General features: G+C 44.6%; 91 protein-coding genes and 1 tRNA gene (2 of these 92 only partly in view). 48 read left to right on the plus strand and 44 right to left on the minus strand.

What is annotated here, in order from left to right; translation table 11 throughout:
• The 6 genes from DTQ70_RS01820 to DTQ70_RS01850 all read right to left on the minus strand — a co-directional run.
• Positions 1-6,292, minus strand: the 5' portion of a protein-coding gene (locus DTQ70_RS01820) for an RHS repeat domain-containing protein (protein ID WP_122929225.1). It extends 1,802 nt beyond the left edge of the window; 6,292 of the gene's 8,094 nt are visible here — the first part of the coding sequence; the start codon lies at positions 6,290-6,292; its stop codon lies off the left edge, out of view.
• Positions 6,293-6,304: 12 nt separating this feature from the next.
• Entirely contained in the window at positions 6,305-7,369 is a 1,065-nt protein-coding gene (locus tag DTQ70_RS01825) for a hypothetical protein (RefSeq protein WP_122929226.1), read from the minus strand.
• 511 nt (positions 7,370-7,880) lie between these two features.
• Entirely contained in the window at positions 7,881-8,801 is a 921-nt protein-coding gene (locus DTQ70_RS01830) for a transposase (protein ID WP_229600055.1), read from the minus strand.
• A 562-nt stretch (positions 8,802-9,363) separates the two neighbouring features.
• Positions 9,364-9,436: transfer RNA gene (locus tag DTQ70_RS01840), tRNA-Phe, on the minus strand.
• A gap of 183 nt (positions 9,437-9,619) precedes the next feature.
• Positions 9,620-11,977 carry a hypothetical protein gene (locus DTQ70_RS01845; RefSeq protein ID WP_122929229.1) on the minus strand — a complete coding sequence of 786 codons (2,358 nt, stop codon included), beginning with the start codon at positions 11,975-11,977 and terminating at the stop codon, positions 9,620-9,622.
• Positions 11,934-14,582 carry a hypothetical protein gene (locus tag DTQ70_RS01850; protein WP_122929230.1) on the minus strand — a complete coding sequence of 883 codons (2,649 nt, stop codon included), beginning with the start codon at positions 14,580-14,582 and terminating at the stop codon, positions 11,934-11,936. Before DTQ70_RS01850 ends, DTQ70_RS01845 begins: the two co-directional genes overlap by 44 nt.
• Positions 14,583-14,680: 98 nt before the next feature.
• On the opposite strand from DTQ70_RS01850, the gene DTQ70_RS01855 reads away from it, so the two are divergent.
• Positions 14,681-15,820 carry a cysteine desulfurase family protein gene (locus DTQ70_RS01855; protein ID WP_122934234.1) on the plus strand — a complete coding sequence of 380 codons (1,140 nt, stop codon included), beginning with the start codon at positions 14,681-14,683 and terminating at the stop codon, positions 15,818-15,820.
• A 61-nt stretch (positions 15,821-15,881) separates the two neighbouring features.
• On the opposite strand, the gene DTQ70_RS01860 is transcribed toward DTQ70_RS01855, so the two are convergent.
• The 12 genes from DTQ70_RS01860 to smpB form a co-directional block, all read right to left on the minus strand.
• Entirely contained in the window at positions 15,882-16,271 is a 390-nt protein-coding gene (locus DTQ70_RS01860; RefSeq protein ID WP_122934235.1) for a VOC family protein, read from the minus strand.
• 62 nt (positions 16,272-16,333) lie between these two features.
• A complete protein-coding gene (locus DTQ70_RS01865) occupies positions 16,334-17,461 on the minus strand; it encodes an FAD-dependent monooxygenase (RefSeq protein WP_122929231.1) in 1,128 nt (375 codons plus the stop codon).
• A gap of 278 nt (positions 17,462-17,739) precedes the next feature.
• Entirely contained in the window at positions 17,740-18,333 is a 594-nt protein-coding gene (locus tag DTQ70_RS01870; RefSeq protein ID WP_206019624.1) for a Crp/Fnr family transcriptional regulator, read from the minus strand.
• A gap of 27 nt (positions 18,334-18,360) precedes the next feature.
• Entirely contained in the window at positions 18,361-19,023 is a 663-nt protein-coding gene (gene hxpB / locus DTQ70_RS01875) for a hexitol phosphatase HxpB (protein WP_122929232.1), read from the minus strand.
• Positions 19,024-19,043: 20 nt separating this feature from the next.
• Complete coding sequence (locus tag DTQ70_RS01880; protein ID WP_122929233.1) at positions 19,044-19,472, minus strand: hypothetical protein; 429 nt, start codon at positions 19,470-19,472, stop codon at positions 19,044-19,046.
• A gap of 12 nt (positions 19,473-19,484) precedes the next feature.
• Complete coding sequence (locus tag DTQ70_RS01885) at positions 19,485-19,895, minus strand: lipocalin family protein (RefSeq protein WP_122929234.1); 411 nt, start codon at positions 19,893-19,895, stop codon at positions 19,485-19,487.
• Between the two features lie 77 nt (positions 19,896-19,972).
• Positions 19,973-21,322 carry an NAD(P)/FAD-dependent oxidoreductase gene (locus tag DTQ70_RS01890; RefSeq protein WP_122929235.1) on the minus strand — a complete coding sequence of 450 codons (1,350 nt, stop codon included), beginning with the start codon at positions 21,320-21,322 and terminating at the stop codon, positions 19,973-19,975.
• A gap of 57 nt (positions 21,323-21,379) precedes the next feature.
• Positions 21,380-22,132, minus strand: a complete 753-nt coding sequence (locus DTQ70_RS01895; protein WP_122929236.1) for a hypothetical protein — start codon at positions 22,130-22,132, stop codon at positions 21,380-21,382.
• A 45-nt stretch (positions 22,133-22,177) separates the two neighbouring features.
• Entirely contained in the window at positions 22,178-22,735 is a 558-nt protein-coding gene (locus DTQ70_RS01900; RefSeq protein ID WP_122929237.1) for a DUF4256 domain-containing protein, read from the minus strand.
• A gap of 33 nt (positions 22,736-22,768) precedes the next feature.
• Positions 22,769-23,230, minus strand: a complete 462-nt coding sequence (locus tag DTQ70_RS01905; protein WP_409050423.1) for an SRPBCC domain-containing protein — start codon at positions 23,228-23,230, stop codon at positions 22,769-22,771.
• A 3-nt stretch (positions 23,231-23,233) separates the two neighbouring features.
• Positions 23,234-23,557: a helix-turn-helix transcriptional regulator gene (locus DTQ70_RS01910; protein WP_122929238.1), complete on the minus strand. Its 324-nt coding sequence runs from the start codon at positions 23,555-23,557 to the stop codon at positions 23,234-23,236.
• Between the two features lie 414 nt (positions 23,558-23,971).
• Positions 23,972-24,412 (minus strand): SsrA-binding protein SmpB, encoded by a 441-nt coding sequence (gene smpB / locus DTQ70_RS01915; RefSeq protein ID WP_122929239.1) that lies wholly within the window; start codon positions 24,410-24,412, stop codon positions 23,972-23,974.
• 173 nt (positions 24,413-24,585) lie between these two features.
• Here smpB and DTQ70_RS01920 point away from each other — a divergent pair, with 173 nt between their 5' ends.
• Positions 24,586-27,567: a S9 family peptidase gene (locus DTQ70_RS01920; RefSeq protein WP_122929240.1), complete on the plus strand. Its 2,982-nt coding sequence runs from the start codon at positions 24,586-24,588 to the stop codon at positions 27,565-27,567.
• Between the two features lie 76 nt (positions 27,568-27,643).
• Here the strand turns inward: DTQ70_RS01920 and DTQ70_RS01925 are convergent, their stop codons facing one another.
• Both DTQ70_RS01925 and DTQ70_RS01930 read right to left on the minus strand, forming a co-directional pair.
• Positions 27,644-28,153, minus strand: a complete 510-nt coding sequence (locus DTQ70_RS01925; RefSeq protein ID WP_122929241.1) for a GNAT family N-acetyltransferase — start codon at positions 28,151-28,153, stop codon at positions 27,644-27,646.
• 105 nt (positions 28,154-28,258) lie between these two features.
• Positions 28,259-28,522: a hypothetical protein gene (locus DTQ70_RS01930; RefSeq protein ID WP_122929242.1), complete on the minus strand. Its 264-nt coding sequence runs from the start codon at positions 28,520-28,522 to the stop codon at positions 28,259-28,261.
• Between the two features lie 154 nt (positions 28,523-28,676).
• On the opposite strand from DTQ70_RS01930, the gene DTQ70_RS01935 reads away from it, so the two are divergent.
• The 11 genes from DTQ70_RS01935 (at position 28,677) to DTQ70_RS01985 (ending at position 45,164) form a co-directional block, all read left to right on the plus strand.
• Positions 28,677-29,558: an ABC transporter ATP-binding protein gene (locus tag DTQ70_RS01935; protein WP_122929243.1), complete on the plus strand. Its 882-nt coding sequence runs from the start codon at positions 28,677-28,679 to the stop codon at positions 29,556-29,558.
• Between the two features lie 51 nt (positions 29,559-29,609).
• Positions 29,610-33,254, plus strand: a complete 3,645-nt coding sequence (locus tag DTQ70_RS01940) for a M1 family aminopeptidase (protein ID WP_122929244.1) — start codon at positions 29,610-29,612, stop codon at positions 33,252-33,254.
• An 82-nt stretch (positions 33,255-33,336) separates the two neighbouring features.
• On the plus strand, positions 33,337-35,454 hold the full coding sequence (locus DTQ70_RS01945) for a hypothetical protein (protein ID WP_122929245.1): 2,118 nt from the start codon (positions 33,337-33,339) through the stop codon (positions 35,452-35,454).
• A 203-nt stretch (positions 35,455-35,657) separates the two neighbouring features.
• A complete protein-coding gene (locus DTQ70_RS01950) occupies positions 35,658-36,419 on the plus strand; it encodes a hypothetical protein (protein WP_164489814.1) in 762 nt (253 codons plus the stop codon).
• Between the two features lie 430 nt (positions 36,420-36,849).
• Positions 36,850-37,923, plus strand: coding sequence for a hypothetical protein (locus DTQ70_RS01955; protein ID WP_122929247.1), 1,074 nt, complete (start codon positions 36,850-36,852; stop codon positions 37,921-37,923).
• 6 nt (positions 37,924-37,929) lie between these two features.
• Complete coding sequence (locus DTQ70_RS01960; protein ID WP_122929248.1) at positions 37,930-39,102, plus strand: hypothetical protein; 1,173 nt, start codon at positions 37,930-37,932, stop codon at positions 39,100-39,102.
• Positions 39,103-39,145: 43 nt separating this feature from the next.
• Positions 39,146-41,116 carry an adenylate/guanylate cyclase domain-containing protein gene (locus tag DTQ70_RS01965; protein WP_122929249.1) on the plus strand — a complete coding sequence of 657 codons (1,971 nt, stop codon included), beginning with the start codon at positions 39,146-39,148 and terminating at the stop codon, positions 41,114-41,116.
• A 57-nt stretch (positions 41,117-41,173) separates the two neighbouring features.
• The gene (locus tag DTQ70_RS01970; protein WP_122929250.1) at positions 41,174-42,100 is read left to right on the plus strand and encodes a sugar phosphate isomerase/epimerase; all 927 of its coding nucleotides are present in this window, start codon (positions 41,174-41,176) and stop codon (positions 42,098-42,100) included.
• 16 nt (positions 42,101-42,116) lie between these two features.
• Positions 42,117-43,397, plus strand: a complete 1,281-nt coding sequence (locus DTQ70_RS01975) for an AAA family ATPase (RefSeq protein WP_122929251.1) — start codon at positions 42,117-42,119, stop codon at positions 43,395-43,397.
• The gene (locus DTQ70_RS01980) at positions 43,394-44,131 is read left to right on the plus strand and encodes an HNH endonuclease (protein WP_122929252.1); all 738 of its coding nucleotides are present in this window, start codon (positions 43,394-43,396) and stop codon (positions 44,129-44,131) included. The genes DTQ70_RS01975 and DTQ70_RS01980 overlap by 4 nt, the downstream gene beginning before the upstream one ends.
• A gap of 10 nt (positions 44,132-44,141) precedes the next feature.
• Complete coding sequence (locus DTQ70_RS01985; protein ID WP_122929253.1) at positions 44,142-45,164, plus strand: radical SAM/SPASM domain-containing protein; 1,023 nt, start codon at positions 44,142-44,144, stop codon at positions 45,162-45,164.
• A 139-nt stretch (positions 45,165-45,303) separates the two neighbouring features.
• Here the strand turns inward: DTQ70_RS01985 and yiaK are convergent, their stop codons facing one another.
• The 3 genes from yiaK to DTQ70_RS02000 all read right to left on the minus strand — a co-directional run bounded on the left by yiaK (position 45,304) and on the right by DTQ70_RS02000 (position 49,980).
• A complete protein-coding gene (gene yiaK, locus DTQ70_RS01990; RefSeq protein ID WP_122929254.1) occupies positions 45,304-46,323 on the minus strand; it encodes a 3-dehydro-L-gulonate 2-dehydrogenase in 1,020 nt (339 codons plus the stop codon).
• A 20-nt stretch (positions 46,324-46,343) separates the two neighbouring features.
• Positions 46,344-47,081 carry a phytanoyl-CoA dioxygenase family protein gene (locus tag DTQ70_RS01995; protein WP_122929255.1) on the minus strand — a complete coding sequence of 246 codons (738 nt, stop codon included), beginning with the start codon at positions 47,079-47,081 and terminating at the stop codon, positions 46,344-46,346.
• A gap of 343 nt (positions 47,082-47,424) precedes the next feature.
• Positions 47,425-49,980: a M14 family zinc carboxypeptidase gene (locus DTQ70_RS02000; protein WP_122929256.1), complete on the minus strand. Its 2,556-nt coding sequence runs from the start codon at positions 49,978-49,980 to the stop codon at positions 47,425-47,427.
• Positions 49,981-50,115: 135 nt separating this feature from the next.
• Between DTQ70_RS02000 and DTQ70_RS02005 the strand changes: the two genes are divergently transcribed.
• The 11 genes from DTQ70_RS02005 to DTQ70_RS02050 all read left to right on the plus strand — a co-directional run bounded on the left by DTQ70_RS02005 (position 50,116) and on the right by DTQ70_RS02050 (position 61,907).
• The gene (locus DTQ70_RS02005; RefSeq protein WP_028526247.1) at positions 50,116-50,475 is read left to right on the plus strand and encodes a BlaI/MecI/CopY family transcriptional regulator; all 360 of its coding nucleotides are present in this window, start codon (positions 50,116-50,118) and stop codon (positions 50,473-50,475) included.
• Between the two features lies 1 nt (position 50,476).
• The gene (locus DTQ70_RS02010; RefSeq protein ID WP_122929257.1) at positions 50,477-52,582 is read left to right on the plus strand and encodes a M56 family metallopeptidase; all 2,106 of its coding nucleotides are present in this window, start codon (positions 50,477-50,479) and stop codon (positions 52,580-52,582) included.
• Positions 52,583-52,665: 83 nt separating this feature from the next.
• Positions 52,666-54,339, plus strand: coding sequence for an amidohydrolase (locus DTQ70_RS02015; RefSeq protein ID WP_122929258.1), 1,674 nt, complete (start codon positions 52,666-52,668; stop codon positions 54,337-54,339).
• Between the two features lie 601 nt (positions 54,340-54,940).
• The gene (locus DTQ70_RS02020) at positions 54,941-56,167 is read left to right on the plus strand and encodes an MFS transporter (RefSeq protein WP_122929259.1); all 1,227 of its coding nucleotides are present in this window, start codon (positions 54,941-54,943) and stop codon (positions 56,165-56,167) included.
• 6 nt (positions 56,168-56,173) lie between these two features.
• Complete coding sequence (locus DTQ70_RS02025; RefSeq protein WP_122929260.1) at positions 56,174-56,926, plus strand: hypothetical protein; 753 nt, start codon at positions 56,174-56,176, stop codon at positions 56,924-56,926.
• A 3-nt stretch (positions 56,927-56,929) separates the two neighbouring features.
• A complete protein-coding gene (locus DTQ70_RS02030; RefSeq protein ID WP_122929261.1) occupies positions 56,930-58,378 on the plus strand; it encodes a hypothetical protein in 1,449 nt (482 codons plus the stop codon).
• Positions 58,379-58,825: 447 nt separating this feature from the next.
• On the plus strand, positions 58,826-60,055 hold the full coding sequence (locus tag DTQ70_RS02035; protein WP_122929262.1) for a hypothetical protein: 1,230 nt from the start codon (positions 58,826-58,828) through the stop codon (positions 60,053-60,055).
• Complete coding sequence (locus tag DTQ70_RS02040; protein ID WP_122929263.1) at positions 60,052-60,366, plus strand: Rieske 2Fe-2S domain-containing protein; 315 nt, start codon at positions 60,052-60,054, stop codon at positions 60,364-60,366. The genes DTQ70_RS02035 and DTQ70_RS02040 overlap by 4 nt, the downstream gene beginning before the upstream one ends.
• Positions 60,347-61,051, plus strand: coding sequence for a B3/4 domain-containing protein (locus tag DTQ70_RS02045; RefSeq protein ID WP_164489815.1), 705 nt, complete (start codon positions 60,347-60,349; stop codon positions 61,049-61,051). The genes DTQ70_RS02040 and DTQ70_RS02045 overlap by 20 nt, the downstream gene beginning before the upstream one ends.
• A 262-nt stretch (positions 61,052-61,313) precedes the next feature.
• Positions 61,314-61,436, plus strand: coding sequence for a hypothetical protein (locus DTQ70_RS31180; protein ID WP_255417948.1), 123 nt, complete (start codon positions 61,314-61,316; stop codon positions 61,434-61,436).
• Positions 61,437-61,502: 66 nt separating this feature from the next.
• Positions 61,503-61,907, plus strand: coding sequence for a hypothetical protein (locus tag DTQ70_RS02050; RefSeq protein WP_122929265.1), 405 nt, complete (start codon positions 61,503-61,505; stop codon positions 61,905-61,907).
• Between the two features lie 118 nt (positions 61,908-62,025).
• On the opposite strand, the gene DTQ70_RS02055 is transcribed toward DTQ70_RS02050, so the two are convergent.
• Both DTQ70_RS02055 and DTQ70_RS02060 read right to left on the minus strand, forming a co-directional pair.
• A complete protein-coding gene (locus DTQ70_RS02055) occupies positions 62,026-62,871 on the minus strand; it encodes a S1 RNA-binding domain-containing protein (RefSeq protein ID WP_122929266.1) in 846 nt (281 codons plus the stop codon).
• Between the two features lie 302 nt (positions 62,872-63,173).
• Positions 63,174-63,848, minus strand: a complete 675-nt coding sequence (locus tag DTQ70_RS02060) for a peptidoglycan DD-metalloendopeptidase family protein (RefSeq protein WP_122934238.1) — start codon at positions 63,846-63,848, stop codon at positions 63,174-63,176.
• Between the two features lie 107 nt (positions 63,849-63,955).
• Between DTQ70_RS02060 and DTQ70_RS02065 the strand changes: the two genes are divergently transcribed.
• From DTQ70_RS02065 to DTQ70_RS02080, 4 genes are all read left to right on the plus strand, one after another.
• Positions 63,956-64,591 (plus strand): DUF1080 domain-containing protein, encoded by a 636-nt coding sequence (locus tag DTQ70_RS02065; protein ID WP_122929267.1) that lies wholly within the window; start codon positions 63,956-63,958, stop codon positions 64,589-64,591.
• 30 nt (positions 64,592-64,621) lie between these two features.
• Positions 64,622-65,563 carry an Rpn family recombination-promoting nuclease/putative transposase gene (locus tag DTQ70_RS02070; protein ID WP_229600056.1) on the plus strand — a complete coding sequence of 314 codons (942 nt, stop codon included), beginning with the start codon at positions 64,622-64,624 and terminating at the stop codon, positions 65,561-65,563.
• 86 nt (positions 65,564-65,649) lie between these two features.
• Positions 65,650-67,686: a putative porin gene (locus tag DTQ70_RS02075; RefSeq protein WP_122929268.1), complete on the plus strand. Its 2,037-nt coding sequence runs from the start codon at positions 65,650-65,652 to the stop codon at positions 67,684-67,686.
• A gap of 142 nt (positions 67,687-67,828) precedes the next feature.
• Positions 67,829-70,504 carry a TonB-dependent receptor domain-containing protein gene (locus DTQ70_RS02080; RefSeq protein ID WP_122929269.1) on the plus strand — a complete coding sequence of 892 codons (2,676 nt, stop codon included), beginning with the start codon at positions 67,829-67,831 and terminating at the stop codon, positions 70,502-70,504.
• A gap of 190 nt (positions 70,505-70,694) precedes the next feature.
• Here the strand turns inward: DTQ70_RS02080 and DTQ70_RS02085 are convergent, their stop codons facing one another.
• From DTQ70_RS02085 to DTQ70_RS02095, 3 genes are all read right to left on the minus strand, one after another.
• Positions 70,695-71,555: a dienelactone hydrolase family protein gene (locus DTQ70_RS02085; protein ID WP_122929270.1), complete on the minus strand. Its 861-nt coding sequence runs from the start codon at positions 71,553-71,555 to the stop codon at positions 70,695-70,697.
• A gap of 186 nt (positions 71,556-71,741) precedes the next feature.
• Positions 71,742-74,207, minus strand: a complete 2,466-nt coding sequence (gene topA, locus DTQ70_RS02090; RefSeq protein ID WP_122929271.1) for a type I DNA topoisomerase — start codon at positions 74,205-74,207, stop codon at positions 71,742-71,744.
• A gap of 162 nt (positions 74,208-74,369) precedes the next feature.
• Positions 74,370-74,807 (minus strand): MarR family winged helix-turn-helix transcriptional regulator, encoded by a 438-nt coding sequence (locus DTQ70_RS02095; RefSeq protein WP_122929272.1) that lies wholly within the window; start codon positions 74,805-74,807, stop codon positions 74,370-74,372.
• 176 nt (positions 74,808-74,983) lie between these two features.
• Between DTQ70_RS02095 and DTQ70_RS02100 the strand changes: the two genes are divergently transcribed.
• Positions 74,984-76,258, plus strand: a complete 1,275-nt coding sequence (locus DTQ70_RS02100; RefSeq protein ID WP_164489816.1) for an OmpA family protein — start codon at positions 74,984-74,986, stop codon at positions 76,256-76,258.
• A 37-nt stretch (positions 76,259-76,295) separates the two neighbouring features.
• On the opposite strand, the gene DTQ70_RS02105 is transcribed toward DTQ70_RS02100, so the two are convergent.
• The 3 genes from DTQ70_RS02105 to apaG all read right to left on the minus strand — a co-directional run bounded on the left by DTQ70_RS02105 (position 76,296) and on the right by apaG (position 78,131).
• Positions 76,296-77,105, minus strand: a complete 810-nt coding sequence (locus DTQ70_RS02105; protein ID WP_122929274.1) for an O-methyltransferase — start codon at positions 77,103-77,105, stop codon at positions 76,296-76,298.
• Positions 77,106-77,133: 28 nt separating this feature from the next.
• On the minus strand, positions 77,134-77,613 hold the full coding sequence (locus tag DTQ70_RS02110; protein WP_122929275.1) for a cytochrome c: 480 nt from the start codon (positions 77,611-77,613) through the stop codon (positions 77,134-77,136).
• A gap of 131 nt (positions 77,614-77,744) precedes the next feature.
• Positions 77,745-78,131 (minus strand): Co2+/Mg2+ efflux protein ApaG, encoded by a 387-nt coding sequence (gene apaG, locus DTQ70_RS02115; protein WP_122929276.1) that lies wholly within the window; start codon positions 78,129-78,131, stop codon positions 77,745-77,747.
• 84 nt (positions 78,132-78,215) lie between these two features.
• Here apaG and ung point away from each other — a divergent pair, with 84 nt between their 5' ends.
• Positions 78,216-78,881 carry a uracil-DNA glycosylase gene (gene ung, locus DTQ70_RS02120; protein WP_122929277.1) on the plus strand — a complete coding sequence of 222 codons (666 nt, stop codon included), beginning with the start codon at positions 78,216-78,218 and terminating at the stop codon, positions 78,879-78,881.
• 106 nt (positions 78,882-78,987) lie between these two features.
• Here the strand turns inward: ung and DTQ70_RS02125 are convergent, their stop codons facing one another.
• Together DTQ70_RS02125 and pdhA are read right to left on the minus strand one after the other, a co-directional pair.
• Positions 78,988-79,719: an ABC transporter permease gene (locus DTQ70_RS02125; protein WP_122929278.1), complete on the minus strand. Its 732-nt coding sequence runs from the start codon at positions 79,717-79,719 to the stop codon at positions 78,988-78,990.
• A gap of 64 nt (positions 79,720-79,783) precedes the next feature.
• Positions 79,784-80,803, minus strand: a complete 1,020-nt coding sequence (pdhA, locus tag DTQ70_RS02130) for a pyruvate dehydrogenase (acetyl-transferring) E1 component subunit alpha (protein WP_122929279.1) — start codon at positions 80,801-80,803, stop codon at positions 79,784-79,786.
• 95 nt (positions 80,804-80,898) lie between these two features.
• Here pdhA and recF point away from each other — a divergent pair, with 95 nt between their 5' ends.
• Together recF and DTQ70_RS02140 are read left to right on the plus strand one after the other, a co-directional pair.
• The gene (gene recF / locus DTQ70_RS02135) at positions 80,899-81,996 is read left to right on the plus strand and encodes a DNA replication/repair protein RecF (protein WP_122929280.1); all 1,098 of its coding nucleotides are present in this window, start codon (positions 80,899-80,901) and stop codon (positions 81,994-81,996) included.
• Positions 81,997-82,035: 39 nt separating this feature from the next.
• On the plus strand, positions 82,036-82,260 hold the full coding sequence (locus DTQ70_RS02140; RefSeq protein WP_122929281.1) for a VF530 family DNA-binding protein: 225 nt from the start codon (positions 82,036-82,038) through the stop codon (positions 82,258-82,260).
• A 17-nt stretch (positions 82,261-82,277) separates the two neighbouring features.
• On the opposite strand, the gene DTQ70_RS02145 is transcribed toward DTQ70_RS02140, so the two are convergent.
• The gene (locus tag DTQ70_RS02145; protein WP_122929282.1) at positions 82,278-84,059 is read right to left on the minus strand and encodes an ABC transporter ATP-binding protein; all 1,782 of its coding nucleotides are present in this window, start codon (positions 84,057-84,059) and stop codon (positions 82,278-82,280) included.
• A 140-nt stretch (positions 84,060-84,199) separates the two neighbouring features.
• Positions 84,200-85,486, minus strand: coding sequence for a hypothetical protein (locus tag DTQ70_RS02150; protein ID WP_122929283.1), 1,287 nt, complete (start codon positions 85,484-85,486; stop codon positions 84,200-84,202).
• Positions 85,487-85,563: 77 nt separating this feature from the next.
• On the opposite strand from DTQ70_RS02150, the gene DTQ70_RS02155 reads away from it, so the two are divergent.
• The 3 genes from DTQ70_RS02155 (at position 85,564) to DTQ70_RS02165 (ending at position 92,172) form a co-directional block, all read left to right on the plus strand.
• Complete coding sequence (locus tag DTQ70_RS02155; RefSeq protein ID WP_122929284.1) at positions 85,564-86,823, plus strand: helix-turn-helix domain-containing protein; 1,260 nt, start codon at positions 85,564-85,566, stop codon at positions 86,821-86,823.
• Between the two features lie 93 nt (positions 86,824-86,916).
• A complete protein-coding gene (locus DTQ70_RS02160; protein WP_164489817.1) occupies positions 86,917-88,644 on the plus strand; it encodes a T9SS type A sorting domain-containing protein in 1,728 nt (575 codons plus the stop codon).
• A gap of 150 nt (positions 88,645-88,794) precedes the next feature.
• Entirely contained in the window at positions 88,795-92,172 is a 3,378-nt protein-coding gene (locus DTQ70_RS02165; protein WP_122929286.1) for an exodeoxyribonuclease V subunit beta, read from the plus strand.
• 220 nt (positions 92,173-92,392) lie between these two features.
• Here DTQ70_RS02165 and DTQ70_RS02170 read toward each other — a convergent pair whose 3' ends face one another.
• The 8 genes from DTQ70_RS02170 to bcp all read right to left on the minus strand — a co-directional run bounded on the left by DTQ70_RS02170 (position 92,393) and on the right by bcp (position 100,888).
• On the minus strand, positions 92,393-94,090 hold the full coding sequence (locus DTQ70_RS02170; protein ID WP_122929287.1) for a M14 family metallopeptidase: 1,698 nt from the start codon (positions 94,088-94,090) through the stop codon (positions 92,393-92,395).
• Positions 94,091-94,111: 21 nt separating this feature from the next.
• On the minus strand, positions 94,112-96,754 hold the full coding sequence (locus tag DTQ70_RS02175; protein ID WP_122929288.1) for an alpha-L-rhamnosidase N-terminal domain-containing protein: 2,643 nt from the start codon (positions 96,752-96,754) through the stop codon (positions 94,112-94,114).
• A gap of 112 nt (positions 96,755-96,866) precedes the next feature.
• Positions 96,867-97,304: a Spy/CpxP family protein refolding chaperone gene (locus tag DTQ70_RS02180; RefSeq protein WP_122929289.1), complete on the minus strand. Its 438-nt coding sequence runs from the start codon at positions 97,302-97,304 to the stop codon at positions 96,867-96,869.
• Between the two features lie 21 nt (positions 97,305-97,325).
• On the minus strand, positions 97,326-97,763 hold the full coding sequence (locus DTQ70_RS02185; RefSeq protein ID WP_122929290.1) for a hypothetical protein: 438 nt from the start codon (positions 97,761-97,763) through the stop codon (positions 97,326-97,328).
• A 70-nt stretch (positions 97,764-97,833) separates the two neighbouring features.
• Positions 97,834-98,391 carry an RNA polymerase sigma factor gene (locus DTQ70_RS02190; protein ID WP_122929291.1) on the minus strand — a complete coding sequence of 186 codons (558 nt, stop codon included), beginning with the start codon at positions 98,389-98,391 and terminating at the stop codon, positions 97,834-97,836.
• Positions 98,392-98,492: 101 nt separating this feature from the next.
• Positions 98,493-99,449, minus strand: a complete 957-nt coding sequence (locus DTQ70_RS02195; RefSeq protein ID WP_122929292.1) for a transketolase family protein — start codon at positions 99,447-99,449, stop codon at positions 98,493-98,495.
• A 2-nt stretch (positions 99,450-99,451) separates the two neighbouring features.
• Positions 99,452-100,309 carry a transketolase gene (locus tag DTQ70_RS02200; RefSeq protein WP_409050424.1) on the minus strand — a complete coding sequence of 286 codons (858 nt, stop codon included), beginning with the start codon at positions 100,307-100,309 and terminating at the stop codon, positions 99,452-99,454.
• A gap of 123 nt (positions 100,310-100,432) precedes the next feature.
• On the minus strand, positions 100,433-100,888 hold the full coding sequence (bcp, locus tag DTQ70_RS02205; RefSeq protein WP_122929294.1) for a thioredoxin-dependent thiol peroxidase: 456 nt from the start codon (positions 100,886-100,888) through the stop codon (positions 100,433-100,435).
• 125 nt (positions 100,889-101,013) lie between these two features.
• Here bcp and DTQ70_RS02210 point away from each other — a divergent pair, with 125 nt between their 5' ends.
• From DTQ70_RS02210 to DTQ70_RS02220, 3 genes are all read left to right on the plus strand, one after another.
• On the plus strand, positions 101,014-102,147 hold the full coding sequence (locus DTQ70_RS02210; protein WP_122929295.1) for a 5-(carboxyamino)imidazole ribonucleotide synthase: 1,134 nt from the start codon (positions 101,014-101,016) through the stop codon (positions 102,145-102,147).
• A gap of 54 nt (positions 102,148-102,201) precedes the next feature.
• Positions 102,202-103,515, plus strand: coding sequence for an NAD(P)/FAD-dependent oxidoreductase (locus tag DTQ70_RS02215; protein ID WP_122929296.1), 1,314 nt, complete (start codon positions 102,202-102,204; stop codon positions 103,513-103,515).
• Between the two features lie 119 nt (positions 103,516-103,634).
• The gene (locus DTQ70_RS02220; RefSeq protein WP_122929297.1) at positions 103,635-104,540 is read left to right on the plus strand and encodes a prohibitin family protein; all 906 of its coding nucleotides are present in this window, start codon (positions 103,635-103,637) and stop codon (positions 104,538-104,540) included.
• Here DTQ70_RS02220 and DTQ70_RS02225 read toward each other — a convergent pair.
• The gene (locus DTQ70_RS02225; protein ID WP_229600057.1) at positions 104,534-104,938 is read right to left on the minus strand and encodes a hypothetical protein; all 405 of its coding nucleotides are present in this window, start codon (positions 104,936-104,938) and stop codon (positions 104,534-104,536) included. The genes DTQ70_RS02220 and DTQ70_RS02225 overlap by 7 nt on opposite strands.
• Before the next feature lie 171 nt (positions 104,939-105,109).
• On the opposite strand from DTQ70_RS02225, the gene nadA reads away from it, so the two are divergent.
• From nadA to DTQ70_RS02275, 10 genes are all read left to right on the plus strand, one after another.
• Positions 105,110-106,108, plus strand: a complete 999-nt coding sequence (gene nadA / locus DTQ70_RS02230; protein ID WP_122929299.1) for a quinolinate synthase NadA — start codon at positions 105,110-105,112, stop codon at positions 106,106-106,108.
• A gap of 3 nt (positions 106,109-106,111) precedes the next feature.
• Entirely contained in the window at positions 106,112-106,690 is a 579-nt protein-coding gene (locus tag DTQ70_RS02235; RefSeq protein ID WP_122929300.1) for a zeta toxin family protein, read from the plus strand.
• A complete protein-coding gene (locus DTQ70_RS02240) occupies positions 106,683-106,850 on the plus strand; it encodes a histidine kinase (RefSeq protein ID WP_122929301.1) in 168 nt (55 codons plus the stop codon). Before DTQ70_RS02235 ends, DTQ70_RS02240 begins: the two co-directional genes overlap by 8 nt.
• Before the next feature lie 45 nt (positions 106,851-106,895).
• Positions 106,896-107,792, plus strand: a complete 897-nt coding sequence (locus tag DTQ70_RS02245; RefSeq protein WP_122929302.1) for a sugar phosphate nucleotidyltransferase — start codon at positions 106,896-106,898, stop codon at positions 107,790-107,792.
• Positions 107,793-107,843: 51 nt separating this feature from the next.
• The gene (gene yidD, locus DTQ70_RS02250; RefSeq protein WP_122929303.1) at positions 107,844-108,053 is read left to right on the plus strand and encodes a membrane protein insertion efficiency factor YidD; all 210 of its coding nucleotides are present in this window, start codon (positions 107,844-107,846) and stop codon (positions 108,051-108,053) included.
• A 54-nt stretch (positions 108,054-108,107) separates the two neighbouring features.
• Entirely contained in the window at positions 108,108-108,776 is a 669-nt protein-coding gene (locus DTQ70_RS02255) for a formylglycine-generating enzyme family protein (protein WP_122929304.1), read from the plus strand.
• A 156-nt stretch (positions 108,777-108,932) separates the two neighbouring features.
• On the plus strand, positions 108,933-111,764 hold the full coding sequence (locus DTQ70_RS02260) for a TIR domain-containing protein (RefSeq protein WP_122929305.1): 2,832 nt from the start codon (positions 108,933-108,935) through the stop codon (positions 111,762-111,764).
• Positions 111,736-112,311 (plus strand): hypothetical protein, encoded by a 576-nt coding sequence (locus tag DTQ70_RS02265; protein ID WP_122929306.1) that lies wholly within the window; start codon positions 111,736-111,738, stop codon positions 112,309-112,311. The genes DTQ70_RS02260 and DTQ70_RS02265 overlap by 29 nt, the downstream gene beginning before the upstream one ends.
• Positions 112,312-112,396: 85 nt before the next feature.
• Positions 112,397-113,233 (plus strand): 1,4-dihydroxy-2-naphthoyl-CoA synthase, encoded by an 837-nt coding sequence (locus DTQ70_RS02270; protein ID WP_028526294.1) that lies wholly within the window; start codon positions 112,397-112,399, stop codon positions 113,231-113,233.
• A gap of 81 nt (positions 113,234-113,314) precedes the next feature.
• Positions 113,315-115,343, plus strand: partial view of a glycoside hydrolase family 9 protein gene (locus tag DTQ70_RS02275; protein WP_122929307.1) — the 5' portion only. 449 nt of this gene lie beyond the right edge of the window; only the first 2,029 of its 2,478 coding nucleotides appear in the window; it begins with the start codon at positions 113,315-113,317; its stop codon lies off the right edge, out of view.

Consider the following 115,343-nt stretch of genomic DNA (forward strand, 5'->3'; position numbering starts at 1 on the left):
AATAAGATTGGCCAGTGGTGGGAGTGATACTGACATTGGGCAGCAGCAGTACATACTCACGGGCAATGTCCTGTGTGTTAGCGGGCGGAGAACTCGTACGGGTAATATTGGCAGGTCGGGGCTTGATAGTTTTATTTTTCAGCCTACCTAGTGAATCGTATTGATACTGAGCCAATTGTTGTTTTGGCTGGCTGCCATAGGTGGAGAAGAAGGCCGTTTTTCGTCCCGTATGATCGTACTCATACTCGTGCAGGATGACTAAATCGCTCACTGCTGCGCGGCGGTAGGTAGTGCGTTGTTTGGTCAGCTCACCAGCAAAGGTATAGTCAAAGTCGGTGCGATTGATGGCTCCCAACTGATGTTGGCGGTACTGCTGAACGGGGCGGTTTTTGGTATCGTAGTAGGTGGCAGAATACAGCCAACCGTTGTCGATGGCATTGCGCGTCTTGCCCCCCGTGGCCATGCCCAGGGCACTGCCGTGGGGTGTTATATATCCACCGCCGTAGGCATATCCGCTGCTAGGCAAGGCACTGTAATCGTCGTAGTAATTTTCTGTTTTTAAATCATTGGCCGCTGGCGTAAAGGGAAAACTCTGATTTCCGCCCACCGTGGTTTCGTAAGGCACCGTTACGCCGTCAAACTGTGTTTGTAAGGTAGTTCGAGAAGAGGCGTTTGGTGTCTCGCCCGTTTGAACCACGCGTCCCAAGGCATCATATTTGGTAAAATTCCAATGGTTGTCAGTTCGCTGTCGGGCATTTTGCCGCAACACAGAACGATCCAAAACATCATAAACCATGTATTCCCACCCTGCTCCGGGTACGTGTTTTTCAATTACCCTGCCGCGTTTATCGTAATGATACCCAAACATTCCCTCGGTAAAGACGGCGTCACTTTCCTCGAAGTTGGTCAGTCCGTCGTACACCTTGGGGGGAATTACATAAGCCAGACGGTCAAAGACGTCATACACGTAACCTGTCCGCAGCCACACCCCGCCGTCGGCCTGCTGTTCCTGTAAGATCAGCTTCCCTCGGTTGTCGTGGTAAGTAATGGTCTGATTGCCCTGCTCGGAAATTTGTACGGTTTTGGTCAGGGAAGTGTCGGGGTAGTAACCGCTGCCCTGCGCTCCTCCGTCGGTTTCCCAAACCCACTGACGAATGCTGCCGCCACTCGCCGTCAAATAGCGCATTTGGCCGTATTTTTCTGCCGTTCGCCACGCCTGCCCTGGGCCGTAGCTTTTGCGGGCGCGGCGCAGGGGAGAGTCCTGATACTCTGTGACCTGCGAAAAAGGAAAAGTATCGCCCTGCACGGCAGTGGGTAACGGGGCCAAACTGCCGTTGCCTACGTGGACAAAAGCAATGTAGTTTTTGTTGATGCGCCCGAAGTTATCATAAACGGTGGCTCCCGTTATAATATCGTTTTCTCCGTTCGGCCCTGCCTGTTGAGCTACCGTTTGCAGCGGCCTGCCCAAACCGTCGTAATAACTCAGCTGCGTTTGGTACTGCTCAAAATTGCCCGACAAGGTGGTCATTGCCACTCGGGGCATCAACTGCTTTACGGCATTTTGCCCCGCAGCCGAGGCATATTCATACTCGTATTCTTTGAGCAGTTTGCCCTCATGGTCTTTCACCCGTTTCAATCGAGCAAAGGCGTCGTATTCAAAGCTCGTCTTCAGGCCGTTGGGCGTAACTGTTTCTTTTAGTCCCTGCAAAGGAACAGTATAACTGTATTGCGTGAGGTATTCGATGTCTCCGTTTTTATTGGCGGTTTCGCTCGTGACGAAAGAATGGTAAATATTGTCTTTCGAGACGGTAGTGTAGCCCAATGCCACCAAAGCACCTTTGGTCAAAGCATATTCCAAAAGATTGCCGTAGGTATCGTAGCTACTCAGGCTTAACCGCTCGACATAGCGGCTATCTTTGGTAAGATTGTTGCCGCTCAGTCCGGCAGCCGTGTATCCGCTGGTGGTCAGTGTTGCATTCGGCGGCACTTCCAACACAAACGTACGGATGGGCAGCACATCGTTGGAAAGCGTCACGGAAGTTTGTTTTTTAAATTCGGTGAGAGTGCCGCCAATCACCAACGTATCGCTTGCTCCTGCCAATTTTCGCAGGCTGATGTTTTCAACGGGAATACTGACGGCATTTCGCTGTTGCAACCGTTGCAGGCCAGCGGCCGCTTCGCTCGGTGTGCCGCTGATGACCCCAAAATCCTGCGGGTAGCGCATCCGCTGCATTTGTAGCGAACCGTCACTTTCCCACAAACGGGTTTCGATGGGTTGGAAATAACTCGTATCTACCCTCGTTTCGGTTTTTGTATAGAGATATTTGGTATCATCTTCGTCGTTGTAGCGGTATTCTTCGCTGCGGGTCAGTTGCAAACGACCATAGTTCCAGTTATACGCAACGGTCGTAAAAACATCATCATTGAGCAAACAGCCCGACATGTCGGGGGAGGTGCTGTTGAGTCGTATCTGAGATTTTCCCATCAAATAGCCCAGCGTTGGCGTTGGGCCAGTCAGCAGGGTTGAATAGGTGTTGACTTGTTTATGTTTTTTCAGACCATTGGCACCGTACACGGTTTTGTTCAACAATTGCCCCCGCCCCCAATGGCGGCTGACGTAGGCGCTTTTTGCCGCCGAAGTAATCATGGTTTGATTGTCCACGGCATCATCTTTGAAGGTATAGACGGTTCTTCCCAAAGCCCCACTGCCATTATCTTCGTATTCAGTAACCATCGGATAAGTCACCACACTGCCGTCAAAAGGTGCTATCGGAACGGTAAATGTTGAAGAGAAGACGCGTACTGTATATGCGTAATCAGACTCGCCGACAAAAACCTGTGGGTGTTTATAACGCTGAATCGTAGAATAGGTTTTGGGCATAATGTCCCGATAGGTGCCGTTGCCCGATTCTCCCGCTCCATAGCGATAGGTTTTGGTCAGGGATTGACCGTTGGCATCCTCACTGATGATTTGTTTTACCCGCAGCCCTCCCACTATTTGGGCAGGTCCTGAAACGGGCAAATACCGGTGCGCTTCGTATTCAAACGTAGTATGACCGCCTGTCGGATAGTCCAAACGATTCAGTATCAACGCCTGCATCAGGGTCTCATTTGGGTTCCGATTGCCACCTCCTACCGTGACGGTGGTGGGTGAACCAGTTGAAGTATAGAGATTCTCCGTGAAAGACTGGGGAGGAATCAGCGTTGTGTTGCTAGTTTGACCGTTGTAATAGCCCCAATAATCTTTGGCCCGGGAGGTGTAAGCAGGCATTGTTTGTGTATTGTATCCGCAACTGTATTGACCTACCAACGAGCCAGCCGTGTCTTTCCATTTGATTTTGTCCAACAGACGGCGGCTATTATCAGTATAGGTCAATTCAAATTGTTTAATCAGCGTATAATCATTGGTGGTGATGTTCAGTCCGTAGATTTCAACCCGCTGCAGTTGTTGCGGCGTTCCAGTAGTCACAAAGACCACTTTCCCGCCTGGGAAATGAATTTGCTCTAATAAGGCATCAAAAATTACGGGTGCGGTGGTGGAAGATGTGACACTTATCTGACCCGCAGTAATCATCGACGCGTTGAGTCCTTCGACATTGGTATAGTACACTTCCGTGTCTGTTATATCGGCTGGGTAAGTGATGCTCAGTCGGGGTTGATAACTGAAGTGAATTTGATCGGTCGTTTTTAAGCCCTGAATTTTGGAGAGATGCCAAGAACTACGGTAGGTAGTTCCGTTGGGCAAATAGGTACTTTCGCCTTCCTCAAATTCATACTTTACCCCGTCGGGCGTGTCCAATTGAAAAGTTAGTAGGTTCGAAGGGTAGGAGAGACGGCTTGCCTCGGGTTGCAACCAAGTATAGCCTTTGCCGCCAGGAGTCAGGACAAAGTGGTTGCTCTGTCCGGGCAAACGATAAGAGAATATATCCCGTTCGATGTCTTTGCCGAAATCGACATATAGATTTAAGTCTGATTTGATTTGTTCGGTCAGACAGGTAATAGGAGAACTGCTGAAGACTGGTAAGGTTTGTCCCAATACCCCTGAGTTATTGGTCAGTTCGTCGGCACTACCACGAAGTTGTCGACTGATGCTGCCCCCTGCCTGCAAACTCCAGCCCAGCCCCACCCAACTTTCCTGATCGGTCACTTTGTGGCCGCCTGCGTGGTAAGTCAGTTTCACGGGTACACTCACCGAACCCATTTTAATTTCGTATAAGGGAATCTCGATGGTAGGTAATCCAGTGTATAAACTGACGGGAATTTCTCCATAGCGTTCGATGGCTGCTAAGTTAGGCGATTTGGGTGTCAATTGGGGTAATAGGGATTCGCCGATGGTCGTGGTGCTCTGCTGCGTACTGATAATGGCGGCATAACGGGCGTTGGGCAGCACTTCAAAACCCACTTTCATTACAATGCGGTCGGGGTTCCGATCCGTAACGGATTCGGACGGAATCGCTGGAATGAGTCGCAATAAGGTATCCGACCCCATTCCACTAGTTTTTAGGAGTTGGCTGTCACGCAGACCGAAGAGGATACCCCCTGCTATGTCCTGATGTTGAAAACTGACGCTGTCGTAAAAGGTGACATCGTCTATCAGAGAGCCTATTAAACTACCCGTTTTGACAAAGGAGGAAAACTGACTAAATACCGAAGACACCAACGATAGGACTGGAGTCGTGACAACGAGTTTTCCCTCAAAACGCGAGGCTTCGATATGCAGTAAGGAACTGTCGGTTAGCGTCAAAGTCTGCTCCAGTCCACTGCCCTGTCGAAAGAAATGATAAAATTCTAAATTGCCCCGCGAAAAATCTTGGGTGGTGAGTTGTTTGTTGGCGGGCAGAAATACCGTATCGGCACCGTAGCCGATGCGAATTCCGCCCGAAGTTGAGGCATTCACAGGGGTACTGACCGTCAGGTGAGGAAGGACCTTCACTCCAGTATTCGCCAGACTCGTCCAACCCGTTCCTAAAGCAGCGTGAGTGAGATGAATCCCTTTTCCATGCGTGTCCTGACGGTTACTTTCCCACTCCCATACGCCGCTACGTCGGTTGATGATAATCAGGCTGTCTAAAAAACGATTACCTCCAGCATTGAGGGTGGTGACACTGTTAATGACGCCTCCCATGGCACGAGCTGCCGAGGAAGCCCCCAATTGCTCAACGGTGGTTCGCGCCGCAAAACGTCCGCCATTAAGCTGCACACGATCTGCTCGTAAATACACCTCTCCCGCAAAATCAGTGCTATCGGTGGTAAGAATCCGCGTAGCGTAAGTACTGTCTGTACCACTGCCACTGAGTTGAATGAGTTGGGGGGTGGTAGTCAGGGAACGATATTTGTAAAAACGTAATTCACCAGTAGTCATTTGACCCGAAGCCACCGAAAGGGTTCCTGCCGCACTCATCGTTGCGGGGGTAAAACTGTCCCCAAATTCAACGGTTGTACCTGGCGTATCCAACAGCAGTGACGATTGAAACACAACCGAGCGGGCGTAGAGTTGCGTGGTGCCGAAATGAACAGTACCTCCCTGCATTTTTACTGTCACGGGTTGGCGAAATTCGGCATTGATAAAGCTCAACTGTGGTTGATTCAGACCCGTGTGCGTCCCTTCTAGTACCACTTCGTCTTTGAACACTACTTTGGCCGAATTACTGTATTCGCCGTTGCCAAAAACGCTCCTAGCGTTAGCAACTGTGGACTCATTGCGAAAAGTGAATTTTTTTTCAAAAACGGTGGTATCAAAACTGACATCGGCTTGCACTCCCACAATTATACCGTTTTGCGAACCTTTGTTGATAAAGGTAGTTTCTCCCTTGAAGGTATCAGGACGAACCCAGCCCACAATGACGGCATCACTGCCGCCTGAGGGCGCATTGGCAATTAGAGTGAGGGCGTTGTAAAAAATATTTCCGTACACATATCCTTTGTCGATTTCCAGCGTAATCACACCCGAAATGCTATTTCGTCCAAATCGTACGGCTTCACTGGTAGTAAATTTGCCACCCGCGCTGTTTAGAGTGGATAGCAGAATGTAGCTGCTGGTGCTTTTGAGCTCATAACTTCCCAGCGAAATACTTCCCTCGTTGATTTCGCAGTGATTCACCGTTACGTTTCCCGTCAAAACGGGGAAATTGGCTGGGCCGCTGTTGATGCGTACGGAACTGCTAGAAGTAGGGATACCTGCCGTCCAGTTGGCCGCATCATTCCAGTTGGTATTTATCCCTAACCACGTATTTTGCCCTAGTATCGTTAACGAAAGGCAGCAGAAGATGCCAAGCAGTAAGTATGTTCTCATGGGTGGAATAGATTAAAGGGAAATGATTTCTAGGTCACTGTTTTTAACGCGTATCCACAGGGTCGAGGCGTCTTCGCCGAGTTTCTTTTCAAAGAAATAGCGAAAATACTGAGGCAACGCCTTGCCTTTTTCTTCCGTAGTAACGGTTTCAAAAACGATGGGTTCTGCCTGCCAAAAATGGATTACTTTGAAGGTAGGACGATCTAAACCTACCACTTCGCTAAGAATTTTGACCGTACCTCGAAACGCTTTGGGCAGTGATAGTGAGATTTTGCCCTGTTCGCAGGTAATCTGTAAGGATTCAAAAGCCGCCGCTGTCAGTTGAATAGTGCCTTTGCGGGTATGGACTTCCCATGCTTTGCCCACCTGTTTGGCGGTGATATTGCCCCGATCACGGATATCGATGAATGCCTTGTCTAACGTGCCGTCGATGGCTATCTCTCCTTCCAAAAGTTGTAAGTGAGCCATCGGTACCGAACCAGAAACTTCTACGCGGCCTTTGGCCCATTGCCGAATGAATTCTTTTTTTTCTTTCAGACTTGTCTGGGTGTAGCGATAGGTAAGTGTACCGTCGGCGGTTTGTCCTTCGAGGTCGGGGCTGTCTTCCAACAGGATATTGCCCTTTACTGTTGAGACTGTTCCCTTCCATTGGCTTTGTCGGGCCGTAATGTCACCAGCCTGCACTTGTAGGTAGGTATTGGCTTTTCCTCCGATAATACTGACAGGCCCGCTCACGATTTTTCCCAACAATCTATTATCGATGTTTTCAAACTGAACTTTACCTTCTCCAGTTTGAATATCTAGCAACTGGGTAGGCAACACACCAATGGTTATGGCAGAATGAGGTTTGTTTTTGGCCGTTGGTGGACTGAAAATCAGCATGCCAGCTCGGTTTTCCCGTTGCTGAATCGGCCCTGCTTCGTTAGCCAAGATTCCGTATTTTTTGGAATCCTCGGTTGGTTTAAAAAGAACAGTGCCTTGAGTGTCTAACCGAACAATCAAAGAAGTCCCAGTTGTTTGTGACTGTAGGTGTGTACTGCCCAGCAGAAGCAGGCAAATAAGGCAAAAGGGTTGCATTTGGAATAAGGTATAGCTTATGTGGATAAACAAATAACTTTTTATGAGCACAACAGCGCAGTAGTTTTAATCAAGAAAAATTGACAACGCCGTTGGGTAAATATCAAAAAAAGAGGACTGAGCTCGCTTATGGTGGTTTTGCAAGGGTCCTTTCAGCAGGGTAAAGGAAAGTTAGAAGGAATACGCCTCAATTCAAAGAAAGACCTGATAAAATCACCGAAAAAATTATTTAACGGTAAAAATATTATTTCTATGGATTAAAAGTAGAACTCCTCCCACATTATAGGATAGAGTATCAGAGACATTAATATTCTTAAAAGAGAATCTACCCGAACATCGGCTAAGACATCCAAGTCATTAGCATATAAAATGGAAGCAAAATGATTCAAGATTTATAGGTAGGCAATTATACTATGTGTACTTAAACACATAAATTTGATTGAATACTAAATCAAAGGGTGCAAGCTGAGTTCGTAAAGGCTCAATTTCAAAATTTGTGGAGCAACTTGGATTAAGCATATAACTGAGTTAGCCGATACAGGAAGAATTCTATGTTTCTTACCCCTCTGAATTGACTTCTGAACGCTTTGATTTTAGCGTTGAAGGATTCGGCAGAAGCATTAGTACTTCTATTATCAAAGTAATTAAGAATCGTCTCATAGTGGTTTTGGATGGAGCGCGCCACCGTATTAAAGGCTTTAAATCCAGACTGACGTACTTTCTCGTGCCATTTGGCGAGTCGTGCCAATCCATACAGTTTATCATTGGTATGCTCAAAAATATGACTCAAAGACATGGTTAATTCATAAGCTTTTTTCAAGTCAGCATAGCGCTCAAAGAGTAATATTGCCCTTTGTTTTTGATTCTCTGTCCAATCTTTCTGCTTTTTGTAGAGCACATACCGGCTGCGAGCTAATAGCTGTTTAATTGTGTCACCATTGGATAATAGTTCCGGTTGATAGTCAGTCGAAGTTGATTTAGCGTGCTCTATAGCTTCATTTTCGGCATCCAATGCATCCCACCTGTGTTTGACCCGCATTTCCTGAAGAGCCTCTGCGGCCAGTTTTTGAACATGAAAGCGGTCAGTGACTCTGGTCGCTTTAGGAAAGCACCGTTTGGCAATCAGTTCCATATTACCCGCCATATCCAACGTTATCTCTTTTACTTTTTTGCGCTGACTTTCAGGGATTTTACGAAGAACTTCAATGACTTTTTCAGCTTTTGTTCCTGCCACAACAGCTACAATACTGCCTTTTCCTCCCTTGGCGGCCTTATTGGTCAAAATCGTATAAAGCTCTCCATGCGATAGGCTTGTCTCATCAATTGATAAGTGGCTACCCAAATTTTGAGGGTATAAAAGCCAGTTCTTGGCATGACTTCTTTGGTTCCAATTTTTAAAACCACTCTGATAATCATGGTAATGGCGTAGCAAACCTTTGCCCTTAACACCATAAAATTTCCCAATTGAATAGACGCTATTGGGGTTATTATTGAGTGATTCCCTTTAAAAAAAACGCGAACTCACTCGTCATCCGCGTTCCTTTTTCTACTTCTGTCCAATCTCTGTAGACAACCTTTTGGGTCTTGGTGTTTAGCCACCTGCGACGCTTAATGTGTAGAAATACCTTATGGCCGCGAATGGGAAAATCCTGAACTGTAATCGAGGGAAAGAAACCTTTGGATAACAGATTCGCCCGATCAGGGTGAGCAGTAGAAGCGTTCTTTTCTTCCAGATGCACCTGAAAGCAATCTTCTTGCTTGTCAACGGAAAGCAAAATAAAGTTTTCAAGAAGGAACTCAGGTAACAGAAACTGAACGATAGGTAGGAAACTCTCCAAAGCAAGTACGATTGATTAAAAGCACAAACTTAAAAAAATCCAACGCACTCCACAAATTTTGAACTTGATCCTTCGTAAACTTTTCAAATGTTTACGAATAGTTTACCAAAGAAAAAAGCCGCTACGAATTTTCATCGTAACGGCTTGATTTTGAGGTGGTGATGGACGGAATCGAACCGCCGACACAAGGATTTTCAGTCCTTTGCTCTACCGACTGAGCTACATCACCATTGTTTTTTGTTTTGTTCCCGTCGTTCGGGAGTGCAAAGATGTGCGATGTGTTTTTTAAATGCAAACGTTTTTGCTGAAAAAATATCAAAAAAATGTCCTCAGTTTTGTATCTTATTGTTTTTCAGAGCGTTTTAGGGTGAAAAATTTTTAAAAATTTTTCACCCTAAAACGCTTCTAATCGTTATTGGCCTACAAAATCGCGGTAGGTGCTACATTCTTCGATGATTTCTTTGGTGTAGGCAGAGTTGGCATAATTGCGACGAAGTAAAACAAAGTACTTGCCTAAGCGCTTCTTTTGCTCTTCGTCCATGCGCTTTTTAAATGCCACTTGAGTAGCTTCATCGTAACAAAGGTCGCGGCCTTCGTTGGCCTTAAAGACATAGAACGCACTTGCTTCACAGAGAGATGCCCCAAAGGCGGCTTTGGCGGCTAATTCGGGGTCTTTGGTCAATTGTAATGCCTTTTCAAAATACGTTTTTGCTTTGGCAGAAGTGTAATAATCGACACCTGTTAGGTCGCGCGGAGGATAGGTGTATTCGTATTCGCTGCTACTACGTTGGCGGTTGAGCAATAACCAGCTATTTCCAAAATACCCCATGTTGTAAGCACCACAACCCAACAAATAAGCCGCTTGGGCATTGCCTGCGTTCATTTGGGTTTCTAATTGAACCATACGAGCCGCGAATGCTGCGGGAGTCAGGGTTTGCGACGGACTTTGTCCATTATCGGGTTTGATATAAAACGGATTTTCCGTGAGGTAGTCGCTGAAGGGGGAATCCGTCCACGTTTTGGGTGACACATTTTTCCATGCTTCGGTCGCTTGGGCGTACTGGTGTTCCCCCAAAAGGCGGCGACCTAAAACAACGTTCAAGTAGTCAGCATTTAGCCCCGATAGTCCCACGAGGCGTTTGCCAAAATCGTCCAATTGGGGTTGCTTTGCGTACGAAATCGCTTCGCGTAAGGTTTCTATCGGAGTACTATCCTCCAATGCGTAGCGGTCAGAGTTGGTGGCAAAAGCGGGGGCGTAGCCGTCGGCATTAACTGGGCGTGACTGCCAACTAGCCGCCGCTTCCAACAAAAAAGCTTTGGCCAAATGAGTGGCCGAAACCTCGCCCGACGACGATTTGCTGCTACAGCTTGACCACCATCCGCCCGATTTTTTTTCTTCGGTAGGTTGCCCTCGGTACATTCTTGCCAACAAGCCACAGGCACGCGTATAGGCATTAACGATGCGGAAATTTTCCGATTTATTGAGTTTTTCTAACATTCCAATCACTTTGCCTTCAAACTCAGGGGTAATTCCTTCTTGCTGAGCAATCAACAACAATACTTCTTGAATGTCCATTTGTTGTTTGAGATAGTCGTTGGGGGCGGGAGCGGCTTTGGCCTGCGTAAGGTATTCCTCTGATTTTTTGTAGTCTTTGTTGACATAGGCAACGTAAGACGCAGAAGTGTACCAAAAGGAAGGATTTCCCAACGCTTTGTTAGAAGCATTTTCAACACAAAAATCCCCTAATTGTTCAAAGTACGATTTGCTTTCTTCGCGGCGCTTTTCGTAGGCCAGGGTATCTTCTACGTAGGGCATTTCGCCGTTGGCATAGTATTCGTTTTTGTTGATTTCACGCGCTGTGATAAGCTCAATAAGGGCGTTTTTAGGATTTAACTCCGTTACTTTTTTGAGCATTGGTAGCCCATCTTCCAAAGGCTGAATGGCGCTCAGGGCGTAAACAGCGGCTTTTTCGGCGTTGTTTTGGCAACAGTCTAGTGCTTTTTCTTGAAAACGAACTCCCTTGATGCGTAAACTCAAATCGGCTTCACGGCGGCGCGATGGGCAACGGTCAAACAGTTGGGCAAACTCGTACAGCGCTTTGGCAGTATCGCCTAATGCCATGGTAGCACCCGCTTTTCGGGAAAAAGCCCAGTCGCTGATAAAGGTTTTGCTTTTCAATGGTTTGATTAACTCATCATAGAGCTTGACGCAATTGTCAGGTTGTTCCAAAATCATGGCCAATTTTACCGCCTGAAATCCGTAACGTTCTTTCAAAAACGGGTCGGTCGTACTGCGGGCCAATTGTTGGGTTTTGGTAAATGCTTCCGCCAACACCAACGAATCTTTGCTTCCTTCTTCCCACGAATAGACCGAAGGCTGGTACGATTTTTCAATCGACTTGGCCAGTTGGAGATAATTAACAGCCGCTTTGTTGCCCTTCAACATGAGGCGGTTGGGAAGGGTGTTGTTGGCACTTTCGGTATAAAAATAATTGTAGGCGATGGTTTCGTCCACCCCTGCGTATTTCGCCCAGGCTTGGGAGTTAATATCTTGTTCAGGACGCAGGGTGTCGCTGTAATCGTCCAAATACAAAAATTGTTGGGTAAAGTGGTAGCGCCCGTCGCCCGCCTGAGCAGTGGCGGTTTCGGGTAAAAAATAGCTCGTAAATTCGTTCAAATCAGCAGGGCCTCCTGCGCAGGCAAGGAGTATCAGTACTGCAATGGTTCTAGCGGAATGCTTGAATAATTTGTTGGAGAGAATCTCTTTCATAATGGGAGAGGTTGGTCGAATCTAAGTGGTACAACGCAAAGGTAAGCTTAGTATTTTGTATTTCTTGAGCTAAAGTTCGGGCACTTATTGAAAGGTGATTGACGGTACTTTCTTCTACCCGAAAACGGTCGCCACGCCGTACCGAAATCCCCCACAAGTGTGTATTAGTAAGGGCGATGTATTGGTTAGTTTCGGTTGCTTTTTTGAATAATGAATTATCTTGAAAGTCTTTGTGAGACAGGTGATTGATGATTTTTAATGGCCGCCCATTTCGATAAAAAATAGCCCAGCGGAATAAAGGTAAAACAACGTCGAGTGACAATGGATAATCCGAGATGTAATCGGCATATCTGCTGGCGGTGGTTAGGTCGAGAATGGAGTTTTCGGTGCGTGGACTTTTCCAATCACCCATGTTGTAATACATCAACATTCCACGGGCTACGGGAGGGACTCCCGTGGTTCGGTAAAATTTGATTTGGTGCAAACGAATAGTAGCAGAGAGGGCTACTTTATGGCCAAAATGGTTGTTATTTTCGTCCAGTCGCTTAGAAAGTTGATTCAATAATTCAAAATACTTAGTCTTTGTTTGTAAAGTCCAGTCACAGTCGATTTGCAGTTCATGGATGTGCAAAGTCTTGCGTGAAAACATTGCACTATTATCTATCCTAGGAACATTCGCTTGCGACTGTTGACGATGGATTTGCCAAATCTTCTGCTGAATCTTCTTGGCCAACTCTTCTACCCCTCCCCACGAAAGCTTTTCGAGGGTGTGGTTGGTGATAAAAACGGTAGGTACAAACGTTACAGGCGGATTTTCCTTGAAATAAACCACCGCTTTGGGAACCGCTTGCTTGCGGACAGGGTCCCAGTCCACGTCAAAAAATCGAATGTAAAGCTTGTTGACGCCGTTTTGGGTCAGGGCTTTTTTCTCGTAATCCGAAAGAGAAAATACAGATTTCCAGTAATAAAACGCCTTGGTGGTTTGTTTGGGTACGAAGGGCGTATTGGGTGCAAAATAACGGAGATAGGCGGCGTCTTTTTTGCCTAAATACTGCGATACAACGTCAAATTCACCCCAATGATAATGGCTTAAATAATGAATGGAGTAGGGGGTGAAATCGCGGATGCTTTTGTTGGTAGTGGCAATGTACGGTCGGGGAGTTAGCCACAGTGCATGGTGCTTGAAAGGTAAAAACGCACTAAAAATGGCGACTAACCCAAGGCCAACCCGAAGGTATTTATCTTGGAAAAATGAAGCACGAAGCGAGCGAGCTAACCCCCAACAAAGCACCAATGTAGCAGGCAGTCCCGCGCGACGAGGTAGGTCGTTGTAATGGCCATACTTAAAGAGGGTTAGTGCAAAAAGTACAATGAGTGAAAGGCAAAGCAGCTGAAATTCAGCGGGAGAGAATGCTCCTTTTTTCTTCAAATAAACAATCAAAATTGCCCAAATACCGACGACCAAGAAGATGAAAACTCCCCAAAGGGCAAATTGATGCGGAGTTGATAACAAGCTCCACCACCAACCTCGCTCGTCGTGCAATGGAATGTGTCCTGAGAAAAACAGAAATGCAGGTATCGAAATAATTAAAACTAAAAAAAATGTCCACAAATGACTGGAATCCCACAAGTCGCTACCTGCTGCCCGCCGACTGCTGTATTCCTGAAAAACCTGATAGCCCAAAAACGGCAAAAGCCCCACCGCCACCAACGGCGACCAGTAGAGGGTGGTTGCAATTAGGAGTAGGGTTAGTTTGGTTGCCTGTTTTCTGTTTCCTGTTTCGGGTTTACTGTTTTTTTGTTTTTGTTCCAAACCTAAAACCCGAAACCCCAGACCCGAAACTCCAAACCTGAAACTCCAAACTCCAAACTCCAAACTTAACAACCGAAGAAACAACGCCGTAGCAAGCCAAGCGGGGAGGGCGTGCTGTGGGGAAGCCGAAAACGAGTCGATGTGACTGATAAACATCAATCCGCCAGGGGATTGAATGAGTTCGATGGTATGGTCATTCGTCCAAATATCCCGTAAGGTAGCACCGATTGGAAGCGGTGATTTGATGATTTCGTACAGCAATAATAGGCCGTTGGGACTGCTGAAGAGTGCAAAAAATAACAAAAGTCGTTTGCCACCTAATTGATAAAGTAGCCAAACGACAAGCCAAAGCCCTAACCACGTCCAACCAAAAAGGTAATAAGGTATAGCCGCCATGCCACCTGATAGTTTGGCCAAGGCGGCAGCGGGTAAATAATAGGCCAGGTAATAGCACAAATAACTACCATCAGAATACTGTACGGGCCACGAATACCGTACTAAGTTGTTGAGGACGAGGTTGTGTTTGTAGTAGTCGAAATGCTGCGGGCGAAAACCCCCGACTCCCGCCAAGTACGTCCACATAAAGGCGGCTATACCACAATAGAATAAAGCCAAAATGGACGTTTTGGTGGGTTTTTCATTCCAAAAAGAAACAATAGTGGGGTAAAGAGGAAACAGGAATCCCGCTAACGCAACGGTACTTACCAACGCAACCCAAGGCGAAAACCATCCCCACCAAAAAAGCAGTAACGGAAAAGCCAAATAAAGCAGAACAGCCAACGCAGTTTTCATAGGTGGCAAAGCTACAAAACTGCCTGCCAAAAATTATCTTTTGAAAGCGGTAAACCTTCGGGAAGATGGCCTTATTTTCGCAAAAAAATAACGACCCTATGCGACTTCCAGTGTATCTCGATTACAACGCCACTACGCCCGTGGACCCGCGGGTGTTAGAAACCATGTTGCCTTGGTTTACGGAGCAGTTTGGAAATGCCGCTAGTCGGACGCATTTATACGGCTGGACGGCGGAGGAGGCAGTAGCTACGGCAAGAAAACAAATAGCAAAGTTGTTGAATGTTACGCCCAAAGAAGTAGTGTTTACGAGCGGAGCTACGGAGGCGAATAACTTGGCCATTAAGGGAGTTTTTGAAAAAAAGAGCCACGTAGGAAAACACATCATCACCGTCGCGACCGAGCACAAAGCCGTGCTTGATACCTGTCATCATTTGGAACAACTAGGAGCTGACATTACCTATCTGGTACCTACAGCTGATGGGCTAATTACACCTCAGCAAGTATCTGAAGTCTTGCGTTCAGATACAATTTTGGTGTCGGTGATGTATGCCAACAACGAAATTGGGGTGATTCAACCCATTCGCGACATTGCGGAGGTAGCGCATCGAGCAGGGGCTTTGTTTCATACGGATGCCACGCAAGCGATTGGAAAACTGCCGATTGATATGCCGTTGGAAGGAATTGACTTGCTGAGTTTGTCGGCGCATAAGCTATACGGCCCCAAAGGAATTGGTGCGTTGGTGGTACGTTCGGGCGTAGAAATAGCCTCGCAAATGGACGGTGGTGGGCACGAACGAGGGCGTCGCTCGGGTACGCTCAACGTACCTGGGATTGTCGGGCTAGGGAAAGCCTGCGAAATTGCGCAAAAAGAAATGAAGTCGGAAACGACTCGGCTGGAAGGGTTGCGCAATCGCTTAGAAAGTGAAATTCTATCTAAAGTGCCCGATACTTTTGTGAATGGAGCAACGGAATATCGACTGTCGCATTTGACCAATATTTGTTTTGAAAACGTGGACGGCGAAAACCTACTGCTGAGCCTGCGCGATGTGGCCGTTTCTACGGGCTCGGCTTGCACGTCGGCGTCGGTATTGCCTTCTTATGTTTTAAAAATCCTTGGTTTGACCGATGACCAAGCGTATGCGTCTTTGCGGATGAGTTTAGGACGTTTTACAACGGAGGAAGAAATTACGTTTGCCATCCATCACATCGTTGAAGTGGTGCAAAAAATGCGAGGATAGCCAACCTACCGAAAGTTTTAAACTTTCGGTAGGTTCAAACTTTCGGTAGGTTAGAAAAAAGCTATTTATGCTCAATCAAATCCCACCAATTGCCGTACAAATCTTCAAAAACAGCCACTGTACCGTAAGGTTCCTCGACAGGCTGGCGCACAAATTTGACGCCGTTGTCGAGGTACAATTGATAATCTCTCCAAAAATCGTCGGTAGTCAAAAACAGGAAAACTCGTCCTCCTGTCTGATTTCCAACTCGGCTTTGTTGTTCGTCATTGGCTGCTTTGGCCAGCAAAAGCGCAGATTCTGACGCGCCTTTGGGTCTTACCAATACCCATCTTTTGGTAGGACTTAGTTGAGTGTCTTCGACCAAATCAAAATGTAATTTCTGGGTATAAAATTCGATGGCATCGTCATAATCGGTTACTACCAAGGCTAGATGAGCAATGTGCTGTTTCATGGATTTGATGTTTTTCATTTGAACCTCCCGAAAGTTTAAAACTTTCGGGAGGTAGGCAAACATTAAACAGTAGCTAACCGAAAAACAGTTTCCATTTGTTGTTGATTGATGCGCGACGGGACGAGTTTTAACAAAGTGTTTCGTGCAGCAATCCCCCAAGAATTTTCGATTTGGGAAAGTTGCCCCATTCGCCAACTCGTGTCCACTATCATTCGCGCTTTCTTTTGTCGGAGTCGTTGATAATCAGCAAACGTTTTTTCGAGCGGAAGCCCCTTGTCAAGCAATTTACCTAGCACATACGCGTCTTCTACGGCTTGGCACGCACCTTGTCCCATGTTGGGGGTGGTGGCGTGGGCCGCATCGCCAATCAAACAAACACGCTCAGAATGCCATTGGGGAATTGGATTTAAATCAATGATTTCGCTTTCAATGATTTGGGTGTTGGGCGTGCTGGCAATAATTGCTAAAATATCAGGATGAAACTCGCGGAAGGTTTCCAGTAAATTCGCGTTTTTTGTGCTGGATGACAGTGAGTTAACCAGCGCGTACCAATATATTTTCTTGTCGCTGATTTTCACAAATCCAAAACGCTTTCCTTTGCCCCATGCTTCCACGGGTGCGTGGTGGTGTCGTTCGTGAAGTTCTATTTCGCCCACTCCCCGCCAGCAAAACTGATGCGCATTTCTCAACTCACTTTTTTCAAAAAGCTGATTCCGAACTACTGATTTGAGACCGTCGGCACCGATGAGAATGCGACTTTTTACAGCAGTGTTGTCTTCGAAGTGGATTGTAAAATCTTCACCTTTTTCAATTTTAGATACTCTTTTTGATAAATGAATATGTTTATAACCAACAGCTTCGGCAAGAATCTGCTGCAATGCTCCACGGTGAATCGCGACGTTATGTACGCCGTATTTGGCTTCAAAAGAATGCAAGTCAATCACCGACAAATCGGTGAGCTGCGGATCGGTGATGCGCAGGCGAGAGATTTTGTTTCCCGCTTTCTCAATCGACGACTTTAACCCCAACTGTTGGAATACCTGCATGGCGTTGTTGGCCATGATAATTCCTGCCCCCACGGGTTTGATGGCAGGAGCGCTTTCATAAATTGAAACGCCAATTCCGCGTTTTTGAAGGGTAAGGGCGGTAGTAAGTCCACCGATCCCTGCCCCAATGATGGCTGTGCTCATAGAATATGTGCTAAATGTGTTGTCAGACGGTAGTCAGACAACATGTAACTGAAAAATATACTGTTTGAATGCCGTCTTAGCCGAAAAGGTACGGTCTGACTGTCGTCTGACCTAGTCGAGGTACGGTCTGACTATCGTCTGACCTAGTCGAGGTACGGCCTGACTATCGTCTGACTTAGTCGAGGTACGGTCTGACTATCGTCTGACCTAAACACACGGTCAGACGATAGTCAGACCGTGTGACAAAGGTAGAGGGACGAAACCCTAAAAAACGTACACTAAAGGTAATTATTCGTGATCCGTTTACGAATTCGACTGAGGGATTGGGGTGTAATGCCTAAGTAGCTGGCGATGTATTTTTGGGGAAATTTTTGAAACACCAACGGATTTTCTGTAAGCAGGTGAAGATAGCGTCGCTCGGGCGAATAATACAGCAAATCCTCGACGCGGCGTTTGGCCGATAAATACACGCGGTCGGCCATTTGTTTTTCAAACTTTTGCCAAAACTCATTCTTTTGATAAAGAGTCGCTAGGTCGTCTTTGTGAATCAGATAGACCAATGAATTTTTGGTCGCTTGAATGTTGAGTTTGGTAGGAGTTCCCAGCAGTACACTTTCGTAGTCAATAAAAGCGAGGTGTTCGAGGCGGTGGTTAAAATGAAACAAAAAGCTAATATCCTCGCCATTTTCATTGATGTAAAATGTCCGCAGCGCTCCTGTAACCACCAAGCCAACGTGCGTACAAATTTCGCCTTCTCGCAACAAAAATTCCCCTCGGCGGACTTTTTTAGGGAAAGCAATTGCCATCATTTCTTCAATATGCGAAACACTAAGTCCAAACGCGTCGGCAAGCTGGGAAGTAAGCGGAGTCATAAAGCGGAAGTAGAGATCCTCACAAGTTTAAGCAGATGTTGTCAGAACACGAAATGCTTCGTTTGAATCGTCAAAATGAGTAATCGTAAAATCTGCGAGTTCAAAAGTTTTATGGAGCCGACCATTTGTAAATCCAACGACCGTCATGCCTGCCTTTTTGGCTGCTATCATCCCTGAGTGGGAGTCTTCTACAACAACACATTCGTGGGGTTCAATGGCTAGTTTTTGGGAGGCAGATAAGTAAACGGCAGGGTCAGGCTTTCCTTTTTCTTCAAATTCAGCCGACGAAATCGTGTCAATCAATTCATAAACACCTACTTTTTGAAGAGCAGAAGGAATAATACGGTAAGGGGAATTGGTGGCAACGCCAATTTTGAGCCCCTGTGCTTTTAGACGTTCTATAAAGCCTCTTATACCTAAAATAGCACAGTTGCTGGTCTCAATCAATTCAATGACCCGTGAGATGACTAGCTCTTCTACCTCTTTCAACGAAACATTTTCCCAGGGGGATTTTTCAAACCAAAAAGCAGCTACTTCAGTGGTTGTCATGGTTTGGGTAATTGGGGTAAACTCTTCTGATACAACCACTCCCAACGAAGAAAAAACGTCAAACTCAGCTTGCTTCCACAAGGGTTCAGAGTCAATAATAACGCCGTCCATGTCAAAAATAACGGCCTTTTTACGGGGCATAGCGGAAGGGTATGGTCGTACTAAAACTTGATTTCTTGCTCGGTTCCCCTGATTCGAAGCCGTCCAGAAGGGACTTCTTTTGTTAGGGTGGACAAATCAAAGCAAAAATCTTGATAATCGAGCCTTTTGCAAGGGTTTTGTGTGGTAAAAACGATGCGTCCTTCGCGGTACACTCCTTTGGAGTCTTCTCGCCGAGAAGGGTCAACGTACAAAGCGAAGGCGTGGTTGGGGTCACAACCACCGCCGTACGCAAAAGAAATGGTGAGGATATGGTCGGAAAGTTGGGTGGATTGTATCGTAAAAAGGTCGAGACTCGAGGGGGCATCGAGGTTGGACGTAAGTTGTACGGGTGCACATACGCCTTTCCGCTCTGCTTTTACGTCCGAAGATGTTTCGCAGGCAAAGCAGCAAGTGAGCATTACAACGAATAAAAGCAAACTTGTTTTCATGGAGGCTGTGTTTTACTGTTTTTCAAAAAGGTACTCCCCCCTTCCCGAAGGATTGAGTACCAATCGATTTTGGCTGAGAGAGGTAAGGTCGATGAGCTGCCCGTTGGAAGAAGACATACACACGGCACGAATGCGCACTTGACTGCCTTCGACTTGGTAACTTCCGCCACCACATCCTAGAAAACTGTAGTCGATGGGGCGGGTGTTTTGGTAGTATTCATTAAATTCATTTTTCTTGGAAAACGAAATAAATACTCCCTTGTCATTGGGAACGGTGGTTTGGGTGCAGCCAGAGGTGCCCGTGGACTTACAATAGGAAATCAACTTCCAAGTTCCTGTCAGTTCTTTGTTAGAGTCCACAGAATCAGACGATTGGCAAGCAACGAAAAGGCTAACAAAAATCAAGTAAATAAAGCAGCGCATAGAAAAGGAATAGGTTATGTTCCTCTAAGACGCGGCAAGTTGGCAGAAGGTTGGAAATGGAAAATTACATTTGCTGATTACAACAAGGTAATGATTTTGTCGGCTTCGCGAATTCCACTCAAATAGGCTCCGTGGGCGGTAGAGAAGTGGTCGGCCTCGGTATGTTCTCCTGCAAAAAATAGCTTATTGTCAATTTCTTCGGCAAGGTCGTCAAAGTGCCGCATTTCGGTGCCAACGGCGGTGTATGAATAGGCTCCAAAGGAGTTTTCGTTGGTACTCCATCGGGTACGGAGCATACGCGTAGGCGCAGGAATCGATGTTCCGTACATGTCTTTCAAATGCGCCATGATTTCGCTTGTTACTTGGGCGTCTGTCATGGCCTCGGTCGCTCGGCCATAGTCAGCATAGGCAAAGGTCATGAGGGCATTGGCGGAGGGCGTGAACTTGTTGAGATTGACAAAATAATTAAACTTATCACGCACTTCGGGGGTGTACGAAATGTACTGAACGTCGTCCCAAAAAGTGGTATTCCACGTGAGCAAAAATTTATTGACGCAATTCATTCCTATTTTTTGAATCGCTGTTTGTTTGGTGGCGGGTAAGTTAGGGGTAAAAAGGAGTTTGTTGTTTTTGAGCACACCCAAAGGCACTGTTACAATCACAAAGTCAGCTTGAGTGACGGTATTATTGTGGGTAATTTGAACGGACGAATTGCGGTAATCAATGGCCGAAACGCGTTGATTTAAGCTAATAGACAGGCTTTGGGCTAAGTAAGTAACAAGGGTGTCGTAGCCATTGGTAGCGATTTTTTCTACACCTGCATATTCTTCTCCTTCATAATAAAGGGTAGAGGACAGTTTATCCAAATCGCCTGTGTCGAACGTGACATAAGTAGAAAGAAAAAATTTCCACAAGCGGTCGTTTTGCTTTTCGGGATAAAGTCGATTGAAAACACTGGCAAAACTTTGGTCGTCGCTACCCTTTTTCATCATTGAACCGAGGATTTTATAAAACTCGTCTTCGGCCGAGTCGTAGGTAGAAGTTTTTCGGATAGCTCCTCCAATGTCGTACGATTTCATACTTTCATCAAGCGTCTGAAACGTCGTCATACCTGCTTCTTGCGCCAACGCAGCGATGGGGTTGCCGTCGATGCCATGTATCCAACTTGCGCCTTCGTCGAACGGAATCCCTAACGAACGATTGGTGCGCACTCGTCCTCCCACTTTATCTTGTGCCTCCAAAACATTCACCTTAAATCCTGCTTCTTGTAGCTTTTTGGCTGCTGCCAAACCCGCAATACCCGCTCCAATCACCACCACTCTTTTATCGGCAGGATTGATACCGTTTTCTGCTTGGCAGGCAGTCGTCCAGTAAGAGGAAGCCAAGAGCGAAGCAGGGATACTTTTTAGAAAAATCCGCCTTTTCATCGTTTTTATTTTGGGACGTAAAAATTTCCAAAAGGGTACTGTTGTAGCAAATTGGGATTAGTAAAGTAGGTTCGCTTTCTGAAATATAATTTCTTTTTTTTCCTTAAAAACCCGAACATAGTATCGGGGTAACTCTTCACTCATCGAATTGAACGAACACTCGTACGTAAATTCTTTGTTCTTGAATCGATAGTTGGGTTCTTGGGCTGTTCCTTCTACCAAAAACTCACCTTTGGAGATGACGATGTCGGGTTTTGAACTCATTTTGTTGGGCAACGTCCACGAAGCATAACGGTAGGTGTTATCTTTCATTTCATCAACCCTGATAAGAAACTTACTGGTTTTAAAAACTAAAATGGGCTGGCTGAACTCCTTTAGGCTGCTGTGAAGCGTAGTCCGAATTTCTTCAATTCGCGCTCGTCTTTTGCTTTCTTCGATTCTTGATGCATAATTAACTGTCCGCAAAGATCCATCTTCGTCTAGCCAGAGTTTTCCATTGGAAAACATAATTCCTCGCCACCCAACGGTTGCCCAATCTTTTGAGAGACTGGATTTAGAAATCATTTGAGCCAAAGCGGCATCGAACACTTCATGGTACCGTTTGATAAACTCGCTTTTGTTGCGAATCGGGAGAAGGGGGTAGTCTCTATTGAGCGGATAAATCACCTTATCAGCCAGCTTTTCTTTTTGCTGTTTTTTTATGCAGTCAATAAAAAAACGGATATTCTCCTTGTTCGTCTCAGACAGTCCTTGGGCATACGCCGTACTGACGTAGCTAATAATGACAATCAAAAATGCTAAAATTCTCATCGACTTTATTTAGTGGTATGCAATCCAAAGTACACAGTAAACGTTTTACACTCTCAATAACCCCCTAAATCCGCGAGCGGCGTAATACGATTCGGCGCCGTTGTGATACACAAAAACGTGGTCGTAGCGGCGGTCGCAAAAAAGAGCCCCTCCAAGTTTGCGGATAGCGGCAGGCGTTTGAATCCAGCTGGAGGTTTTGGTATCAAACTTCCCAAGCAACTGGAGATTTTTGTATTGCTCTTCCGTTAAAAGTTCAACCCCAATTTCTTCTGCAAACTCTAAGGCATTGTTGGCAGGCTTGTGCTCTTTGCGGGCGTCAAGGGCAGCACGATCATAACAAAAACTACGGCGACCTTTTGGGCTTTCGGCTGAGCAATCAACGAAAATGTATTCGTCTGTTGCGGCGTCGTAGCCTATTACATCGGGCTCGCCTTCGGATTCTTCCATTTCGTTGAGCGACCACATTTTATCCGAATTTGCTTCAATTTTGGCTTGTACACTGGCCCAATCGAGTCCTGCATGGCGGTTTTTGTTTTTTTCAAAACGTGTTTTCAGAAGAGTCATTAGCTCTTCGCGGCGTTCTTGGGGCAATTGCTTGTTCATGTGTATGCTGTTTTTGATTTTTTGGGAAATGAATTAGTTGGCAAAAAATGCTTGTAATCGGTTGTGTGCGAGGTTGATACCCATTGCAAACGGCATTTGTAGCAATTGATTACGGTAGGCAATTGACTTAAACACGATGTGCATCGTCAGTTTGCTGGTTGTTTCGGTGAGTTTTTCAAATTCCAAAAACTCAAGTTGCACAGCAAAGGGCGTATTTTCCATTTCAAACGTCCGCGTAATTTTTTGGTTAGGGACAAATTCATGAATGACCCCGCTAAACCGATGCGCGTGGCCTCGTGGGTCGGTGGTTTCAAATTGGTATCCACCGTGGGCATGATTTTCAAGTTTGAGCACTTTCGTTCCCATCCACTGTTCGACGATTTCAGGAACGATGTAGGCTTTGAAAAGAAGCTCAACGGGCAAATCAAACTCTCTCGTAATCAAGAGCTCTTGCTTCCCATCTTCGGCGTGGACGTTGGTTTTGGGCTGCAACATGGGTTATTGATTGGCTTGATAGGTTTTCATGATGGCTTCTAATTTGTTAAATCGGTCGTCCCAAAACTGACGGAAAGGCTCAATGAAGTCGGCAATTTCTCTCATTTTCTGTGGGTTGAGGTGGTAGTAAATTTCTCGACCGTTTTGGTGTTGAGACAGCAACTCACATTCGGTAAGAATCTGTAAATGTTTGGATACCGTGGGGCGTGCTGTGTCAAAATTGGCCGCAATGGCTCCCGCAGTCATGGCCTGTGAGGCAACTAACATCAGAATTGCCCTGCGAGTTGGGTCGGCAATGGCCTGAAAAACATCTCTTCGTAGATTCATTGTGTAGCTATTTGACTACAAATATGTGTGTAGTTATTTAGCTACACAAGTTTTCTTTCAGCCTTTCTAAGTTTAACGCGAGCTTTTCAAGATAAGTGCTTGGTTTTGTGCCTCATAGAGGCTTAACATTTGTAGAACAATGAGGGTTTGTCCGATCTGGTGTGCCATAGGTACACCACTTGTAAGCGATGTTATGTACCTACGGCACACTAAAATAAGAAAATAGATCCCTATCACTACAAATAGGTAGTGCCTATAGGCACATTTCTTGAAAAGTTCGCGTTAAGTTTAAGAGTGGAAGAAGGTAAAACTTGGGAAGTCTCGTTTGTCATATAGCTAGACTTTCCAAGCTCAAGGAATGGGAAGAAGGTAAAACTTGGAAAGGCTCGTTCATCAACTTCCCAAGTTTGGGAGTTATTCCTCCCCACGGCCTCGTTTGAGGTCGCGTTCTTTGATAGAGTCGCGCTTGTCGTAGAGCTTTTTCCCTTTGGCTAGGGCAATTTCCATTTTACAAAGGCCATTTTCATTGATAAAAAGGCGCGTCGGAATAATCGTCAAGCCTTGGTCTTTGAGTTTTGCAGCCAGTTTTTTAAGCTCTCTTTTTTGTAACAACAATTTACGGTCACGTACGGGGTTGTGGTTGGCATACGTCCCTTTTTCGTACGGAGAAATGTGCAGGTGGTGCACGTAAAGTTCATTGTCCAAAAAAATACAATAAGCATCCGTGAGGTTGGCTTTGCCGTCGCGGATGGATTTAATTTCGGTGCCAGTCAAGACAATCCCAGCGGTGTGGGTTTCGAGAAAAAAGTACTCGAACGACGCGCGGCGATTGCTAATATCTATGGTTCTGCTCATTTTCTAAGGCTAAAATCTTTTCAATAATTTTGAACGAAAAGGCTGCGAAGTTAACAATTTCCTTTTGTTAAACCTTGACCAAAGCCTGTTCGTCGCTAATTCCAAGCAAAAGTGCGATTCGTTCTCTACCTTTGGTACAAATTCAATTTCATCCATTCTAAATTCCCTTGTATATGAAAAAACTCTTCCTTCTATTTGGGATGATGCTCAGTACGGTGGCTTTTGCCCAACCCAAGCCCAAACCTGCCATGGGTTGGAAAGACGTCCTCAACTGGAAAGCCATTCCGTCCTTTGGTGGTACCCAACTCTCGCCCGACGGCCAATGGTATGCTTATGTATTGGCAACCTACGAAAGTGATGCCGAACTGATTATTCAAAAAACGTCGGATACTACCAAATACGTATATCCGATTGGTACACCGTCGTTTCCACAAATTAGCTTTTCCGACAACAGCAAGTGGGTAGCTTTTAAGGTGTTTGCCAAAAACAAAGACAAAAAAGCGGCTGCTAAACCAGGTGGAAAACCCATTCCTGACAAAGTATTTTTGGTGGAATTGGCGTCGAACAAAAAAACGGAATTTGACCGCGTAAAAAGCTTTGCCTTCAACGGTGAGAAAGCAACGCATTTGGCGCTTTTGCTTACCGCAAGTGGCGGCGCAGGCCCTTCGGCTGGCGGTGGTGATGCTGCCAAAGGTACCGATTTGTTGTTGCACGACCTTGGCACCAGCAAAACCCAAAACGTGGGAAATGTGGCTGAAATGGGTTTTGACAAAGCGGGGAACTGGTTAGCGATGACCATTGATGCCAACGAAAAAGCAGGAAACGGTGTCCAATTACGCAACATGACCACGGGCGTGACGCTGACGATGGACAACGACAAGGCGCGTTATCAGTCGTTAAACTGGACCGAGAAAGGCGATGGCTTGGCCTTGCTCAAAAGCGTTAAAGACGAAAAGTACAAAAACGAGCGGGTAGGGGTGTTGGGGATTAAAAACTTTGGAACGATGCCCGAACTCATCACCTACGACCCCAAAAGCGATAGTCTTGGTTTCCCCAAAGGAATGACCGTAAGCCCTAACCGCACGCCCTATTGGTCGGAGGATTTAAGTAGGTTGTTTTTTGGCGTCCATAAATTAGAGTTGGCAAAAAAAGAAGATAAAAAGCCCGCTGCTGCGCCCAAAGACACGACAAAGAAGCTGTCTGACGCGGAGAAGTTAGCCAAAATCAAGGCGGATACTACGGTCAAAACCTTGGAAGATTTGCAAAAAGCCCTCGCCAAAGTGAAGACTGACTCTACCAAAGCAGTAGCGAGTGCCGATAAAAAAGACGACACTGAAAAGCCCGAAGTGACGGTTTGGAACTGGCAAGATAAGCGTTTGCAGTCGAGACAACAGATTCAGGAGACCCAAGATAAAAACCAAAACTACGTGTCGATGTACGACGTGGCGGCTAAGAAGTTTGTACAATTGGCCGACAGCACCGTGAAATCCATTTCTATTGCTCCCAAACAGTTGTACGGTATTGGTACCGACAACAGTGAGTACGAATTGGAAAGTAGCCTCGACGGTCGCAACTACGTGGATGTTTACGTAACAGAGCTAAAAACGGGCAAGCGCGAAAAAGTAAGAACGAAGCATTATTTGCCTAATTTTTGGTCAGGTGCGCAGCCTTCTCCCGATGGTACAAAGTTTATGTACTGGGAAGGAACTAACTATTGGGTCTATGACATGGCGACCAAAACTAGTCGCAATTTGACCGAAAAAGTACCGACGTCGTTTGTGGATGTGGACGATGACCACAACCAACAAACCCCACCGCAAGGAGCCGTCGGCTGGAGCAGCGATAGTAAATCGGTGTTGTTGTCGGACGGTTGGGATATTTGGCAAGTACCTACCGACGAAAAAGATACCAAAGGAAAGGCGTTGGTGGCGGTTAATTTGACCCAAAACGGTAAAAAAGACAAGATTCGCTACGACCAACGCTACCAACTCGACCCCGAAGAAAAAGGGATTGATTTGAAAAAACCGTTGTACTTGCATACGTATGGCGAGTGGACGAAAAAAAGTGGGGTAGCGCGTTTGGACATCGGAAAGACCATCACCGTGAAGCCTTTGTTATGGCAAGATGCGGCGGTTGGTAGTTTGTCCAAAGCCAAAAAGGCGGAGACGTTTGTGTTTGCCAAAGAAACATTTACCCAACCACGTCAGTATTTTGTAACAACGAGTCCAGAACTTGGCAGTGAGAAACAATTGACCAAAAATGCGCCATTGCTTGAGAAATTTGCGTGGTCGGCAGGAACTCGCTTGGTCGATTACGTAAGCGACAAAGGTGATACGTTGCAAGGGGCGTTGTTTTTGCCAGCGGGCTACGAGCAGGGTAAAAAATACCCAACGGTGGTGTATTACTACGAAAAACTATCGCAGACGCTCCATAATTTCGCCAATCCTGCTTATTCTGGTACAGGTTGGAATCCTTCAATTTATACCTCAAACGGCTACGCTGTATTTATTCCAGACATTGTGTATAAACTCAACGACCCAGGTATGTCGGCGGTTTGGTGCGTATTGCCTGCGGTAAAAGCGGCCCTCAAAACGGGCGTGATTGACGAAGCCAAAATTGGTATCCACGGTCACTCTTGGGGCGGCTACCAAACCAGCTTTTTGATTACGCAAACCAATATGTTTAAGGCGGCCGCCGCTGGAGCACCGTTGACGGACATGATTTCGATGTACAATTTGATCTATAAAAACTCAGGAACGAGCAACGGACAAATTTTTGAAGGTTCACAGGGACGATTGGTCGCGCCGTGGGAAAACTGGGAGGCTTACAACCGTAACTCACCGATTTACCACGTCAAAAAGGTACAAACTCCGCTTCTGATGTTGCACAACGACGCCGACGGTGCCGTTGATTTTACCCAAGGAGTAGAGTACTACACGGCTTTGCGTCGTTTGAAGAAACCCGTCGTGATGGTACAATACAAAGGTGAAAACCACGGATTGGCTAAACAACCGAACCGCAAAGACTACTCAGTGCGGATGATGGAGTTTTTTGATCATTTCTTAAAGGGAAAACCTGCCCCAGAATGGTGGTCGAAGGGTGTGCCGCGCTTAGAGCTCGAGCAGCACATCGAAGGACGTATTTTTGAAAACTAGTAGGTGGAGGAGGTTATGAGTAACCTCCTCCACTTTAATCTTCGGGGAGGTTACTCATAACCTCCCCATTTCTCATTTACCCTTCTCGAAATCGGACGTAGAGGTGCTCGTCGATGAAGGTATTTTCTTTGTAAATAGATTTCTTCAGAATGGCCTCCAAGTGATAACCTGCTTTTTCTAATACTTTCATTGATGCAGGATTGTGGGCCATTACACCAGCATATAGGCGGTGCAAAGCGAACGTGCGAAAGGCGTAATCAGTGATTTCTAATACCGCTTCAGTAATGATTCCTTTTCCCCAAAAAGGCTCCCCAAGCCAATAGCCAATTTCGGCATTTTTACAAAAAATATCTTTTTGTAAAACAATTCCCACGCAGCCCACGGCTTCTCCCTCGACCTCAATCGCAAACACCGTAGGTATTTTTTCGGATTCGCACATATTTATCCAATGGAAGGCATCATCACTTGTGTACGGATGTGGGAAGGCGTCGCGCACGTTGCGCCAAATGTGGTAATTGTTGGCATAGCGAACGAGCGAACGCTCGTCTCCTTTTTGCCAGCGGCGTAAATGGTAGGAAGGCTTCATCGTTAATCAGAAAAATCGATTTCCTTCAATAACGAAGAAAGTTCTTGAGAGGTTATATTTTCTTTTTCTGATTTGTCGTAAATAGTAAGCAAAAAAAGCTGATTGTCATAGATAACCTTCTTGTTTGAGCTCCGCCAAGAAATCTTCTGCTGTCTGAAGCTCAATTTTCCCCTGACGATATAGCTTTACTTCTTCCACTGCTTCTTTAAGATTCGTTATTATTTCATCTTTAGTAAAGATGGGTGCCTCTAGTTCTTGTTTCTCTTCCAGCAAATCGAGTGCCTTTTGGTACTTCTCCCATTCCTTAATTGGAATAATGACGGCTTTTTTACGCCCCCTCTTATCAGTTATGTATTGAAGAGATGTCATAAGTTTCTTTTTTTACAAATTTACAAAACAATAAACTCATTTGCTATTGCCTAACATTCATCTGCCTATATCGCCATTAATCCTAAAAATGACAGACGGCGTGTGTTTTTTTCTATTTTCGCACAAACCATCAAAACCTACAAACTAATTTCTCATGCAGCTAACCATTACCAACCTTTCCAAAACGTATTCTAATGGAGTACAAGCCCTCAAAGATGTTACGCTCACGATTCCGCAGGGGATGTTTGGGCTTTTGGGCCCCAATGGCGCGGGTAAAAGTTCCTTGATGCGTACCATTGCGACCCTTCAAGAGGCCGATAGCGGTAGTATTTCGCTCGATGACTTGGACGTGCTACGCCAAAAAGAGGAGGTACGTAAAATTTTAGGATACTTGCCGCAAGAATTTGGAGTATATCCGCGCGTCAGTGCCGAAACCATGCTCGATCACATCGCCGACCTAAAAGGGATTTCGAACCGTGGCGAGCGTAAGGATATTGTAACGGCGCTTCTGCAAAAAGTAAACCTCTACGAAGCCCGCAAGAAAAACTTGGGGACGTATTCGGGAGGGATGAAACAACGTTTTGGCATTGCTCAGGCACTTATTGGCAATCCTAAACTCATCATTGTCGATGAACCTACGGCGGGCCTCGACCCTGCCGAACGTAACCGCTTTCACAACCTACTTTCGGAAATTGGCGAAAACACGATTGTGATTCTCTCAACGCACATCGTGGAAGATGTAACCAACCTTTGTTCGCACATGGCCATCATTTGTTTGGGCGAAGTTGTAGCCAAAGGAAATCCTAACGAGCTGGTGAAAAGCCTTGAAGGTAAGGTATTTAAGAAAAGTATTGAAAAACACGAGCTGAACGACTATCGCGAAAACTACCAAGTGATTTCGACTTCGCTGAAAATGGGAAAAACTCAAATTAGGGTCATTGCCGACGAGCCACTCGAAGGCTTTGAAGCGGCTACGCCCGATTTAGAAGATGTATATTTCTCAGAAATCACGGTTCGCCAAGGACTGGCAGTGTAGCCTTTTTTTGTCATTTTTAATTAAAGAGCGAAGTCAAACACAGCTAAATTTATGTTTTCAACCATACTTTCCTTTGAACTAAAATACCGCTTTAAGCGACCCGCGACTTGGGGCTATTGGGCGGTGATGTTTCTATTTTCGTTGGTGCTGGCACTGTTTGGTTCGGTGAGCATCAGCGGCGGCTCGTCCGAAAAAGTATTCATCAACGGCCCTGCGATTGCGGGGGTTTTCATTGCCGTGATGAGTGTGTTCGGTATCATGCTTGCAACGGCCGTGATGGGTGTGCCCGTCTATCGCGACATTGAGCACAAAACCCAAAATTACTATTTCAGCTACCCAATTTCCGAAAAAGGCTACTTGATGGGTCGTTTTGTTGGGTCTTTTCTGACACTGTTATTTATTGGTTCAGGGATGATAGTAGGGCACTTGTTTGGTTGTATTATTGGCCAAACCTTCGAGGTGGGCGATAATGTCGAACGCATTGGCCCTTACAACTTACTGAACTACCTGTGGCCTTACTTGGTCGTAGGCGTTCCCAATTTGTTCTTTGCGGGAAGTCTCTTTTTTAGCTTGGTGGCCTTGACCAAACGGGTGTTTGTTACCTATGCGGGTGGGGTGGTTTTGTTGGTGACTTACTTGGTAGCCTCTTCGTTGATGACCGATTTGGACAACAAGTCGCTGGCCGCTATTCTCGACCCTTTTGCCTTGGGAGCGCTTGATGATTTGACGCGTTACTGGACAGTTACCGAACAAAATACCCGTTTTTTCCCACTGGAAGGTAATTTTCTGTGGAACCGTTTGCTATGGATAGGCGTAGGGTTGCTGCCATTGTTGTATTTGTTATTTCGCTTTGATTTTCAACGCTTCATTGCACCGAAATCTCAAAAAATTTCCAAAAAGAAAACCGAAAAAGCAGCTGCTCCACGCTCATTGGCGGATTTGCCCGTGGCCGCAAAAGCCTACACCACGGGTCGTTATTTGAGGCAAATGCTCAGCATGGCCAAAGTCGAGTTTCGGAACATTGTTCGAGACCCCTTCTTTATTGCTATTTTGTTGGCGGCGGCGTTGTTCTTGTTTTTAGACAATCAGTACGCAGGGATGATGTACGGAACCGATTCATTGCCAACTACTTATTTGATGTTAGAGTCCAAAGACAGTACATTCTATTTTGTGGTGATTATCCTGATTATTTTCATTACGGGCGAAGTCGTGCACCGCGACCGAACGGTCAATTTTCACCTCATTGGCGATGCTTTGCCGTTGCCCAACTGGCTGGTGTACGGTTCTAAGTTCTTGGCTATGATTGGGGTGATGCTGTTTATTCCTATCGTGGGGATTTTATGCGGTATTACTTGGCAAACTATCAAAGGCTATTTTGATTATAATTTGTCGTTGTACTTGCAAGGCTACGTAGTTCCTATTTTGCAGTGGACGTTCCTGACCATGATTACGTTTTTGATTCATACTCTGGTCAACAACAAAATGACGGGGCACGTGGTCAACATTGCTTTTTGGGCGGTGCTGTACGGCACGCGGGCTTTTTCGGAATACAAATACATGTTGCTGTATTTCAACGCCGTTCCTACTTCGACTTATTCTGACATGAATGGGTTTGGATTTACCGAAAATACCATGTGGTATTTGTTGTGCTGGGGCGGATTGGCAGCGGTCTTTTTGGTGATTGGTAACCTCTTTTGGTCACGCGGAACGGAAACCAATTTCAAAAACCGTTGGCGCTTGGCCATGCAGCGCTTTACGCCTGCTACAGGGGCGTTGCTGTCGGTGTTTACCCTTGTTTGGTTAGGTTCAGCGGGCTTTATTTATTACAACCAAAGTGTATTGAACAAGTACCGTACCGCCGAAGAAGGCCGCAAACGAAGCGCGGAGTATGAAGAAAAATACCGTAAATATTACCTCAAAGCACAGCCTAAAGTGACGTCGGTGAAGGTAGAGGTAGATTTATTCCCTAAAAAACGAATGATAGATGCCCGTGGTCGATTTGTGATAAAAAATAAGCACAATCGCCCGTTGGATTCGCTGATTTTGAACGTGGGAGGTGGTTTCCCTCATTACCGAATGAGCCTAAAAATTGACGGAGTGGAGCCTAAGAAATTGTTGAACGATACGATTCAACGGTTCTACATTTACAAATTACCAAAAACACTGATGCCCAACGACTCGGCGGTGCTTGAAATCGTGTCGCATGGTGAATTTAGGGGCTTTCGCAATGGGGGAGAAGAGCAATTTACGATTACGGACAATGGTACTTTTGTGAACCAAGGCGATTTGTTCCCGAACATTGGGTACAGTCAGCAAGCCGAACTTTCGTCGGAGCGGTATCGGAAAAAGTACAAATTACCGATTCGGGAATTTGAAATGCCCAAACGCACTGACTCGACGGGGTTACAGAATTTCTTGTTTACCCAAGAAGGCGACTGGATAACGTTTGAAGGCACGGTCAGTACCGAACCCGACCAAATCGCAATTATGCCTGGGTATTTGCAAAAAGAATGGACGCAAAACGGTCGTAAGTATTTCAATTACCAACAAAACGAGTTCATGGATTTGTTCTTCAACGTCGCGTCGGCGCGTTATGCCGTCCACCGCGAAACGGTTAAGAACTCTGATGGACAGGATATTAAAGTGGAAATTTTCCACCATCCTACGCATAATAAAAACATTACCCACTTTATGAATGGGTTGAAAGACGCCTTGCGCTACTGTTCGTCCAATTTTCGCCCGTACCAGTTCCGACAGATGCGTATTTTGGAATTTCCTCGTTATCAGACCTTTGCGCAGTCGTTTCCCAATACAATTATGTATTCGGAAAACTTTGGGTTTTTGGCCGATTTCTCAGACCCCAACAAAACCGATTATGCGTATTACGTAACGGCCCACGAGGTAGCGCACCAGTGGTGGGGACACCAAGTGATGCCGAGTTTCACGCGGGGGGCCAACAACATCGCTGAGGCATTGGCCGAGTACAGTTCGCACATGGTGCTACACCACACTTACGGCCGCGACGTGATGCAGGAGCGCCTCAAATACGCCCTCGACCAGTATTTGCGCGGCCGTGGAACGGAAAACAAAGGCGAACAGCCGCTGATGGACAACGAAAACGGGGCGTACATTTGGTACGGAAAAGGCACGCTGACGTTTTATGCCCTGCAAGACATGGTGGGCGAGCAGCGCCTCAACACGTGGCTGAAAGACTATGCCGAACGGACGGCCTTCCGCCAGAAAGCGCCTTTTACGACGACCGACGAATGGTACAACAGTATTTACACCCAAACGCCTGATTCGCTCAAGTATTTTGTGGAGGATTGTATCAAAAAAATCACCTTGTACGAAAACAAAGTGACGGGCGTAGAAGCGACGCCACTGAAAGGCGACCAGTATAAAATAAAGCTGACAGTAGAGACGAAAAAGCTGTATTTTGACAAAACGGGCAAGGAAATTGCGCAGGGAAAAACGCCGAACTACATCGACATTGGGGTGTTTACGGAGGAGTCTAAAAACAAACTCGGCATGAAGCAAAAAGTGCCGCTTTACCTCCAAAAACACAAACTCAGCCCAGGCAAGCACACGATTGAGTTGGTAGTAAAAGGCAAGCCCCTCAAAGGCGGCATCGACCCCTACAACAAACTCATCGACCGTATTTCGGATGATAATGTGATGAAAGTGGAAATGCTGTAGAAAAATCGGTCGGCGGGGTTTAATGTTCAAGCCTTTGCCGACCATTTTGGTTATATTTGTAGAAAAATGTAACTATTATCTTATGTATTCAGAATTAGAAATCAAATTATTCAAACAACGATTTCATGGCGCAGTTAATATAAAGGGGATTGATTTTCAGATTCATTATGCTCTTAATATTACCCTAAATCTGCTCTTGGCAGAAGAACCATTAGGCTCTATTACATTAGAAGGTATTGAAGACCTTGATTTACAGCCTATAAAAGCAGGAAATGTTTATGTACAAGTGAAGACTTCTAATACTCCATGGCATTTATGTCAGCTATCAGAGCCACTTATAAACTTCATATCCCAAAATAAAACCACTGGTACAGAGAATTCATTTCAACTTGTAACAGATTTTGAGCAGCGAGAATCAATTAAAAAGCTATTTTCCAAAAATTGTTCACTTGCTGAAAAAGCTAATTTGGTAGGTGACATTCTGAAATGTAAGCCCCTAAAAGATAAGAGAATTACTCGAACTCAACTTGAAACTGTTATCTTAAACACTGAAATTCAGTCTACTACTAAACAATCACTGATAGAAGATTCTAAGAGTAAATTGGTTTTGTTGTTAGATATTCATCCAGATGAAGCTGAAATTTTTTTACTGAGTTTCCTGTATAAATTTCTTGATTGGTCAGTTGAGAGGAAGACAATTACAAAAGTTAATATTTACGATTTTAAAACTCGATTTTTTGAAAATAAAGTACGAGGTCAAGAATTTGAGGCATATGGTAGAGGGCTTATTGATAGAATTTCTTGGAGAGAAGATAGCTTACCAAAAGATTACTTCGAAGGTAAAAAAACTCGTTTTGGGCATATCGCTCTTGGGTTAGACGTAAGAAGGACTAAATGGCTGAATAAAATTCAAGAGATATTTGGTAAAACAAGAATTTGTATAATCCGTGAAGCAAGCGGACAAGGAAAATCTACATTAGCACTGAGATATGCTTATGATTTTTGGAATCATGAATATTCTTTTGCCATAAAGGCGGTTGAAACAGTTGAGCACTCAGAGCAAATTTCAAATTATCTAAAATCCTTATCAGAGTTAGGGCTGCCAGTGAGTGTTCTTATTGATGATGTAAACCATACAAAAAGCCACTTCAGCAAAATAATTCAAAACTGTGCAGGTTATCCAATCAATTTTCTAATCACTTCTCGAAATGATGATTATCATTATTTTGGTAGTGTAGGAGAAGTATCGTTAGAGTTTTTAATACCATATTTTGATAGACAGGAGGCTAAACTTATTTTTCAAAACTTAAAAAAGCAAAACAAAATTCATACAAGTGTTATAAACTCTGATTGGGCTTATGAAAGAATTGGTTCTCCAAAATGCCTCATTGAGTTCATATTCCTAATTACACAAGGGCAGATGTTGGATGAACGACTGTCCGAACAAGTCAGAGAAATACGTAAAAATAATCAAAATGATAAAATTGATTTTTTAAGAAAAGTCCTATTAGCAGATGCTTGTAAAACTCCTATTAATATTAACCATTTGATAGTTTCGGAACAGCTAAATATTGACTACCAAGAAATTATAAAAAGTACAAATAATGAGTTCGTTTATTTAGAGGACGACTATATACATGGTTATCATTGGGTTAGAAACTCACACTTATTGAAAATACTACATGAAAACTACTCTAATCCTGCTATTACTGCGTTAAAAACTATTTCATTGATTGACGACAGCCAAAAGCCATTTTTTCTTGGAAATTTATCAGAAATACCAGGTTTTGATGTAGAGGTTCTCATTGAAAACTTCAAGTATATTGCTGATAGGACTGATTTAAAGACATATTTGGCTTTCCTAAGTGGTATTTTTAAAATAGGTGAATATCTTTTCTTTTTGAGGAACAAAGAGGTTTACCAAGAGGCTTATGATAAATTTAACGAGGGTGTTTTATTATTATTCAATGCCAAATTTCTACCAACTCAAGAAATTGATCTTTTTAGTTTGTTTAGTGATAATCGTAATTTCAGAGAAGTAAAGGAGTTGAGTGATATGATAACCATTACTCATAGAGGTTTTCAATATGTTGGTTTTTTTGTGAATTCTAACGAATTTAAATATGAATTTAATGACACAAATTTAGATTTGATTGGTGAAGTAATGGATTGGTTTTACTGGATTAAAAAAATATTTTAAGTCTAAATCAGGCTGAAAAACTTATCGAAAATTCTAAAATACTTGACTTGGACATAAATTCTTTTAGTTTTTTCTCGCAGTCACTTTATAGACTTTATCCAGAAAAACACAATAAGTGGTTTACGAAAAATAAAGATAAAATCCTTACAAAGCTGGAAACCCATCTGAAATGTTCTATCTCATTAAGTGGAAATCAGGTTAGCATGACTTATTCAGAGCTTGTCGAAGGTGAGTCACCAAATGAAGCTACTATGAATCGATTAAATACAATCCGTTCCGCTATACCTTTTTGTGAATTATATAAAGGAAAACATACTTTCATGTCCATAATGACAAAACTTGTAAAGTTGAAATACCAATATGCCTACGATGAGTCAAAAAAAGAAGTTTCTGCTGAAAATTTGCATTTTCAAAGCGATGTAGAAAAGAATAAAATTTTTGATAGTATTGTAGATGCTCATTTTAGAGTTAAGACTTGGTATGAGTTTACTGAATGTTACTACAATCTAAGAAACGATATTGTTATTTACTGCGAAGATTTATGTAGAAGGCTAATTGGCGCTTCTCATAAATTCAAAAAAGAAGCACCTGTTATTGCTGAAAACATATTACATAGCTACAAAATAATGCCTGTTGAAATCAAAGAGTTAGAAAAACCTTTTTCAGATTGTCGTTACTTTTTTAATTCATTTAATAACTTTTTGATTATGAAGTCAAAAATCCTTCAGAATGAATATGATATAGAATCAAAAAGATTGCTGTTTATAAACTTTAATAATTGTTTAATAAAACTTTATAAAATGCAAGATTTCTTTGATGAGCTTGAAGGATTTGCACCAACTTACTTTAATTTTGAAAAATTAAACCAAAGAGAAATTAGAGCGTTGAAAAATTTAAAAGAACTATTGAAAAATAATGTTCCACAAAGTAGCGATTATTGGGACTTAGACACAATTATGGATTAAAGGGATGTAGTTGTCGAAACTCACTCAATGACAAATTCATTAAGCTCGCCGCTTTGCTCAGCGAAATGACCTCTTCGATAGCTGCTCGGTACAATAACTGTGAAAAACGCAATGTGTTTCACTATATCGTACCGCCTATTTTGAGTCCAAACGCCCATCGATAATCTAACCGCTATCTCTTTCCCTGATTCTCCGACCAATCGTCTTCTTGATGATTTAGCGCTACAAACCTAGCCCTAAAACTATTAAAGCGTTTTGCGTGAGAAGTTGACGAAATAGATTATATTCGTCCAGCTAATTTCTGCGCTAGAAATTTCCTCCATTTGCCTCTGCTCTTTGACATTCTCTTTCTTTTTCAATGCGTTGACATTTTCCTTGTTGCGCCTCAAAACCTACTCCCTTAGGAGATTAACCTTTACCTTACCCTACTATGAAAAATCTAATTCAACCTATTGTTTCGAATCAACCTGAACCCGGGCATCATGCCAGAAGTGTACTTACGATTGAAGAGTTTATCCGTTTATTGAAAGAAGAAGAGGATTATTGGGCACCTGAGCAAAACAATACCAAGCGAATGATTACTCGTTTGCGTAAAATCTTTTATGACCAATGGGGATGGAATAGCGAATTGATACGTGGGGCGGCAGCGATAGAAAGCCGTTTTGAGACGGTTCTCCATGATTCTCCCGTGAATCATGGGAAAGAAGTTGTTCGGTATAAAAAGCTGGTGTATATGCCCGTGTATCGAGTCGTGACTTATACCGACCACGACAAGGTTTTTGGCGATACCCGAGCGGGAAAAGTGCCCTTTATTTACGAAGGCGATCACCAAGATGTAGTGCTGACCGAAGGGCATTTTTGTGACGTTGCCCACACCTTGGCGGGCTTGGATGCCATCAATTATAAGCAGGTGGTCAGCCCATTGCCTTCGTTTTTATCATTTCTTACTCCATTTGTTCCGCATGTTGACTCCAACGTGGATGTCGTGACATGGTTGGGTGACATCGCGAGTAGTTCGGCCGATTTTCTTTTCGATTACTTGAAAAACAACGGAAAATCGGTGAGTGGCAAGGAGGCACAAGAGGTAATAAACGTAGATGCTTCGGCTTCGGATATGCTGGGGGATATAGACGCGTACGTGATAGCCCATCATTACGACATTGGAAGTTCGAACGGGATGCGGTGTACTGAACTACTAACGGACTATTATCTGGGTGATAATGGCTACCGCGCACGGCGGTTTTCTACGTTTTGCTCCGTTATAGGGCTCGAAAAATGGAATGGACGGGAGTTTGCCAATGAAAAACAGTGGCTGGCGTATTATCGAAAGCAGCTACGAGACAGTACGTCCTTTGTGACGTATAGTGTTAATGAAAAGACACTTTCGGGCGTGTTGCTACCGCTTAAAATATGGTTTCATTGGTACGACGATGCCTTAAAGTTAGACCTACTCCTGAGTATTTTTTTAAAAGCCCTTAAACATAACCTTACACTTGAAAAATAATGCCGTATGGAAATCTCTAAAAAAGTGCTGTGGATTATTGCCTCGTTAGTACTGCTTTTTCTTTTACCTTATCTCGGAGCACTTATTGCGTTTAATAGCGATTTGCCCCCCAATTTATTTACGTATCCAGCCATTGTTCCCCAAGCCAAATCGCACTTTAATGGGTATGTATTTGCCATTATTTCTGTCTTTTTTGTGGCCATCGCGTTGTTGTATATTTACCCAAGGCTTTTTGGTTTTAAGCGTGTGGTGGTGTACGTTTCGGTCAAGAAAAAAAGGTCTTTGCCCCTTTGGTTTTGGATTTCGTTAGTGGTCTGGTGTGGGTGTCTTATTTTACTCTGGGGGAAATTCCAAGGTATTCGTTGGTTTCTTAAATTTATCGATATTTTGCTTTGGTGGAGTTTTACATTGATGATTGATGGAATCGTGTACGCCAGAAATAACGGACGGTCGCTGGCGACGATACGCCATCGGGAATTGGTTGGTATTGCTTTTGCTTCGATTTTAGGTTGGATGTTTTTTGAGTATTTCAACTTCTTTGTGGATGACAATTGGTACTATCCTCAAGGGGGGCAGATACCGCCAGCGGAGTTTTTGAGTTACTCCATGCTCGCTTCTACGGCCGTCTTTCCTATTGCCTTCGAATGGTATAGTTTGTTCAATACGTTTGAATCTTTTAAGGCAAAGTATTCCAAGGGAGTAAAATTGGTAGTGCCCAAGTGGCTAAAAATGGGGCTATTGGTGCTGAGTTTTGGGGTGATGTTTTCCATCAGCTTCTTTCCCGATACGCTTTTCTTTGCCGTGTGGCTGAGCCCGTTGATAATCTTGGCCATCTTGTTGTCCGAAATGAAAATATGGTCGCCTTTTACGCCTATTAAAGACGGGAATTGGTCGCCGTTGTTGCTGATTGCCCTTTCGTGGGTCGTTTCGGGCGTGTGTGTTGAGTGCTGGAACTACTTCAGTGCCGACCACGTCAATGGCCAAATAATCACCGAAAATACGCTTTATTGGGCCTACAGCGTACCGTATGTAGATGCGTATCATTTGTTCGAAATGCCCATTTTAGGGTATTTGGGGTATTTGCCTTATGGGATATATGCGGGCGTGTGGTGGATAACTTTTGCCTTTTTACTCAACATTCCTACGCAGTTTTCGGAAGCGGGACATGACAATGTGTAAGCACTAATTGAGGGGAGACAATCGCATAAAACGATGCCATACGATGAAAATAATTGTACAACTACTTAGGCAATGGGCAGAGTTAGCTACCAGCAAAACAAGCAGGGTGGTTGGTATTTTGTGCTTTTGCTGGGGAATGACCGTGTTAGGGCAAAACCCTGTTATCAATTGGGACGGAAAACAAAAGGTAGTCGATATTGCCGAGCAAGTGTTGATTTTGAAAGACACAAGTGGTCGTTTGAAAATAGAGGACGTTGCTTCGCCCCAATTTGCGGATAGGTTTACCCTATCAAAACAGAAGGTGTTGAGTTTCAATGATGAGGATTATTATTGGGTCAAAGTCCAAGTTCGGAATGTAGCCTCTACCCAAGTGCTGCTAGAAATAGCGCAACCTATTTTGTCGAAGGTTGATTTTTATTACCAAGAACCTACTACCCAAAAATGGCACGTAGTCCAAGAGGGATTTATGACGCCTATTCAACAGAAAGCTTATAAGCACCAATACCAGCTTTTTTTGTTGCCCCCAGCCGCCCAGACCTATTATTTACGCTTTCAGTCATTAGGACTTGCGGTGCCACTTCGGCTTTGGAATGAAAACGTGTATGAAGAGAAAATAGGTACCCAACGCATCGTTTTTGGGATTTTTACGGGCATCATGGGCTTTGTGGTTATCCTCAACCTCTTTTTCTTTTTTTCTCTTCAAAAATTAGCCTATGCACACTATGCGGTGCTGGTATTTATTTATTACCTGACGGCCTCCAACGTCGAAGGTTTTCTTTTGTATGTACATCCTAAAGCCGATTTGTTTTATGGAATGTTCATTACTTCGATTTTTAATATGCCAATTGGAGTCTCCTTTGCCCTGCTCTTTTTGGACATCAAAAAAGTAAGTACTCGACTGTATAAAGTTGGGTGGGGGTTCTTTATTTACTATTTGACGTTTATCTTCTGGCATCGGTTTTTGTCGCCGCTCACTTTGGCATACGTGACCAATTTCCATGGCCTGATGGTGGTGTTAATTATGGCTACTTTTGGGATACAGGCGGGCAGAAAAGGCAATCGAATCGGGTATTACTTTTTTGTTTCGTATTTACTGTTCTTCTTGTTGGCCGCGCTGGATACCAAAAGCAAATTGACGGGCACCCCAACGTACATTTTTGATTTGTCGTATGTGTCGTTAGGCTTTCTTACGGAGGCAATTACCCTTTCATATTTGCTGACCAAACGTTTTGAATGGGAAGGCCAAGCAGTGGCAGAGGAAAGGCTAAAATCGCAGGAACTTCTGCTGGCACAAACAAGGGAAAATGAGCGGATTGTGCGCGAACAAAACGTTATCTTGGAGCAAAAAGTAGCCGAACGAACCCGTGAGTTGGTCGTCGAAAAGCAAAAATCGGATGACTTACTTTTGAATATTTTGCCGTCGGACATCGCCGATGAATTAAAAGCGACGGGAAGAGCCAAAGCCCGAAAGTATGAGTCAACGTCGGTGCTTTTTGCTGATTTTAAAGACTTTACTGTATTCAGTCAAAACCAAAGTGCCGAAAAAGTGGTCGCAGAAATTGACCATTGCTTTAGGGCGTTTGATCGTATTGTGAAAAACTACGGACTCGAAAAGATTAAAACGATTGGGGATGCTTACATGTGTGCAGGTGGTTTACCTACCCCTAGCGATCATCACGCCCAAAACATCGTACAGGCAGCTTTGGAAATATGCGCTTTCATGAAGCAACTAAAAGCGGAAAAAATCAAGGAAGGGGAACTGTATTTTGAGGTGCGGGTAGGGATTTGCTCGGGGCCAGTGGTAGCGGGTATCGTTGGGATTAATAAATTTGCGTACGATATATGGGGAGATACCGTCAACACGGCGGCGCGAATGGAGCAGCACAGCGAACCAGGAAAAGTAAACGTGAGTGGTTCGACGTACGAATTGATTAAAGAGACGTATAATTGTATCCCAAGAGGAAAAATTGCTGCCAAAAATAAAGGCGAAATAGAGATGTATTTTGTGGAGTAGTCTTATTTCTAGCAGCACTTTAGAAACAAAAGTAATTGATAAAAACCATTTCAAAACATGCTTAAACTTGGATTTGTGAGTGCCATCTTGGCCGATTTTGGGTACGAACACGTGATTGATTTTGCCGCTAATCACGGCTTTTCGTGCGTAGAAATGATGTGCTGGCCCTCTGATAATGCCGACGCGCGCCGCTATGCAGGGGTGACGCACATCAATGCCGAACGCGTACTGTCCGACAGCGCGTACGCCCAAAACTTGGTGTATTATGCCAAAGAAAAAGGAATTACGATTTCGGGCTTGGGCTATTATCCTAACCCCATGGACTCCGATGCGGAAAAGGCGGCCTATTTCCGCGAACACATCAAAACCCTCATTAAAGCGGCGGCGAAGCTAGGTTTACAGAATGTCAATACGTTTGTTGGGCGTGACCCGTCCAAAAATGTGACCGAAAACCTCAAGACGTTTGGCCAAGTGTGGCCCGAAATTATCAAGGTAGCCGAAGAACATAACGTGAAAATCGGTATCGAAAACTGTCCCATGTTTTTTACCAACGACGAGTGGCCTGGAGGTAAAAACTTGGCTACGACGCCTGCGATTTGGGACCGTATGTTTGAAATTATTCCAAGCCCCATTTTAGGACTGAACTACGACCCATCGCACATGATTTGGCAAATGATGGATGAAGCCAAGCCGATTTACGATTACAAAGACCGCTTGCACCATATCCACCTCAAAGACGCAAAAGTGTATAAAGACAAGCTCGACCGTGTTGGTATTATGGCCAATCCGCTCGAATACCACAGCCCCAAACTCCCAGGCTTGGGTGATGTCAACTGGCGAAAATTCTTTGCGGCCCTGACCGACGTGCGCTACCGTGGTCCTGTGTGTATTGAGGTGGAAGACAAGGCGTATGAAGGCAGTATTGAGGATGTGAAAGCGGCGATTTTGACCAGCCGAAACTATTTGCGCCAGTTTTTGGGTTAATCCAAAAAACATTTCCATGAGAATCGAAGAAATCACGCTACGAAATTTTCGTAATTTTCAAGAACAGACTTTTCAGTTTCCTAGCCTTTTTACGGTTGTCATTGGAGAAAATGGAAAGGGGAAATCCACGCTGTTGCAATCACTAAAGGTGGCAGCGGGGACTTTTTTGCTGGGCCTGAAAGAGGCCGAAAGGATTCATATTCTTTCAGAAGATATTCGTAGGGTTGATTTGAATACACGATTTGTGCCTCAATTCCCCTGTGAGTTTATGGTAAAAGGGGATTTTTATGGGCAGCCTGTGTCTTGGAAACGAAGCAAAAATACGCTCGATGGACGTACCACTTCTGCCGATGCCAATGAACTGATTGGCTTTGCACAAGTGATAGAACAACGGGTAAATGAAAATTTGGAAGAAAAAGTAAATCTTCCTGTGCTTGGATTTTTTAGTACAGCACGACTGTGGGCAGAATCAAAACAGACCTTTAAACTGAAAACGAAAGGGTCTCGTCTGAAAGATGGCTATGCTCGCTGCCTTGACCAACGCTCTGATCGTATCACTCCGATGGAGTGGATAAAAAGTAACTATTATAAACAGCTCAAAGGAATCGGCTCGCAAGGGCTTTTGAAGGCTGTTTTGGAGGCAATAAGTACGTGTATTCCCAACTGGACAGCGGAGGAGTGGGATGAAGATACCGATGATTTGTTCGGAACACTCCTTACGCCCGATGGACAGTCGAGCAAGATGCCTCTGTACTACCTCAGCGACGGTTTGCGTACCATGGCGGGACTTGTCGCTGAGATTGCTTACCGTTGTGTCATACTCAATAGCCATTTAGGAGAAGAAGCTGTGAAGCAGAGCAAAGGGATTGTGCTGATTGACGAATTGGATATGCACTTACACCCCAATTGGCAACGGCACGTAGTTAATGACCTAAAAACGGCTTTCCCGAACATACAGTTTGTGGCTACTACCCATTCGCCTTTTATTGTACAGTCGCTGAATAGCAATGAGTTAATTAATTTGGATGCCATATCGGATGTGTCGCCCAAAGAATTAACCGTCGAGGAGGTGGCTCAAGAAATAATGGGCGTAGAAAGCGCATATAGTATTGAAAACACTCAGCAAGAACAGTTAAGTAAAACGTATTTTGAAACATTAGAAACGGGTACATTAGCTGAACCCACTACGCGAGATATACTGGAAGAAATAGAAACCCAAATAGCCGACCCTGCAATGAGAGCATTGCTTCAAATGAAGAAGCTTAAAAAGCAACTTAATCCTGAACAGCCACTATGAGACCTATTTTTCGTGGGCCAGTGCCTATCGATGAAAACGGGCAGATGAAAGTAGTGAGTGACTACAAGGATTGGCGAATGGACTTGGTGGAGCGAATTGGGAACTATTGCTCGTACTGCGATATGGTACTGAACGATAGCCCTCAAGTGGAGCACGTAGTTCCTAAAAATCCTCAGCCTAATCAGCCCCAAGGTTCTTTGCTGGCGTGGGACAATATGGTATTGGCTTGCGGGCCGTGTAACAGAGCCAAAAGTAATAATCCGTGTGGAACGGATACGCATTATCTGCCTGATTTCCACAATACGATATTGGCCTTTGAAACAAAAAATATTTCTTATCGTAATAAAAATGCCTGTATTATTACAGTCAAATCGGGTTTAACGTTTGCGCAAGCGACCAAAGGCCAAAATACCGTTAACCTCTGCCAGCTAGATAAAGTGGTAGTGACCCCTCGGGCAACGGATTTGCGGTGGAAATATCGTTTTGAAGCCCTACAAATGGCTAAGTATTGGCGAAATGAATGGGATAGCTGGGGACAAACTACTCCTGCGTTTTTGAGACTTCTTCAAACCGCAGCCATTTCAAAAGGCTTTTTTATGGTTTGGTACGAAGTTTTTTCTGAGGTACCTACAGTAGTCAAAGCGCTTATAGAAGCATTCCCAAATACGGCGGTCGATTGCTTTGATGAACAACAAGGGTATAGGCTCAAGCGTCGAAATCCCGCTGATTTTTAACAACCACTCCATGAATCGTAACCTACAAGATGGGCTAAATTTTTTCTCCAAACTTACGCGCAAGCGGGTTTGGAACGCCCTAAAAGTTATTTATAGCTTCTACGAATCGAAGTCCACGGGCAAAGCCTTGCACCGTGGACTTCCGATGAGTATTTCGTTTGAACCTACCACTTCGTGCAATTTGCGCTGTCCCGAATGCCCTAGTGGTTTGCGGTCGTTTACGCGACCTACGGGAATGTTGGACGGTGATTTGTTCAAACGCACCATCGACGAACTCGCTGATACCCTTTTGTACCTCATTTTTTATTTTCAAGGGGAACCTTACCTGCATCCTAAGTTTTTGGAATTGGTCAGTTATGCCTCCAAAAAAGGGATTTATACCGCAACTTCCACCAATGCGCATTACTTAACCGAGGCAGCGGCCCGTCGCACGGTAGAAAGCGGCCTCGACCGCCTGATTGTGTCCATCGACGGCACAACGCAGGAAGTGTATCAGCAGTACCGAGTAGGAGGGAAGCTAGAAAAAGTGTTGGAAGGAACGCGTACGATACTGAAATGGAAGAAACAGCTCGGTTCTAAAACGCCGCACGTTGTTTTTCAGTTTTTGGTGGTACGTCCCAACGAACACCAAATTGAAGATGCCAAACGCCTCGCCAAAGAAATTGGGGTGGATGAAATAGGCTTTAAAACCGCTCAAATTTACGAATACGAGCAAGGCGACCCGCTCATCCCGACGATTGATAAGTACTCCCGCTATGCCCAAAATACCGACGGCACCTACCGAATTAAAAATAGCCTCGACGGACATTGTTGGAAAATGTGGCATTCGTGCGTCATTACGTGGGATGGGAAAGTTGTCCCTTGCTGCTTCGATAAAGACGCTCACTATCGCCTTGGCGACGTGTCCGAAACTTCTTTTCAAACCCTTTGGCAAAGCAAAGCCTACACCGATTTTCGTCAAGCTCTGATTCGCTCCCGTTCTGAAATCGAAATGTGTAAAAATTGCACCGAAGGAACGCAGGTTTGGGCGTAAGGGCAAGGGGCAAGTAGGCAAGTAGGCAAATAAGGCAAGGGGCAAGTGAGAAAATGAGGCAAGTGAGCAAATGAGGCAAGCTTGCAATTTGCCCCTTGCCCCTTGCAAACTTGCTCCTTTCTGCTTGCAAACTCGCTTCTTACAAGAACCCCGTCACTTCTTTCCAGACGTTTTCTAGCACAGGAATTCCCTGTTGACTGTTTTTGAGTCGGGTTGCTAGTACTCGCTCGCTTGGGTAGCTTACGTGGCCTTGTTCTTTGATGGGAACGGAGGTTTTATAGTCCTGAATGATGGCGTCAATGGTTGAAGAAATGCTGGAAAAGTTGCTTAGTTTCGACAAATCGAGCGCAATGAAAATCTGAGAAGAAGCCATTTCGGCTGGCTTTTGCGTGATTTCGTGCGTGGCTAATCCATTGGCTAAAGTAGCGGCAAGTACATCCAACAAAAACGAAAGTCCAGCACCTTTCCAAAAACCAACGGGCAACGACCGCCACGATTCCAAAATTTTGTCGGGCTCGTCGGTGAGGTTCCCGTCTTTGTCGTATCCGCCTACTACTGAAAGTTTTTCATTTTTCATGACGGCCAATTCCATTGCTCCAAACGAGTACTGCGACATCGCCATGTCGAGTACGATGGCTTCGTCGCCGTAGGGAGCGGCAAATACCAACGGGTTGTTGCCTAATTTGGGATTGGTAGCGCCCCAGGCAGGCATGTTGGCGGTGGTATTGGTCCAGCCGATGAACGCAAAACCTGCTTTTGCTGCTTGCCAGCCGTACGCCCCGCCGCGCATCCAGTGGTTGGTATTGGCCAACGCGACGCATCCAATCCCGTGTTTTTGGGCTAACTTCATGGCACGTTCGGTAGCGAAAATGGCGTTGGAAGGCCCTGCTCCCAAATTCCCGTTCCACTGCTCAATGCCCCCAAAACGGTGAACTATCGTCGGTTTGGCGTCGGGAATCACGTATCCGTTGCGAACGTATTGGATGAAGCGAGGAAAACGGTTGATGCCGTGGGTATAGATTCCGTCAACACTATTCTGCGTGAAAGTCATGGCACATTCTTCGGCTCTTTTTTTAGGAAAATTGTGCTGCAAAAGAATCCGCTTGAGCGTTTTGTGCATTTTGTCCGCAGGAATGGTAAGGAGTTTAGGGGTTGACATAAGTCTTTTTTTTCAGTTAGTTACACGTCTAAAATGTGGCTGCCTACTTCCCCAATACGTTCACTTGTTTCTTGGGTAATGTAGCGCTTTTGGTCAATTTGTTGGGGCTGGTCGCGGGTACAAAAATAACTGTGTATGCTGCGACGGTCGCGGTCGGTGAAGTTGGTCGTGCCTCCGTGCCAAACGTGCGAATTAAAGATAAATACCGAACCTGCAGGTGCAATAATGCGAATTTCGTCGGGATGTTTGTCGTTGGGGTCGGCCATGGCTTCGTCGGGTAATACGCTGCCTTTGTGGGTTTTGGGAACGATGCGGGTGGAGCCGTTTTGTTCAGTAAAATCGTCCAGCAACCAAATGCTGTTGCACACCTTAAAAGAGCCGTCGGCGATGGCATTGCGCCAATCGACGTGGAGTTTTTGATGGCCTTTTCCAGGCTTTGCCGCGCGATAATTGAGCGACGACAACTTAAATTCGTGCCCCAAAACGGCTTCAATTCCTGCTAATACCCGTGGATGCGTGTAAAAAATGTCAAAAACGGAGCCTTTGTTGACCAAATCGGCCAAGCGGTCGGCACCTTCTTCTTTGGGATGGCGAATGTATTTGGAATCGGCTAGCTCTGAGCCTGCATTTTCTCCTTCGTTGTCCATCAACTCCGCGAGTCGCTCGTTGACTTGTTTTACTTGCTCGGGGGTAAGTAACTGCCCTAATTTAAGGTAACCGTTGGTGTCCAAAAATTCAATTTCTTCCTTGGTAAGCATTGTTTACTGTCGTTAAAAGCAGCGTTTATAAAATAGTAGAAACCAAAACACGAACATTTCTACTGCACCGTGAAGCTGGTTGCTTCCAACCCGCCGCTTGCGTCGAAAGGTCAGGGTATGAGTACCCTGACACACAGTGAAGCGGGTTGCTCCCAACCCGCCGCTTGCGTCGAATGGTCAGGGTATGAGTACCCTGAGGCACCGTGAAGCGGGTTGCTCCCAACCCGCCGCTTGCGTCGAATGGTCAGGGTATGAGTACCCTGACACACCGTGAAGCGGGTTGCTCCCAACCTGCCGCTTGCGTCGAATGGTCAGGGTATGAGTACCCTGACACACGGTGAGCTTATTCCCCGCCCAATGGGTTTGGTGTAGTGATGTTGGCACCAAAAAACAACGCGTTGAAAAACATCTTTTCTGTACCGTACCAAATTCCACGGAAACTTGGATTGTCTGAAAAAAGTATGACGCGCCCGCTTCCTTCTGGAGCGACAACAACGGCGGCGGAGCTGCTGATTTTTTTCAACGATTGGGGATGCACGTAGCCCGTTAAATAGGGTTTGTCGGAATATTGAACCACCGTATTGTAAGGACTAGCAGAAGGCTCTAAAAAGGTATTGTTGTTGCGGTAAAGGGCAATTTTGCGGTTTTTGTAGCCAAATCCAATGGGATGCGTAATGTCTAAATCAGCCTCAAAAATGGTTCCTCCCGTATTTTTTGAACCTTCCGAAGCGGCTGCATCTTCGTAGTTGATACGCCCGCGTTTGGCAAGTGCTGTCGAATCGGCCTTGGTGTTTACCCGCAATTTTTCTTTGACAATGTCGCTGCGAATCGCCCATTCAGAAGCAGTTTTGAGCGTGACGAGTGTACCACCGTTGGCCACCCACTGCTTAATTTTGGGCGCAAGGGCGCGGTCGTACTGCCCCGAAACCAGCACAATGACGTTGTACTTGCTGAGGTTGAGCCGTGGAAGCATCCCGACATCCACTTTGGTAATAGGCATTCCCACGTGCGTGTCGAGCCAATACCACACTTCGCCTACTTCGTTGCCATTTACGCCCTGACCCACCGCAATGAGCGCTTCGGGTTTGGTTACTTTTTGGAAGGTATTACTTCCCAAATCGACTCCCATTTGGCTATAACCCGTCGGTACACCTACAAACGAAACGCCTGCTTCTTGACCAGCGGCTTTGATGGCTTCGTAAAGGGCATCGGGCGAAAGGGTTTGGGTCTCAACGGGCACCATCAACGCCCCGTGACTGTACGATTTGTCTCCAATCTTAAACGCTTTGGTCGCTACTTTGACCAAAATGCCTTGACTTACCAAACGATATAGCGCTTTGGTCGCCATAAAATCGGAGTAGTCGAGCAAGTAAGCGTAGGGTGATTTGGTAGGAATAGTTACCGTCGATTGCATAAATTCTTGGCCAATGCGCGCTCCCTTTGCAATCGGTGTACGAACCTCGCCTTGGGCTAATCCAAACGCTAACGGTAAGTTCCACGCAGACGCGTCATAAAAAAGGCTATCGGCAAATTTGGTAGGTTTCTCAAACACACTTTGCACGAGGCGGTACTGGGGCTGAGCCGTGGGAACGAAGAGCGCTTTCCCCTTTTCATACACCTTTCCGTCGATGGTGAGGTTATCGGTCAATTGGTAACATTCGATGTGGTGGTGCAACAGCGTTTGCGTAAAACGGCGTAGGCGCGTTGCGTCCACACTTTCGCCTACTACATAGCCTTTGATGGCGTTTTTGTTCCCTTCCGAAATGGCCGAAGCAAAAAACTCACGTTGGAATTTGAGCAAATTTGGGCGCTCGTCCACGGCAGCTTGGCAGGTAGCCAAGGCGCAGACGAGTTGGTTGCGTATCGTAAACGCAAACGTAACGGGGCCGTTGGGGCTATCTTGTACAAAGCCCCGCGAACTTGCCTGTTCAAACAACAACCCCAGTCCTCCTTCCATGTCGGGGTAGCTGGAGCCGTAGCCTGGGTACAAGTTATCAAACGACTCTTTGGTATAGTAAAACGACCCAATGGCGTTCAACGCTTTTTCGTAGTATTTGGCAAATTTCCCGTTGAGGGTTTTATAAACGTACTGTGGCACGAGTGGGTTTTCGGCGTTTTCTTTGGTAGGCTCAAAGAAAAAAGTGGAGTTAGTACCCATTTCGTGGTGGTCGGTGACGACGTTGGGGAGCCATTGGTGGTAAAACTTCAAGCGGTTCTGGCTTTCGACGTGGACGGCCAGGTACCAGTCGCGGTTGAGGTCAAACCAGTAGTGATTTGTGCGGCCGCCAGGCCATACTTCGAGGTGTTCGCGGTCGTTGTTGTCGGATACCAGAGGAGTGCCACGGTGTTGGTTGACCCAACTCACAAAACGGTCGCGACCGTCGGGGTTGAGCACGGGTTCAATCAAGACCACCGATTCGTCCAACATCTTTTTGGCGTCTTCGTCTTCACAGGCGGCGAAATAATAAGCCGCCAAAATCATGGCTTCTCCTCCCGACGTTTCATTGCCGTGAACGTTGGCCCCGAGCTGAACAAAAACGGGCATTTTGGCTACGTCAGGCATGGCCGCGTTGGGGTCGGTGAGTTTTAAGTGCTCGTTTTGCAGTTCGGGCAACTTGGCCATGTTGGCGGGCGACGAAAAAAATACGACCAAGTGCGGGCGTTTTTCGTAGGTTTCTCCAATGACTTTCACCTGCACGCGCTCCGACAGGCGGTCGAGTTCGTACATGTAAGCCACCAAGCGGTCGTAGCGGGTTTGGTAATCGCCAATCGCGTGCCCCAAAAACTGTTCGGGGGTGGGTATCGAAGGATTAAATTTTTTGTTGGGAAAAAAATAACCGTTTTGGGCATGAAGGCACAGGGTCACGCCCATAAAAAAGGCAAGAAAAAGTTGTCTCATACGAGTAAGTAAATGGTTTGAAGTGAAGTTAGAAGGGCAATAGACAAATATACGTATTTCAGGTTATTGAAAACTTTTTTAAATAAAACTGATAAAACAGTTGTATAACTGAAAAATCAGGTGTAAGTTTGAGGCATGGAAGAACTAACACGCACAGAAGAGCGCATCATGCAAATCATTTGGGATTTGGAACGATGCTTTGTCAAAGACATTATTGAGCGACTCGACGACGAGCCTAAGCCACCTTACAACACGATTTCTTCGGTCGTTCGTATTTTGGAGAAAAAAGGATTTGTTGGGTTCAAAGCCTACGGAAAGACGTACGAATACTTTCCTATTATCCCCAAAGAGTCGTACGGAAAACAAACCTTTCACAAGGTACTGGCCAATTATTTCGACAATTCGCCCGCCAGTTTATTGTCGTTTATGGTCAATGATAAAACCTTGGACGCGGCTGAAATAGAACGACTTCGCCAATTTATAAACAACCAGTAAGATGCTGCTCTTGCTCTATTTGCTCAAAGTGTCGGCCTGTTTGGGGCTATTTTATGGGTTGTACTATTTTCTATTTCGACGATTTACCTTTCATCGTCTCAATCGAATTTACCTGCTGCTGACTTTACTGTTGAGTTTTCTGATTCCGTGGGTAGAAATAGAGCAAAAGCGAATCGTAGAGGTCGTTCCCGTGGCGGAAGAACCTGTCACTTCACCACAAAGTGAGGTTTTTGAGCAAAGCGTCCAATCGTTGGATGGAGAATCTAGTCAACTGATTAACAGTAAATTAAGAGGAGTGGAGCCTATCCCTGAAAAGAAATATTGGTTCGCAACGCTGACGTGGGAACAAGGGAGTATAGTGGGGTACGTTATGGGTCTTTTGGTGTCTTTGGTTGTGTTGACCCGACGACTATGGAAAATTGCACTTTTGAGCAAAAAACGCCAAAACGACGCCAATAAAGACTGGGTAGAAGTATCGGAACCTTTTACTGCTGCCTCGTTTTTTGGGGTTGTCTTTATGAATTCACAGGCGCTCACCGAAGAAGAAACACAGCAAGTGTTGTTGCACGAACAAATGCACGCTCGGCTGTTTCATTCCGTAGATGTGCTGCTGATTGAGCTATGTAAAGTGATTTTATGGTTTAATCCCGCCATATATTTCTATAAAAAATCGCTTGCCGAAATCCATGAATATGAGGTAGATGCGCAGCTAGCGGCTCGCTTTGATGCCAAAACCTACGCTTATTTGATTTTGAAATTGGCGACCCAGTCGTCACATTCTCTGGTCCATTCTTTTGGAAAACATCCCGTCACAAACCGTATTCATTTTTTATTTCAAAAACCAACATCTGCCATGAAAAAACTATTGTATGCCTTTGGATTACCGCTGGGAGTAGCGGGAGTTTTGGCCTTTGCGCCGCGTAAAGAAGTGCTTGTATATAACGAACTACCAGCAACGACTACCCCCAAAGAAGTACCCGCGAAAACGTATCCTTTGAGAGTGCATGATAACAATTTAGCTACTGAACGGACTGAGTCTATGAAAAAACAAAGGCGTTTAAAGCCTTTTGAACCTCAAAAAACGGCTCAAGACGAACGCCTTCCTGACGAAAATTCATACACAGAATTCAATAAGATTGTGCAGGAGATGCGCTCAAAGGATATTTTCTTCAAACGAGTTGAGATTACATCAAAAACAGACGGGATAAAAGAGATGTTGATCTTTGCCCGTGGGGGCGAGGGTACTACCGCAACGGGTTTGGTTATTGGGATGGGCAAATCCCCGATTTATTATTTGGACGGTATGAAGGTGCAAGAGGAAGTTGTGAAGTCACTGAAGCCATCTCACATAAAAAAAGTGGATATCCTCGAACCTGAGTATAATAGATACCCTGCCTTTGTAAAGAAACACAAGCTAGACGTGAAAAATGAAAAAATTGTATGGATGGAAAGAAAGGCCTTTGATTTCAAAAAAGTGCCAGCTCCCAAGCTTGAGCAGAAACTGTCGCTTCGCTCAGGAGGCTCTGTGGATACCATACGTACTTTTCTACCAGCAAATGAATTGGGCACAAATCCGTTAGTTTTTATCAATGGAGAAGAATTTCCAGCAAGTGTCCTGACGCGTGTTGATCCAAGTAAATTTGGGATGACTTACATAGCAAAACCTAATGACTCTAAAGCCATTTTAAAATACGGAATTCGGGCAGTGGACGGCGTGGTGGATATAAAAACGATTGATGATTGCTTTTTCAAAACGGAACAAGAACGGATGTTGGCTGTAGAAAACATGAGAAAAATGCTGAATACGACGAATAAAAGATTGAGCAAGCGTTTTCTTAAAAACAATGAGGGCAATGAGGTGATGATGATTGTCGTGCGAGGTTTTGTGTATGATCAACCATTTTTTTCGGGTTTTGAAAAAAATGCTAAGCTGATTTACATGTTGGATGGAAAACCCGTACAAGAAGAAGAAATCAATCGCTACGAAGGTAAGTTTTACTCAGCGGTTTCGTGGAAAAAAAGTGACAGCAAATCCAAATTTGAAGAACAACACGCGGCACTTATTGACGGATACGACGGGGGAATTGCGCTGAAAACGACCCGCTAAAAATTACTTTTAAGGGCAAAATAGGCCAAAATGAGCGTTTTTTCCTACATTTGGGTAAGTTACACTTTTTCTTAACCCAAACTATGAAAAAAACGCTCTACACCACAGTGCTTTTGGTGGGATTAGGCATGGTTAGTTTTGCCCAATCCAAAAAAGCGCCCAAACTTACCCCCGAACAAGCCCGTCTCGAAAAACTCAAACAAGAGGCAGTGGCTGGCGTTGAGAAACGCGCAGAATTGGGGCAGCAAATCAACGACATGCTCTTCAGTTTTTCGGAACTTGGTTTCCAAGAATTTGAAAGTTCGCGTTATCTGACTGAATTGTTGGAAAAAAATGGTTTCACCATCGAACGCGGTATCGCCAACATGCCCACCGCGTGGCTCGCCAAATGGGGTAGTGGAAAACCCATCATCGCCATTGGCTCGGATGTGGACTGTATTCCTAAAGCGTCCCAAAAACCTGGAGTAGCCTACCAAGACCCCATCGTGACGGGTGCACCTGGCCACGGCGAAGGACACAACTCGGGACAAGCCCTCAATATCATTTCGGCGTTGGCGGTCAAAGACATCATGGAGCGCGAAAAAATCCCAGGTACGTTGGTGTTGTGGCCAGGCGTAGCCGAAGAATTGGTAGGAGCGAAGGCATTTTATGTGCGTGATGGTTATTTCAAAGACGTAGATGCTTGTATTTTTACGCACGTAGCCAATAATTTAGGCGTCTCTTACGGTGATGCAGGAAACAACGGACTTGTCTCGGTTCGCTTCAACTTTGAAGGGGCTGCCGCCCATGCCGCAGGTGCGCCTTGGCGTGGCCGAAGTGCCTTGGATGCGGTCGAATTGATGAACGTTGGCTGGAATTTCCGTCGTGAGCACTTGGAAGTAACACAACGCTCGCATTATGTCATCCCCGATGGTGGCGATCAGCCAAATGTTGTCCCCTCTAAAGCGGCGGTTTGGTATTATTTTCGCGAGCGCTCTTATCCTAAAATCAAAAAACTGTTTGACATCGGCGTGAAAATCGCGGAAGGGGCGGCTTTGATGACCGATACCAAATTTACCTACGAAATTTTGGGGTCGGCTTGGCCTGGGCACTTCAACAAGCCTATTGCGGAAGCGATGTACCAAAACATCAAAAAAGTAGGGCTGCCTACGTGGTCAGAAGAAGACCAAATGCTGGCAAAAGCTTCTCAAAAAGAATTGCAAGCACCGAAAATTTCGGGCTTGGCTACAAAATTGGATACGTTAGGTTTACCTGCTGATTCGCCTACGCGGATGATGGGCGGACAGGCCATGTCGATTGGAGGTGGCTCCGACGACATTGCGGATATTTCTTGGTCATTGCCAACGATTGTGCTGCGTTATCCTTCCAATATTCCAGGCTTGCCAGGCCACCATTGGTCGAATGCCATTTCGATGGCGACGCCTATCGCGCACAAAGGCGTGGTATATGGCGCAAAAGCGGAGGCGATGACGCTGATAGACATGCTGTTGAAGCCAGAAATTATCAAAGAAGCTTGGGAGTATTACCGTAACGAGCAAACCAAAGAGCAGAAGTACGAACCGCTTATTTCGCCCAAAGAAGTTCCTGCGGTGTACCTGAATCGCAACATCATGGAGAAGTTCAAGCCTGAGTTGTCGAAGTATTATTATGACCCCACAAAATACAAAACGTATTTGGAGCAATTGGGTATCAAATACCCGACACTACGCGATGATCAGAAGGAAGATTTGAAAAAAATGAAAGAAAGTGAAAAATAATTGAAAGCGATTCCAACCTTTTCCTCAGTAGGTGCGTCTTTAGGGTGGTAGCTACCTATTAACGCTGACATTCCCGTTTGAATATAAAGACATCTATTGGGGTAAACAATAGAAATTAGTGAAAAAGAGCGTGACCCATGGCCACGCTCTTTTTATGGGGGTCTTGCCCTAAAGGTTGAAAATTTTTCTTATTTTACACTATTTCTTAATGTATCTTCCCTAAGTTTTTTGAAATAAACAAGAGAGAACTATTGGAGACACTCGTTGGTATTTTTATGTTTCTATTTACCACAGCGTACTGGTGTGTCAATAGTGCAGTGGTATGCTCTTTATGCTCTTTCATGGTTTTACTTTGTGAACTGTATCACTTTTGTTACTTCTTTTTCAGTCCTTAGGCTGGTAAACTAATAGCTGTATTCGGTGATTGGGCCAATGTATTCGTACATATGGGGGGGGCATGGTAAAGATACCAAATTGTAACTACTTCTTTCCAAAAACTAAGAACAAAAAGTAACAAGTTTATTTTCTTTCTACCGAACAATGCCTGACAATGTAGTGTATTTACTGTGTATATTTCGCCCAAAATCTTAAAAAATATTGTATGAAAAAATTATTTTCCAAACCAGAATGGTTACTCGTGATAGTAACCTCACTGGGCTATTTTTGCGACGTATATGACATCTTGCTGTTTTCGGCAGTTAGAAAAGCATCGCTAATTGCTATCGGTGTTCCCGAAACGGAACTTGCAAATGTTGGACTTTCGCTTTTAAACTGGCAACTTGCGGGTATGCTTGTAGGAGGTCTATTTTGGGGTGTTTTTGCTGATAAACGAGGGCGTATGGTGGTTTTATTTGGCTCAATTATAGCTTATTCGGTGGCTACTTTTGCCAATGCCTTTGTTTCATCGGTAGGAATGTATGCTGTGATGAGGTTTGTGGCAGGCGTAGGTTTGGCTGGTGAGTTAGGAGTGGGCGTTACTCTCATCAGTGAGGTTTTAGAAAAACATAAACGCTCTTATGGTGTAGCAATATTGGCCTCTTTCGGAATGTTAGGAGGAGTTGTAGCTGCTTTGGTAGCCTCAAAAATGACTTGGCAAACTTCTTACATGGTGGGTGGTGTCATGGGGCTTGCTTTGCTATTGTTTAGAGTATCAGTAGCCGATAGTGAAATGTTCAAAAAAGTGTATGCGTCTTCGATAGGAAAAGGAAACATTCTGCAACTTTTGGGTAATAAAAGCCTTTTGGTCAAATATATCCTGTGTGTTTTGGTAGGGGCACCCACTTATGTATTTGCAGGAACTTTTATTACCTTAGCACCAGAATTTGGCACAAAATTAGGGCTTTCTGAGCCACCTTCGGCGGCTACGGCTCTGCTCTATTTTTATGTTTGCTTGACCATTTTTGATGGTATTAGTGGCTTGTTGAGTAAGAAACTTCAAAGCAGAAAAAAGACACTTTATATCTTTTTGGCGCTTCAAATCTTTGCTGTTATTGCTTACTTATTCATTCCATTTGAAACTGCCAATGGTTTTTATATTAGATGCGGACTTATTGGGGCTGCTATGGGCTATTGGACAATCGTTTGTGTTAATGCTGCCGAACAGTTTGGTATTAACCTTAGAGCAACAGTAGCCACAAGCGTTCCAAACTTTGCGAGAGGCTTACAGATTCCTTTTTCGTTTTTATACAAAAGTTTAGCAGTTTCACTCGGTATCATAAAGGCAGGGGCTTTTGTTAGTATTGCTTCTGTGTTAGTGGCACTTGTTGCCGTTTTTTTGTTGAAAGAAAGATTTGAGAACGATTTAGACTTTGTAGAAAACGAAAATTAAGAAAACATGGACAGTAATATTCACAGTCAAATCGAGCATTTGATAAATAACGAATACAATAAGCACCCATTTACGGCAGGAATAGACAAAGCGAATGTAGAGGGTGTTTTAGCCGAATACTTGGGTTTATGCCTTTGTGCCCCTTATATTATTGGTGGGTCAAGCAACGAATTATTTTTGAATTGCGTTTTCTCTGGGCGACCGATAGACCGAAAAATTGAAATTACTACTGCGGTTGCTGCATTTCTTTCATTTGATGAAACTGGGAATTACAACAAAGTGATTGCTGGCGGTCACGAAGCTCTACTTTCTTTGTTGGATACTTCTGATTTTCATTCAAATATGTTGAGACGTGATTTGAAACTTCTTTTTGGCAAAGACATTTCACCGACACATAATTCGTATCTCAAATACTATTTCGTGCAATTATCAAAGGGATTATCCAACATAGACGATGTCCAACGCTGTGCTGCATTGGTAGCCTTAGAGGTTCATTCCGAAATCATGATTTTGTCACTTTGGGATAGTGTTATGCAAGTTTTCCCCGAAATAGAACGCAATAAATTAGAATACTTTTATTTGCACGTTGGCGGTGACAATCCTGCTGAAAAGTACCATGTGGCCATGACCGAACAAATGATAAACGAAGTGGTTGGCCAAGATAATTTAGTGACCTTCTTTACTCATTTTAAATTTTATTATGAAATGAATACAAAGCTATGTAGAGATATTTTAGACAATAACGCTTTTAAAACATAAGCTATGTTAGTATCAACAGCTACTCGTATAAGTCTACAAGAAGTTCAAAAACGGTATATTCAAAAATATGCTATTGGAGATTTTTTAGCACATGAAGAAAGCTATATTTCCGAAGGTTTTGCTCTTCTATTTGATGATTTACAACAATATTTCGGTAATGACTTGTTGATGTTTGATGCCTATTATTTGGCTGAAAATGGCAATATCAATAGTGTTCACCCACTGTTAAAAAAGGTAAATCAACGCTATAACAATTTATCCAACAAATTCTGCTTAGACTATTCCCAAATTTTTGAAGAAGTAAAAGCAAAAGCCAATCAATATCCGAATAGCCTTTTGAGTATTTCGGAAAAGCTAATCATTGAAAATAGGAAAACTGGTTTTTGTTTCTTTAAAACCATTGATTCAAACTCTGTCTATATTCAACCAATAGACTGTCTATTTGTTAATCTCAATAATTTTCAATCTATTACAGCACGCAGAGGTGGACAAATTGACGTTAATCAACTTTATGTCCAAGTCAATGAACTTACAGGATTGGTTGATTTTGACAATGCAGTATCGGCTCTCAATGTCGAAACTGACGAAAGGGATGGCTTCGCCCGTACTTTCGATTTGTACGACAGCCTTCTTCAAAACCATGGTAGGGCCTTTGTATATTTTATTCGTCCCAGAGTGGCTCATGGTGAATACAATGGTACATTGACCCTTTTTCTATCAAGACAACTCATCGAAGATGAGTTCAACATCATTTCATCGTTTATCAACGATATTTTGTGTGAAACCACCATTGCCCGAGCTATCCACAAAACAAAAACAGAAATGGCGGAGGAGCATGATATTTTATATTGGGGGACTGATAAACCGAAAAGCGATAACCAATGCAAAAAAAAACGAAGAGATCAACTTGTCAACATGTTGAAAGATAAGGAAAATGATATATCATTTACTGATCAAATTTATAATGAAGTGCAACAAGCCGTTGAAGCCTTTTTAACTTTTTTTAAGAATCCCAATGAAATGTGTCTTGCAACATCTGTCCAATTCCATGAATGGATAGAATGCAATAGCGTTTGTATGGAATTGTCTGCCGTTCGAGGTGTTGAAAATCGATTTCGAGATACACTCATCATTCGTAGGACAATATTGTGTCTTTGTCAATTACGAAATAATAACAAAATCATTTATCACGAAGACATGAGGTTTGTCAAAAACGTAATGCCTCGGTATGTTTTGGATGTCTTCAAAAACAAGGTATTTTCAAAAGATTACACAATAAAACATAAATCTGATGCAGATACGCCAAATTATAGAAAGAACTTAGCCTCTTTGGGTTTACACTCTGTCAATTCAACTTCTTTATTAGATATAAGTGTAAATCCGCCTTATGTGTCTCTGAAGGAAAAAAACTGGCTTTGGGAACAAAAAATAACAAAGTTGAACAGCCTGTAACAAGGTCGAACAGCTTGTAACAAAATAGGTACTAAAAGGAACAAGTATTTATCTGCATCGAAAGCAAGCAATTGAGAGTGAAATCAGGGCATAAAATATTGAATATCAATATTTTATGCCCTGATTTATTATAAAAAAATAAAAATTTTACGAGAATATGACGGTTGTCATTGTTGTTAAATGTTTGGTTTTAGGGTAAATTTGTACTGCCTTAAAAAGCAAAGAACCCCACAAGTGTTCGCCGAATCTTTGAATACGAGTTTCTCAGGCCAGTATCAAAGTTTTGCCAAGTGAACTACGGTGCGAGGCTCTTTTGTGTCCCGTGAGCATTGCTTTTTGGAACATCGCAAAGATAACGAGCGTACGGCGTTATTCTTACAATTGCTTCTAAAAAAATCTCACGGGGCTAAGGCATAGTTTATTTTTTTCACTTAAAAAAAATAATTCATGTCGTACCCATTACAAAATGATGACGGTGGCTATTATGCTATCTCTCAATCGCAAAACAACTTTGACGAGTATATAGTAAGGCTCAAATGCCTACTGCCTGTCAATGCCCACGTACCATGTTTTATTAAAAAGGGTCATGGTGTTAATCTGCCTGTGTTGCAATTCAGGATTCAAGATTTTCTATATCTATCCAGCGAGGTTATCCAAGAACTCGAAAATACAACCACTTGGGCATCTGACACGAATAAGCAACTCAGAAAAGTAGCACATTCTCTGTTCCAAATTCGGGCAGAACTAAATTGTATCGATTTAGCTAAACTTAATGTGGTTAAAAATCAAAATGAAAGGTATCAACATTACAACGAGTATTTTGGTGTAACCGAAACTAATGAAATGGACACGCTTGAATTAGCCCAAGTTGATGCCATGATTACTTACTGTATGTTACTCGAATTTCAGAATATAAACATTGATGAATTCGAGGTGAGCAACTTTCTGAGAGGAGTAATTTTACGTTGGGAAGTTATTGCATCAGTAATTACAGGTATTGGAGCCAATGCAACAGATTCAAATTCAAACGAGTTGCCGCATTACATCGACACCTCATTGAACGACCCAATCGTTAATGACTGCCGTATTACGACCTGTTTCTTCCGTTGGATGATTTCGCATTACGATTTCGCACTCAATGCCATGTATGCTACCATGTTTAGCAAGCAAGCAAAACAGGAATTAGAAGACCAAAACTACCATGAAGCTGCCATGACAATATCAAAGATTGGTGTTGCAGTTAGAGCAACCACCGTATCTATGGTGTTGGGATCTATGATGCCTAAGGCAGTTTATCAGAACTATATTCGTCCTTCGATGGGTGTAGGGTTTACTGGAAAAGATAACTTGTGGTGGTCGGCATTTATGAATGCAAAGAGAGAGTTGCTTGCTTGTGCGTCTATAAACAAGTCGGGCATTGTTAAAAAGTCGCTTGTCAATTTACAAGAGATTTTATTGCAAGACATTGAGCTTCATACGTGGGTGGCTGCAAAATTGGTAGGGAATAAAACATCTTTAACCATTGACGAGATAAATGAATTTTGTGATGAACAAGACAAAAGTGAAAGATTTGCCACTGCTGACCTTCGGACGTTATTTTTTCTGAGAGTCAAGGAGTTCGATTTTTTAAGTTATTATCCCATTGTTAATCAATTATTTAAAGCCGATTCAAAATGAAAACGATATTTATTGCTTCTGCCGAATTGGTAAAGGAGGCGAAGGTATATTTCAAAGGAGAAGTGGTTGTAAGGTGGGTTAAAGACAAGTTCATTGCCCACCAACGATTCTGCCCCCATCAAAATGCAGATTTAAACGCTGCCTTAGTTAGTGATGATTTAAGGCTACAATGTCCCATGCACCCAATTAAGTTTTGCATGGAAAGCGGTAAAAGTAATGTGCAGAAATGGGCAATTAAAGTTTACGAGACCCTTGTAGAAAACAATCAACTATTCATCAAAATTAATGATAATGAGACAATTGTCGTATAAAATAGAGCCTTCGATTTTGTTGCAACACCCCGATTTCAGTAGGGGTGTTGTAACCTGTCGAAATGTTGATAATACAGGCTTATCAACCATAAACTTTTCGGAACTTAACACGAAACTGACTGCCAATATCGAAAATTTGGCAGAATCAAAACCTGTGAAATCGTGGCGAGCAGTATTTAGACAAATGGGTATTGACCCTACGAAAGACAGAGTTTCATTTGAGGCTCTTACTCGCCGAATACTTAATAATGGCACACTCAAAACCATCAACCCAATCGTTGATTTGGGTAACTATTTCAGTATTTTGTTTCAAATGCCTATTGGTGTGCATCCAATCAAGAATGAGGTTACAAATGTTATTCTGAAAAAAGCGACAGGTCAAGAGTTGTATATGGGATTTGGTAGTGATTATTACGAGAAAGTACAACCCAATGAAATTATTTTGGTAGATAACGATACTGTTTTGACAAGGCGATTCTGTTGGCGGCAATCAAAACAATCTGTTATAGAAATATCCGACCAAAGTATGTTTGTCAATTTTGATTTTATAGAAAAACCAGAGGATGAACAAGTGCAATTGTGTATGAATGAGTTTATGAATGCCATTAAAGTTTTTTCGCCAAATGCCATTTTCGATTCATTTGTCTTAAAGTCTGATAATCAAAAACATGAACTGTGTTTTTAGTTATCTCGTTACTATTTGCCATCAACCAAGGAATAGATATATGCTCTGGAATTACCAACTCCATTAATGAAATGGTAAAACGTATTCAAACAATTATCCCTAATCTAACTATGCCAATCAAAAACAACTCCCCGCCCCCTCAACAAAAAAGCCCTGCTCGACCGTCTGGACAACATACGAACAAGGGCTTTGCCTCCGCAGTACCGCAATGGCTATCAAAGGTAGTCATTGCAATTTGTCAAATCAAAAAAACAAACATACAATGACTTACAAATTTTTTAAAATCATGGTTGTAGCTTCCTTATTGGTCGCTCCTATGGCTTGTCAAAAAGAAAACGAGGCCGTAACGCCTCAAACACCGCCAGTAGTTCACTCTGCCGAATGAACTGGGGCAACAACTTACGCCAAAAATATTAAAAATGCGTACAAATACGACGCTAAAGATGTTTTTATGGGTAATACAAGTTGGGCGCCTTATGCTGTTTTTACAAAACCATCCGAAATCGAATTAAAATACAATTCAGAAAAACAGCGTGAGGTCACAGCTTCAGTGTCATCTTCTATCTGCACAAAAGCAGAAATAGAAGTCTTGATGTCGAATGTCTGTATTGAAGCCAAAAACACTTTGAAAGAGTCTATGGCGCAAATTGCAACAGTAACTCGTAAAGAAAAATTGGCTGCTTATCAACAGGCTCGTTTGGCTATCTATGCTCGCTACGAATACTTTACTGGAACATTGGTAGTAGTTCCCTTCAATGGGAATGGGCCAGGGAGCATTGCACCTATGGAATATCGAGTATATTGGAAGATACCAAAATATACTTATGTTAAGGTGGAGAAACGAACAGTGAAGTAAAACCGCTATTTCCTGTATCTATAAACAGCCGTCCCGTCATTTGAGGCGGCTGTTTGTTTTAATTTGCGTCTTACAACACCTTCGCCTGTCCAACAAGTGCATAGTTTAAGTAAAATTACTAAGAAGCTACGCCGTGAATCCCATCTTCCTTGATGCTGATTTTTCCTTCTTTCAGCAACCCACCGATGGCCTTCTTGAAGTCTTTTTTAGACATTCCAAAGGTGCGATAAATCGCCGCAGGGTCTGATTTGTCGTTGAAAGGAAGAAACCCATTAGCGGCTTGAAGTTGCTGATAAACGTCTGATTTACTGCCTTCTATGCGGTTGTACGATTGCTCAACCAACGCCAAGTCTATTTTTTGGTCTTCTCTTATTTTTTTGATAAATCCACTAATTGTTTTGCCCAGTTCGATGTTTTTGAATACTTCATCGCGGTACAATACCCCCAAATACCGCTGATTGATAAGGGCTTTGATACCCATGTCGGTGTATTCGTAAGGTAAAATATCGACTTGCATCCCTTCCGAAAGTTCCGAAATATCTTCCTCCAAAAAGCGCTCAATTTTAGCCGAACCCACAATACGATCGGTTTTGGTATCGAGGTGGATAAAAATCAAAAAGCTTTTACCCACGAGCATATTATCACGTTGTTGTTTGAACGGAATAAAAAGGTCTTTAGGAAGTCCCCAATCCATAAAAACACCCAAGGAAGTGACCATCGTGACCGTCAAATACACAAACTCGCCCACCGTTCCGTAGGGTTCAAGTGTGGTACCAATGGCGCGGTCTTCAGAATCACGATAGATAAAAACGTCCAAAAAATCCCCGATTTGAATGTCGGCGGGTACGTACTGTTTGGGTACTAAAATCTCATCTTCGTAGCCATCGAGATAAATCCCAAAATCCAACTGCTTAATGACTTTCAAGCGGTTGTACTGTCCCATTCTCAAACGACGATTGCTCATATTTATAGTTACTTGTTTCTGGTTTTAAGTTTCCTGTTTTGGGTTTTCAGGCTTCTGTTTTAGTCATTCCGAGGTACGACGAGGTCGGCTTTGTCGTCCTACCTTCTGCACTCGACATTCGCAGCGCTCGTCGGGTTGTGAGCAACCCTTCCCACTTTAGCGTCCTTCCCACATTCAACGTTCTGCATTCTACACTCGACATTCGCAGCGCTTGTCGGGTTGTGAGCAACCCTTCCCACATTAGCAACCCTCACCACGTTCAACTTTGCCTCTTGCCAATTTGCCCTTCGCCCCTTGCTAATTTATAGCCCTTCGATTTTTAAAATAAAATTCGGATTGGGACAAAGTTGCAAAAACTTTTCTCGTTCTGCCAATGAACATACGCCAGGGAAGTCTCCTTTGAGGCCGAGCAAGTCAGTCATTAGCTGAAAATGCAGGTGAGGGGGCCAATCGCCATTGATGGGATAATTGCCAAAACTCGCAAAACGATCTCCTTCTTCGATGAATTTCCCTTCGTAAAGCCCCCGCAAGGATTCTTCGCTGAGGTGTCCATATAATGAGTAAAAGGTTATTCCTTCAAGTTGATGTTCCAAAATAATCGTTGGGCCGTAGTCGCCAAAGTTAGCATTATTGGCAAAACTATGCACCTTGCCGTCGAGTGGGGCAAAGACGGGTGTACCCGCCGACGCCCAAATGTCAACGCCCAAATGAATACAACGCGGCTCGTCGGTTTGTTGGAAATGCGCACTGCGGCGGTAAATCGTGCGGTGTTCGTTATAGCCACCGACACCTACCACCACTTTGGCTTGTTGAAGCTTTCCAAAAACATAGTCTGAAAAGACTTCACTGTTTTGCAAATCGACGGTGGCTAGGTCGGGGTTGTTGTCCGTAAAATCAAGCACAAGGTAGTTGCCCTTCGACCATTGAAAAGGAACCACAGGGGCAAAGTCGTGACGAAGAAGTAATTGCTCAATCAAAACAAGTCGAAAATTACGATGGTTGACAAAAAGAATTGACACAACAAAAGTAGTAATAACCCCTCGACATCCTTATACGGTTTTAAACCTTTATATCCATAACACAGATGAAAAAAACGGTTAGTCTTGTCGCACTACTCTTTTTGGCGACGGCTGGGTTTGCCCAAAAAGCAAAAACAGGAAAATGGATTTCACTTTTTGACGGAAAATCGTTGGCAGGTTGGAAAGTAGGCGAAAACGCGAGTTCGTTCAAAGTCGAAGACGGCGCTATTGTGGTCAATGGCCCACGCGGGCACTTGTTTTACGATGGTGAAATCAACGGCCACGACTTCAAAAATTTTGAATACAAAGCCCAAGTGATGACCTTCCCAAGTGCCAATTCGGGGATGTATATTCATACCAAATACCAAGAAAAAGGCTGGCCTTCCAAAGGATACGAAATTCAAGTAAATAACTCACACACCGACTGGCGCCGCACAGGAAGTGTGTATGGCGTGCAAGATTTGAAAGATGTGTTTGTCAACGACAACGAATGGTACACCGAGCACATCATCGTGGAAGGCAAGCGTATTCGGGTCAAAATCAACGACAAAACGGTGATTGACTACACCGAACCCGAGGAAGTAGGACAGAAAATTACGGAAGGCCGTAAAATCAGCAACGGCACTTTTGCCCTCCAAGCCCACGACCCCAAAAGCAAAGTGATGTACAAAGACATCATGGTGAAGGTACTGCCAGATTAACAAAATGAACAATTTTTCAAGAGAATTAAAATGAGGCTTGCAAAAGCCTTTTTTTATTGGCTAGGCAGTTGTAGTAAGGAAAAAGCCGTATTTTTAGACTTTAATAGTGACAAAATGGTGGTCAAAGAAAGATACATAAATCCATTTACTGATTTTGGATTTAAAAAGTTGTTCGGTACAGAACTGAACAAAGACTTACTGATTGATTTTTTGAATGAAGTAATATTGCCTAAAAACAAGAAAATTGCAGATTTAAAATATCGTAACAATGAACGATTAGGGCAAACAGAAGTCGATAGAAAAGCCATCTTCGACTTATATTGTATGAGTTCTAACGGAGAGCGTTTTATTGTAGAAATGCAAAAAGCTAAACAAAATTATTTTAAGGACAGAAGTGTATTTTATTCAACCTTCCCTATTCAAGAACAAGCAGAAACGGGTGATTGGAACTATCAACTGACGTCAATTTATACCGTTGGAGTGCTAGATTTTACTTTTAGCCATGAAGAACATGGAAATGCTCAAAAAGAAGTAAGGCATGAGGTAAAGTTGAAGAACCAAAATTGTGAAATTTTCTATGATAAATTGACTTTTATCTATCTTGAAATGCCTCATTTTACAAAAAATGAGGAACAACTAGAGACAGCCTACGACAAATGGTTATATGTTTTGAAACATTTACCAAACTTAACAGAACGCCCTGAAAAATTACAAGAAAGGATATTCCAGCGCTTATTTGATGCGGCAGAGATTGCCAAATTTAGCTCAGAGGAAAAAGTACAATATGAGGAAAGTTTAAAATCATACCGTGACCTCAAAAATGTAATCGACACTGCTTTTGATGAGGGAGAAGCTAAAAGTAAAATGCAAATCGCTGTGAATATGCTTAAAAAGGGGTTGTCCATTGAATTGATTAGTGAAGTGACGGGACTTTCTACGGCTGAAATTATCCAAATACAGAAAGGAAATTGACCTATATAGTGAATTTTTGATTGGTTAAATTTTCTTAAATCCTTTTTGAAAACGCATTGAGCAGAAACTTATGCTAACTTTGCGGTGTGAAAAAGTGGTTATTCATCATCGTTTGTAGCATTTGGTCGGCAGTAAGCTACGGCCAAATTCGTATGCCAGGAAACGGGTCGTTTGGCGGCGGCGGGGGAGGTGGCTTAGGTCAGGGTGGACAAGTCAAACTCGACGATTCGACCAAAATGATTTATGGGCCGCATACGTCGCGTTATTTTTTGGAAGAAGATGTATTCAACAACCGCAAGACGCTCTACGCCATAGACACGTCTTACGACGGTTTTCATCGCTATAATTTCGTTCAGCGGGCCGATTTTCAGCTGGTCGATTTGGGAAATTTGGGAACGGCCTCTCGTTCCCTCTTTTTTCGCCCGATTGAGCAGATTGGAACACAGTTTGGGTACGATGCGTACACGCCCTATGCTTATGCTGTTCAGGATGTTAAGTATTTTGATACGAAGTCTCCCTACACCAATCTGTATTTAGCATTGGGTGGTTTAGGGCAAAACATCGCCCGTTTTGACCACAGCCAAAACATCACGCCTCGCCTCAATTTGGGCATCAACGCCCAGCGTTTTACAACCAACAAATACTTCGGCACCAGTGGTACGAGCGATTCCCAAAACAACCTGACCCAAAACTGGGCCTTCGTGTTTCATGGAAATTATCGTTCCAAAGATGAGAAATATCTGCTAATGGGCCAGTTTAACCACCTGAATCACAGCGCATACGAGCAAGGTGGGATGTCGCCCGATTCGCTAAACTTTCGCAGTGACGGAACAATAGAATACAATAATCCTTCTGCTATTTTGAGAACGGCGCAATCGTGGGAACGCCGTAACAACTGGCATATTTATCAGCAGTACGTCTTGGCGCAAGGGTTTCAAGTATATCACGTGTTTGATTATAAAAGAACCATCGACATATATTCTGATAGCGATTTGTCGCAGGGGAGTCGATATGGTTTTTATAATGATTACTACTATGATTCTACCTACCAAATACCGACTTTACAAAAAATAAATACCCTCCAGTCTAGGTCTTATATTTACAATCCAGGAAGTACCCGCCAGGAAGTGGCATTCAGGTTGGTTGAAAACAAATTTGGGGTAAAAGGTCGTTACCTTGGTTTCAATTACCGCGCTCATTACCGAGTGCGTTTCTTAAATATGGTAGAAAAGCATAACCAAATACCACGTAGCATTGTGTTAGATTCTCTTTTGTCGGCAAATACAGATGGAAGTAGCAAACACAGGAGATTTGAAAACTTTGTGGGTCTTTGGTTGGCTTATTATTTGAAAGATAGCACTCAGCGAGCTACTGCCGAATTTGAATATCTTCTAGGAAAAGACTTTAAAATAAAAGGTGATATCGTAAGTAAGTGGTTTTCTGTGGGTTATCTTACGTCTTTGTCGTCGCCTACTTTTCTTCAACAGTATTATAACAGCAACCACCTTCGTTGGGATAATCAATTTCGTTTGGTCAACTCCAACAATATTTACGGACAGATAAACCTCAATACCAAAAAAGTACATTTCAGCCCGCGCCTAGACTATCATTTAATTAGCAATTATATTTACTATGATACGGCAGCGGTGGTACGACAATTTACGTCACCCTTTAGTGTGGTAAAAGTTGGCGCACTGGCGCAATGGAAACCTGGGAAGTTTCAGTTTTTGAGCCAGACCTACTACACACTTGTGTCGAACGACAATGTACTGCGGATTCCTCGCTTCATGGCCAACTTTAGAGCTACTTTCGACTTCGTTTATTATAAAGTATTATTCTTGCAGTTAGGGGCGGAAATTCACTATAAATCAACGTATTATGCAGATACGTATATGCCTTTAACCCAGCAGTTTCATCTTCAAAATTCGACCAAAACCGAAGGCGTGGTTTATACGGAATTTTTTATCAATGCCCGTATCAACCGTGTGCGGTTATTTATCAAAATGGCCAACGCTGGTCAAGGTTTTCAAGGGCCTTTTAACCGTGGTTATTTCTCTACTCCCCTTTATCCCGTTGTGGGGCGTTCTTTGGGCTTTGGCATCAATTGGCCGCTATTTGACTAATAGTTCGTCTATAATTTACCCCCATTTAGTCGTCCAGACTTTGCATTTGGTCGTTTTTCTCTGATTGCTAACAGATTGATGATAACATTTGTACCTGAAATATTGTCTAGCTAATAGGCAATCACTCATTTTACATACATCAATGAAAAAATTTTTTTACGTTCTAACAGCCGTTTTAGGGTTCAATTACGCCGCTTCTGCTCAGTTCCCAGGAGGAGGAGGATTTGGCGGTGGAGGTATGGGAAGAGGAGGGGATCGCAATGGTCCTATGGGAGGAATGAACCAACAACAACAAATGCCTGACCTTCCTAAAGGAAATGGTCGCATTTCTGGAATTGTGGTGGATTCAGCCTCTGGTAAACCTGTCGAGTACGCGACTGTTGCCATTTTTGATTCAAAATCAGGGAAACCTATCGATGGAACCGTGACCGACGTTAAAGGTGCTTTTTTGCTAAAAAGTGTACCAGATGGCGATTTTAAATTTGTAGTAAGTTTCATTGGTTATAAAAACGCCGAGATTGCGAAATTGACCATTGGTAAAGGTAAAAAGGAGCAAAACTTAGGAAATGTTAACCTCCCGCCAGATGTTCGAACGTTGACTGAAGTAACGGTCAAAGGTGAAAAGGCCCTTATCGAAGACAAAGTGGACCGTTTGGTGTATAATGCCGAAAGAGATATTTCTAACGCAGGTGGTGACGCTGGAGACGTACTTCGTAAAGTGCCGATGCTTTCGGTGGACTTAGACGGAAACGTGTCGATGCGTGGAAGCCAAAACATTCGCGTGCTTATTAATGGCAAGCCTTCGACCATCGTTGCCAACAGCGTAGCCGATGCGTTGAAAATGATTCCTTCTGACCAAATAAAAACAATTGAAGTAATCACCTCACCTTCAGCAAAATATGATGCGGAAGGTTCGGCAGGGATCATCAATATCATTACCAAGAAAAACAACCTTCAAGGAATCACAGGGTCGGTTGATATGGCAGGCGGTAACCGTTCAAGCAACTTGTTTGGAAACATCAACCTGCGTACTAAGAAATTGGGGGTTGGCCTCAATGCAGGTGGCCGTATGATGTACCCGCCAACGGGTGGTTATATCGATATTAGCCGCCAACTTGCAAATGGTGAAGTAGTTCGTACACGCCAAGAAAATGATGGTCAGCAGTTGGGTGGTTTTGGAAATGTTCAGTTGAGCTTAGACTACTCGATTGATGCTAAAAATAGCCTTACGTTCAGTGCCCGCAATAGCCGTCGTGCTTTTAACCTCGAAAACAATCAGCAGTCGTATAGCTTCATTAATAGCGTAAAAACACCGACGTTTGGTAACGAAATTAATACCAAGAATTTGGGGAATAACTTAGACCTCAACTTAGACTATACCCGCAAGTTTGAGAAAGAAGGAAAAGAATTTAGTGTTTTGGCACAGTTTAGTCAAAACCAAGGGGATAACAGCTACACGCGTGATTTGTATCAAGGATTGTCAGTAGGAGAAATCACTTACCGCGAAAGTAATCCCAACAAGAGCAAGACACAAGAGCGCACGATACAAATTGACTACCAAGATCCTTTGAGCCAATACGTACAGATTGAAACGGGGGCTAAAATGATTTTGCGCCACATCGAAAGTGATTTTCGTTTCAACTACGATAGCACAGGAACGGGTGTATTGAAAGCTAATCCGCTTCGTACCAACGTATTCAGCTACGATCAAAACGTGTATTCAGGTTATTTGTCTTTCTTGTTTCAAACAAAGAATAAATGGGGCTTCAAACCAGGCCTTCGTTACGAATACACGCAGTTAGCTGCTAAGTACCAAGATGCACCAGAGACAGATTTGCCTGATTTTGGTTCGTTGATTCCAAGCTTGACGGTATCAAAAAGCTTAAAAGGGGGAAAAACGATTCGTTTCAGTTATAACCGTCGTATTCAGCGCCCTTCGATTCAGTTCTTGAATCCAAACGTTTCACAAAGTGATCCATTCAATATCTCGTTTGGTAACCCGAACTTGAATCCTGAATACACTAACAACTTTGAAGTAAACTTGAGTACGTTCTTCAAAACAACGACATTGAACTTCTCGGCTTACACTCGTATGACTGATAATTCAATTGAGACGGTGCGTTATCGTGGTGGACAAGAGTTGTTTAACCAATTGACATTGGCACAAGGTGTAAGCACAGGAACGGTAGTGGTGAATAACAACTCTTTGTTAACAACTTTCCAAAACATCGGAAGCAACCGTGCGTACGGAGTTAACGTGTTTGCGATGGTAAAACCAGCCCGTGGGTTGACAATCAACGGTAACTTTGATGTGCGTTATATCATGTTGAACAGCCCTGCGTTGGGTATCAGTAACCAAAACTGGACATTCAACCTTTTTGGACAAGTACAGTATCAATTAGGCAAAGATTGGAGCGCGCAGTTGTTCGGATTTGGACGTGCTCGTGAAATTCAGTTGCAAGGAACGCAAGGTGGATTTATGGGGTACAGCTTCAACATCTTGAAAGAATTTAAGAAAAAGCAAGCAAGCCTTGGCTTTGGGGCTGAAAACTTCTTGCAAAATGCCTTCAAACAGCGTACTAATTTAAGCAGCAGCACACCGGGTAACATATTTACTCAGGAGCAAGTCAACTACATGTACAACCGTGGTTTCCGTATTACGTTCCGCAAGCGTTTTGGTAAGATGTCGTTTGACGGCAACTTCTTCCAACGTAAGAAGAGCGTTAATAACGACGATACCAAACAAGGCGGTGACAACTCCAACGACGGCGGTGGCCAAGGTGGTGGAGGCGGCATGGGCGGACGCCGTGGCGGTTAGAAACAGCTTTTTGATTATATCCATATCGTTAGAAAAAAGCCCCTACCGAGCAATCGGAGGGGCTTTTGCTTGTGATGGAGGCGGTTGTGAGCAACCGCCTGCACGGTGAAGGAGGTTGCTCACTCGTGTGTGGGAGGTTGCTCACAACCTCCCGTGACAAGGGGTGCTTACAACCCCACTTTGATAGGATTTACTTCAATTTTTTGTTAAACAACTCAATCGTCCGTTCCCAAGCTTGTTTAGCCACAGCTTCGTTGTAGCGAGTGGGTGCTGTGTCGTTGTTGAAAGCGTGTTGGGCACCTTCGTACACAAAAATTTGGTAATCAGTTCCTGCTTTTTTGAGGGCTTCTTCATAGGCAGGGATACCCGCATTGACGCGCTCGTCGAGACCGCCGTAATGGAGCATCAACGACGCTTTGATTTTCGGAACGTCAGCTGCGTCGGCTTGGCGTCCGTAGTAGGCGACGGCAGCGTTGAGCGAGGGCACATTGACGGCAAGCTGATTGGTCATGGCACCGCCCCAACAGAATCCAACGCAGCCAGTTTTACCCGTACAATCAGCGCGGCCTTTTAAGTAATCAAAAGCTTTGATGAAATTGCTGAGGTTCTTTTTGGCATCGAGTTGTCCAAAGTAAGAACGGGCTTTTTCGTCGTCTCCGTTGGGTGTTCCTCCAAAAGGTGAAAGGGCATCGGGAGCAAGGGCAATAAAACCTGCTAAAGCCACGCGGCGAGCGACGTCTTCGATGTGAGGATTAAGTCCACGGTTTTCGTGAATGACTACCACCGCAGGGTATTTACCAGTTCCTGCTGGGCGAGCTAAGTAACCTTTCATTTGGGTTTCCTCACCTGGGTAGGTCACGTACTCAGTCGTGAGACGCTCATCGTTGCGTTTGACCGTCATTGCATTGGCATAATTGACTTCCAAAAGCGGTAAAACGGCCATGGCAGCGGCGGTGCTGCCCGTGAGTGAAGTAAGGCGTTGAAAAAAATCTTCGCGCTTGAGGGGTTTGTGGGTGTACTCGTCGAACAGGTTAATAATGCGTTGATCCATGATGGTAAGTAGTTTAGTAATGGGTATTGATTATGAGTAAGTTAATAACACAATTTAGGTTAAAAACTACTTGTTTTTTGGGCGATTTCAAAGCTTTCTGTCCCAAAAATTTTACATAAAAAAGGGCGGTTATTCATAACCGCCCGCACTTTCAAAAAATAGCTCAAATTGAGATTCCCAAGTCCCCTAGCTACCTGCTAGTTTTAGGCAATCTTCCAACGTAAGAGACGCTGGGTCAGTATCTTTTGGTATTTTGATGTTACGTTTTCCAACGGCAATATAAGGGCCATAAGGGCCACGGAGTACCTTGACCGTTGTGTTTTCGGGAAATTCTTTGATGACTTTATTACTTTCTGCTTCCCGCTTTTTCTGGATGATTTCCAAGGCTTCTTCGCGGGTAAGGCGTTGTAAACTAGCGCCTTTAGGCAACGAATAGTATTTGTCATCGTGTTTGATAAACGGCCCGTATCGTCCTGTGCCTGTGGTCATTGGCTTTCCTTCCAACTCGCCGAGTCCTTCGCCTTCGTTGGCAAGGTCGCCGCGTTTGAGCTTAATGGCCAGCACACACGCCTCTTCGCCTACGGTATAAGGGTCATCATTGCGGTCGAGTGAATAAAACTTATCGTCATGCTTCACGTAAGGGCCATATTTACCTACTCCCACAATCATTGGTTTATCTTCAAAGAAACCAACCTCGCGTGGCAGCGCAAAGAGTTCGAGGGCTTCTTCGAGCGAAATAGTTTCTACCAACTGCCCTTTTTTGAGGTTGGCGTATTGTGGTTTGGGTTCACCTTCGATGTTTTCGCCAATCTGAACGTATGGGCCAAATTTGCCAATACGTGCCGAAACGGGCTTCCCACTTTTAGGGTCAAGTCCTAGGTCGCGAACTGTGTTTTTCTTTACAATGTTTGAACCTTCTACATCCCCGATTTTTTGGTGAAAACCTTGGTAGAAACCATCAATCATTTGTTGCCACGACAGTTTACCTTCGGCAATTTCGTCAAATTCTTTTTCGACATTGGCCGTAAAAGAGAAATCAACGACATCGGGGAATAAGTCCACCAAAAAGTCATTCACCACCATCCCCGTATTGGTGGGGAATAGCTTGGCTTTTTCGGCTCCAAACGTCTCTTTACCTTTGGTTTCGGTAAGCTGGTCGTTGCGCAGAGAAAGCTCATTATACTCACGTTCTTGTCCTTTTTTGTCTTGCTTTACCACGTATTCGCGGCGAATGATGGTCGAAAGCGTAGGCGCATAGGTTGATGGTCGCCCAATGCCCATTTCTTCCAGTTGCTTCACCAAACTCGCTTCCGTGTAGCGTGGTTTTGGACGGGAAAACTTCTCAGTTGCTTTAAGGATATTTAAGGCCAACACCTGCCCAATGTTGAGCGGAGGAAGCATTCCTTTGGTATCTTCTTCTTCGTCGTCTTTCGATTCCAGATATACCTTTAAGAAACCATCAAATTTGATGACCTCTCCTTGAGCTACGAGTTCTTCCGCAGTAGTTGAAATGCCAATGGTAGCAATTGTACGTTCCAACTGCGCATCAGACATTTGAGACGCAATGGCACGTTTCCAAATCAACTCATATAAACGCTGCTCGTTGCGGTCGCTACTGGCTTTAAGTTCTCCAAAATTGGTCGGACGAATGGCTTCGTGGGCTTCCTGTGCTGATTCCGATTTGGTCTTGAAAACCCGCTGTTGGTGGTATTTGTCGCCGTATTCGGTCGTAATTTGGTCTTTCGCTTTTTGGAGTGCCTCTTCCGATAAGTTGGTAGAGTCCGTACGCATGTAGGATATTTTACCTGCTTCGTAGAGTTTTTGAGCTACCGTCATGGTTTGGGCCACCGAAAAACTCAATTTTCGCGAAGCCTCTTGTTGCAAAGTAGAGGTGGTAAATGGCGGAGCGGGCGATTTTTTGGCAGGTTTAACTTCCAAGTTACGGATGCTAAACGTCGCGCCCTTGCATTTTTCCAAAAAAGCGCGTGCTTGGGCTTCGGTTTCAAAGTTTTTAGGAAGTTCGGCTTCCAATACTTTTCCCCCTGCCAAATCGAAACGTGCCGTTACTTTGTAAGTTGATTTCGACTCGTGGGCTTCTACTTCTCGCTCGCGTTCTACGATGAGGCGTACCGCCACCGACTGCACCCGCCCTGCTGAGAGGGCGCTGTTGTTGCCGATTTTGATTTTACGCCACAAGACAGGCGAAAGCTCGTAGCCTACAAGGCGGTCGAGGATTCGACGGGCCTGTTGGGCGTTAACCAAATCCATGTCTATCGCACGTGGACTTTGAATCGCTTTTTGTAGGGCCGTTTTGGTAATTTCCCTAAAAACAATCCGCTTGGTGCCATCAGACAAGCCTAATGCTTCTTTGAGGTGCCACGAAATGGCTTCTCCTTCACGGTCGTCGTCGGTAGCGAGCCATACTTCTTCGGAAGACTTGGCAAGCTTTTTCAACTCGTTGATAACTTTGGTTTTATCAGGCGATACTTCGTAGAGGGGTTGGAAACCATTCTTGACATCTACCCCTAAATCTTTATCGGGTAAGTCACGTACGTGCCCAAAACTGGACTTGACGGTGAAGTCTTTCCCGAGGTATCCTTCAATGGTCTTGGCCTTGGCCGGTGACTCTACTATTACTAAGTTTTTTGACATGGAGGGTGTGTTTGGTCCCAATTCTGCCTTCAAATATAGGAGGGTTTTATGTAAAAAATATTAAATCCTTATTTTGGGCAGATGATTTAAGGGGTTAAACAGGTACTAACTGCTAATAAATAATGCTAGAAAAGGCAATTTTTTAACTAAAAAGCGAACTGCCTAGTCGCTGAAATTTTGATAAATTGAGTCCATAATCCGAACAAAATGCCCGTAATCTTCCTCGCTGAGTTGCCCCCAGCCTTGCCGACGAATCTCTTTTACCACAGGCAACACTGTTTCAAAGGTCTTTTGGCCTTCGGGTTTTAAATAAATATTAAACTTCCGACGGTCTTCTTCCGACATGCGCCGCTCGACCAAATCTTTTTTAACGAGTAAATCCAGGATACGAGTAACGGTAGGGGCATCTTTGGTGGTAAGCTCAGCAAGGGTATTTTGGCTGATGCCTTCGTTGCGAGCCACATGGTCGATAAGCACCCACTGATCCACGGTCAGGTCAAAGCCTGCTTCATTAAAACGCTTTTGCAGGACGTTCCTGATTTTTTTAATGGTAGTGTCGATTTTAAAAAAATAAGCACGGGTATCAGATGGGTGAGTCATTTTTATCGTTTACTATTGACCTAGAAATACAAGTTGGCTTACTAACTATTGATTTGCAAAATAAAACAAGAATATCTGACTATCAAATCGTAAGCCACGATAGACAGTAATTTGCGGCTAAAACCGCACTAAAAAACTGTTTGATGAACAAAAAATAAGCCCGATATTTGGCCTGTATGAAGACGATGTTGCTTTTAGTGGGGGTGTGTGTAGGAGGAGCATGGGGCTCATTTGCTCTCCCAACCCGTTATTTTACCAAAAAAGAGGAAATTTCGGTGACCGTTGCTGATACGGTCAAACCTAAAAAGACCAAAGAAACGGTCGTGAAATCGACGTTGGATAATAGTAAAGGGGAATTAAAGGTTAAAGATGCCCAGATTGTTGACTCAGAAAAACAGTCGGGATTGATTAAGGTCACCTTTGCGATTCGAGACGTGGAAACAAATGCGCTGCTTACACGGGTTAAATTGAGAACCAAAGATTCAAAAACGGGTCAAGAATTTGAACCCAAATTTAACAGCGCCGATAAAAACTTTTCCATCAATGTCTTGCCCAATACCGTCGTTAGCATATACGTGACGGCCAAAGGATACACCGAGGCTTCGGCCAATATCAACGACATCAAGCACGACCGTGTGTTGGGGTTTGAGCTTCAAAAAATAAAACCATCGGTACTGAAAATTAGGGTGTTAGATAAAGCAACTGACCGCCCCATTATCGGAAGTATTCTCAATGTACGTACCAAAAGCAATAATGACGTTGAGTTTATGGCCCTAAAAGATGGTTTTACTGAACTGACCTACGATGCCGAAGAGCAACTGGAAGTGGAGGCATCGGCCAAAGGATTCACCCCTGATACCAAAAAAATAACGATAGAAACGGCTCTGACTGGTAAATCGTATGAATTAACGTACCGATTGGATAAAACGGCTTCCCCCGCTGCTCCTGCACCACCCGTGCCAACCCCTACGCCACCTCCTGCAGTAGCGACCACGCCGCCCCCTGCTGCTCCAAAGGCTACTGCTGTGACCAATGAACCACCTAGAACGTCGGTGTTTACTAAAGAACTACCCAAACCACCTGCACCATCGCCTTTCAGTGAGCTGGTTAAAGGGAAGGTAATTACGCTAAACAATATTTATTTTGATCAAAGTAGCCCCGTGCTACGTCCCGAGTCGGCACCACAGTTGGATGAACTGGTGGCGATTTTGCAAAAAAATCCAACGGCACGAATCGAGATACGTGGGCACACCGATAATGCTGGTGACTTTGACTTGAACGTCAAACTTTCGCGGGAGCGTTGCCAAGCAGTAGTCGAATACTTAAAAACAAAGGGCATCAGCGCTGACCGCCTCGAAAGCCGAGGCCGAGGGCCACTTGACCCCATTGCCCCCAATACTTCTGAAGAAAACCGCAAGAAAAACCGCCGAGTAGAGTTTGTCGCGCTTTAGATTGCCCTTTGCCAACTTGCCTTTTGCCCATTTGTTTTTACTTCCAAAACGGCCAACGAAGCACAAAATGCTGTTTGCGTTGCTGTTGCCGAAAAAAAACTAAACCCACGGCGGCTAAGTCGATGGTGGCTGAAACGGATGGGTGAGCTTTGATGTATTCCCACGCTTGTTCCATTTCGGGCGACCAGTGAATATCGTCAAAAACGAAGAGACTATCGTTGTGCGCTTTGGTTAAGCACGTCTCAAAATATCTTATTGTAGGTTCGTAGCGATGATTGGCGTCAAAAAAGACAAAATCAAGGCTTTGGGCGTCTTCAACGGCTTTGGGAAGTGCCTCGTCTAAATTTCCTACTACCGTCTGAATGGGTAACGGTTGCTGAGTTGATAACGCACGGTTGGCCCAGGTCTTAAAATTTTGCTGGGCAACGCTTGCCGTTTCGGGGCAGCCTTCAAAGGTAGTAATTTGAGCCGAGGGATTGGCTTGCGCCATGTAGAGCGTTGTCAGCCCAAGTGACGTGCCTAAATCAAAAATAGAATTATACTCAAAACGCTGAATGAGGCGATAGAACAACCGCGCCAACCGCGCCGATTTTTTGGAATGCTGGGCAATGTCTTTTACTTGTCGAGTAGAAGAAGCATTGACCCGAGAACCTGCGCCGTAGTCCGTGATTTTGAGGGTCTCTTGGCTATGAAGCATTGTTTGGCGGATGGCTTCAATGGCCTCGAAAGAAGGATGTTGGGCGTCTTTTTTTATTGTATTGAGGTACAAATCAAATACAAACGGAGAGTGAAGTCCGTGCTCGTCTTGAGCTTTCAAAAAGTAGTTGAAAAGCGAACGTAATTGCAAAATAAGTAGGGGGTTAAAACGGAGATTTTTAATTATTTGCTGCTTCTACAAAAGCTAGAACGGCTAAAATATCTGTTTGAGACAGGTGTTCAAAGGAAGGCATTTCTGCCCGATTGTATTGTTCATAAAGTTTTACAGCATACAAGTCTCCTTTGGTTAATTTATCTTTTGAATTTTTTACCCATTCAATAATCCATTTGGTATTTCTTCTTTCTTGAATTCCTCTTAAACCAGGGCCTACTAGAATTTCATCTTTGTAAGAATGACAACTTTTACAATGCTGTTCAAATAAGTAAAATCCTTTTACTTCGGTAGAATCAAGGTGAGAGACTGCTGAAGAAGAATCATACGTGAGGGTGCCGCAATATAATGTTGATTGAGGAGAGATTGGAGCGTTGGATAGATTTAAAAAAATGGCTATTACAGTCAAGAAAATTCCACAGACTGTGGCAAAAACTCCTAGGAGAATAAAGCTAAAAAGCTGCAAAAGTGCTTTCGTTTCATTCATCCGCACAGAGTTTTACAAATAAATTTCTTTAAGTAAAAGTGCAAAATCAATTGAGGCTAAAATTGCGACTAAATGTCTGAAAAACACTACGATTAACGGTTAACAGATAACAATTAACTGGGCGTAAGCACTCAATTCAAACGATAGGGCGCAATCATGGTAAATTCGGGAATGGCAACGTTAAACTGCTTTCCATCCACAAGGCGTTCCATGAGATAAGTCCCCACCATTTTGCCAATGCTAGTACGTAGGTTGCAGCCCGATACGTATTCGTGAATTTCGCCAGGTTCGAGCGTGGGTTGTTGACCCACTACGCCTTCCCCTTCTACTTCCCGAATGGTACCATTGGAATCAAAAATATGCCAATGCCTGCGTAGAAGCTGAACGGTATGCTCGCTGTGGTTTTCGATGGTAATGCGATACGTAAACACAAAATGAGCTTGCGCTGGGCTCGAATACTCGGGCTGATACTGCGTCAAAACGCTAACTCTCACACCTTCTGTTATCGCTGATGTCATGGTTGTTTGATACTTTCCTAACTTTGTAACCAAAATTAGGTCGTTGTAGTTGAAAAACCAATAGTTGACGCAAAAATTAGAAAAATGGACGTTAAAATTGACGCTTCGTGGAAAGCTCATTTGCAATCGGAGTTTGAGCAGCCGTATTTTGCTGATTTGGTGGCATTTGTACGAGAGGAATACAAAACCCAACAAGTCTATCCGCCTGGAAAACTGATGTTTAATGCTTTTGATAAATGTCCGTTTGACCAAACGAAAGTGGTGATTTTGGGACAAGATCCTTACCACGGGCGCGGACAAGCCAATGGCTTGTGCTTTTCGGTTAATGACGGGGTCACCAAACCGCCATCACTCATTAATATTTTCAAAGAAATCCAAGAAGACCTTGGGCAACCTTTTCCAGCATCGGGTAATTTGGAACGTTGGGCTGAGCAAGGAGTATTGCTGCTCAATTCAACCCTAACTGTACGAGAAGCAAGCCCAGGCTCGCACCAAGGGCGTGGCTGGGAGCTTTTTACGGATGCCGTCATCAAGTGTATCAACGACAAAAAAGAAGGGGTGGTGTTTATGCTTTGGGGGCGATATGCGCAAGATAAAGGAAAGATAATTGACCCCAAACGCCATTTTGTATTGAAGGCTAAACACCCTTCGCCGATGTCGGCCAACAGTGGCGGATGGTTCGGAACCAAACACTTTAGCCAAGCCAATAATTATCTTCGCGGGCGTGGGTTGGAAGAAATTATTTGGTAGAAAGAGGTTAGGTTGTGAGCCCTTGTGAGTCGGGTTGCTCACAACCCGATTCAAAAACGGGATAATGTCAGGTTGTAAGCAACCTGACTCACAGACGACACGTTCTTTACAAAAGCAAAAGTTGGGCGAGCAAATAATCGGCAATCAAAACGGCAATACAGCTGTTGGTCACGGCTGCGGTAGAAGCTTGCCCCACTTCGAGTGCTCCACCTTGGGTAAAAAAGCCTTTGAAGGAAGAGATTGACGTAATCAAAAAGGCAAAAAAGATTGATTTAATGAGGGCAAAAGGGATGTTGAACGTACGGAAATCGAAACGTAAACCGCGAATATAATCTTCAGGGGTAATTACGCCCGTGGCTACGCCTGCAACGTATCCTCCAAAGATTGAAAGAAAACCCGAAAGGATGACCAACATGGGAAACATGACGATGGCCGCTACGATTTTGGGGAGAACCAAGTACGAAATGGAGTTGATACCCATTACTTCAAGGGCGTCGATTTGCTCCGTAATACGCATGGTACCCAGTCCACCTGCAATGTGAGAACCTACTTTTCCTGAAAGTACAATACAGGTAATAGTGGGGGCGAATTCCAAAATACTACTGTCGCGCACAATGAGCGAAATGATGTAATTGGGAACAAAAGGACTTACTAAGTTGTCGGCCGTTTGGACGCAAGTTACTGCTCCCAAAAAGGTCGCCACAATCGCCACGATAAAGACGGAATTGATACCAATCTCAATACATTCGTCGAGTACCAACTTTACATAGACCCGAAACTTCTCACGGTTTCGTAGCAAAGACCCTAAAAAAATAAAATACCTTCCTAACGTTTTCATGGTTTTTGAGATAGTCGATAGTCCACAGTCGATGGTAAAATTACTATGGACTATCGACTATTGGCTAATCAACAATAAACGGATAATCAGGTTCTACGTACATATCCGTGAAGATTTCAGATGGATCTGGCCACGGAGACTCTTCCGAGAATTTTACAGACTCTTCTACAATTTGCTTGATTTTGGCATCAATCGCCGCAAGTTCTTCTTCGGTAGCGATGCCATTTGTCAAAATACGGTCTTTCGTCATTTCGATTGGGTCACGCTTTTTGTACTCTTCTACCTCCTCTTTGGTACGGTATTTTTGAGGGTCAGACATGGAGTGACCACGGTAACGGTACGTTTTGAATTCGAGGAAAGTAGGGCCATCGCCACGGCGAGCGCGCTCAGCAGCACGGCTAACAGCATCGTGTACGGCTTCTACATCCATGCCATCCACGGGTTCTGATGGCATATCGTAACCTTCGCCAATGGTATATAAATCGGTCACGTTAGAAGTACGATTGACCGACGTACCCATGGCGTATCCGTTGTTTTCAACGACGAAAATCACGGGGAGTTTCCACGTCATTGCCATGTTGAATGCTTCGTGTAGTGCACCTTGGCGAACGGCTCCGTCACCAAAAAAGCACATACAAAGATTTGATGTTTTGTTGTATTTTTCCGCAAAAGCAATACCAGCACCTAGTGGAATTTGCGCTCCTACGATACCATGGCCGCCAATGAAATTATGCTCTTTGTCAAAAATGTGCATTGAACCACCTTTTCCTTTGGTGGTACCCGTTGCTTTTCCGTACAACTCGGCCATAACAGCTTTGGGGTCTGTTCCTAGCGCTAATGGGAAGCCGTGGTCGCGGTAAGCTGTAATCCACTTGTCGTCTTTGGTAAGGGCACTGACACTTCCTGAAGAGCAGGCTTCCTGACCAATATAAAGGTGACAAAAACCACGTATTTTTTGTTGCCCATAGAGTTGTCCTGCTTTTTCTTCAAACTTACGTTGAAGCAACATCGACTCATACCAATACATGTATCTCTCTTTGGGATGGGTTATTTTAGCTGGGGTTGCTTTGGTTTTGGTTGCCATTTTTTACAATAAATAAGGTTTTCTGGTCAAACAATGAACGGTGAACTGTTGACTGTTCTATCTTTGCCACGCGAAATTAAGCATAAAACCATTCAATGCCACAGCTATACCTAGAAAAACTCCAACTTATGGGATTTAAAAACTACGAGGAGGGACGTTTTGAGTTTAGTCGTTCCCTCAACTGTATCGTGGGGGAAAACGGTAGTGGCAAAACCAATTTGCTCGATGCTATTTATTGGTTGGGGCTGACCAAAAGCGCGTTTCAGGTGCAAGATGCTTTTAGCATTCAGCACGAAGCTGATTTTATGATGGTGGATGGGGTATTCTGGAAAGATCATAAAACTGTCCAAATTACGTGCAGTTTGCAGCGTGGACAACGAAAAGTAATTTTGTCCGACAAAAAGCCGTATGAGCGTATCAGCGACCACATTGGGCTGTACCCTGTGGTGTTGGTAGCGCCAAACGATACGGATTTAGTCCGCGATGGGAGCGAAGAACGACGCCGTTTTTTTGACGGAGTATTGTCGCAGCTTGACCAACAATATCTCCAAGATTTGCTTCAATACAATAAATTATTGGCGCAACGCAACGGCGTTTTGAAGCTATTTTACGACCGCCGCTACGTGGACGATGATTTGCTTGATACGTACGACGAGCCACTTGTTGCGCTCGCTAACCGAATTTTTGAACGCCGTCAGCGCTTTTTGGAAGGTTTTGAACCGTTGGTGCAACACTATTATTCGTTTTTGGGAGAAGGGCGAGAGTCGGTAACGATTAAGTACGAATCAGAAGTCGAAAACCTGGATTTTCGTGAGCTATTTCGGGAACACCGCACCCGCGATTTGAACGCTCAGCGGACACTCATGGGTATCCACAAAGATGATTTTGGGTTTGAAATGGACGGGGTAGCACTACGGAAATTTGGTTCGCAAGGACAGCAAAAGTCGTTTGTGTTGGCCTTAAAATTGGCGCAATTTGATCTTATTGCGATTGAAAAAGAAATGAAGCCGTTGTTGTTGCTCGATGATATTTTTGATAAACTCGACGACCGACGTATCCAAAAACTGATACAATTGGTTGAAAAAGATACTTTTGGTCAAGTATTTTTGACTGATGCCCGTCCCGAACGAACGCGAGCGTTGTTGAAAGATACTGTGGCAGAAGTACGTTATTTTGTGTCAGGAACAACCTAATCGATTGAAATTTTGAAGAAAAAATAACCTTAAAATTGTATGAATAATCCGCAAGCCAATAATCCATTACACGGCATTACCCTCGAAATGATGTTGCATCATTTGGTGGCACATTATGGCTGGGAAACCATGGCCGAATACGTCAACATCCGCTGCTTTCAATTTGACCCAAGCATCAAATCAAGCCTAGCATTCCTTCGTAAAACTCCGTGGGCGAGGCAAAAAGTAGAAACACTCTATTTGATGAGTTTGGACGAAAAGTAAGTAAGGTTTGGTGTGTTTTACACCTCTTCTCCTTGCAACTGCTTGTCGTATAGTTCTTTGTAAGGGCCGTTTCTGTCAAGGAGTTCGGTATGCGTACCTTGTTCGATGATTTCTCCGTCGTTTAAAACCACGATGAAATCGGCGAGTTTGGCCGACGACACACGGTGAGAGATAATCACCGAGGTGCGGTCTTGCATGATGCGTTGGAGGTTGCTCAAAATCGTGTTTTCGGTTTGCGTATCTACGGCCGAAAGGCAGTCGTCCAAAATCAAGATTTTAGGGTCACGGGCAATGGCGCGCGCAATCGAAAGCCGCTGTTTTTGACCACCCGACAGCGTAATGCCGCGTTCGCCTACTTTGGTGTCAAATCCTTCGGGGAAATCAACGATATTGGCGTACAAATCAGCGTCTTTGGCTGCTTGTTCAATTTTAGAAAACGGCAAGCCTGTTGTTCCAAACGCTACGTTTTGAGCGATAGAATCTGAAAACAAAAACACGTCTTGAGGCACGTAGCCCGTTTGGCTTCGGAGCGATTGAAGGTTATACTCTTTGAGCGGAACACCATCGACCAAAATCTGCCCTTCAGTAGGGTCATACAAACGCGTGAGAAGGCTGGCTACGGTACTTTTTCCCGAACCTGTTGTTCCCAAAATAGCCACCGTTTCTCCTGCTTTTACGCTTAGATTAAATTGCTTGATGGCTTTAATGCCCGTGTCGGGATAAACAAACGAGACATTGTCAAAACGGATGGCGCCTTGAATGTCGCGTACCGTATTTTTCTCCGAAACAATGTCGGTTTTGGTGGTCAAAAACTCATTGATACGTACCTGCGACGCCGCCGCTCGTTGGGTTTGGCTAGTTGTCCAACCAAGGGCCATCACGGGCCATGTCAGCATACTGACGTACAAAATAAACTCGGTGATGTTGCCAGGAGTTAGACGTCCTGCCATGATTTCCTGTCCACCAATATAGACCACGAGAATATTACTCAAGCCTACCAAGACCACAATAAAGGGATAAAACAGCGAATCGACGAGTGTCAATCCAAGCGATTTGTTGCGATAATCGTTGCTTTGATTGATAAAATGGCGAAGCTGCTCCCGCTCCCGAACAAACGCTTTGACCACCCGAATGCCTGAAAACGATTCCTGCACAAACGTCGAAACCGATGAAAGTTGTGCTTGCAATGCCTCCGAGCGTTTCATGATGATATTGTTGACGTAGTAAATGCTCAACGATAAGACTGGCAACGGTAGCAAAACATAAAAAGTCAGTTTGGCATTGACCGAAACCATGTAGCTAATCACCAAAATAAACAACGTAATGAGGTTGATGCCGTACATAATCGACGGCCCTACGTACATCCGCACCTTGCTGACATCTTCCGAAATCCGTGCCATGAGGTCGCCCGTGTTGTGGCGTCGATAAAAACTCAGCGGTAGGGTTTGGTAGTGGGCATAAATCTCGTTTTTAAGGTCAAATTCGATGTGTCTCGACATCACAATGAGGGTTTGCCGCACCATAAACAAGAAAACACCTTTCAGCAGCGCCATGGCCAAAATCAGAAGACCGTACAACAGGATGCTGAAGGCAAAAATGTCGTAAAAATTTGATTGAATTTTGGCGCCTTCAAACAAAAAATAGACGTCGAGGGTATCTTTTACCAAGTCGAGGGCATAGCGAACCAATTGGGCGGGAATGATGCCAAAAAGGTTGGAAATAATGGTAAAAAGTGTTCCAAGAATGAGATACCACTTGTATTTGACGAGGTATTTGTTGAGGTGGGCAAGTGCTTTCAAAGGCGCGCGAATTGGTTACGTTTGCTGTTTGGTATGATGGTCTAACACTATTTTTACGGAAAACGTTTGCGATAAACGTCGATTCCCTTACAAAACCAATGTCATCTGTATTTTTCACACAGCCTGTAAAATAGAATTTCTCAAGGTACAGTCTCCAACATCCAATCAAATGGTTTTTGGGCCAAAGGAAAAGTTTTCTTTTTTCTCTTTAAGACTACTTTCAACGAGTCATCTTGCACTTTTCCTTTGAGGATTACGGTGTTGGTGTCGGGTAAAGTGCATTGGAGAATAAACAAATTAGCGCTGTCGCTGGAGCGTTTTTTAAAGGAGATGGTTTGGTGTAAAGAATCCAATTTATAACCAAAATACGCTCGTCCGTAACGAATTCTGAAAAGCGTGTCGGCGGTTTGAATGCTACCACTGTTGTTTTTCTCAAAAATCATGTCCTTCCAGCGGAGGCTATCGGTTGCCATTCGCCCTGAGGTTTCAAACGAAGCCACGTCGAAAATGCCCGTCGTCAAGACTTCTTTGGGAGGGGCTTCGTTGAAAGGATGAAGGCTTGATTGGTAGGAAGAGTAGAAAGGAAAAACGATAAATAAACCGATGAAAACAACTTTTAACAAAATACGAGACGTTTGCATCCATTTTTCGGAAAATGCGTACGCAGGAGGTAGCGGTTCGGTAGGCTGATTGAGAACAAAAAATCGAAGAAGACGCTGGGCATCAGTCAGGAGTAAAATACAACTAAACACAAACAAGTGCATCGAAAACAGCTTTACAGGGATGTTGTAAGCCAAATTCATCATTGCCACGTTTAGAAAAACGCCCGCAGCTATCAATGCCCCCAAAGTACTTGTACGTCGGAAAATGAGCAAAGCCCCCGCTACGCATTCCATCACCCCCGAAAATACCTCGTAGGGCTGCGAATACCCAATAAAAAACCAAGCAAACCGCATCGGCGACAAATCGCCAATGGGAGTGGCGAACTGGCTCAAATTGGGGAAGGGCATTTGTTGGGCATATACTTTGATAATCCCGTACACGAACGAAACCATGCTGACGTAATACCGAAGCCCTACAATGAGCCAATAGTAGGCAGTTTCGTAGCTTGGCCTTTTACGGTCGAGCAGCGACCAAAGTGCCGTCCCGACGAGGGCCATGAGGCTATGAAAGCATAACTCTGCGTACCCAAACGAGGTGTCGCCGCTACCCGCCACGGGAACTAATACGTCTTTGATATGAAACAAATACTGGTTGAGCCATTCTACCACTGCTTTTTCGGCAGCCATATAGCCGTTATGCACAACTCCTATCAGTGGTAATTCGGAAAAACCAAAGAAATTGATGCAGTAAAAACCAAAGTAAATGGCAGTGAAACGAAAAATGATTTTACGCCAAAGTGGCCAATCGGAGGGCGATGTGATCATGTAAAAAAAGGAACGAGGTTTGTTATTTTAGGGCTATTTACAAAAAAACAAAAAATAGCTAACTTGTGCTCAATTCTATGAAAAAACTCGCTTTACAGCTGGTATTTGTCCTTCTCGTGCATGGTGTTTGCGCTCAATTACCTATTTACTACCTTGACGAACTCCCAACCATCGATGGTCAATCCAACGAATGGCCTCAAGCGTTTTTTCGGAGGTATCGCCCCAAAAGTCGTTTGGTAAAATCACCTAACGAAATGCGGTATGCATTGGGCTTTGATGAAATGTATTTGTACGGTGTTTTTGAGGTAAAAGATGCTCATTTGACCGACCTTGCCAACGATAAAAGTGGTAGCCCTCGTATTACTTTTAACGATGGAGTAGAGTTCTACATTGATACCCAAAATAATAGCAAAGCGTTAATGGAGGGCGATGATTTTCAGCTGATTATGGATGCTATGGGAAACTTAACTGTGTTTAGGGGAGGAGATAAGTTTTTGATAAAAGTAAACGAATCAAAGGTCCCCAAAGATACCATGACGTCGCATTTTGTGATGGATTATCAGGTGGCTCGTAGGGGGACTGTCAATAACGAAACCGATCAAGACGAGGGATACCTTATTGAGTTTCGAGTAGCTTGGGCTGCTTTGGGAATTCGCCCGCAGATGCAAAAACGCTTCAAGGTGGACATCTGCCTCAACGACGCCGACCATTACCTCGACATTCGCCCCTTGGCCGAAGACGCCTCTATTCCTTTTTATGACTACCAAAGTATCGGTGGCTACAAAGATTTTGGTTTTCCGACTAGGTGGCAAGCGGCTGAGTTGGTGGGGCAAGCGACTTGGTGGACGGGCTTTCGACGTACATTCACCAAGGGTATAGGAGTGGGTTTAAGTATCGTTTTGATTGTTGTCGCGTTCGGAATTTGGCAATGGAAGCGTCGTTTCCCAACCATTGTGACCGTCGAAGAAAAAGTCTATCGAGTGATTGCGCCCACGGACGTAGCTGCGGACGATGTGACTCTTGTTGGAAATGCAGAGCGATTTGTGCTGCAAAACCTTCAACAAGAACTTTCTCCGTCTGATCTTGCCGAACACCTCAACCTCAGCTTGCGTCAGCTCCAACGTCAACTGCGGGAAGAAGCCAATCTGACTCCCACGGATTTTATTCGTAAAATCAAACTAGAAAAAGCAGCGCTCTGGCTGGTGTCTTCTCCAAAAAACGTTACCGAAATTGCCTACGAATTGGGATTTACCGACCCTGCCTATTTTTCCCGAATCTTTAAGAAACACTTTGGCCAAACTCCCTCTGATTTTCAAGAAAAGGCTCAAAAAACGTAGATTGGCGCGATTGTACCAGTTTTTGTCGTGTTTGTAGGTCTGCATTTTATGGTAAAAAGCGAGCTTTGTTTTCAAAATAGAACACAAAGTTGTATGCAAAAACTATTGTTGAGTATTGCCTTTATTGTTGGCGTTTTATGGCAAAGTTTAGCCCAAACCATTCCTTCTTTTCCAGGGGCGGAGGGCTTTGGAGCGGTGGCTACGGGAGGGCGCGGTGGTAGTGTTTATTACGTCACCAATCTCAATTGCTCTGGGCCTGGGTCGTTACAAAACGGTTTGAACCAAACGGGAGCTAAGTATATTTTGTTCAAAGTGAGTGGGGTGATTCCGTGTGCCGCCGAAGTTTTCAAAGGGGATGTTACCATTGCGGGGCAAACTTCCCCAGGAGGAATCATTGTTCGGGGTATTATTTTGGACGAAATCTACGAGCAAAACACCCACTCACGCAATGTGATTATTCGCCACCTGCGTTCGCGCCCAAAACCTACCCAAACATTGCCTAACCAAGGGTACGTACTTGATGACGGCTTGCGGCTCGACGGTGCTTCAAACGTCATCGTGGATCATTGTTCGTTTGCCAATGCCATTGACGAAAGTGTGCAAATTTCGCATTCACGCAATATTACCATTCAAAACTGTATGCTGTCCGAAACCCTCGGCGAGCACTTTCATTTGGGGGGAATGTTGGTCAATTATTCGCGTGCCGACCATCCGCAAGACAATATTAGCATTCACCACAATGTTTGGAATCGGATTGGGGGGCGTTTTCCTGAATTGTCGTGTGAGTCACCCTTTTGTAGCTCGGCGCCACTCAATATCGAAATCACTTCGAATCTTTTTTGGGATCAGCAGATTCAGACGTGGTACAACGCCTGTACGTCGGGTGGGAGCGATTGTACCAATTTTCGACTGAACCTCAATTTTACCAACAACTACTCGGTGGTTCGTTCTACTTACAACGGCCCATTAGCCTCGGCCGATTTTTTGTCCAACGCGTCCAATCGGCTGTTCGTTTCAGGGAATCGTTTGAATAGATATGCGCAATATTCAGATTATCAGTTATTTTACTGCTGCAATGATTTTAACACAAACGCCCCCAACACCAGTTTAGGAACTGCTCAACGCCTCACAACGCGCCATTCGTTTCCATTAATTACGCTTACAGCGGCGACTGACTTGCCAACCTATGCTGCCAAAAATGTGGGCGCGTTTCCCCGTGACCCGATGGATCGGCGTTTGTTGGCACCAATTGCCTCAAACACGATTGCTTCCCAAGCCATCAACGGCACCGATTATTTCAACGACGCATTTCTGTTGGATACCGCCCCACCGCCACCTGTCGATGCTGATAACGATGGAATGCCCAACGACTGGGAAACTGCCAATGGCCTGAATCCCAACGTACAAGACCACAATGGAACGCAACTCTCTAAAAAATTTACGGGGGTAGAAGGGTACACCAATTTGGAATGTTACCTCAACGAACTTTCGGATAAATTGGTAGGCCAAACGAGCGTAGTTGTGATACCTCCAAGCACGACAATTACGGGGATTGAACTCACCCCAAGCGAGCGGATTTCTGCCTCGGTAAGCCCTAATCCTGCCGAATCGGGCATTGTGGTCAAAGTAACGGGGCAAACAGGCCGTCTGTGGCGTTTTGAGTTGCTCGATGCCCTCGGACGGGTGGTTTTGCAAGAAAATAACATTGCGACGCGTGAAAAATCAAGTGCACTACCTCGGTTATTACCCAATGGCACCTATACGATTCGGATTTATCTTGATAATCAGACGTTTTCGCAGAAGGTTGTGGTGTTGAAGTGAGTAGGGTTCATTTTACCACCATATTAAGATATATAAGTGATTATAAGAAAACTTCTATGCTCTTATATTTCTTATATGGTTCAATAATTTTTCAGTATCCCCATAAATGGACTAACTTGCATACCTCGAAAATAAGTTCGTTGTTGCTTTATGTTCAAAATCGTTAGTTCATCGGCGGGGTCGGGCAAAACCTACACCCTCACCAAAGAATACCTCAAGCTCGTTCTCCAAAACGATAACGCTTATTATTTTAAGCACATTCTTGCTATTACGTTCACCAAAGCCGCTACCCGCGAAATGAAGGAACGGATTTTGGGGCGTTTGCAGGTATTTGCCGAAGGCGGAAACGATCCCATGTTGGCTGACATCATTCGTGAACTTTATCCCCAGACCCTCAACGACCTCGAAGGGGCCTACAAAGTGCAAGAACAAGCCCTGAGGACGCGAGCCGAACGCGTTTTTAAGCAAATTTTGCACGATTACAGCGACTTCGCTGTCATGACGATTGATAGCTTCGTCCAGCGGGTAGTGAGCGCATTTACCGACGAACTGGGGATGCCTTTTTCGTTTGAAGTGGAGATGGAAGCGGGTGAACTTTTATTGATGGCGGTAGAGCGTTTGCTCGAACATACGGGCGATGATTCCTACGGAGAATTGACCGATATTTTGGAATCTTTTTACTTGGAAGCAGGGCAGGATGGTCAAAACTATCACAATTTGCCCGAAGCATTGGCGAGTTTTGCCACCGATTTGCTCAACGAACAACGCTACGCAGCCATTGTTCAAAATTCAGAACTAACAGCCAAAGACTTCAAAAAAATCCGTCGTCAACTGGTGACTGCCATTAAAACATGGGAGAACCAAATCATTAAATGGGCGGAGGAAGGACAACGGCTAATTTTGGAGAAAGGGCTCGACGAGAAAGATTTTGCGTACGGAACGGTCTTTAAATATTTCAAAAAACGCACCGAAGATTCGGAATCGATGTCGGAACCTGGTAGTCGCGAAAAAGATGCGTTTGAAAACGACAAAGGGTGGTTGGCAAAATCAGCGCGTCCGTTTGTGGTGGAGGCAGTTGAAACTCTGAAACCGCAATTGGCTGATTGCTACGGGCACATTGAAAAGATTCGCCTCGAAAACAGTCAACATTATTATTTGTACCAACAGCTGATTCCGCACTTGTACCATTTGTCGCTGTTGAACGAAATTAAGGAAGAATTTGACCGCCAACTGCGAGAAAACAACCGCGTCCACATTTCGGAATTTAACCAAAAAATCCTCAAAATCGTCACCGAAGACCCCGTGCCGTTTATTTACGAACGTCTGGGGGAGAAATTTAACCACATTCTCATTGACGAGTTTCAAGATACTTCCAAATTACAGTTTGCCAACCTCCTGCCGCTGATTGACAATAGTTTAGGGTACGAGCACTTTAATTTGGCCGTGGGTGATTCCAAGCAGGCGATTTATCGTTTTCGAGGGGGTGACATGGATCAAATCATTGCGCTTCATTCCAAAAAAATGGACCGCCTGTATCGTTCTTTGGGCGATAGCGAACTGACGGTAGAACGCCTTGAAAATATTCGTTGGCACCTCAAAGACGATGTGCTGCGTACCAACCGCCGAAGCGCCCGCGAAGTCATTGAATTTAACAATGCTTTTTTTGAAACGGTCGAAAAACTATACCGCGACCAATTTCCGTTAGCGCAGGAAGTGTTTGCTCAAGTTGCCCAAGAAATTCCACCTAACCCCAAAACAGGAGGTCAAGTAAACATCGAATTTGTGGAAGGGAAAGAAGGCGATGACGAAAACGATACCCCCGTGATGATTACCCGAACGCTGGAGTTGATTCGGCAAGTGACAGAACAAGAGGGTTTTTCGTTGGGAGACGTGTCGGTGTTGTGCCGTTTTAAACGAGATGCCAAAAAGATTGCCAACCATTTAAAAGAAAACGGATACAATATTATTTCGGATGATTCGCTGTCGTTGCGGTTTTCGGCGGCGGTCAATCTGGTGACTGCATTTATGCGGGTACTGGTAAAACCCGATAGTCGCTTGGATAAATACGAAGCACTGTATCTTTACTTCCGCCTGATTTTGGAGCGGATTCCTGATGCGAACGACAACCAGTTTATCAAGCAAGCAGTGGAGTCCACCGATGTGCATTTGTTTTACAACTACGTGAATAAATTGCAGGATACAGTTTATGGGCAAAAAAAACTCGATACACTACCTTCTACCCTCGACACTCATTTGACGCCTTACAAGTTTCTGCAAATGAGCGCTTATGAGCTTTCGGAAAAGCTAATTCAGGTGTTTCGTTTGTTTCAACTCGTGGACGAACGCGACTATTTATTTCGCTTTTTGGACGTGGTGCTCGAATTTAGCACGCAACGCGGAAGTCACTTGGCCGACTTTTTGGAATATTGGGAAACCCAAAAAGACAAAATCTCGATTTCTGCCCCTTCCGACCCCAACGCCATCACCGTCCAGACCATCCACCGTTCCAAAGGGCTTGAATATCCCATTGTTATCATTCCGTATGCCGATTGGGAGTTTGTGCCTAGTGCCAAACGGGATACCATGTGGGTAAATTTGGAACCAGCTGAAGCATTAGGCGTATCGTCGTGGGAAGCTGGAAAGGTAGAGGCTGGAGAGGCGATAGAATACATGGAAGAAAGATTCCTAAAAACAGGTTCTGTACGAGTCACATCTGCCCTCGACCAAACACCCGACGCCATCGCAACGCAGTACCGCGAAGAATGCGAGCGGGTATTTGTCGAAAACCTGAATTTGTTGTACGTGGCCTTTACGCGTCCCACGCGGCGGTTATACGTACTGGCCAAAGCAGAAAACTTTGAAAAAATCAAAACACCTCGCCGCATTAGTTATTGGTTGTATCAGTACCAGCAGTCCGCGGACAGCGAGCAGCAGTTAGTAGATAGCAGTCAAGTGTTAGCAGGGGATAGCTCCCACACTCGACATTCTGCATTCGACCCTCGACATTCATTCTACATTCCCAACGTCATTTCAACCGACCGAAGTCGTGAATTGCGCCTCCGTCGGTTGGCCAATCGGGTGTTTGACGTGGAGACTTTTGAACAAAAAAAAGACCACGGAAACAAAGTTCACTATGCTTTGTCAAAAGTAAAAACGCCCAGCGATGTTCCGATGGCATTGGCACAAATGCAAAACGATGGAGTCATTGATTCCTCCGAATCCGCAGAAATTCAAAAAAGCCTCGAAAATATTTTAAAACATCCTGATTTGAAAGGGCTGTTCGACGCTGAAAATACGGTACTCAACGAGCGTGAAATCTTAACTCCCGATGGCAACCTTCATCGCCCCGACCGCGTCGTGTTTTTACCCGATGACTATGTGGTGATTTTAGATTATAAAACGGGGATTCCTCTCGACAGCCACAGCCGACAAATAAAACGGTACGTGAATCTATTCAAAGAGATGGGGCACAAGCGAGTTGAAGCGTTGTTGGTTTATATCGAACGAAACGAAGTAGTGAAGGTATAGGTCAGACGATAGTCAGACCTGAGAAGTAACTATCGGGTCTGACTACCGTCTGACCCAGTACAATATTTTTTTGAAAAAATGTGACATCAGGGTATGTTTTTACGTATATATGACAAACACAGTTGTCAAAACAAACCCCAACATACTATGGACCCATTTTTTTACTTCGGCGAAGACGAGTTTGAGTCAGACGAACCGACTCAAACTCCTGATACAATGGCTATTTCGGCAAGCGATACACAGGATACCGCAAGTATGATTTCTCCGAATACGGAGAGTTTTTGTAGATAAATTCTAGCTGCGCGGCACCATTTTTGGCGAACGCTTCGTCCGCTTTTTTACGTTCTTCCAACTTCTGCTTCAACGCTGCGTCTTTACGGAGCAAATCGGCCGCCACGTCTTCAAACACATAGGCCGAAAAGTGCTCTTTTTGTGCCAAAATACTATCAAAAAAATTCCACGAAAAAAACGAATCAGAACCTTGTGGTTCAAGGGTCTCGACAATGTATCGGTTGCTCGGCTGATTGACCGTGATGATGTAATCTCCTTGATAAAATGGGAGTTTCTGGGTTTCCTTACGCAGCGTTACTCCCGTGTGGTTATAGTGCCCTTCGTAAGGCTTGGCGGGGCTTTTGTAGTCTTCAATGTAATAGGTTTCGACTTCCATTTCGGTGTCTTTTGGCAGTGTTTGCATTTGTACACCGTTGAGTTTTAAAAGCTCAATTACCCGACCCCAACTCTGCGGAATGATGTAGGCTTTGGGCTTTTCTATTTGTAAATCAGCGACGTAATGGTCGTAAAATGGAATACGTTTTGTAAACGGCTCATTTCTATCATAATAGAGTCGATTGAGGCCGCTCACTTCGCTGGGCTTGTATTTGGCCGCAAATCCTTTAAAGGTAATAGAATCTGCCACTGTGCGATCCAATTTCCAACTCAACGGAAATTTTGTTTGAGCCGCAACGGCTGCATCCGCTTTTTGTTTGTTGGCCACAATCGTGTTGGCATGTTTTGTAGCAAGTTCTAGCGTAATTTCCATAAACGCGTACGTTCCTTTGACGCGTGTGGGGTAATCCTTGAGCATGTGAAGTTCTACCACAAAGGTTTCGCAGTTGAACAACGACGCGTACCCAGAGCTGTAGCGTGGGCCATCGTTAAAGCCTAAATAACCCGTTTCGGGAGTAGCGCCAAACGCGTTGACGTACGGAACGGGAGGAAAACCAGAAGCAGACAGTTTTTGATCGAGGGCAGGATTAAATTCTTTGCTAAAAAAGCCCGAAACCTGTGCGTTGAATTTGTCTTTTTGGGTCGCAAAATAAGTAACAGCATGTTGGTAATCGGCGCCGTTGGAGGTGTGGTTGTCGATAATAATGTGAGGTCTCCATGCTTGAAACATCCGTTGCCACGACTCCGAATTTTTGGAATCTGTTTTGATAAAATCACGATTCAGGTCGTAGTTTCGGGAATTCGCGCGGAACCCGTAGGTATTGGGGCCGTTTTGGTTGATGCGCGAAACCCCGCGATTGAGCGCCCCGTCCACGTTGTAAACAGGTACAATACAGAGCACAACGTTGGCAGGAAGGGCTTTCTTCTCCAACAATTCCCGTGCCCACATCATGCTGGCATCAATTCCTTCGGGTTCGCCAGGGTGAATGCCGTTGTTGACCAATAAAGTGACTTTTCCCGCTTGTGGCTTAAAAATTTTGTTGGCGGATAGTACAAATAAGTGAATAGGTTTGCCGATATCGGTCGTGCCTACTTCAATCAGCGACGCTTGGTCGTATTTTTTGTCCAAAGCCTGATAGAAGCGAATAATTTCTTCGTACGTAGCCGTTTCTTGGCCTTTACTGGTTTCGTACGAAATGGTTTGTGCCCATAGCATAGGCGACCACAAAAGTAATAGTAGCACTTTTTTCATGCGGTGTGATGAATTAGTTTGTTAGATGGTTTTGAGAATAAATGTGTGGGTACGACCCGAAGTTAAACGATATTTCCGAAGGCCATTGGCAGGTTGCCCAATGGTAGGCAGGCTTTTTAGCTCCTCTGCCGCAGGTACTACAAGCTCGGCTTCGCATCCTTGCGGAAGTGAAATTTCGAAGGTTCGGTTGCCAAGTTTTCCCATTGCACTGAATAAAATAGCACCTTGGGCGGTGTAGTTAATAAGCGAAAGTTGGTCTAAATCACCCAATTGAGGTCTTATTTGAGCTTTTTTAAACGCTGGACTGAGCGGCTGAATGCCTGCCAGCCCCATGTAGGTGACAAAAAGGGGCGCTACGGGGCAATGGCTCCACTGCTGGGTTGAGTCGTGTCGAACGTGCCACCATTCTGCCAACGTATTGTTTTCAACCACGGATTCCATTCCGTACCAACGCGAACGGAAGTCGTCGATAATAGGCTGGACATTTCCTGCTTTTGCCAGTGCCCAGTAGCGCCAATTGGCATTGGCGGGGTAGGAGATGCCTAAGTTGGCAGGAGGAGTTGCAAGCGCTTTTACACAAAATTTGGTGATTCCCTCGGGGCATTGATCGTATAAAATGGCCGTAGCTAAAGAACGGTCGCAAATACGTTCTTCTTTTTCTTCGGCTACCCAAGGTAAATTATTGATAAACATTCCTCTGGCCGAACTCCAAAACAGCTTTACAGTCGCGGTTTGAATTTCGTTTCCAACAGCGCGGGCTTTGTTGGCTAGGTCGTTCATTCCCATAGCTTCGCAAAGCGGAGCGAAAGCCTTTTGCATCATAGCTGCCGTGTAGAGATTGAATGCGCACTGCTTATGTCGTTGTTTTTTGTAGGCATCATGATCTATCCAAACGGTAGGCACCCCCAAATTCTCCACGGGAAGGAGTCCGTTGGAAGCACGAAGTTTGAGGAGATAATTAAAAAATTTGACCAACCGAGGCATCACTTCGGTCAGTGCGAGTTTGTCGCCCGTATAAAGGTAATAATACCAACAATCGAAATTAAAACCCACGCCGTGGTCGAGCAAAGGTCCCCACGGGGTTAGCCCTACCTGCCGCTCCATGACACGTGCGAGTCGGTCAAAAGCAGGCCAAGCGTCCAGAAAATAGCCGTCGAGGGTTAGACCTTGACTGTAGGTATTGATAAAACGAGCGTGTAAAAGTCGGTCGCCAAAGGTGTTTTGAAGGCTGTGGATTTGGTGGCCACAATCGCCGCTGTATTGCTGACGCTCGCGCGCCATCCCATCGACAATCGTTTCTTGACATGAGTTATGCAAGGTGTTAATCGCAGCTTCGAGTACTTTTTGAATTTTCGCATCGTTGCACTGAACTTGGGCGGGATTAGGCCAAGGATACTGCCGACGACGAACGCCCACATTGCTCACAATGGCTTGTCCCTCGCTTCCGTGAATGTGAAGCTGTAACCACCGCAATGATTCAACGTCAAACGTTTCGAAGCGATTGGTACCCGTGCGGCAAATGAAGCGAGTCCACGAATTAAACTTAGTATTCAACAATGGCTCGCCTCCTACAAGGTGCGCTTCTTGTACCATGAGTTCGATAATTGTCCCGCTGGGGGCGTCAATCGTAAAATAAGGAAAACCAACGACTTGCTCTTTCAACTCAAACGTCAAAATGGCTCCACGGTCTTTGTCCACATTGATGGTCCAGCTCTGCGGGGTACTACTCACCACACAAGGGAGGCGTTGCACAACGTAAGCATCGGGAGTACCAAATTCAAAATATTCTTGGGGACTTCGTTTCCACCGAATAGTCATCGACTCAGCCAGTTTGGCGACCGAAAGAAGGTTTTCCTTGAGCAGCGGAATACTTCGGCTGCGTAGTTGCGAAGTTTCCACGCGGCCACTGATGTCTAAGGTATATTCGTTGAAGGTACTGTTGATGGGTGGTTTGTTGGCGGGGTTGTTAAGTTCTTGCGCCAAAAGCCATTCTTCAAACGGGACATATTCGGCGGTGTACCATTTGTGAGGATAAAGGCGCGCGTCAAATTCCTCTTGAAAAGCCCGCAAATACCAGCGTTTGTAGTGCCCAGGTGGCCAACTGCGCGCAATGAGGGTTTGCCAAGTTCCATCAGAAATTACTTGGAGGGTATTTCCGTTGGCAAATTCAATATCAATTTTAAAAAGAAATCCAGGTTTTCCCACGGGCCAGGTTCCATCACCGTGCCCATAAAACAACACCTGCGCGCCCAAAACGTTGGTTCCTGCGTTCAGGTGGTTGGTGAGGTCAATTGGGTCAGCTTCTGACCAACGAGGGTCGGCGGGGGCGGGTCCGAACTGAATGCGTTGCCCATTGGCAAAAAATAGATACCGACTATCGCCAATGATATACCCTTTTGCGGTTCGGGGCTTAGAAGGTAAATTCAACTCTTTTCTGAAAAGCACTACGGTATTGGGCAAGCACCGCTGCATTGGGTACCAAATCCATTTGGCGGGGCTTAAATCAAGGGCAAGGGTAGGTGAGGGGGCAAGAAAGGGTTGTAGGGAGACTGGCAAAGAGGAGGGCGCAGAGGTTTCTGGAGCGTTCGGAGCTAACCATAAAGAAAGGCTACTAACTGACGAGTTTTTCAGAAACGTACGGCGGGATGTAGTAAAATCTATCATACGCAAGGTTAGGTAAATGCGCCTACAAGTTACACAAGCCCACGGATTTTTAACAAAAAAGGCAGGGAATTTACATTGCCCTGCCTAACCTTTATACGACATATTTTGTTAATTACTCTTTTCCCGAACGTGGGTTGCGGTTTAGGCGTTGTAAAAGCATTTGCGTGAACATCTGTTCTGCTTTATAAAGCTCTGCTAACTGCCTGACGTTGATAACTTTGAGAAATTTAGCGACGTATTCTTTCTCCAAATCAACTTCTTTTTGCTGCAAATTCAGCGATTCTTTGATATTGGCCAGGATTTTTTCATCGGGTGTTGTCAAGGTATTGGTTTCGACAATGAGGCGACGCATTTGTTTGCGAATCTCTTTTTTCTTCCCGTCAAAATCGTTGTAAATAGGCCAAAACTGCTGAGATTGTTCGGTAGATAAATTGAGGCGATTGGTGATAAGCCCAATTTTGGCGTTTTCTATTTTTTGGTTTCCTCCATCCTGCGCCACAGCGGCGTGGGTGAGAAGGGAAACGATGGCGACAAACAGTAACTTTTTCATGGTTGGTATGTAAGGTGACTACTAAATATTTTCTTCAATATCTGCTTCCTGAATAGCTTTTCGGAGGGCTTCATCATCGACGTTGAGCTGTTGTAACAATACGTCTTCGTTGGAATAAAGCTCATTGAGCGACGTTTGTTCGCCCATTTCCTGTTGGGTGATTTGCGTATCTTTTAAATAATTATAGATTTCTTGGTCAGAGACTTGACTGAGGCTTTCTTCGCTCAGCGACAATTGTTTTTGGGGATATGTCACCCACAAAAGTGCCCCAATCACGCTGGCTGCTGCTCCTACAATGGCCGTACGGCGCCACGACCAACCGATGGTAAATTTGGTTTCTTTTTCGTCGATATGCTCATGCAAACGCGTCTGAACCATTGAAGGAAATTTGTCAAAATATCCTTCGGGGGTTTCAAACGGAAGTTTGCGGTCTAGTTGTTCCAGTTTTATCTTTTTCATGGATGTGGTAGTTGGTTCAATGCCCTTTTACGTTCCCTTTTTGTTTTTGACAAACCTGCGACAATAAAGTTTAATCTTCCCCGTTTAAAATCTTCTCAATTTTTGCCACCGCGTGGTGATAACTCGCCTTCAATGCGCCCACGGAGGTTTTCGTAATTTCCGAAATATCCTCGTAGGTAAGGTCATCAAAATACTTCATGTTGAAAACCAAACGCTGTTTTTCGGGCAGCGTAAGTACAGCTTTTTGCAGTTTTAGCTGTATTTCATCGCCAGCGATGGGGTAGTCGGAATGTCCTGCTGCGGTTTCTAATTTTTCGAGTAGTTCACCCTCAACGTCGTTGATAGAAAGAAAAAAGCGACGACGTTTTTTGTTTAAAAAATTGAGACACTCGTTGGTAGCAATGCGGTAAAGCCACGTGTAAAGCTGGGAGTCGCCGCGAAAATTTTCGAGCGACTGCCAGGCTTTTATGAAGGTTTCTTGTGTCAAATCGTCAGCGTCGTCGTGGTCAATCACCATTTTGCGAATGTGCCAATACATTTTCTGCTGGTACTTTCGAACCAGTTGATTGAAAGCGAAATTACGGCTTTCAGGATTGGCAAATTTCTCAATAATGGTTTGGTCAGTCATGCGCTACGCTTTGTGTTACTCGTTATCTGTTATTGGTTAACCGTTTGGGTCGAAATTATAAATATTTCAACGGTTGACAAATAACAGATAACCGTTAACAATTATTTCTTTCTAGCAATAGCACGTTTGGCGGCTTCTACGATGGCTTTGGCCGAAAGACCGTATTTTTCCATCAATTGAGCAGGTGTACCGCTTTCGCCAAACGAATCTTTTACTCCTACGTATTCCAACGGAGCAAGGTGTTTCTGAATCAATACCTGTGCGATACTATCGCCTAAGCCACCCGCTACTTGGTGTTCTTCGGCCGAAACAGCACAACCCGTTTTCTTTACCGAAGCTAAGATGGCTTTTTCGTCCAAAGGTTTAATCGTATGAATGTTGATGATTTCTGCGTTGATGCCTTCTGCTTCGAGCATTTCACCCGCCTGAATCGCCTCCCATACCAAATGGCCTGTAGCAAAGATACTTACGTCAGTTCCTTCGTTGACCATCCATGCTTTTCCGATTTCAAATTTTTGGTCAGCATCGGTAAAAACTGGAATCACTGGACGACCAAAACGCAAATAAACTGGGCCGTCGTGCTCAGCAATGGCGATGGTAGCGGCTTTGGTTTGGTTGTAGTCGCATGGGTTGATAACGGTCATGCCAGGAAGCATTTTCATCATTCCCAAGTCTTCCAATATTTGGTGCGTAGCCCCGTCTTCGCCCAACGTAAGACCCGCGTGCGAAGCGCAGATTTTAACGTTTTTGTGCGAATACGCTACGCTTTGGCGTACTTGGTCGTACACACGACTAGTAGCGAAGTTGGCGAAAGTAGTCGCAAACGGAATTTTACCCCCGATGGTAAGCCCTGCGGCCATTCCAATCATGTTGGCTTCCGAAATCCCGCACTGAATAAAGCGCTCTGGATTTTCTTTGATAAACGCATCAAGTTTCAACGAGCCCACAAGGTCGGCGCAAAGCGCAACGACGTTCGGGTTGGTCTGACCTAAAACTTGCATACCCGCACCGAAACCGCTACGAGTGTCTTTTTTTTCTGTGAACGTGTATTTTTTCATTTCTAGTAATCTCCCAAAGTTTCTTCTAATTGTGAAAGAGCTTGTTCCAATTGTGCGTCGTTAGGGGCTACACCGTGCCACTTGTGCGAGTGCATCATAAAGTCAACACCTTGACCCATTTCGGTTTTCATCATCACGGCGATGGGTTGGCCCTTGCCTACCAAACGCTTGATTTTGCGGAGAAGCGTCGTGAGTTCGTCCATGTTGTTGCCATCAACGTGCAATACTCTCCAGCCAAAGGCTTTGTATTTAGCTCCCAAATCGCGGTTGTCGTTTACTTTCTTCGTAGAACCGTCGATTTGCTGACCGTTTACATCAACAAACGCCACGAGGTTGTCCACGTTGTTGTTCGGTGCAAACTGAACGGCTTCCCAAATTTGTCCTTCCTGTTGCTCACCGTCGCCCATCAAGCAATAAACGAGTGTTTTATCACCGTTCAATTTCTTAGAAAGTGCCGCTCCGATAGCTACCGAAAGCCCTTGTCCCAACGAACCCGACGCCACGCGAACGCCTGGAAGGTGCTCGTGCGTAGTAGGGTGACCTTGCAAACGTGAACTAAGTTTACGGAAAGTAGCAAGCTCACTTACATCAAAATACCCACGACGGGCCAACACGCTGTAAAAAACAGGGGAAATGTGACCGTTTGACAAGAAGAAAAGATCCTCTCCTTTGCCGTCCATGTTAAACGACAAGTACCCGCCTTTGCCTTTGCGGTTATTGATTTTCATTTGTTGAAAATACAAGGCCACTAACAAATCGGCACAGCCCAAAGACCCGCCAGGGTGGCCCGATTGACAGCCGTGAACCATTCGTAAAATATCGCGTCTTACTTGCGAAGCAATGCTTTGTAGCTCAGTCATTTGAATTAGTAAAGTATTGGTAGAATTGAAATTGTTGCAAATATAATTGTCAAAGTGACACTTTAAGGGTATTTACTCAGAAAAACTTACATTTTTGCGAAGAAGGACTAATGATAGCCGCGATTAGTTGCCGCCTAACACTTGTCCTGCATGGTTTTTGGTATCCACTTTCGAAATCACTTCTTGGATAACACCCGCTTCATCAATGATAAAGGTAGTACGAATTGTACCCATGTACTTTCGTCCGTACAACATCTTTTCGCCCCAAACTCCGTAAGCTTCAACGATTGTATGCTCAGGGTCAGCAAGGAGGGGGAAGGGCAAACTATACTTGTTAGCAAACTTTTTGTGTGATTTTTCGTCATCGACACTCACACCCAGCACTGCAAAGCCTTTGTGAAGCAAGGCATCATAGTTGTCGCGCAGGCTGCAAGCTTGGGCGGTACAAGCGGGGGTGCTATCTTTGGGATAAAAATAAATGACAATCTTTTTGCCTTGAAAATCAGATAGTTTTATGGTGTTGCCGTCTTGGTCTTTGGCCTCAAACGAGGGCGCTTTGTCACCAACTTGAAGTGCCATGTTGTACTGCGTGAAGGGGTTATTCTCAGTTAGAATTGTTTTGAGGCCGCAAGATACTAATAAATGTGAAAGGAGTCTGTAACTTTGCCCCCAAACCAGTAAGGAACAAAAAATAACAGATAACAGTGTTTGATACTAGCAAAAAAGTCGGCGTATTGGGAGGTGGGCAGCTTGGGCTTATGTTGTTGCAAGCCGCCATTGATTGGAACCTAAACGTAAAAATCATTGATGCCGCCGATGCGCCCTGTGCCCCCATCGCCCCTGAATTTGTAGAAGGCTCGCTGCAAGACTACGAGGCAGTGTATCGCTTTGGTCAGGATGTGGATGTATTGACCATCGAAATTGAAAAGGTAAATGTGGACGCGCTCGAAGCCCTTGAAAGAGAAGGAAAGAAGGTGTTTCCGCAGCCGCATCTGATTCGCTTGATTCAGGATAAGCGTACCCAAAAGCAGTTTTATCGTGAGCACGGTTTGCCAACCGCCGATTTTATCCTCACGGACAATCGGGCTGACGTAGCCAATTACGTCGATTTTCTGCCTGCTTTCCACAAATTAGGTCGCGATGGCTACGATGGTAAAGGTGTTCAACGCATTGCCACGCCCGCCGATTTTGACAAAGCTTTTGATGCCCCTGGGCTGTTGGAAAAAGCCGTGGATTTTGAGAAAGAATTGGCCGTGATTGTAGCGCGTAACGAAAAAGGTGAAATGGCCACTTTCCCAACGGTAGAAATGGTTTTTCACCCCGAAGCGAATTTAGTGGAGTATTTGTTTGCACCTGCCGAAATCTCAGCCGAGGTAGAACAACAAGCCGAAAGCCTCGCCAAAAAAACGGCCGAAGCGCTGGGCATTGTGGGATTGTTGGCCGTTGAAATGTTTTTGACCAAAGACGGTCAAGTACTTATCAATGAAGTAGCGCCGCGCCCGCACAACAGCGGTCACCACACAATTCGGGCCAATGTAACTTCGCAGTTTGAACAACATTGGCGGGCGATTCTGAATTTGCCTTTGGGAGATACCACGGCCTATACACCTGCGGCGATGGTCAACTTGCTGGGAGAGGAGGGACATACGGGGCCTGCTCATTACGAAGGCATGGACGAGGTGTTGGCCACGCACGGTGTTTTCCCGTTTTTGTACGGCAAAAAAATCACGAAACCTTTCCGCAAAATGGGACACATCACCGTGACAGACAGTAGCCTAGAAAAGCTAAAAACAAAAGCGGAGTGGGTAAAAGGAGCTTTAAAAGTAGTAACAAAATAAAGAACCAACCAGCCATTGGATGTGTTCTTGAGAAAAAATACTTCTTCTTCAACCATGACTCCCAATCTTCCCAAAACCGAACTCAAACGCGTCGTGATTGTTGGCGCGGGTTTCGGTGGGCTTGTGCTTGCCCGCAAGCTTTCGCAACGTTCAGATGTTCAAATAGTTCTTGTCGATAAAAACAACTACCACCAGTTCCAGCCCTTGTTTTATCAGGTGGCTATGGCAGGTTTGGAACCTAGTTCTATTTCGTTTCCGCTCAGGAAAGTGTTTCAGTCCAAAAAGAATGTGCACATTCGTGTGACGGACGTGAAGCACATCAATACCGAAACCAACGTCATTGAAACGGGTTTGGGAATGATTGAGTACGATTATTTGGTGCTGGCAACGGGGGCCGATACCAATTTCTTTGGCATGAAAAATATCATCGAAAATGCCATGCCGATGAAATCGGTGAGCGAGGCGTTGGCGATTCGGAATCGGATGTTGCAAAACTTTGAAGATGCGCTCAGTACGCAATCGCTCGAAGAACGGCTAGGATTGATGAACGTGGTGATTGTTGGTGGAGGTCCGACGGGCGTGGAAATTGCGGGGACATTGGCCGAAATGAAACGGCATATTTTGCCAAAAGACTATCCCGAATTGAACTTTGACTCGATGCAGATTTATCTCTATGAATCATCGCCTGCGGTGCTGGAGGTCATGTCAAAAGAAGCGTCGGTCAAAGCCAAAGAGTACCTTACTGACTTGGGGGTTAACCTGCGTCTTGGAATGCGTATTACTGATTTTGACGGAAAATATGCGTACACCAACACGGGCGACCGCCTGCGTACCAACAACTTGATTTGGGCTGCAGGGGTAAAAGCCAACGGCATCGACGGCATTCCGACGGAAGCCTACGGACGCGGTGGGCGCATCAAAGTCAACCGTTTTAACCAAGTTGAAGGTTTTAAAAATATCTTTGCCTTAGGTGATTTGGCGTTGATGACCGAAGAAAAATACCCCAATGGCCACCCGCAGTTGGCACAACCTGCCATGCAACAAGGCGAATTGTTGGCCAAAAATTTCGGTCGATTACTAAAAGGCCAAGAAATGCAGCCTTTTACGTACAAAGACTTAGGTTCGATGGCGACGGTCGGACGTAACTTGGCCGTGGTGGACTTGCCGTTCTGGAAGTTTCAGGGCTTTTTTGCCTGGGTAACCTGGATGTTTGTGCACCTGATTTCGATTGTAGGGGTAAAAAACCGACTTTTGATTTTTATCAACTGGCTCTGGAATTATGTCACTTACGACCAATCGTTGCGCCTGATTATCAAGCCCAAAATACCCAAAGAACGAGAAGAGGTTCCCGCAAAGGAAACGGTGTAATTTGCCATTCTTCCCGTTTTTTTACTTTTCTTGTTCTCCCAAAACCATTCTTCCAAATCGAGAATAATCAGCGGAAGAAGCATGTACGTTTGTGGTCTAATTTTTAACCTCAAACTACTATGTTTCTGATAGTTATTGGTGCCATTGTTCTGATAGCAGGCTTTGCTATCAACACCCCTGCGTTGGCCTTAGCCAAATTTTCGCGTCCTGTTAAAACAGTAGGTGTTATTGTGATGGTTGTTGGTTTTCTTACGGCTTGTATCAAACAAATTGACGCAGGTACGGTAGGCGTTCAATCTCTTTTTGGGAAAGTAAGTGATGGTGTTTTGACTAGTGGGCTAAACTTCGTCAATCCATTGGTGGACGTGGAGTCTATCGACGTTAAAACCCAAAACTATACGATGTCGGCAGTGAGGGACGAGGGAGATAAAGAAGGCGACGATGCCATTCGAGTGTTGACTTCGGATGGGTTGGAAGTGATTGTGGATTTGACGGTACTTTATCGCGTGATTCCGACCGAAGCACCTAAGATTTTGCGAGAAATTGGGCCTAATTACCAAGACAAGATTGTGCGCCCTGTCACTCGTACGCGGATTCGTGACAATGCCGTCAACTACGAAGCCGTGGCCTTGTATTCTAACAAGCGTCAGCAGTTTCAAGACAAAATTTTTCAACAAATTGAGAAAGATTTCAAAGTGCGGGGGTTGTTTTTGGAGAGTTTGCTAATTCGAAATATTAACTTGCCTGAATCGGTCAAAAAGACAATTGAGTCAAAAATTAATGCTGAGCAAGAATCCCAAAAAATGCAATTTGTGTTGAGCAAAGAAAAACAAGAAGCCGAACGTAAGCGGGTAGAAGCCCAGGGGATTGCCGATTATCAAAAAATTATTTCAGAAAGCCTCACCGACCGTCAGTTGCAGTACGAACAAATCAAAGCGCAAAAAGAACTTGCGACTTCGCCCAACGCCAAAGTGGTTATCATGGGAGGAGGTAAAGGAGTACCCGTGATTTTGGGGAATCAATAAAATTGTTTGAAAAGCGGAAAAATCCAATAGAGTGCTACGCTAAAAACGACGCCCCAGACACTTCCCCAGATGAGCATTTGGGTGAGTAGGATGGGGCGTTTTACTTTGAAAGACAGGGCTATAAGCGTCCCCCCAATGGGTGTAAAAAGCAACGGCGTAAGGAAGGCAATGCCCGTCATACCCGATTTTTTCCAGACCTTTACGGCCAGACGTGTCCGTGAGCTGAAAAGGCGTGGTTTTTGACGGCGATAGTTGCCGATGATTTGCTGAACAAGCGTGCCTAAAAAAGTGATAACCACGACGCTAATCATCATGCCAATAAGCGTACAAAGGGCTGTTTCGTACCAAGTTAGCTGAAGTGCATAGCCCGTGATGGGACCTGCTACAAACTTTACCATACTGGCGAAAATAACGGATAAATACTTGGCCCAGGGCATTTTTGGAAATACATCGTTAAGGTAAAAAGCTCCAAATTACGGATTAAAAGACGACTCTTCCTTGAAATTCAAAAAAATCTACTTAAAATCAAAAAACAAATTGTGTAAGTTTGAGCCAAATATTAGTTGACAATGGAAATTCTCGAACAAGTAAAAAAATACGGATACGTGCGCGAAACCGCCGCACCTGACCTTGATTTGGTCGCTGAAATCAATCGACTTCGCAAAGAAAAAAACGCCGTTATCTTGGCGCACTACTACGTGGACGGAGCGATTCAGGACTTAGCTGACTACATCGGCGATAGCCTCGGGTTGTCGCAACAAGCCGCAAGTACGCCTGCCGACATGATTGTGTTTTGTGGCGTGCATTTTATGGGAGAAACGGCCAAAATCCTTAGCCCAGAGAAAAAAGTTGTCATTCCTGATTTGAACGCGGGCTGCTCGCTGGCCGATTCGGCTCCTGCCGATAAGTTTGCGGCCTTCAAAGCCCAATACCCCGACCACTTGGTGCTATCCTACATCAACTGCTCGGCCGAAATCAAGGCGTTGTCGGACATCATCGTGACGTCGTCGAACGCCGTAAAGATTGTGGAACAGTTGCCCAAAGACCAAAAAATTATCTTTGCTCCTGACGCCAACTTAGGGCGCTACGTTTCGAAAAAAACGGGTCGTGACATGGTGCTTTGGGACGGGGCGTGCATCGTTCACGTGGATATTTCGGAAGCAAAACTGAAAGCCCTTCGCGAAAAATACCCCAACGCGCTTTTAGTAGCTCACCCCGAATGTAAGGACAATATCTTGCTTCAAGCCGACTTTGTGGGCTCAACAACTGCCATTTTGAAGTTTGTAAGTGAAAGCGCCCACGACGAGTTTATCGTGGCCACCGAAGCAGGGATTTTGCACAAAATGAAACAAGCGGCAGCGGGAACGGGCAAAAAAATTATTCCTGCCCCCGCTACCGAAAACAACACCTGCGCGTGCAGCGAGTGTCCGTACATGAAGATGAACACGGTGGAGAAACTCTACAACGCACTTTTGTACGAACAACCCGAGATCAACGTCCCCGAAGACATTCGCCTAAAAGCCTACCAATCGGTAGATAGAATGTTGGAGATGAGTAAAAATCTCTAGCGAATGCCTACTCTGTACATCATAGCAGGACCAAATGGGGCGGGAAAGACGACGGCGGCTATAATTTTGCCCGAAATGCTTAATTGTAAAGAGTTTGTAAATGCTGACAATATTGCAGCAGGTCTTTCTCCATTTAACCCAGAAGGTGCTGCTTTTGAGGCAGGTAGAATTATGCTTCAGCGAGTTCGATATTTATTGTCGTTGGATGTGGATTTTGCTTTGGAAACAACGTTAGCGACGAAAAGCTATGTTTCCTTGCTCAAAGAAGCGCAATTGAAAGGGTATCATGTGGTACTAGCATTTTTCTGGCTTCCATCTTTTGCTATGGCGATTGAACGGGTAAAGCAACGTGTGATTGAAGGAGGTCATTCTATCCCATCCGAGGTAATTAAGCGACGCTATCAAAGAGGGCTTGAGAACTTATTTCATTTGTTTATGGGGGTGTGTGATCAGTGGTTATTGATAGATAACTCGGATTTAACCCCAGAACTGATTGCAAATGGTGAAAAAAATGGAAGTATTGAAGTCGTAAATAAGCAAATTTGGCAACAAATCATTCACAAAGTAAGCTCAAATGAGTAGCAAAGAATTATCCGAAAAGTTTTTGGTAGGAATGGATAAGTCGCTCAAAGCACTTGTTCATAAAAAAGCACTACTGGGGCAATCGTTCGTGATTGCGAACGACGAAGGGGTCGTCAAGCATGTTTCTGCCAAACAATTCCTCAAAAGAAATAAAGGGTAACAAACCCTCAGACAATTGTATAGTTAACCAATCCAATACTGATTAATGAAACCCACCCTCTTAATTCTTGCTGCTGGCATGGGAAGCCGTTATGGCGGCATCAAACAACTTGACCAATTTGGCCCTAACGGCGAAACCATCATTGATTATTCGCTCTACGACGCGATTCGGGCGGGTTTTGGCAAGATTGTTTTTATTATCCGCGAAGAGCTAAAAAACGATTTTGAAGAAATATTTGGCCCCAAACTTCAAGGTAAAATCGACTACGATTACGCCATTCAAGGGTTTCAGAGCCACGTGCCTGAGGAATTGGGAACGATTGAGCGCTCAAAACCTTGGGGAACTGGGCACGCCATGTTGTGCGGATGGGAACAAACCCAAACGCCTTTTGCCATCATCAACGCCGACGATTTTTACGGCCTTGAAGCGTTTCAATTGGTAGCCGATTTCTTGACAACAAGTGCCGACGATTCGGAACATACCCTCATTGCGTACCAAGTGCAAAAGACGCTTTCGGAAAACGGAACCGTATCGCGCGGGGTGTGTGAGGTAAACGACGAAGGATACTTGGACGTGGTGACCGAACGCACCAAAATTTTCCCGCAAGACGGAAAAATTTTCTTCGACGAGAGCGGCGACCTTACCGAACTTACGCCCGAAACGCCCGTTTCGATGAATTTTTGGGGCTTTAAGCCATCGGTTTTTCCGATTACCAACGAATTGTTTGCCGACTATGCGCGGCATAATTACAACGCCCCCAAGGCGGAATTTTATATTCCTGTCGTGGCAACGCACCTCATTAAGAGCGGAAAAGGAAAGCTCAAAGTGATTCCTAACGCCTCTGAATGGTTTGGGGTGACTTATCCCGAAGACAAACCGACGGTACAAGCAGCATTGAAGAAATTGCACGACGACGGAAAGTATCCGAATCAGTTGTGGTAACCTCACCCGCCCTGCCCTCCTCTCCTTTCTAGAGAGGGGGGGGATTCCCTTATGAAAACCATCCTTATCTTTCTCGTTAGGGCGTATCAGGTGATGTTGTCGCCGTACTTGCCCAACTCGTGCCGATATTCACCTACCTGCTCTCAGTACATGATTGAGGCAGTGCAAAAGCACGGTGCGCTCAAGGGCGGTTGGATGGGTCTCAAGCGCATTGGCCGCTGCCATCCTTGGGGTGGGCACGGCCACGACCCCGTACCTTAGCAGCTTCCCGAAAGTTTTATTACTTTCGGGAAGTTTTGTTTTAGAGCCTCAACTATGAAAGACATCGACACCCTCCTCGACTTGCCCTACACCCGCCTTCGTTGGATAGACGCGGGTACGTTTCTGTTTCAAGATAAAGTTCAAATTACCTTTGAAAAAGGCTTTTACGCGGGCTGCTACCTCGTGACACAGGAGTTGTACGAAAAAGTAACGGGTGAGAACCCTTCTCATTTCAAAGGCAAGCACCGCCCTGTGGAGCGTGTTTCTCTGGACGATGCACAACAATTTCTGCAACGACTGAATGAACAGGTAAAACTCAACGACGGCTTGCAGTTTAGACTTCCCTCCGAAACCCAATGGGAGTATGCCGCCCGCGCCAACCAGCATTTTGAATACAGCGGCAGCCAAAAACTCCACGAGGTGGGTTGGTTTAAAGACAATTCCAATGACCAAACCATGCCCGTAGGATTCAAAGAACCCAATGCGTTTGGCCTATACGATATGAGTGGGAATGTACGGGAATGGTGCGAGGACAACTGGAATGAAGATGTAAGTAAAGCATTCTCAAACGGGGCAGTATTGAAAGCAGGTCATACTGACTTCCGCGTGCTTCGTGGCGGGTCTTGGGGCTACAATCTTAGCCATGCCCGCGTGGCGGTTCGTAATAGGAATCATTACTACAACAAGTACTCCAACAACGGGTTTCGGGTGTTCCGGTACTGAATTATTCTTTGTATTTTTACCCTTTTACGCTTTTTAAGAAACCCGCGCTTTTTGTCATGCCGACCTCAGGAGGCATCTATACCGCGATAAAATAGATTCCTACGGAATGACAAAGGAGAGGAAAGTTTTAAAATTTGACAAAATGCTTTTATCCCTATGACCATCGACGGCCTGTATTTTCCCGATAAGATTCAAAATCTCCAAAAAGCAGCCTCCTTTGACGAACTCAAAGTCTCAACGGGTGTACCGCGTTATTTTAAAGATAAGGAAGGTTTTTGGGGGTTTCATTTGGGGGATTGTGGGCTTATTCAGGAGGATTGGGATGATACTTATAATAATAATATTTCAAAAATTGAGAAATTAAAGGTTGTACATTTAGGTTGTAATAAAAATACGAATACCCCCAATGAAATTTGGCATATTGGAATTGGCGGAAATGTAGCCATAGATTTTATAGATGTCAGCCATAATCCAAACCTAAAGCAAATCTGGTTTAAAGAAGGAGCAAAACATCTTAAAAAACTGATTGCTTCTGACTGTCCACAACTTAATGAGGTTATATTAGAAGGCAATTTTGCTGAACTTTCCCATCTTGAAGCTGCGCGAGGAGTTTTAACTAAGTGTACTTTAGAAGGACAATTTCCTCAACTCCGCTTTCTTGAACTAAGCCACAACAAACTCGAACACCTTTCAATACCTGCCTCTTGCCAACAATTAGAATACCTGTTTGCTCAAAAAAACCAGCTTAAAACGGTTGATTTTGAGGGAGACATTCCACCTTTGGAAATCATTGATTTAAAAGACAATCCGCTCGAAGATGATGCGCTGAGAGGGTTGGCAAATCAAAAGGAGCAAGAAGAACAAGCGGCAGCGATATTGGCGTATTTTCAGCGTCAAAGAGAAGGGCAAACCAAGCAAATAAAGCGGGTAAAATTAATCTTCTTAGGCAATACGGGTGTAGGGAAAACAACGCTTTCGGACCTACTGACGGGCACTACCAAAGCCATTCCGAAACATGAAGAGGAGGATGTCAGTACGCATGGCATCAATCTATTTGGGTACCAACCAAAAGGAACGGAGATAGAAGTTCAAGGTTTTGATTTTGGTGGCCAAGACTATTTTCATAATACCCACTTTGCCTTTTTTGAACAAAATGCCCTCTATGTGTTGCTTTGGGGAAACGGCCAAGAAGACAAATTGGATTACTCCAAAAAAGAAGAGCGGCGTTTTCCGTTGAGTTATTGGCTCGGTAGTGTCAACTACTTTCTGAAAATGCGGAATAAAAACGGAGAACCCAGCAATACGCTGCACTTGCTTCAAAACATTGCCTCAAAAAATGGGCAATTCTTGGAATTGGACAATCGGAGTTTAAAAACGGCCTACCCTTTTTTGAAAGAAATTCGGTCTTTTGGGTTGCGCGATGAACACCAAAAGGCCCACGTACGTGAATGGTTGGATGCCAAAATTACGGAGTTTTTCAAGTCCATATCTTTAAAACAGTCCATCTCCGTCAATGTCATAGATGATGAAGTAGCGACGTTTATCAAAAAACAAAACAGCGTGATTTTGCCGCTTGCAGCATTACGGAAAGCGACTTCAAAAACCAAGGGGTATGGAGAAGATAAACTGCGGTATTTGGCTCAGGCTTTGCACGGTACATTGGCTTGTTTCTATCAACCTCCTTCGGCGCAATCGGGCGAAGCCACCCGCTTAAACGATGAACAGCGCAAAGCATTAGACGAGAATTTAGTGGCTGATTTGGAGCAGTTTACCAACTGGATTTATGTTATACTGGCCCCCGAAATGAAAGGAGATGGGTATTTTACCCAAAAACAGGCCAAGAGCCGGTTAGGAGATGAAGCCAAGCAACACATTGATTTCATTTTGGGCTTTATGTTGCAGCACAAAATCATTTTTAGGGCGGGAGAAACGGAACCGAAATACGTATCTCCTCACTATCTGAGTGAAAAACAAAGCTTGACCGAACAACTTTTTTTGTCATCGTTTGAAGAACCATTGGTGAAGTATCACTTTCGGGAGTTTTTCCACACTAACCTTATCGCGGAGGTTATGCTCGAATACTATCACCAACTTCTCAGAGATGGTAAGTGGCAGTACGTGATGTGGAAAAACAAGGTGATTTTGTACGAAGAAAACGACAAAAAGAAACTGTTATTGATTGATTTTGAGGAGGAAGAACTGGAGGAGGAAGACGAAAAAACAAAAGAAAAAATAGCGAGTATTCGCCTGCATCGTTTTATCAAAAATGCCGTTAGCGATGAATTTGTCAAGGGCGTCATGACCTTTATCGAGTCCCAAATTGAAAATTACAAATACGAAAAACTCATTGTAACGCCTTTTGGCGATTATATGCCTGAGGGGTGTTTGGAACAACAGAATGTCAATAGCGATGGGAAAGACGAAGGGCTCGTGTACCACCACAATAAAATTTACCGAAAAGCAGACTTTAAACTTTTTCTTAAAAATCCAGACGCTTATCCCAAAAAAAGGCTGTTTATTTCGTATTCGTCCCAAAACTCAGAGTTTTTTAAGCGATTTTTGGTTCATCTTGCCCCTTTGCAACGGATGGGAATAGTGGATTACTGGCATGACCGAATGATTACTAACGGGACGTTGTGGGATGAAAAAATTCAAAAAGAACTGAAGTCGTCAGACATAGTTATATTTTTACTCAGCCCCGATTTTTTGAATGTCCCCTATGTGTTAGATGTTGAAATCCCCAAAGCAAAAGAGTTCAAAAAACATCCTTTCTTTATTCAACTAATGGACTGCGGTTGGCAGCGATTTGACATGCTGAATCAATACCAAAATGCTTCTGACCAAAAACAGACAAACAAGAATTTTATTAATTTAAAGGGTAACCCCAACGATAGCGCAACGTGGGAAAAAATAATTGATGACCTAAAATCAACGATTGAAAATTTAACTCCAAAGAAAAATGCCCCTACAAACGGACCAACTTCATAAAGAACTTGACCTCATACAAGCCGTGATAACGCGCATGGCACAAAACTCTTTTCAAATCAAAGCGTGGTTGATAGGTGTGCTGTCGGCTACGGTGGCGTTGGGAAAAGATAATTTGTTGGTATCGGATACCAATCATTTTATGGCTTATGTTTTCAATGCCCTTTTGTTGATATCGATTGGACTTTTCTGGTACTTGGATGCCTATTACCTCAACACCGAACATCGTTACCGAAAGCTCTACGCCTGGGTGCTAAAACACCGACCTAAAAACGATGATTACCTGTACGATTTGGAAACGTTTAGCCGTAAAGTAGGCAAAGAAGAACAGCGGGTGGATGAGGGCGTCGGTTCGGTACGTCACCGAATGTTTAACAAAACGCTGTGGGGGTTCTACTGTTTACCCTTTTTGCTTGTCATTCTCCTCGTTGGGTACAATATTCATAAGAGTACACAAAAGAAAGTTGCCCCCAAAAAACAATCGGTTTCGGTTCATCCAAAAGCACCCCTGCAAGCAAAACCAACCGTCGAAAAGGTACAGCTGCGCTAACGCCCCCAAGCCCAAAAATACTGCTTTGGCTGAGGATTCGGAAAAATCAAAATCCACCAGCATATTTGTAGAAAAAACTACGACTATGCCAAACTGGATTACGGCCAAAGAATACACCGATATTACCTACAAAAAATGCGACGGCGTAGCCCGTATCGCGTTCAATCGCCCCGAAGTGCGCAATGCCTTCCGCCCCAAAACAACTTTTGAACTCCTCAATGCCTTTGAAGATGCCACCCACGACCCCAAAGTAGGTGTGGTGCTGCTGTCGGGAGAGGGGCCTTCGCCAAAAGACGGGATTTGGGCCTTCTGCTCAGGGGGCGACCAAAAAGCCCGCCAAAAAGGAGGCTACCGCGCCGAAGATGGCCGCGACCGCCTCAATATTTTGGAAGTGCAGCGGCAAATCCGTTTTATGACCAAACCCGTGATTGCGGTGGTGCCAGGTTGGGCTGTTGGCGGCGGGCATAGCCTACACGTTGTCTGCGACCTGACGCTCGCCAGCAAAGAACACGCCATTTTTAAACAAACCGACGCCGACGTTGCCAGCTACGACGCGGGCTACGGCTCGGCTTATTTGGCACGGATGATTGGACAAAAACGTGCCCGTGAGATTTTCTTTTTAGGACGTAATTATTCAGCCCAAGAGGCTTTTGAAATGGGCATGGTCAACGCCGTAGTGCCTCACGATGAACTCGAAGATACAGCCTTCCAGTGGGCGCAGGAGATTTTGGGCAAGAGCCCAATGGCGATTCGGATGTTGAAATTTGCCTTCAACCTCGTGGACGATGGCTTGGTGGGACAGCAATTGTTTGCAGGTGAAGCCACTCGCTTAGGCTACATGACCGAAGAGGCGCAAGAAGGGCGTGATGCGTTTCTCGAAAAACGCAAACCAAATTGGGATAAGTTTGAGCGTTTTTCGTAAAAATTGGGCCTAAACCTATAAGGTTTCGTTTTCGATTACAAAACCTTATAGGTTTACCGTTTTACTACCCTTCTTCAACACATGAAAAAAAACTCTGTATTCGTCTTTTTTTGCCTAGTGTGCAATACACTATTTGCCCAAACGTCATGGATACGTATCAACCAATTGGGATATTTGCCCAATTCTACTAAAGTAGCGGTGCTGGTCAGCAAAGAATGGCCCAGTGTTTCGTCGTTTGAAGTGTGCGAAGCACTGACTGACAAGGTAGTATGGTCGTCCAAATCGGTGAAAACCTTCGGAGCGTATGCGGCATTTAAGTCAGGTTTTCGGCTCAATTTCAGCACTTTCAAAAAAACAGGGGCGTATTATTTGCGCGCAGCGGGTGTACGTTCTCCCAATTTCCGAATCGCCAACGACGTCTATGACGGCACGGCCGATTTTGTGTTGAAATACATGCGCCAACAACGCAGCGGGTACAATCCATTTTTGAAAGACTCCTGCCACCGCCAAGATGGCTACATCATTTACCATCCTGATTCTACCAAAAATGGTACGTTTATCGATGCGTCGGGAGGCTGGCACGATGCGTCCGACTATTTGCAATACGTGGCTACTTCGGCCAATGCTACGTACCAACTGTTGTTTGCGTACCAGCAAAACCCGCAATCTTTTGGTGATAAACACGATGCCGCAGGGCATCCCAAACCCAACGGTATTCCAGATATTTTGGACGAAGCCAAATGGGGGCTTGATTGGTTGGTCAAAATGAATCCTGAAAAAGACGTGATGTACAACCAATTGGCCGACGACCGCGACCACGCAGGGATGCGTTTGCCCAACAAAGACGTCATTGTTTATAACCCTAATTGGGGACTAGGACGTCCCGTTTATCGCGTAACGGGGCAGCCACAAGGACTTTTTAAGTACAAAAATCGTACAACGGGAGTCGCTTCCACGGCAGGGAAATATGCGTCGGCTTTTGCGTTGGGAAGTCAGGTATTGGCCAATTATTACCCAACATTTGCAGAAAATTTGCTTCAAAAAGCCAAAGATGCGTATGAGTACGGCAAACGGTTTCCTGGGGTGTGCCAAACGGCGCCAGGTCGTGCTCCGTATTTTTACGAAGAAGACAACTATGTGGACGACATGGAATTGGCAGCGGCACAACTGGCACAAACGACCACGGCGGGTGCTACGTTGTGGAAAGAAGCGGCGGCGTTTGGACGAAAAGAGCCTAGTACCCCGTGGATGGGTGCCGATACTGCCAAACATTACCAGTGGTATCCGTTTGTGAATTTGGGCCATTATTGGCTTTCAAAACACAGCAATGTCACGCAAACGGAGTTTCGTCAGTTGATGAAGTTGGGAATAGACAAAGTAAAAGCGCGCGGCGAAAGCAATCCCTTTTTAAACGGAGTGCCGTTTATTTGGTGTTCTAATAACTTGACTGTCGGGATTTTAACCCAACTCCACTTGTATCGAAACCTTACCCAAGACCCCCAATACGAAGAAGTAGAAGCTGCCATGCGCGATTGGCTGTTTGGCTGCAACCCGTGGGGAACGAGCATGGTTTGTGGCTTGCCCGAGGGAGGAGATTGGCCCAATGACCCGCATTCGGCCTTTACGCATTTGTACAATTACCGCATTGACGGTGGGCTGATAGACGGGCCTATTTACGGAAGTATTTTTGGAAAACTGATTGGGATAACCTTGTATAGTCCTGATGAATACGCTGATTTTCAGTCGAAATTGGTGGTGTATCACGACGATTACGGGGATTATTCGACCAACGAACCAACCATGGACGGAACGGCAAGTTTGAGTTATATCTTGTCGGCTTACCAAAAAGAGGGCCAGTCGCAAACAACGAAAGCGGTCAAAGAGCCACAAGGGGCGTGGGTTCGGATGGATACTACCCAAAAACAAGTGTATTTGACTTTTACGGGGCACGAATTTGGGGAAGGAAACCTAAGTGTGCTGGATGCGTTGAAACAACAAAATGTAAAAGCTTCCTTCTTCCTAACGGGCGATTTCCTACGAAATCCAGCCTTTCAACCCGCCATCCGCCGAATGATTAAGGAAGGGCATTATGTAGGGATGCACTCCGACA

The organism is Runella sp. SP2 (genome assembly GCF_003711225.1).
Classification (GTDB): domain Bacteria; phylum Bacteroidota; class Bacteroidia; order Cytophagales; family Spirosomataceae; genus Runella.

Bases quoted from the DNA above. Each gene is read 5' to 3' on its own strand.
- DTQ70_RS02190 (WP_122929291.1), bottom strand. From the start codon at position 98,391: ATGACTGACCAAACCATTATTGAGAAATTTGCCAATCCTGAAAGCCGT.
- DTQ70_RS02035 (WP_122929262.1), top strand. From the start codon at position 58,826: ATGTCGTACCCATTACAAAATGATGACGGTGGCTATTATGCTATCTCT.
- DTQ70_RS02180 (WP_122929289.1), bottom strand. From the start codon at position 97,304: ATGAAAAAGTTACTGTTTGTCGCCATCGTTTCCCTTCTCACCCACGCC.
- DTQ70_RS02240 (WP_122929301.1), top strand. From the start codon at position 106,683: ATGAGTAGCAAAGAATTATCCGAAAAGTTTTTGGTAGGAATGGATAAG.
- DTQ70_RS02155 (WP_122929284.1), top strand. From the start codon at position 85,564: ATGAAAAAACTCGCTTTACAGCTGGTATTTGTCCTTCTCGTGCATGGT.
- DTQ70_RS02265 (WP_122929306.1), top strand. From the start codon at position 111,736: ATGCCCCTACAAACGGACCAACTTCATAAAGAACTTGACCTCATACAA.
- DTQ70_RS01945 (WP_122929245.1), top strand. From the start codon at position 33,337: ATGTATTCAGAATTAGAAATCAAATTATTCAAACAACGATTTCATGGC.
- nadA (WP_122929299.1), top strand. From the start codon at position 105,110: ATGGAAATTCTCGAACAAGTAAAAAAATACGGATACGTGCGCGAAACC.
- DTQ70_RS01895 (WP_122929236.1), bottom strand. From the start codon at position 22,132: ATGAGAATTTTAGCATTTTTGATTGTCATTATTAGCTACGTCAGTACG.
- hxpB (WP_122929232.1), bottom strand. From the start codon at position 19,023: ATGCCCCGTAAAAAGGCCGTTATTTTTGACATGGACGGCGTTATTATT.
- DTQ70_RS01955 (WP_122929247.1), top strand. From the start codon at position 36,850: ATGAAAAATCTAATTCAACCTATTGTTTCGAATCAACCTGAACCCGGG.
- yidD (WP_122929303.1), top strand. From the start codon at position 107,844: ATGAAAACCATCCTTATCTTTCTCGTTAGGGCGTATCAGGTGATGTTG.
- DTQ70_RS02260 (WP_122929305.1), top strand. From the start codon at position 108,933: ATGACCATCGACGGCCTGTATTTTCCCGATAAGATTCAAAATCTCCAA.
- DTQ70_RS01885 (WP_122929234.1), bottom strand. From the start codon at position 19,895: ATGCGCTGCTTTATTTACTTGATTTTTGTTAGCCTTTTCGTTGCTTGC.
- DTQ70_RS02015 (WP_122929258.1), top strand. From the start codon at position 52,666: ATGAAAAAAACGCTCTACACCACAGTGCTTTTGGTGGGATTAGGCATG.
- DTQ70_RS02065 (WP_122929267.1), top strand. From the start codon at position 63,956: ATGAAAAAAACGGTTAGTCTTGTCGCACTACTCTTTTTGGCGACGGCT.
- DTQ70_RS02215 (WP_122929296.1), top strand. From the start codon at position 102,202: ATGACTCCCAATCTTCCCAAAACCGAACTCAAACGCGTCGTGATTGTT.
- DTQ70_RS02225 (WP_229600057.1), bottom strand. From the start codon at position 104,938: ATGGTAAAGTTTGTAGCAGGTCCCATCACGGGCTATGCACTTCAGCTA.
- DTQ70_RS02025 (WP_122929260.1), top strand. From the start codon at position 56,174: ATGGACAGTAATATTCACAGTCAAATCGAGCATTTGATAAATAACGAA.
- DTQ70_RS01865 (WP_122929231.1), bottom strand. From the start codon at position 17,461: ATGAGCACAGCCATCATTGGGGCAGGGATCGGTGGACTTACTACCGCC.
- DTQ70_RS02100 (WP_164489816.1), top strand. From the start codon at position 74,984: ATGAAGACGATGTTGCTTTTAGTGGGGGTGTGTGTAGGAGGAGCATGG.
- DTQ70_RS02080 (WP_122929269.1), top strand. From the start codon at position 67,829: ATGAAAAAATTTTTTTACGTTCTAACAGCCGTTTTAGGGTTCAATTAC.
- DTQ70_RS02255 (WP_122929304.1), top strand. From the start codon at position 108,108: ATGAAAGACATCGACACCCTCCTCGACTTGCCCTACACCCGCCTTCGT.
- DTQ70_RS01910 (WP_122929238.1), bottom strand. From the start codon at position 23,557: ATGAATCTACGAAGAGATGTTTTTCAGGCCATTGCCGACCCAACTCGC.
- ung (WP_122929277.1), top strand. From the start codon at position 78,216: ATGGACGTTAAAATTGACGCTTCGTGGAAAGCTCATTTGCAATCGGAG.
- DTQ70_RS02085 (WP_122929270.1), bottom strand. From the start codon at position 71,555: ATGGATCAACGCATTATTAACCTGTTCGACGAGTACACCCACAAACCC.
- DTQ70_RS01860 (WP_122934235.1), bottom strand. From the start codon at position 16,271: ATGAAACAGCACATTGCTCATCTAGCCTTGGTAGTAACCGATTATGAC.
- DTQ70_RS01920 (WP_122929240.1), top strand. From the start codon at position 24,586: ATGAAAAAACTCTTCCTTCTATTTGGGATGATGCTCAGTACGGTGGCT.
- recF (WP_122929280.1), top strand. From the start codon at position 80,899: ATGCCACAGCTATACCTAGAAAAACTCCAACTTATGGGATTTAAAAAC.
- DTQ70_RS02125 (WP_122929278.1), bottom strand. From the start codon at position 79,719: ATGAAAACGTTAGGAAGGTATTTTATTTTTTTAGGGTCTTTGCTACGA.
- DTQ70_RS02070 (WP_229600056.1), top strand. From the start codon at position 64,622: ATGAGGCTTGCAAAAGCCTTTTTTTATTGGCTAGGCAGTTGTAGTAAG.
- DTQ70_RS02030 (WP_122929261.1), top strand. From the start codon at position 56,930: ATGTTAGTATCAACAGCTACTCGTATAAGTCTACAAGAAGTTCAAAAA.
- DTQ70_RS02165 (WP_122929286.1), top strand. From the start codon at position 88,795: ATGTTCAAAATCGTTAGTTCATCGGCGGGGTCGGGCAAAACCTACACC.
- DTQ70_RS01925 (WP_122929241.1), bottom strand. From the start codon at position 28,153: ATGAAGCCTTCCTACCATTTACGCCGCTGGCAAAAAGGAGACGAGCGT.
- DTQ70_RS02185 (WP_122929290.1), bottom strand. From the start codon at position 97,763: ATGAAAAAGATAAAACTGGAACAACTAGACCGCAAACTTCCGTTTGAA.
- DTQ70_RS02010 (WP_122929257.1), top strand. From the start codon at position 50,477: ATGCTGCTCTTGCTCTATTTGCTCAAAGTGTCGGCCTGTTTGGGGCTA.
- bcp (WP_122929294.1), bottom strand. From the start codon at position 100,888: ATGGCACTTCAAGTTGGTGACAAAGCGCCCTCGTTTGAGGCCAAAGAC.
- DTQ70_RS02220 (WP_122929297.1), top strand. From the start codon at position 103,635: ATGTTTCTGATAGTTATTGGTGCCATTGTTCTGATAGCAGGCTTTGCT.
- DTQ70_RS02045 (WP_164489815.1), top strand. From the start codon at position 60,347: ATGAGACAATTGTCGTATAAAATAGAGCCTTCGATTTTGTTGCAACAC.
- apaG (WP_122929276.1), bottom strand. From the start codon at position 78,131: ATGACATCAGCGATAACAGAAGGTGTGAGAGTTAGCGTTTTGACGCAG.
- DTQ70_RS02095 (WP_122929272.1), bottom strand. From the start codon at position 74,807: ATGACTCACCCATCTGATACCCGTGCTTATTTTTTTAAAATCGACACT.
- DTQ70_RS01905 (WP_409050423.1), bottom strand. From the start codon at position 23,230: ATGTTGCAGCCCAAAACCAACGTCCACGCCGAAGATGGGAAGCAAGAG.
- pdhA (WP_122929279.1), bottom strand. From the start codon at position 80,803: ATGGCAACCAAAACCAAAGCAACCCCAGCTAAAATAACCCATCCCAAA.
- DTQ70_RS02195 (WP_122929292.1), bottom strand. From the start codon at position 99,449: ATGAAAAAATACACGTTCACAGAAAAAAAAGACACTCGTAGCGGTTTC.
- DTQ70_RS01970 (WP_122929250.1), top strand. From the start codon at position 41,174: ATGCTTAAACTTGGATTTGTGAGTGCCATCTTGGCCGATTTTGGGTAC.
- DTQ70_RS01880 (WP_122929233.1), bottom strand. From the start codon at position 19,472: ATGAAAACAAGTTTGCTTTTATTCGTTGTAATGCTCACTTGCTGCTTT.
- DTQ70_RS02160 (WP_164489817.1), top strand. From the start codon at position 86,917: ATGCAAAAACTATTGTTGAGTATTGCCTTTATTGTTGGCGTTTTATGG.
- DTQ70_RS01870 (WP_206019624.1), bottom strand. From the start codon at position 18,333: ATGACTCCGCTTACTTCCCAGCTTGCCGACGCGTTTGGACTTAGTGTT.
- DTQ70_RS01890 (WP_122929235.1), bottom strand. From the start codon at position 21,322: ATGAAAAGGCGGATTTTTCTAAAAAGTATCCCTGCTTCGCTCTTGGCT.
- DTQ70_RS01985 (WP_122929253.1), top strand. From the start codon at position 44,142: ATGAATCGTAACCTACAAGATGGGCTAAATTTTTTCTCCAAACTTACG.
- DTQ70_RS01980 (WP_122929252.1), top strand. From the start codon at position 43,394: ATGAGACCTATTTTTCGTGGGCCAGTGCCTATCGATGAAAACGGGCAG.
- DTQ70_RS01935 (WP_122929243.1), top strand. From the start codon at position 28,677: ATGCAGCTAACCATTACCAACCTTTCCAAAACGTATTCTAATGGAGTA.
- DTQ70_RS02200 (WP_409050424.1), bottom strand. From the start codon at position 100,309: ATGACTGAGCTACAAAGCATTGCTTCGCAAGTAAGACGCGATATTTTA.
- DTQ70_RS01825 (WP_122929226.1), bottom strand. From the start codon at position 7,369: ATGCAACCCTTTTGCCTTATTTGCCTGCTTCTGCTGGGCAGTACACAC.
- DTQ70_RS01900 (WP_122929237.1), bottom strand. From the start codon at position 22,735: ATGAACAAGCAATTGCCCCAAGAACGCCGCGAAGAGCTAATGACTCTT.
- DTQ70_RS02140 (WP_122929281.1), top strand. From the start codon at position 82,036: ATGAATAATCCGCAAGCCAATAATCCATTACACGGCATTACCCTCGAA.
- DTQ70_RS02005 (WP_028526247.1), top strand. From the start codon at position 50,116: ATGGAAGAACTAACACGCACAGAAGAGCGCATCATGCAAATCATTTGG.
- DTQ70_RS01960 (WP_122929248.1), top strand. From the start codon at position 37,930: ATGGAAATCTCTAAAAAAGTGCTGTGGATTATTGCCTCGTTAGTACTG.
- DTQ70_RS02245 (WP_122929302.1), top strand. From the start codon at position 106,896: ATGAAACCCACCCTCTTAATTCTTGCTGCTGGCATGGGAAGCCGTTAT.
- DTQ70_RS02040 (WP_122929263.1), top strand. From the start codon at position 60,052: ATGAAAACGATATTTATTGCTTCTGCCGAATTGGTAAAGGAGGCGAAG.
- DTQ70_RS01850 (WP_122929230.1), bottom strand. From the start codon at position 14,582: ATGAAAACTGCGTTGGCTGTTCTGCTTTATTTGGCTTTTCCGTTACTG.
- DTQ70_RS02110 (WP_122929275.1), bottom strand. From the start codon at position 77,613: ATGAATGAAACGAAAGCACTTTTGCAGCTTTTTAGCTTTATTCTCCTA.
- smpB (WP_122929239.1), bottom strand. From the start codon at position 24,412: ATGAGCAGAACCATAGATATTAGCAATCGCCGCGCGTCGTTCGAGTAC.
- DTQ70_RS01845 (WP_122929229.1), bottom strand. From the start codon at position 11,977: ATGAAAGAGATTCTCTCCAACAAATTATTCAAGCATTCCGCTAGAACC.
- DTQ70_RS02150 (WP_122929283.1), bottom strand. From the start codon at position 85,486: ATGATCACATCGCCCTCCGATTGGCCACTTTGGCGTAAAATCATTTTT.
- DTQ70_RS02050 (WP_122929265.1), top strand. From the start codon at position 61,503: ATGGGTAATACAAGTTGGGCGCCTTATGCTGTTTTTACAAAACCATCC.
- topA (WP_122929271.1), bottom strand. From the start codon at position 74,207: ATGTCAAAAAACTTAGTAATAGTAGAGTCACCGGCCAAGGCCAAGACC.
- DTQ70_RS01975 (WP_122929251.1), top strand. From the start codon at position 42,117: ATGAGAATCGAAGAAATCACGCTACGAAATTTTCGTAATTTTCAAGAA.
- DTQ70_RS02020 (WP_122929259.1), top strand. From the start codon at position 54,941: ATGAAAAAATTATTTTCCAAACCAGAATGGTTACTCGTGATAGTAACC.
- DTQ70_RS01965 (WP_122929249.1), top strand. From the start codon at position 39,146: ATGAAAATAATTGTACAACTACTTAGGCAATGGGCAGAGTTAGCTACC.
- DTQ70_RS01855 (WP_122934234.1), top strand. From the start codon at position 14,681: ATGCGACTTCCAGTGTATCTCGATTACAACGCCACTACGCCCGTGGAC.
- DTQ70_RS02235 (WP_122929300.1), top strand. From the start codon at position 106,112: ATGCCTACTCTGTACATCATAGCAGGACCAAATGGGGCGGGAAAGACG.
- DTQ70_RS01950 (WP_164489814.1), top strand. From the start codon at position 35,658: ATGACTTATTCAGAGCTTGTCGAAGGTGAGTCACCAAATGAAGCTACT.
- DTQ70_RS02170 (WP_122929287.1), bottom strand. From the start codon at position 94,090: ATGAAAAAAGTGCTACTATTACTTTTGTGGTCGCCTATGCTATGGGCA.
- DTQ70_RS02000 (WP_122929256.1), bottom strand. From the start codon at position 49,980: ATGAGACAACTTTTTCTTGCCTTTTTTATGGGCGTGACCCTGTGCCTT.
- DTQ70_RS02270 (WP_028526294.1), top strand. From the start codon at position 112,397: ATGCCAAACTGGATTACGGCCAAAGAATACACCGATATTACCTACAAA.
- DTQ70_RS02175 (WP_122929288.1), bottom strand. From the start codon at position 96,754: ATGATAGATTTTACTACATCCCGCCGTACGTTTCTGAAAAACTCGTCA.
- DTQ70_RS01940 (WP_122929244.1), top strand. From the start codon at position 29,610: ATGTTTTCAACCATACTTTCCTTTGAACTAAAATACCGCTTTAAGCGA.
- yiaK (WP_122929254.1), bottom strand. From the start codon at position 46,323: ATGTCAACCCCTAAACTCCTTACCATTCCTGCGGACAAAATGCACAAA.
- DTQ70_RS01930 (WP_122929242.1), bottom strand. From the start codon at position 28,522: ATGACATCTCTTCAATACATAACTGATAAGAGGGGGCGTAAAAAAGCC.
- DTQ70_RS02055 (WP_122929266.1), bottom strand. From the start codon at position 62,871: ATGAGCAATCGTCGTTTGAGAATGGGACAGTACAACCGCTTGAAAGTC.
- DTQ70_RS31180 (WP_255417948.1), top strand. From the start codon at position 61,314: ATGACTTACAAATTTTTTAAAATCATGGTTGTAGCTTCCTTATTGGTC.
- DTQ70_RS01995 (WP_122929255.1), bottom strand. From the start codon at position 47,081: ATGCTTACCAAGGAAGAAATTGAATTTTTGGACACCAACGGTTACCTT.